This window comes from Acidovorax sp. ACV01 (assembly GCF_014851495.1).
In the GTDB taxonomy this organism is placed as follows: Bacteria; Pseudomonadota; Gammaproteobacteria; order Burkholderiales; family Burkholderiaceae_C; genus Acidovorax; species Acidovorax radicis.
Genome location: NZ_JACUZT010000005.1, coordinates 286,577 through 401,919, shown reverse-complemented (window position 1 = coordinate 401,919; position 115,343 = coordinate 286,577). Strand labels below are relative to the sequence as shown.

Sequence of the window (115,343 nt, the reverse complement as noted above, 5' to 3'; positions counted from 1 at the left end):
GCTGTTGAGCACGCCGTTGCGGTCGTCCGGCAGCACGCGCGGCAGGAAGAAGCAGGTCAGCCCGCCGGGCGCCTGCGCCAGCACCAGGAAGGCATCGCACATGGGGGCCGAGAAGAACCACTTGTGGCCCGTCAGCCGGTAGCGCGGGCCCCAGACATCCTCGCCATCGGGCACGGCCTGGGTGGTGTTGGCGCGCACGTCCGACCCGCCCTGCTTCTCGGTCATGCCCATGCCCATGGTGAGCGCGGATTTTTGCGAGAACAAGGCCAGGCGCGGGTCGTACCGGGTGCTGGCCAGGCCCGCGCTCCAGTCGGCCCACACCGCGGCGTTGCCGCGCAATGCCGGCGTGACGGCGTAGCTCATCGACACGGGGCACAGCACCGAGGGCTCGGCCTCGGTGAACAGCATGAAGCCGGCGGCGCGCTCGGTGTGTGCGTACGCCGCAGCACCGCCGGTGCGCGACCAGGGCGTGGCGTGCAGGCCGTGGCGCAGCGCCGCGCCGATCAGCGCGTGGTAGCTGGGGTGAAACTCGACCACATCGGTGCGGTGGCCAAAGCGGTCGTGCGTGTGCAGCTGCGGCTTGTGGGTGTTGGCCAGGCGCGCGTGGGTCAACATCTCCGCCGACCCCATCTCTGCCCCCAGCGCCGTGAGGCCCGCCAACGGCAGGTCGGGAGCGTGCATGCGCAGCGCGTCCTGCAGGGGCTGGTTGGTGGTGAACAGGTTCACATCGGCCCAGGGCGTGCTCTGGTTGAACACGTCGTGGGTGCGTGCCAGGCTGGCAGTTGGGGTGGTCGCAGTGGTCATGGGGGACTCCACAACATCTCGATATGGGGAATGTCGTCTTCCAGGTATTCGTCGGACACGGCCACAAAGCCCAGGCTGCCGTAAAACCGCTGCAGGTGAGCCTGCGCGCTGATGCGGATGCTTCGGCCGGGCCACGCCTGGCTGCAGCGGGTTATGCCCTCCACCATCAGCGCACGGCCCGTGCCGTTGCCACGAGCCTCCTTGGCGGTGACCACGCGCCCGATGGAAGGCTCGGGGTAGTTCACGCCCGGGTCCACCACGCGCAGGCTGGCCTGGAGCGCACCGGCCTCGTCATAGCCCAGCAGGTGGTGCGACTTTTTGTCGGCGCCATCGGGGTCCTGGTAGGGCCCCTGCTCCAGGATGAAGACCTTGCAGCGCAGAGCGAGCGTGTCGTGCAGCGCGTGCACGCCCAAGTCGTCGAAGCGAGCCCAGGTCCAAGTCAGCGTCATCAGATCAGCTTGACGAGTTGCTTGCCGAAGTTCTTGCCCTTGAGCAGGCCCAGAAAAGCCTCGGGCGCAGCGGCGATGCCTTGGGCAATGGTCTCGCGCGGGCGCAGCTTGCCGGTACCCACCAGCGTGCCCAGTTCCTTGAGCGCCTCGGGCCAGACTTCCATGTGCTCGCTGACGATGAAGCCTTCGACCTTCATGCGGTTGATGAGCATGAGCGCGGGGTTGGCCATGGGCAGCGGCGCGCCGTCGTAGCCGGCGATCATGCCGCACAGGGCAATGCGGCTGAAGGCGTTCATGCGCAGCATCACGGCGTCCATGATCCAGCCGCCCACGTTCTCGAAGTAGCCATCGATGCCGTTGGGGCAGGCTTCCTTCAAGGCCTTGGACATGGCCTTCACATCGCCGTGTTCCTTGTAGTCGATGCAGGCGTCAAAGCCCAGTTCTTCCACCGCGTACTTGCACTTGTCGGCACCACCGGCAATGCCCACTGCGCGGCAGCCACGCGCCTTGGCCAGCGCGGCAAAGGCGCTGCCCACGGCGCCGGTGGCGGCGCTCACCACCACGGTGTCACCCTCCTTGGGGGCGATGATCTTGACCAGGCCGTACCAGGCCGTCACGCCGGGCATGCCCACGGCGCCCAGGTAGTGCGACAGCGGCACGTGCGTGGTGTCCACCTTGCGCAGCGCGCCCACGGCATTGCCGTCCACCACGCTGTATTCCTGCCAGCCACCCATGCCCACCACCTTGTCGCCCACGGCGTACTTGGGGTGCTTGCTCTCGGCCACCTCGCCCACGGTGCCACCGATCATGACCTCGCCCAGGCCTTGAGAGGCGGCGTAGCTCTTGCTCTCGTTCATGCGGCCGCGCATGTACGGGTCCAGGCTCAGGAAGTGGTGGCGCACCAGCACCTGGCCGTCCTGCAGCGCAGGCGTGTCTGCGGCCACCAGCTTGAAGTTGCTGGCCACGGCTTCGCCCTGGGGACGGTTGTCGAGAACGATTTGTTGGTTGCGGGGCATGAGAGGCTCCTTCAAAATGTCTGTCACTATGAATTCAATAGCTACTAGCGCTTATGGATAAAGCGCAAGAGGCCAATTTGATCTAAAAATTTTGCTCAATCGGTGGAAATCACCTTGAGCCCGTTGGCGCTGCGGCTGTCCAACGGCAGGCGCCGCACGTACTTGAACGTGCCGGTGGCATGGCAACACACCTTGCCCTGCGCGTCGACCACCGTGCCTTCGGTAAAAGCCATGGTGGCCGTGCGATGGATGAGCCGCCCCTTGGCCACCAGCGGCCCGCGCGCGGGCTGCATGAAGCTGGTCTTCATCTCGATGGTGACCACGCCCATGTCGGGCGTGTCGCTGCGCGCGGCCGTGGCCATGGTCACGTCCAGCAGCGTCATCGACGCGCCGCCGTGGGTCACGTCAAAGGAGTTCAGGTGCTCGGGTTTCGCCTCGTAATGCAGCTCGGACTCGCCGCCCTCCATCCGGTGCAGCGTGAAGCCAAGGTGGCTGACAAAGGGGATTTCGACACCGAAACTTTTCACAGCATTTCCTCAGAACACAGAACTCAAAAACTGGCGCGGCCCCGGCCAGGGCAGCCTAGCAAGGGCCGCCCCGCAGCGAGGGCTGCGTCCCCCTTCCCGGCGAAGCCGAGAGAAGGGGGAAGCCGCGAAGCGGCTCAGGGGGAAGTACCCTGCCTAACCTCCAGTAACGATGCTCACGCCGCCATCCACCGCCAGCCACTGGCCGGTGATGTGCTTGCCCGCATCTGACGCATACAGCGCACACAGGCCCTTCAGGTCCTCGTCGTCACCCAGGCGGCCCAGGGGCGCATGGGCCGCCAGTGCTTCCTCGCCCATGGCCTTCAGGGTGCCCACTGTCATCCGGCTCGGGAAGAAACCGGGGCAGATGGCGTTGACACGAATGTTGTACTGGCCCCATTCTGCCGCCAGCGCGCGGGTGAAATTGATCACCGCGCCCTTGGAAGTGTTATAGGCAATGGTGTTCATGCCCTTGGGGTTGCCACCCAGGCCGGCAATGGACGCCACGTTGATGATGCTGCCGCTGCGGCGCGCGATCATGCTGTGCTTGGCGATGTGCTGAGACAGGATGAAGTAGCCACGCACGTTGAGGTTCATCACCTTGTCCCACGCGTCCACGGGGTGGTCTTCGGCGGGGGCCCCCCAGGCAGCGCCGGCATTGTTCACCAGGATGTCCACGTGGCCCAGTCGCTCCAGCGTTTCATCGGCCAGGCGGCGGATGTCTTCTTCCTTGGCGCAATCGGCGGCGATCCAGCGGGCATCGATACCCGCGGCCTGCAGCTCGGCCGTGGCCTCTTCCAGGTCGGACGCCTTGCGTGAACTGAGCAGGATCTTGGCGCCCGCCTCGCCCAGCGAATGGGCCAGTTGCAGCCCCAGGCCACGCGAGCCGCCGGTGACCAGCGCGGTTTTGCCAGTGAGGTCGAACAGTTGTTGGATGGTACGGGTCATGCTGAAAGTCTCCTTCGGTGTTGGATGGATCTATTGATGGGTGTTGGCCCCATGCGCCGATGATTGTGCGGCGCAATGCGGGCACTTTGTGTCGCGGTGGTGTCGGGCGTCCCGCTACGGGCCGGGGTCGGCGTGCAACCGGGCCCGCACCGCAATCAGCGCCACACCCGCTGCAGCCAACGCCCCACCGACCACGATGAAGCTCCAGCCCAGGGCGTCGTTGGTGCGTGCCGTGGCGATGCCCAGGATCAGCGTGAGCAAGCCGCCGTAGATCAACACCCAGATGAGCTTGTGCAGGCGTTGCAGGGTTTGCTGCGCCGCCATCAAAACGCCTCTTCAGGGAAGGCCGCGCAGGTGGCATCGCGCGTGCTGACCACCTGCAGCCAGGCGCCGATTTTCGGCAGTTCGTAGTGAAAGAAAAACTGCATTCCGCCCATGCGCCCCACGCTCGCCGGCTGGGCCAGATTGGCATCCTGGGCCAGCGTGGCCAGGGCCACGTCCAGCCACACCCAGGCCAGCACCATGTGGCCAAAGGCCTGCATGTAGGGCACCGCATTGGCCAGCGCGTCAGCCGGTTGGCCTGTGGCCCAGGCCGCCTTGGTGGCGGCCCCCACCTGCTGCAGCGCGGCACCCAGTGCATTGGCATGCGCGGCCAGCGTGGGCACCTGGATCGCGCGCTCGATGGTGGCGTTGATGCGGCCGGCCAGCAGCTGCAGGCCGCGCCCGCCTTCCATGAGCACCTTGCGGCCCAGCAAGTCCATGGCCTGGATGCCATGCGTGCCTTCGTGGATCATGTTCAGGCGGTTGTCACGCCAGTACTGCTCCACCGGAAAATCGCGCGTGTACCCGTATCCGCCATGGATCTGGATGGCCAGGCTGTTGGCCTCCAGGCACCACTCGCTGGGCCAGCTCTTGGCGATGGGGGTGAGCACTTCCAGCAGCAGGCGGGCTTCGTCGGCCGCCACGGTATCACCGGTATGTTGCTCATCCACGAGCTTGGCGCAGAAGAGATTGAGCGCCAGCGCCCCTTCACCATAGGACTTCTGGGCCAGCAGCATGCGCTTGACGTCGGCGTGTTCAATGATGCGCACCTGGGGCTGGGCGGCGTCCTTGACCACGGCAGCCGCACCCGCGCCTGCAGCGTCCTTGGGGCCCTGCACCGGACGCCCTTGCGGCCGGTTCTTGGCGTAGTCCAGGCTGGCATAGTAACCCGCCAGCCCCAGCATGGTGGCCGCCATGCCGATGCCGATGCGCGCCTCGTTCATCATGTGGAACATGCAGTGCAGGCCCTTGCCGGGCTGCCCCACCAGGTAACCCACGGCCCCTGCACGCCCATCCACCGGGAACTTGCCTTCACCAAAGTTGAGCAGCGTGTTGGTGGTGCCACGCCAGCCCAGCTTGTGGTTCAGGCCCGCCAGCGCCACGTCATTGCGCACGCCGGTGAGTCGGCCTTCTGTGTCCACGAGCTTCTTGGGCACGATGAACAGCGAGATGCCCTTGGTGCCAGGCACCAGCTTGCCATCCGGCCCCGGGATCTTGGCCAGCACCAGGTGCACGATGTTTTCGGTGAGCTCGTGGTCGCCCGAGCTGATCCACATCTTGTTGCCCGTCAGGCGATACCGCGCGCCCAGCGGGTCGGCCTCAAAGCCGTCGCCATCGGGCACGGCGCGCGTGGCCACATCCGACAGCGAGGAACCCGCCTGAGGCTCGGACAGGCACATGGTGCCCGACCATCGGCCGTTGAATTCATTGAGTGCGAACACCTGCTTTTGCGACTCGGTGCCATGCACCATGAGCAGGTTGGCATTGCCCGAGGTGAGCAGATTCGAGCCGATGCTGATGGACGCCACTGCAAAGAAGCTGTTGGCGGCCGCCTCCACGGTGTAGGGCAGCTGCATGCCACCGACCTCATAGTCCTGCGCTGCGGACAAAAGGCCGGATTCGGCGTAGGCCTTGCGCGCCTCGTAGGTCGCCTGGGGCAGGATGACCTTTTCACCGTCGAAATGCGGCTCCTCGATGTCCACCGTTCGGTTGAAGGGAGCGTACTTCTCACGGGCGATGCGCTCACAGGTGTCGAGCACCGCATCGAAAGTTTCGCGCGAGTGGTCTGTAAAACGCGCACGGGCCGTGAGGGACTGGGCCTCGAGCCATTCATACAGCAGAAAGTCGAGCGTGGAACGCAGGGTCATCAGAAGGTCTCCTTGTGGCTGCGTGCATGCCCGATGTGCCCTCACCCGATGGGGTTCAGCGTGCAGGCAGCACGATGTTCTTGAAACACCAGAACTCCATGTCCGAATCGGGCTTGGGCTGGCAATTGGCTTCTCCGAGCTGCAGGCGCGTGGCGCGTGCAGGCAGTGGCGGGAATGTGATCTTGACGAGCTTGGTGCGGCCGGGCTTGACCACGTCCATCTTCACGTTGCAGAACGTCAGGCCTCCAATCGACTGTTGCTGCAGCACGGCGCCGCTGCCCAGGTCCTTGAGCGTGAACGCATCGGCCGATCCGGTGGGCTGTGCACAGGCCTCAATCGCCTCGTCGGAGGTGTTCTTGACCAGCAACGTTACCCGCGTCTGTTTGGCGTCCACCACGATGTCCTGCAGGACCACATCCGGGTCAGATTCCAGCGGCAGCTGAAGCTTGTAGGTCTGGCTCTGGGCGTGGGCACCACATGCGACGGCAAAGGCCGAGAGGGCGAAAAACTGGCGAAAGGAGGGAAGCAGACAACGCATGGAAGGTACCGGGTTCGGGATGGAGAAAAAGAGACAGCGTCAAGACCACCGGCATACCGGTGGTCGCGGCGGATTCTGCCCGTGCCAACCGCACCAGCGGGTGCTTCACGCCCCGACAAAGCAACAATTTGTAGCGTGCCCCCGCATCCCCTCCTCGCATCCGTTGGCGTATCCATCCATCACATCAGGCTGCAGCATCGGCAGCATCGCTCTCCGTCTGAGCAGCACCCAGCGCGGCAATCGTGCCCTGCGCCACGGCGCAAAGCTTCTCCTGTCCGTCCTGGATCACCAGCACCTCACACCGGCATACCGCCTGGCGCTTGCCATGGTGCACCGCCTCAGCGCGGGCCAGCAGGCGCTCGCCCACGGCGGGCCGCAGGTAGTTGATCTTGAACTCGGAGGTGACCACCGGCACCTGCATCGCCGTGCCCCCGGCGTAGGTCAGCGCGTTGTCTGCCAGGTAGCTCACCACTCCGCCATGGGCAAAACCGTGCTGCTGGCGCAGCTGCGGGGTGATGGCTAGCGACAGCTCGCACCTCCCCGGCGCCAGCGCCACCAGTTCCGCGCCCAACAGCACACTGAAGGGCTGGTTGGCAAGCACCTGCCGCCCCAGCGCCAGAAAATCCTCGGGCGAGGCCGTCCTGGAATGCATGTCAGTGGGACGGTCTGCGGCCACGGGTTACAGCACTTCGAAGATGCCTGCAGCGCCCATGCCACCGCCAATACACATGGTCACGCACACGCGCTTGGCGCCACGGCGCTTGCCTTCGATAAGAGCGTGGCCCGTGAGGCGCTGGCCCGACACACCATAGGGGTGACCCACGGCGATGGCGCCACCATTGACGTTCAGGCGATCAGCGGGAATGCCCAGCTTGTCGCGGCAATACAGCACCTGCACGGCGAACGCTTCGTTCAACTCCCACAGGTCGATGTCGTTGACCGTGAGGCCCAGCTTCTTGAGCACCTTGGGAACGGCAAACACGGGGCCGATGCCCATTTCATCCGGCTCGCACCCTGCCACAGCGAAACCCAGGAAGCGGCCCAGCGGCTTGAGGCCCTTCTTGCTGGCGTACTCTTCGCTGGTCACCACGCAGGCGCCCGCGCCGTCGGAGAACTGGCTGGCGTTGCCCGCCGAGATCAAACCGCCAGGCAATGCCGAGCGCAAACCGCTGATGGCTTCCACCGTCGTACCTTCACGCGTGCCTTCGTCACGGCTTACGGTCACTTGCTTGGTGATCAGGCCCAGCGTCTTGTCGGCCACACCGGCTGTGACGGTGATGGGGGCGATTTCGGCGTCGAACAGACCGGCCGCTTGCGCAGCGCAGGCCTTCTGCTGGCTGGCTGCACCGTATTCGTCCATGGCTTCGCGACCGATGTTGTAGCGCTTGGCCACTTGCTCGGCGGTCTGCAGCATGCTCCAGTAGATCTCGGGCTTTTGCTTGGCCAGCGCCAGGTCCTGGATCATGTGCAGGTTCATCTCCTGCTGGACGCAGGAGATGCTTTCCACACCACCGGCCACATACACGTCGGCTTCGCCGGCGATGATGCGCTGCGCGGCCAATGCAATGGTCTGCAGGCCCGATGAGCAGAAACGGTTGACGGTGACACCGGAGGCTGTGATGGGCAGGCCAGCTTTCAGCGCGATCTGGCGGGCGATGTTGCTGCCGGTGGCGCCTTCGGGCGTGGCGCAGCCCATGATGACGTCGTCCACGTCAGCGCCATCAATGCCTGCGCGCAGCACAGCCTGCTGCACGGCATGGCCGCCCAGCGTGGCGCCATGCGTCATGTTGAAAGAACCCTTCCAGCTCTTGGCGAGCGGGGTGCGGGCGGTGGAAACAATCACTGCGGAGGTCATGGGGGAATCCTTTCAGGGGGTGGAACGCACCCGTGGCGGCCTGGGGCCTGCGCACGCGGTGCAGCTTCGCATCAATGTCAGTTGAACGCCTTGCCTTCGGCTGCGAGTTTGGCCAGCAGAGGAGCGGGCTTCCAGAACGTCGCATCGTCGTTGGGGTTCTTGGCAAAACGGTCCATGGCCTGCACCACGTTGAACAGACCCACTTCGCTGGCGTAGTGCATGGGGCCGCCACGGTGGATGGGGAAGCCGTAGCCGGTCAGGTACACCATGTCGATGTCGCCGGACTTGCTGGCAATGCCGTCTTCCAGGATGTGCGCGCCTTCGTTGACCAGGGCGAACACCAGGCGCTGCACGATTTCTTCGTCCGAAATCTTGCGCGGCGTGATGCCCAGCTCCTTGCGGTGGTCTTCGATCATCTTGTTGACCAGGTCGCTCGGGATCGCGTCGCGCTTGCCGGCCTGGTAGTCGTACCAGCCTGCGCCGGTCTTCTGGCCAAAGCGGCCCAACTCACACAGCTTGTCGGCCGTGCGGCTGTACTTCATGTCGGCGCGTTCGACGGAGCGGCGCTTGCGAATGGCCCAGCCAATGTCGTTGCCCGCCAGATCGCCCATGCGGAACGGGCCCATGGCAAAACCGAATTTTTCTACGGCCTTGTCCACCTGCTGGGGCGTGCAACCCTCGTCCAGCAGAAATCCTGCCTGGCGGCTGTACTGCTCGATCATGCGGTTGCCGATGAAGCCGTCGCACACGCCGGAGACCACCGAGGTCTTCTTGATCTTCTTGCCAATCGCCATCACCGTGGCGAGCACGTCCTTGGCGGTTTCTTTGCCGCGCACCACTTCGAGCAACTTCATCACGTTGGCAGGGCTGAAGAAGTGCATACCCACCACGTCCTGCGGACGCTTGGTGAAGGCAGCGATCTTGTCCACGTCGAGCGTGGAAGTGTTGGACGCCAGGATGGCGCCGAGCTTGGCCACGGCATCCAGCTGCTTGAACACGGCTTCCTTGACGCCCATTTCCTCGAACACGGCCTCGATGATGAGATCGCAGTCCTTGAAGTCGTCGTAGCTCAGCGTGGTGGACAGCAGGGCCATGCGCTGGTCGTACTTGTCCTGCTTGAGCTTGCCCTTCTTGACCTGGGCTTCGTAGTTCTTCTTGATCGTGGCGATGCCGCGGTCCAGGGCTTCCTGCTTCATTTCCAGAATCTTGACGGGGATGCCCGCGTTCAGGAAGTTCATGGAAATGCCGCCGCCCATGGTGCCGGCACCAATCACGCCCACCAGCTTGATGTCGCGCTTGGGGGTGTCGGAGGCCACATCAGGGATCTTGCTGGCGGCACGCTCGGCCATGAACAGATGGCGCAAGGCACGCGATTCTGGCGTCCACATCAGGTTGATGAAAATCTCGCGCTCGACCAGCATGCCTTCGGCAAACTTCTTCTTGGTGGCAGCTTCGACCGCGTCCACGCACTTGGCGGGCGCCGGGAAGTTCTTGGCCATGCCCTTGACCATGTTGCGCGCGAACTGGAAGTAGGCATCGCCTTCGGGGTGCTTGCAAGGGAAGTTGCGGACCAGCGGCAACGGACGGGCATCGGCCACGCTTTGGGCAAAGGCCAGGGCTTCAGCCCCCAGCGACTCAGCCGATGCGGCCAGCTTGTCGAACAACTTCTGGCCGGGGACACCGGCAATCATTTCGCTCTTGACGGGCTCGCCGCTCACGATGAGGTTGAGCGCAGCTTCCACACCAATCACGCGTGGCAGGCGCTGTGTACCACCCGCGCCAGGAATCAGGCCCAGCTTGACTTCAGGCAGTGCAATCGAGCAGCCAGGCGCCGCAACGCGGTAGTGGCAACCCAGCGCCAGCTCCAGCCCGCCGCCCATGGCGACGCTGTGCATGGCAGCCACGACGGGCTTGGCCGAGTTTTCGATGGCGGCAATCACCGACAGCAGGTTGGGTTCTTGCAGGGACTTGTCCGTGCCGAACTCCTTGATGTCCGCACCGCCAGAGAAGGCGCCGCCAGCCCCGGTGATGATGATGGAGGTGACCGCTGGATCGGCATTGGCACGGCTGAGGCCGTCCACGATGCCTTGCCGGGTCGCCAACCCGAGTCCGTTGACAGGAGGGTTGGCCATGGTGATCACGGCAACGGAGCCGTGGACTTTGTATTCAGCGGTCATGCTGGTGTTCCTTGCGTGCTGGGAAAGTGAAAAAGAACGGTCGTGCGTTTTTATTGTAGAGATTTCAAACCCGTTTGGCGTGTCAATTTGTCCCGGGCGGGACAAGGGGGTTTCGGACATCCCCTGAGGAGCACATTCCGGCTGGCAAAAAAAGAGGCGCCACCGAAGACCGGGCACCTCTGTGGATCAAGGCGAGCGGCATGCCTTCCAACGCATCCGCCCTGCCCCGAATCTTTGAAACTGGCGCGCCCCAAGGCCAGGGCAGCTGCGCAAGGGCCGCCCCGCCGCGCTGGCTGCGTCCCCCTTCCCGAATCGCGCAGCGATTTGAGAGAAGGGGCTGAGTGCCGCGGCACCAAGTCTGCCTGCGCAGGCTTGGACGGCACAAAGGGCTGCCGCCTCTGGCGGCTGCACCGAGGCGCGCAGCGCCTCAGGGGAATCGCCCTTCTAGACTTCAAGCCACTCTTTACGGATGTAGTTGTCCGCCCGCAGGCTGTCGGGCGTGCCCTGAAAGACGATGGAGCCATGGCCCATCACCAGCGCGCGGTCCGAGATTTTCATGGCGATGGTCAGCTTCTGCTCGATCAGCAGTACCGAGATACCGCGCGCCTTGATGGTCTGCAGGTACTGGCCCACCAGCTCGACGATCTTGGGCGCCAGGCCCTCGGTGGGTTCGTCGATGATGATGAGGTCCGGATCGCCCATCAACGTGCGGCACAGCGTCAGCATCTGCTGCTCACCGCCCGACATCACGCCCGCCTCGGTGTGCTGGCGTTCCTTGAGGCGCGGGAACATCTCGTACATGTCATCGAACGACCAGCGGCTGCCCTTGCCATTGCCCTTCTGGCCCAGCAGCAGGTTCTGGTGCACGGTGAGATTGGGAAACACATCGCGGCTTTCAGGCACATAGCCCAGACCGAGGTGGGCAATCTCATAGGCCTTCTTGCCGTTAAGGTCCTGCCCCTTGAAGTTGAGTGTGCCCTCCCAGTCCACCAGGCCCATGATGGCCTTGGCGGTAGTGGAGCGGCCCGAGCCGTTGCGCCCCAGCAGTGCCACGATCTCGCCGGGTTGCACGTCAAAGGTCACGCCATGCAGCACATGGCTCTTGCCGTAGTAAGCGTGGAGGTTTTCGATTTTCAGCATATCAGTGTCCCGCCCCCTGCTCGTCCGCAACCACCGAGCCCAGATAGGCCTCCTGCACACGCTGGTTGGCGCGCACCTTGTCGGGTGTGTCAAAGGCGATCACCTCGCCATAGACCACCACGGCGATCTTGTCGGCCAGACCAAACACCACGCCCATGTCATGCTCCACCGTCAGCAGGGTGCGACCCTCGGTCACCTCCTTGATGAGGTGGATGAAGCGCGTGGTCTCGGTCTTGCTCATGCCGGCCGTGGGCTCGTCGAGCAGGATCACGTTGGCGCCACCGGCGATGGTGATGCCAATCTCCAGCGCACGCTGCTCGGCATACGTGAGGTTCATGGCCAGCGTGTCGCGTTTCTTGTCGAGCTTGATCATCTCCATGAGTTGCTTGGCGCGCTCATTGGCATCGTGCAGGTTCGACAGGAAACGCAGGAACGTGTACTTGTAGCCCATGCTCCAGAGCACGCCGCAGCGCAGGTTCTCGAACACCGAGAGCTTGGGAAAGATGTTCGTGATCTGGAAGCTGCGCGACAGCCCCTTGCGGTTGATCTCGTACGGCGCCAGCCCATTGATGCGCTGGCCGTTGAGGATCACATCCCCACTGGTGGGCGCAAACCGCCCGCTGATCAGGTTGAAGAGCGTGGACTTGCCCGCGCCATTGGGGCCGATGATGGCCACACGTTCGCCAGGGGCTACTGCCAGGTTCGCGCCACGAATGATTTCTGTCTTGCCAAAGCTCTTGCGCAGGTCGCGCAGTTCCAGGGCATAGGCATTGGTTGGGTTGTCAGCTGCCATGTTTACAGCGCCTCCCCACGCTTGATTTCATGTTCGATCTCTTCCTGGATCGTGCTCCACTGCCGCACAAACTGGCGGCGGCAGAGTTCAAAGAGCCCGAAGCCTGTGACCATCACGAAAATGGCACCAAACCAGCTCGTGAAGCCTGCGGCGTTGAGCGTGGCCCCCAGGAACGTCAGCTCTGGCCCCAGGGCTGCGTTGAGCTGGAGGTGGTAGGTCATCTCGATCATGCAGGCCGCACCCATCACGCCCACCAGCGCGGTACCGGCCAGTGCCAGGTACGAACTCCAGAGCTGGCGCAGCTTGCCGTACTTGGCCAGCCGGAGGTTCATCATGATCAGGCTGGCAATGCCGCCAGGGGCATACATCACCATGAACAGGAACACGAGGCCCAGGTACAGCAGCCAGGCCTTGGACAGCTCGGACAGCAGCACCGACGCCAGCACCAGCAACACCGCACCAATGATGGGGCCGAAGAAGAACGTGGCTCCACCCAGGAAGGTGAACAGCAGATAGCCACCTGAGCGGATCACACTCAGGCTGTCGGCACCCGTGATGATCTCGAAGTTGATGGTGGCCAGACCCCCGCCGATGCCCGCGAAGAAGCCCGCGATGATGAAGGCGAAGTAGCGCACCCGCTGCGTGTTGTAGCCGATGAACTCCACGCGCTCAGGGTTGTCGCGCACCGCGTTCAGAATGCGGCCCAGTGGCGTGCCGGTGAAGGCAAACATGGCGGCAGTGCAGACGAAGCAATAGGCCGCGATCAGGTAGTACACCTGCATGCCCGAGCCGAAGTTCAGGCCGAAGAAGGCCTTGCCATACACACGGTCGGTGGTGATACCGCCCTCCCCGCCAAAGAACTCAGGGAACATCAAGGCCATGGAGGCGACCAGTTCGCCGATGCCCAGCGTGATCATGGCGAAGGTGGTGCCCGACTTCTTGGTGGTGACAAAACCAAGCAGGATGGCAAAAAATGCGCCGGCCAAGCCACCCACCAGCGGGATGAGCACCAGAGGAATGTTGACGGTGCCCTTGGTCGCCATGTTCATCGCATGGATGGCAATGAACGAGCCCAGCCCGGTGTACACCGCATGGCCAAAGCTCAGCATGCCCCCTTGGCCCAGCAGCATGTTGTAGGACAGGCAGATGATGATGAGGTAGCCGATCTGCGAGAGCATGGTCAGCGCCAGGCTGCTGCGAAACAGCATGGGAGCGACGACAAGCATGACCGCGAACAGGGTCCAGATGATGAACCGCCCCACGTTCCAGGGCTTGAACCGGTAGTGCGACGTGGCGCTGGAAATGGCAGTGGTTGTTGTTGTGGAATTCATGGCATCAGTCCTCCCGCGTGCCCAGCAAGCCCTTGGGGCGGAAGATCAGGATCAGCACGAGGAACAGGTACGGCAGGATGGGAGCCACCTGGGAAATCGTGAGTTTGAGCAAGGGGTAGCCGAAGGTCCGGTCGGTCACCGCCACGCCCACGGCCTTGAAGACATGGATCAGCGAATAGTCCAGTGCCACGGCAAAGGTCTGGACCAGGCCGATCAGCAGCGATGCCAGGAAGGCCCCTGCCAGCGAGCCCATGCCACCCACCACCACCACCACGAAGATGATGGAGCCCACAGAGGCGGCCATCGCAGGCTCTGTGATGTAGGTGTTACCGCCGATCACACCCGCCAGCCCCGCGAGGGCTGCGCCACCGCCAAACACCAGCATGAACACACGCGGCACGTTATGGCCCAGCGCCTCCACCATCTCTGGGTATTTCAGCGCTGCCTGGATCACGAGACCAATGCGCGTGCGCGTCAGCAGCAACCACACCGACACCAGCATGACCAGCGCCACCAGCATCACAAAGGAGCGCGACTTGGGAAACTGTGTTCCATACAGAGAGAACAGCGGGCCTTGCAGTTGCTCCGGCAGGCCATAAGGCACCGTGGAGCGGCCCCACACCAGTTGCACCAGTTCAAGGATCAGGTAAGACAGGCCGAAGGTCACCAACAGTTCCGGCACATGCCCGAATTTGTGCACCCGGCGCAAACAGTAGCGCTCAAACGCAGCCCCCAGCACAAATACGACGAGGGGCGCCAGCACCAGCGCTGGCCAGAAGCCCACCACCCCGGAGATGGTGAACGCAAAATAGGCACCCAGCATGTAGAAGCTGGTGTGTGCGAAGTTGAGCACGCCCATCATGCTGAAAATCAGCGTGAGGCCAGAGCTCAGCATGAACAGCAGGAGCCCGTAGCTCACTCCATTCAGCAGCGAGATCACGAAAAACTCAGGATTCATTGGAATTTTTCACTGCAGGGGTAAAAAAAAGGCCCGAGTGGTCGGGCCTCGAAGCGATTGCGCAGGGCTTACGCTTACGGGCGCTTCATCTGGCACGAGGTGGGCGTGCTCGCCACATAGGGCTCGTAGTACTTCACTGGCACAAAGGTGTAGCCGGTGTTCTCAGAGTCGATAGGGAACTTGCCGCCCGCCTTTTCCCACTTGGAGATGAACAGGCCTTGCTGCAGCTGGTGGTCGGTCTTGCGCATCTCGACTTCACCGTTGAAGCTCTTGAACTTCATGCCTTCAAACACTGCAGCCACCTTGACGGGGTCGGTGGACTTGGCCTTGACGAAACCCTCGGACAACATGGTGAAGGCGTGGTACACAGCACCGGTGTACATGTCGTCGTTGAACTTCTTCTTGTAGTCCACCACGATCTTGTTGATTTCGCCCGGCAAGTTGATGTGCGCATAGGCCACCATGTACACACGGCCTGCAGCCGCAGAGCCCATGGCGGTGGGGCTGCCAGTGACCGAGCCGTAGTAGGTGTAGAAGTTGACGTTGTTCAAGCCCGCATCGTTGGCCGCCTTGATGAGCAGCGCCAGGTCGGAACCCCAGTTGCCGGTGATCACACTGTCGGCACCCGACTGCTTGATCTTGGCGATGTAGGGCGAGAAATCACGCACCTGGGCCAGAGGGTGCAGGTCGTCGCCGACGAACTGCACGTCAGGGCGCTTGCGCTGCATCATTTCCTTGGCGAACTTCGAGACCTGGTGGCCGTGCGAATAGTTCTGGTTGATCAGGTAGACCTTCTTGACCTCGGGCAGGTCCTTCATGTACGTGGTCAGCGCTTCCATCTTCATGGAGGTGTCGGCGTCCAGACGGAAGTGCCAGTAGCTGCACTTGCTGTTGGTCAGGTCCGGGTCCACGGCAGCGTAGTTCAGGAACAGGACTTCCTTGCCGGGGTTGCGCGCGTTGTGCTTTTCCAGCGCATCCATGATGGCCAAGGCAGGGCCAGAGCCGTTGCCCTGCACCACATAGCGTGCTCCCTGGTCCATGGCCGAGCGCAACGCGCTGGTGGTCTCTTGCGGGCTCAGCTTGTTGTCGATGCCGATGATCTCGAATTTGACGCCGGCCGCATTCTTCTTGTTGAACTCTTCGGAGATGAACTGGAAGCTCTTTAGCTGGTTCGTTCCCACTGCCGCCATCAGGCCGGAGAGCGGGTCGAGCCAGGCGATCTTCACAGTCTCACCCTTTTGAGCGAATGCCCCGCCAGCGCTTGCCAGTATTACCGATGCCGCTACAGCCTTAATAGCAAATTTCATGGTCTTGTCTCCTTGTAAATCAACACAACGCAGCGTACCGCGTTGCAACAAAGTGATGCTCAGGGATTGCCCCTACCAGCGTCGCACACGTGACTGGACTCGGTGTCACCCCCTGTGGCGCTGCGCGCCTTCCCCTCTCTCGCTGCGCGGGAGGGGACCGCACCCGGTGGCCAGGCAAAGCCGGCTCCACGGGTGCACTGGCCTGGTCTGCGCCAGATTCGGCGGCCACGACGATGGCTATGCATTGAGGCCACCGCCGTCATGCTTTCAGAGGCCCGGAAGCTTGTAATCCTTCAATTGCTCGCGCAGTTTGGTCTTGAGCATCTTGCCGGTCGCCCCCAGCGGAATCGCATCGACGAACACCACGTCATCGGGGATCTGCCACTTGGCGGTTTTCCCCTCGTAGAAGGCCAGCAGCGCTTCGCGCGTGACCTCGGTGCCGGGCCGCTTGACCACGGCCACGATGGGGCGTTCGTCCCACTTGGGGTGCGGCATGCCCACGCAGGCGGCCATGGCGATCGCCGGGTGCGCCATCGCGATGTTCTCGATGTCGATGGAGCTGATCCACTCGCCGCCGGACTTGATCACGTCCTTGCTGCGGTCGGTGATCTGCATGAAACCATCGGCGTCGATGGTGGCCACGTCACCCGTGGGGAACCAGCCCCGGCCCTGCGCGTCCTTGACGAGCGGGTGACCACCCTCGCCCTTGAAGTAGCTGTCCACGATCCACGGGCCTTTGACCAGCAGGTCGCCGTAGGTCTTGCCATCCCACGGCAGCTCGCCGCCGTCGCCGCCCACGATCTTCATGTCCACGCCGTAGATCGCGCGGCCCTGCTTTTGCAGGACCTTCATTTGCTCGTCCTTGCTCAGCGCCAGGTGCTTGTTCTTCAGGGTGCACAGCGTGCCCAGCGGACTCATCTCGGTCATGCCCCAGGCGTGCAGCACCTCGACGCCGTAGTCTTCCTGGAAGGCATGGATCATGGCGGGTGGGCAGGCCGAACCGCCGATGACGGTGCGCCTGAGTGTCGAGAACTTCAGGCCCGCAGGTTTCATATGGCCCAGCATCATCTGCCACACGGTGGGCACGCCCGCGGCGTAGGTCACATTCTCGGACTCGATCAGTTCGTAGATCGACTTGCCGTCCATGGCCGGGCCGGGGAACACCAGCTTGCAGCCGGTGAGTGCCGCCGAGTACGGAATGCCCCAGGCGTTGACGTGGAACATGGGCACCACGGGCAGCACCGAGTCGCGCGCCGACAGGCACATCACATCGGGCAGCGCCGCGGCATAGGCATGCAGCGTGGTGGAGCGGTGGCTGTACAGCGCAGCCTTGGGGTTGCCCGTGGTGCCACTGGTGTAGCACATGCTCGACGCCGAGTTCTCGTCGAATTCGGGCCAGGCGTAGTCGGGCGACTGCGCACCAATCCAGGCTTCGTAGCTGGTGAGGCCAGGGATACCGGAATCCGCAGGCAGCTTGTCGGCGTCGCACAGCGCCACCCACTTCTTCACCGTGGGGCACTTGGCATGCACTGCCTGCACCAACGGCAGAAAGGTCAGGTCAAAACACAGCACCTGGTCTTCGGCGTGGTTCATGATCCAGGCGATCTGGTCGGGGTGCAGACGCGGATTGACGGTGTGCAGCACTCGGCCCGAGCCGGAGACGCCGAAGTACATCTCCATGTGGCGGTAGCCGTTCCAGGCCAGCGTGGCCACGCGGTCGCTGAACTGGAGCTTGAGCTCATCCAGTGCATTGGCCAGCCGGCGCGCCCGCGTACCCAGGTCGCGGTAGGTGTAGCGGTGGATGTCGCCCTCGACCCGGCGCGACACGATTTCAGCGTCGCCATGGTGGCGCTCGGCGAACTCGATCAGCGACGAAATCAAGAGCGGTTGGCTCTGCATCAGACCCAGCATGGGTGCTCCTTGGATGTTGTGGTGAATGGAAAGATCATCGTAGCGCGGCACAGGCTTTCGGGGGTGTCACACCGGTGGTGAAAACCCGCATCCTGTGGCGTGCGCTCCATCAGTGCGAGGGCAGTGTGCGCCGCAGGCGCGGGCTTGCCAACACCTGTCGTCCCGTTGACAAACGCACAGGGATTACCCTGCATGGCGTGCGGAGCAAGGACAATGCGGCGCATGCTCTGCTTTGCGCCCACCGCCCAGCGATTCATTGAAGCCCAGCCCTGGTTCGCCAGCGTGCCCGCGGCCCTGCAGGAGCGGCTGCGGGGGGAGGTGCTCTCCACCCAGGGCGACAAGGGCGCCGTGATGATGCCCGCCGGCAGCCCCGTGCAGGGCTGGCATGCCGTGCTGTCAGGCCTGGTGATGCTGCAAAGCCCGGCCAGCAAGGGCCGGTCGTCGGCCTTCATCGGCGTGCCCGACGGCGAGTGGTTTGGCGAGGGCTCGGCCATGAAGCCCGAGCCGCGCAAGTACAACGTGGTCGCGCTGCGGCCCACCACCTTGCTGTGCCTGCCGCTGCCGCTGTTTGATGTGCTGCGCGAGACGCACTTGGCGTTCAACCAGTTTCTGGTGCTACATCTCAACATGCGCCTGGGCCAGGCCATGACGATCATCGAGGCCGGGCGCACACAATCCCCCGAGCACCGTGTGGCGCTGTACCTGAGCCGCCTGTTCTGGCGCAGCACACGGCGGTTGAATCTCACGCAGGACGAGCTGGGCCAATTGGTGGGCCTGTCGCGCCAGACGGTGAACAAGGTGTTGCGCGTGCTGGAAGACAGGGGCATCGTTTCGCTGGACTTCGGGCGTGTGGCCATCGTGGACGACGAGGCGTTGAACGCGTACCTCGCCGCCACGGCGGCACGCTGACACTCTGCAGATTGCACAGGCACGTTCACCAACACCCGCCTCACTGCACGCTCAGGCGCACGGCCTTCTGGTCTGCGTCGAATACAAGCCGGCTGGGCCACGGTGTCCAGCTTTGGTTGACCGTTGCGTTGTTCGGGTTGCCCGTGTGCACAAAGGCCCGCACGCTGTCCATCATGGCGCGCGACAGCGCCAGGCGGCCGGGCTGATTGGCCGTGCTGTTGGTGGCCTTGGCAAAGACCGAAGGCCCGAAATTGCCAAACACGAACGGCAGGTCAAACGCATGCGCTGCACCGTACACATCGTTCCAGGGTGCGGGTTGCTGGGCCCAGTTGAATTGGTAGCTCCATACCGTGGATTGCTGGCTGCGCAGGGTATTGAGCAGGCTGTCGCGGCTCGGGTCGATGAACACGCTGCCCAGCAACCGGGTGCGCGCGTTGTAGCCCGTGCTGGGCGCCGTGACCGGCAGGTAGGAGGCATCCAGAATGTCGCCGGCCGTCAGGGTGGTGGGCGCATCGGGGTTGAAGTTTTGCATCATCACAAAGCGCTCGGCATCGGAGATTTTCATGCCCGGCTTTCCGCCCAGCAGTGCCAGGAACGGCGCAAACAGCTTGCCCTCCTCGGCCGTATATCCGGACAGCACGGGTACCTTGTGATAGCGGCCCGCACCGATTTCTGCAATCGGGTCTGCGGGCACCACCACACCGTCGGGGATGGGGCCGGAGGTCGTGAGCCCGTTTTTGAGCACCGCCTGCAAAACCACCCGTGCATCCTTGCCGCGCAGGTAGCTGGCCGCCTGCGCAGCAGGCCAGCCCGCCACCAATGCCTGGGCAGCGGGCAAGGCAGGCGCCAGGCCGTCGGCCAGCGCCAGGTGCGCCAGCAGCATGCCGGACTGGGTGGCATACCGCGATGCCGGGTTGAGCGTGGGAATCGAACCCGGCGGCAAGTTGGTCGCCAGCGAAATGCCGCCGCTCACCGGCAAGAGCTTGTGAAACAGCCCCGCGGCCTGAGGCGCCACCAGCAGCGCCAGCGCATTGATGGCGCCAGCGGACTGCCCCATCAGCGTGACATTGCCCACATTGCCGCCAAAGCTGGCGATGTTGTTCTGGATGAAGCGAAGGGCCTGCACGTTGTCGAGCAGCGCGTAGTTGCCGGTGTAGGGCTGCGTTCCGGTGTGCAGTGGTGGCATCTGGAAGTAGCCCAGGACATCGAGCCGGTAGTTGGCCGTCACCACCACCGCGTTGGCAGAGCGCGCCAACGCTGCACCGTCGTAGACCGGGTCGGCCGTGTAGCCCGAGATGGCACTGCCGCCATGCAGAAACAGGAGCACCGGAAGGTTGTCCTGTGCTGTGGCAGGGCGCCAGATGTTGAGGGTCAGGCAGTCCTCGCTGCCCACCGGCGTGCCCAGGGTCTCGCCGATGGTGTTGTCAAAACGGTTGTTGGCACCGGGGCCGTAGATGCGCCCCATTTGCAGGCAGGCACTGCCAAAACGCGTGGCGTCGCGCTGGCCAGACCAGGCGGCAGGGGCCACGGGCGGCTGCCAGCGCAGCTCCCCCACAGGCGGTTTGGCGAACGGAATCCCCTTCCACGCGTAGGTGCCGGTCACCGCGCTGTCGTCCACGCCGCGCAAGGTGCCGTACGCGGTCTCGCGCACTTCGGGCGACGAACCCGCGCCACCGCCGCAGCCCGCCATCGCCGCCACGGAAAACACTGCTCCCAACCATTGCAAACGCCAGCGCGAATCGACCATGTCTTGTCTCCTTGGGGGTTTTCAGGAATGGGTCGAACCTCTGTCTGGAGTCACACTACCGCCAGGGCTCAACCTCGAAAGCGATTGTGTGAACTGGGTGGCCTTTGGCTACTATCGCAACCTTGCCAAAACACTGACTTCAGACCACCACCCCGCGTAAACCCTGAATCGAATGGCCACCCCATGACACCCCGCACAAGCTCTGCCGCCTGGGTACGCGGAATCACCGACATGATGGCTGCGGAAGGCTTGCCCGCTGCCGAGTTGTGTGCTGAAGCGGGCATCGATCTGGCAGCGCTCCAGCTGCCGCAAACCCGCGTGGACGTAGACAAGATAAGCCGGCTGTGGGAGCTGGCGGTAGCGCGCTCGGGCAAGGTGGCGCTGGGGCTGTGCCCGAAACTCACCGCCCGCTATGGCAATGTGGACGTGGTGGGCTATGCGCTGGCATCGGGCACCAATCTGCTGACCGGTTTTCAGCACCTCACGCGCCACATGGCGGTGATCTCGGACTGCACCACCTTCACGCTGGAGCGCAATGCACGCGGGTACTGGATCTCCATCGCCCATATCGGCGCCACCCGCCCCATTCCGCGCCAGCGTGTCGAATACGCCCTGCTCACGCTGTTCACGCTGTGCTGCTGGCTCACGCGCCGCGAGCTCCGGCCTCTGGCGGTGGAGCTGGTCACGCAGCAGCCCGCCACCACCAACGAGGCGCGCTACCACGTGGCGTTTGGCATGTTGCCCCGCTTCGGGCAGGCAGCCAACCGGTTTCTGCTGGCCGAGGCCGACCTGCTCGCCGATATCCCCACCCACAACCCCAGCCTGTGGGCGCTGCACGAGCGGCTGGTAGAGACCGAGCTGGACCAACTGGGCCAGTCTCTGATCAGCACCCGTGTGCGCACCGAGGTAGCCCGCATCCTGCATCGGGGCGAACCCCGCCGCGAGGACGTGGCCGCGCGCCTGCACCTGACCGACCGCACGCTGCAGCGGCGTCTGCAGGCCGAATCCGTGAGCTACCAGCAGTTGCTCGACGACACCCGCTGCGAACTGGCACGCCAGTACCTCAGCGATGAGCGCCGCAGCCTGGCCGAGGTGGCGGACCTGCTGGGCTTTGCCGACCAGAGCAATCTGTTTCGGGCTTGCAAGCGCTGGTTTGGCCTGCCACCGGGCCAGTACCGCGCGCAGGTATTGCACCCGGAGGCCGAAGGCCAAGGCTCTACCCAGGCCGCATAGGCCGCGCCACGCTTCAAGGCCCTGCAAGCGCCGGGGCATCCCTGGTGCGAGACAATCGGCCCATGAACCTGCCCGCCGAAAGCGAGACCCCCACCGCCGACCTCGGCCTGGCCTGGAACCACGGATTCGCAGCCTTGGGGCCAGACTTTTTCACCGAACTGCGCCCCACCCCGCTGCCCGACCCCCACTGGGTGGGCACCAGCACCGCCGTCGCGCAGCTGATCGGCCTGGACACAGACTGGCTGCAGCGCGACGAAGCCCTGCAAGCCTTCACGGGCAACACGCTGCTCGCTGGCTCGCGGCCCCTGGCCAGCGTTTACAGCGGCCACCAATTCGGCGTGTGGGCCGGCCAACTGGGCGACGGCCGCGCCATCTTGCTGGGAGAGACGGCAGAGGGCCTGGAAATCCAGCTCAAAGGTGCCGGTCGCACCCCCTACTCCCGCATGGGTGACGGGCGGGCCGTGCTGCGCTCCAGCATCCGCGAATTCCTGTGCAGCGAGGCGATGCATGGCCTGGGCATTCCCACCTCGCGCGCGCTGTGCATCACCGGCTCGCCCGCACCCGTACGCCGCGAAGAGGTCGAGACAGCATCCGTGGTGACGCGGGTGGCCCCCAGCTTTGTGCGTTTTGGCCATTTCGAGCACTTTGCAGCCAACGATCTGCAACCGCAGCTCAAGACCTTGGCCGACTACATCATCGACCGCTACTACCCTGAATGCCGGGACAACCACAACTTCGGAGGCAATGCGTATGCGGCGCTGCTGCAGGCTGTGAGCGAGCGCACGGCACGCCTCATGGCCCAGTGGCAGGCTGTGGGCTTTTGCCACGGGGTGATGAACACCGACAACATGAGCATCCTGGGCCTGACCATCGACTACGGCCCTTTCCAGTTTCTGGATGCCTTTGTGCCCGGCCACGTGTGCAACCACAGCGACAACCAGGGCCGCTATGCCTACAACCGCCAGCCCAACGTGGCGTACTGGAACCTGTTCTGCCTGGCGCAGGCCTTGCTGCCACTGATCGGCGACCAGGAACTGGCGAAGGGGGCCCTGGAGTCCTACAAGACCGTGTTCCCAGAAGCGTTCATGGCCCGCATGCGCGCCAAACTCGGTCTTGCGAGCGCCCGCGAAGGCGATGGCGAGCTGATTGACGGCATCTTGATGCTGCTGGCCCAGAACGGGGTGGACTACACGATCTTCTGGCGCCGCTTGTCGCATGCGGTGCAACAGGACGATTTTGAGCCGGCGCGCGACCTGTTCGCCGACCGTACCGCCTTTGACAACTGGTTGCTATCATATTCAGAGCTATTGGCGCTTGATAATAAAGCGCCAGCGACTAATTTGATGCTAAAAACCAATCCCAAGTTCGTTTTGCGCAACCACCTGGGCGAGCAGGCCATACGTGCCGCGAAACTTGGCGACTTCAGCGAACTCCAAACCCTGCAGCGGCTGCTGGAGCACCCCTTCGACGAGCACCCCGGGCACGACGCCTACGCAGCCTTCCCGCCCGACTGGGCCTCTTCCATCGAGATCAGCTGTTCATCATGACCTACCCCGTTCAGAAATCCGATGCCGAATGGCAAGCCATCCTCAAGGACAAGGGCGCCGAGCCCGTCGCGTTGCAGGTGACGCGCCACGCCGCCACCGAGCGGCCATTCACCGGAAAATACGAAGCCCATTGGGCCGATGGCAGCTACCACTGCATCTGTTGCGGTGCGAAACTGTTCGATTCCGTCACCAAGTTCGACGCTGGCTGCGGCTGGCCCAGCTTCTCGCAAGCCATCCCCGGCGCCATCACCGAGATCGTGGACCGCAGCCATGGCATGGTCCGCACGGAGACCGTATGTGCACAATGCGGGGCCCACCTGGGCCATGTCTTTGAAGATGGCCCCACCCCCACCGGCCTGCGCTACTGCATGAACTCGGCCTCGCTGGATTTCGAATCCGGCAAGGACTGAGCCCCGAGACCTGCCCTTGACTCCATGAAAATTCTGATCGACTTCTTCCCCATCCTGCTGTTCTTCGGGGCCTACAAGTTCTACGGCATCTATGTCGGCACGGCCGTGCTCATGGGCGCCACCGTCGCGCAGATGGCGCTGATCTACGCCATCGACCGGCGCCTGCAGACCATGCACAAGATCACCCTGGTGCTGATCCTGCTGTTCGGCACGCTCACGCTGGTGCTGCAGGACGATCGCTTCATCAAGTGGAAGCCCACGGTGCTGTACGGTGCCATGTCCATCGCCCTCGCAGTGGCGGTGTGGGGCATGAAGAAGAACTTCCTCAAGATGCTGCTCGGAAGCCAGCTGACCCTGCCGGAGGGCGTGTGGCACCGCCTGAACGTCGCCTGGATCGTGTACTGCGCTTTCATGTCGGCCATCAACGCCTACGTGGTCGTCAATTTCAGCACCGAAGCCTGGGTGGATTTCAAGCTCTGGGGCTACGCCTTCCCGCTGGTCTTCCTGGTCGGCCAGGGCATCTATGTGGCGCCCCACGTCAAGGGCGACGAAGGCGACGAGCCTGCCGCCTGAAGGACCACCTGCCATGACCACCCTCGCTCAGCAAATGCACCAGACCTTGGCGGACCGGCTTACGCCCACAGCGTTGGAAGTGCTTGACGAAAGCGCCGCCCATGCAGGGCACGCCGGGGCCAACGGCACCGGTTTTGGCACCCATTTCCGGGTCCGCATTTCGTCACCTTTGTTTACAGGCAAGCCCCGCGTCGCACAGCACCGCCTTGTGTATGATGCGCTGCAAGAATTTATTGACCAAGGCGTTCACGCCCTCGCCATTGAAGTTCTCTGAACCGGCCCCCATGTCCTTTGTTGCCGGAACTCAGCTGGCAAACAACCTCTCATTTTTTGGATTCCGCATGAAGAAACAGCTCCTGTCCGGCCTCGTAGCCGCTGCCGTGCTGGGCACGTTGGCCCTGCCCGTTTCCGCCCAAAACGTTGCCATCGTCAACGGCAAGGCCGTGCCAAAAGAGCGCGTTGAAGCGCTCAAGCAGCAAGTGGAACGCTCGGGCCGCCCCGTGACGCCTGACATCGAAGGCCAGATCAAGGACGAAGTCATCACCCGCGAAATCTTCATGCAGGAAGCGCAAAAGCGCGGCCTGGAAGGCTCGGCAGACTACAAGGCGCAAATGGATCTGGCCCGCCAGACCATCCTGATCCGCGAACTGTTCGCCGACTACCAGAAGAACAACCCCGTGACTGACGCCGAGATCAAGGCCGAGTACGACAAGTTCGTGGCAGCCAACGGCGGCAAGGAATACAAGGCCAGCCACATCCTGGTGGAAAAGGAAGCGGATGCCAAGGCCATCATCGCCTCCATCAAGAAGGGCGCCAAGTTTGAAGACATCGCCAAGAAGCAATCCAAGGACCCAGGTTCTGGTGCCAAGGGTGGCGATCTCGATTGGGCCAACCCCTCCAGCTATGTGAGCGAGTTCACGACAGCCCTGGTGAAGCTCGAGAAGGGCAAGATGACCGACGCTCCGGTGAAGAGCCAGTTCGGCTGGCACGTCATCCGCCTGGACGATGTGCGCCAGGCAGAACTGCCCAAGCTGGAAGAAGTGAAGCCCCAGGTGGCCCAACAGCTACAACAGCAAAAACTGGCCAAGTTCCAGGAAGACCTGCGTGCAAAGGCCAAGGTCGAATAACTAGCGAACCCGCATCCGCCCCGGCGATGCACCCAAAAAAACGCGGCCCAGGCCGCGTTTTTTTATGGACGGATGAAAAGCGCCCCACGCCACAACAGCTGACCCTGGCAGCGAAATCAGCGGGCGCAGGCCCAACAACGATCTGACTAACCCTTCGACACCCAAGCCACCGCCGTGAGCACCCCGATCATCACCGGCTGATGGAGCATGTAGTAGCTCAGACTCCATCGCCCCAGCAGAGCCAGGGGCCGCAGGCCGCGCGGAAGCGGCCATTGCACCCACCACTCCCGCCCCGCGGCCATGGCCCATTGGCCGGCAGCCAGCCCCCACCACAACACGCCCAGCCAGGGCAGCACGGGCACGTAGTCTTCGGTAAAAGGCTTGCGCGATACCAGGCCCAGCCAGTTGAGCGCGCGCCCATTGAACCAGAGCGCAGCCTCCGCCCAGGCGCCCGCCAGAAGCTGGTGCGCCACCAGTGGAAGCGCCACCGCCACCAGCCCTGCCAGCCATAACCACCGCCCCCAGCCAGCCGTACACCGGGCGATGAGCAGCATCACGGCCATGCCATGCAGCACGCCAAAATGGATAAAGCTGTGGGGAAACATCACGAACGACCCCGCGGACACCAGCAACGCGCAGCCAGCGATCTGCAACCACCGCCGACCAAACCGTGGCCACCCCTGCCCTTGGTGCAGTGCAATGGCCTGCCCCAGTCCCGCGCAAAACAGAAACAGGCTCACGATGACCGTGCGCTGCGAGGTCCAGAACGGATCCACACGGAAATTCTGTGGCCAGAAACCCAGATGGCTGAGGTCGAAACAGAAGTGAAAGACTGTCATCCACACCATCGCCAGGCCGCGCAGGGCATCCACGCTGTCATAGCGCGGCAGTGGCGCGGGCGAGGCGAACGGTACAGGCGGCAAGGGAAGCGCACGGTTCATGGCAATACCAGCGGAAGGTGTCAGCGCGGGCATTGGCCCGCCATCCAGACCCGATGGTACGGAAATCCAGTTCCGTCTCGCCACGCAGGTCGAACCTCAAATCCCCACAGAGAGAAAGAAGAAGAGGCAAGAAAAAAGGCCTTGCAGCATATGCTGCAAGGCCTTCAAACATTGGTCGGAGCGGCGGGATTCGAACTCGCGACCCTCTGCTCCCAAAGCAGATGCGCTACCAGGCTGCGCTACGCTCCGACAGCTCGTATTCTAACCCGACAATTTCCCTGTTTTTGGCTCCACACACGCTTTTTATGATTTTTTCACAAATCGATTTGCGAAGCCCAGAACCAGGAAAGCACCACCTCAGGGGGAAACAGTGCGCGAATGAAAGAACACAAGAAACAGTTGGACCCAAGAGCCGGAACAAGCACGCGCCAGCCCGGAAATCCCTCAGGCCCGAAGATCAGCGGTTGCCCGAGGGGCCTGGGCCGCGACCGGCCAGATGGCGGAAGGTGATGCGTCCTTTGGACAAGTCATAGGGCGACATTTCCAGCGACACCTTGTCACCCGCCAGAATGCGGATGTGATGCTTGCGCATCTTGCCGCCGGTGTAGGCGATCAGTTGGTGACCGTTGTCCAGCGTCACGCGAAAGCGTGAGTCAGGCAAGACTTCCGTCACGGAGCCTTGCATTTCAATGAGTTCTTCTTTGGCCATGTTCTATCTTTTCAAAACAAATATTCTGTGATCGGCGCCTGACGCTTGTGCATCCACCACGGCAGCTACGGCGCGGTCGGTGCTCGACACACGGTGCATTGCGGGCGGTGGGAGTCGCTGCACCCGGGGCGCAGATCAGGCAGAGGGCCGGGGGAGACGGCTTCACAATGGACAGGCATAAGCACTGTGCAAAGCCTGTCGATTGTACCGCGATGTACCCGGTCTTGCCTATGGGATGGCGGCGGCGTCCGACGGCGGGCGCCCTTGCACCGAAGCAGCACCCGCAGAATCGCGCTCGTCACGCCCTTGAACGGCTGCGGCCAAGGTCCGCACGAGGTCTGTCTGAGTGATCACCCCCACCAGACGGTCCTCGCCGTCCACGATGGGGATATGGTGGTGTCCACCTTGAGAAAACAGGGGCACGAGATCCATGGCGTGCTGCGCCATGCGGGCCACCTGGACTGGATGCGACATGATTTCACCCACCGCCTGGGGCTGGCCAGCGCGCCCCATGACCAGTGTGCGCAGGCGCTGCCCCAGACCTTCGTGCATATCCAGGTTGGCCAGCCGCATGAAATCCGCCACCGTCACAATGCCAACCACCAAGCGTTGAGCATCCACCACAGGCAGTGCCTTGATCTGCTGGGCCCGCATGAGTGCCCAAGCATCTTTGAGAGAAACCCCGGCCTCCACCGCAAACGGCGGCTTGGACATGATGTCCGAGCAGCGCACGTCCCCCAGCGTCCTCTGAAAGGCGGCACGACCTGCGAGATGCAACAGCCCCTCCAGATCGGCACGGCTCACGTCCAGCACCTGGTTGTAGTGTGCGAGCGCTGCATCCACGTCCGAGGCGGTAAAAGCTCCCTGGACGACGTCGGTTCTGGCGGCCACACGTTGTGGATGGGGGTACCGGCGCCCCGTCAGGCCGTTGTAAACCATGGCGGCGACCAAAAGAACGACTACATTGAACAGGATGGGAAACGCTGCGAGGTGCCAGCCATCGCCCGCCGTCAGCACCACATACAGCGCCATTGCCCCTCCCGGTGGATGCAAGCAGCGCAAGGGCACCATCAGCGCAATGGCCAGCCCCACAGCCACCGCCCCTGCAAGCGCCGGATCAGGAATGATGGCGGAGCAGACGGCGCCCACCAGCGCCGACAAGGTACTCCCCCCTAGCACCGGCCAAGGCTGGGCCAGTGGACTGGACGGCATGCCAAATACCAGCACCGCACTGGCACCCAGCGATGCCACCATCCAGGGACCCGAGTCACTCCCCCCAGCCCACCAACGGCTAAGCAATGCGGTCAGCAACACACCGGTCACCGCACCTACGATGAAACGCAGCCTTTCGCGACCATCAATACCCAGTGGTGCCGGCCAAAAATGACGCAACCATCGGGCTACGCGCATGCGCACGGACGGGGAAGACGACGGAGTCGATGAGGAAGAGGACGATGAAAGGGGCATGAGGCAACGGGCCATGGCGGCCCGCCAGCTCTGGAACAGGGCGATACGCAGACTCCCCGGGGGCACCACAGGCCTCCAGTGTCACCCAAGCCACCATTTTTCCTGGAGCAACATCTCCTATTCCCCCAATAAAACCCTCAGCTCGGATGGCATTCGCTGTCCCGTCAAGGTGCGGTCTATGCTCGAAACTACTTATATCGAAGGCTTAAATAGCTTCCCACAGCCAAAAATGCATGATCTATACTGCACAAAAATACAAAAAATGCACTTTAATTCATAAAACACTCATCCATGCACACGCTTTTGCAAAACCCGCTGCCGAAGCTTCGCACCCGCCCGGTTGCGTCTGAGCCGGTCTTCGCAGACCCGCCTGCACACGAGGTCGCGGTTGCAGCCTTGAACCAGCGCTCAACGCAGGGGCTCCGTTCCTTGCGGTACGGGTAACCCATAGGTATTCACCACCGAATGCTTGCAGTAAATTACTTTAAGCCTAAACAAAGGAGACAAGCCCAATGACCACCCGCCGCCTCGTCATCAGCCGCAGCGCCGCCCTTGTGGGCGCCGCATCCACAGGGCTGTTGCTGCCCTCCATCGTGCGTGCGCAAAGCGGCAAGGTGCGCGTGGGCTTCATGCTGCCCTACACCGGCACCTTTGCCCAACTGGGCGTAGCCATCGAGAACGGCGTACGCCTGGCCATCGACCAGCAGGGTGGAAAACTCGGGGGACGCGAGATCGAGTGGTTCAAGGTGGATGACGAATCCGAGCCCAGCAAGGGGGTCGAGAATGCCAGCAAGCTGGTGCAGCGCGACAAGGTGGATGTGCTGATTGGCACCGTACATTCGGGCGTGCAGATGGGCATCCAGAAGGTGGCGCGCGACACCGGCGTGCTCAATCTGATTCCCAACGCCGGCGTGCATGCCGCCACGCGCGCACTGTGTGCCCCCAACGTGTTCCGCACCTCGTTCAGCAATTCCCAGCCCACGCTGGCCCTGGGCAAGGCCATGGTCGAAAAGGGCCACAAGAAGGCGGTGTGGATCACCTGGAAATACGCAGCAGGGGACGAGGCCTTCGAAGGCTTCAAGCAAAGCTACACCGCAGCGGGCGGTACCATCGTGAAGGAACTGGGCCTGCCCTTCCCCAACGTGGAGTTCCAGGCGCTGCTGACCGAAATCGCCGCCCTCAAGCCTGACGCCGTCGCCTGCTTCTTTGCGGGCGGGGGGGCTGCCAAATTCATCCGCGACTATGCAGCCGCAGGCCTCAAGGACAAGATTCCGCTGTATGGTTCGGGCTTCCTCACCGAAGGCGTGCTGGACGCTGCAGGCCCCGCCGCCGACGGGATCATCACGACGATGCACTACAGCGACTCGCTCGACACGCCACGCAACAAGCAGTTCCGCCTCGAGTACGCCAAGGCTTTCCGCAGCCAGCCTGATGTCTATGCGGTGCAGGGCTACGACACGGGCCTGCTGCTGGTGCAAGGGGCCAACGCCGTCAAGGGCGACCTGTCGGCCAAGCCCGCCATCATCAAGGCCATGGAGAGCGCCACCATCGACAGCCCACGCGGCAAGTGGACCATGAGCAAGGCCCACAACCCCGTGCAGGACATCTACCTGCGCCGTGTAGAAAACAAGGAAAACAAGGTGATCGGCATTGCCGCCAAGGCCCTGGCCGACAGCGGTGCCGGGTGCCGCATGGGCTGACGCGCCCACCCCACTGACCGGGCCACGGCGCGCACTGGACCTTGGGTCCGGTTCGCCCCGCGGTTTTGACACAATGCACTGATGGACTGCCGCCACGGCAGGCCTGTCTGCTGTGCGCCCGGACTTTGCGGCCACCCTGCTTTCCCCATCCCCTCCTATGTCGCTCAGTACCTACCTGCTCTACCTCGCCGCAGTGGCCCTGCTGGTTCTTTCGCCCGGCCCGACGATGCTCATGTGCATGACCAATTCCCTACAGCACGGCCCGCGCAAGGCCCTGGCCGCTGCTGCGGGCAGCGTGACAGCAGTCCTCGGTACCATGCTGCTCTCGGCCCTGGGCCTGGGGGCGCTGCTGGCGGCATCGGAAACTGCCTTCTGGGTACTCAAGGCGGCGGGCGCAGCGTATCTGATCTGGCTTGGCATCAAGACGTTTCGCAGCAAGACCACAGTGTTTGACGAGATGCCCGCCAGCGGCACGCCAGCCAAGGCCGTGGTGCCCGCACGCAAGCTCTACATCCAGGGTCTGATCGTGGGCGGCAGCAACCCCAAGGCTCTGCTGTTCTTCACGGCATTTTTTCCCCAGTTTCTGGACCCGACCGCCGCATGGGCGCCGCAGTTTGCCGTGCTGGCAAGCACCTTCGTGGCCTTTGAATTCACGGTGCTCACGCTGTGTGCGCTGGGCGTGGCGCGCTTGGCACCCGTGCTGCGCTCCGGCGCACGCATGCGCTGGTTCAACCGCATCTCGGGCGGCCTGTTCACGCTGATGGGCACCCTGCTGCTGGCCACGCGCCGCGCCACCTGATCCACTGTCTGTTTGCCCACCATGGACTTCGCCACATTCCTGATCCAGCTGCTCAACAGCGTGCAATACGGGCTGCTGCTGTTCATGCTGGCTGCCGGCCTTACGCTGATCTTCGGGATCATGGGCGTGGTGAACCTGGCACACGGCAGCTTCTATATGCTGGGGGCCTACCTGGGCTATTCGCTGTCGGGCCACTTTGGCAGCCTCACGCTCGCCATCCTGGGCGGGGCTGTGCTGGCAGTGGTGTTTGGCCTCGCGCTGGAATGGCTGCTGTTTCGCCACTTCTACCATCGTGACCACCTGGATCAGGTGCTGCTGACCTTCGGTCTCATCTACATCTTCGAGGAACTGCGCTCCATCCTCTGGGGCGACGACGTGCACGGCGTCCCGATCCCCGCGATGCTGGACTGGTCCATTCCGCTTACCGACACCCTCTCCTACCCGGTCTACCGGCTGTTCATCTCAGGCGTGTGCATGGCACTGGCGCTGGGCCTGTATCTGCTGATCTCCAAAACACGGCTGGGCATGAAGATCCGTGCCGGAGCCTTCAACCGTGATATGGCCGAGTCGCTGGGGGTGAACATCAAGCTGATCCACGCCATTGTCTTTGCCCTGGGCGTGGGCTTGGCGGCCGTCGCAGGCATGGTGGCCGCGCCGGTGTCCAGCGTCTATCCCAACATGGGGTCGTCCGTGCTCATCATGTGTTTTGTGGTGGTGGTGATCGGGGGCATCGGTTCCGTGCGTGGTGCGCTGATCTCCGCCCTGCTCGTGGGGCTGGTGGATACCTTTGGCAAGGTGTTGCTGCCATCGATGGCCGGGATGCTGGTCTATATGCTGATGGCGGCCGTGCTGCTGTGGAAACCCGAAGGCCTCTTTAAACAATGATGACCCCGATGCTTGTCACTTCGCGCGCACCACACGCTTCGCAGCCCGGCGGCCACCTATGAGCACCCCGCGCGCCAATATCGAGGTGCTGCCGCGCAGCGTGCAGTTTTCCCTGGCACTGGGGCTGGCGGCGCTGCTGCTGTTCCCGGTGGTCGGCAGCGACTTCTACGTGCAGATGGTCACGCGCATGATGATCATGGCCATCTTCGCGATGAGCCTCGATCTGCTGCAGGGCGTGACCGGCCTGGTTTCGCTGGGCCATGCCGCTTACTTTGGCGTGGCGGGCTATGCGCTGGCCTTTCTCACGCCCGCCGATACGCCGGTCAGCCTGTGGTGGTCGCTGCCCCTGGCGGTGGCAGGCGCCGGGCTGGTGGCGCTGATCATCGGTTTCTTCGTGGTGCGCACGCACGGCATCTACTTCATCATGGTCACCATGGCGTTCGCGCAGATGGTGTTCTATCTGTTCTTCGACAACAAGGTGCTGGGCGGCTCGGACGGTCTGTACATCAACTTCCGGCCCGATGCGTCCATCTTCGGCTGGCTACCGTTCGACCTGGAAGGCCGCAAGACCTTCTACTACTTCACGCTTGCGCTGGTGGTGATCGTCTATGTGCTGCTGCGCCGCCTGCTCTGGAGCCCGCTGGGCCGCGCACTGTCAGGCATCCGCATCAACGAGCACCGCATGCGGGCCATGGGCTTCGGCACACGCGGCTACAAGCTCACCGCCTTCACCGTGGCGGGTGCGCTCGCGGGGCTGGCGGGCTACCTGTGGGGCGCGCAGACGGGCTATGTGAACCCGGAGCTGATGGGCTTTCACATGAGCGCCCACGCCATCATGATGATCATCCTGGGCGGCATGGGCAATTTTGCCGGGGCGATCGTGGGCGCCTTTGCCTTCGAGTATCTGTTGCATGTATTCAAGGACATCACCAAACACTGGCAACTGCTGATGGGCAGCTTCATCGTGCTGGTGGTGGTGGCAGCGCCGCGCGGGCTGCTGGGCATGCTGGGGCAGCGCCGGGCCACCAAGGCGCAGGAGGACCCACACCATGGCTGACGCCCTGCTCTCGGCCCGCCAGCTCACCAAACGCTTCGGAGGCCTGGCCGCCGTCAACGGCGTATCGCTGGACCTGTGGCGTGGTCAGATCCATGCCGTGATCGGCCCCAACGGCGCGGGCAAGTCCACGCTTACCAACCTGCTATCGGGCGACCTTCCACCCAGTTCGGGGCAGGTGCAGCTTGGGAGCTCCGACGTGACCGGCTGGGCACCCGAACGCATCTCGCGCCAGGGACTGGGCCGCAGCTACCAGAAGACCAACATCTTCTTGCCGCTTACCGTGCATGAAAACGTGCGCCTGGCCGCGCAGTCCCGAGACCCACAGCAGCCCTGGAACCCGCTGCGCTGGTGGCAGGACACGCGTGCAAACACTATCAAAAACAGAGCTACCAACGCAAGACTGGAAAGCGCTATCGAGCTTTCCGGCTTGAAAGACCGGCGCACAGCCATTGCCGGCGCCATGAGCCACGGCGAGCAGCGCCAGCTCGAAATTGCGATGACCCTGGCCACCGAGCCGCAGGTGTTGCTGCTCGACGAGCCACTGGCCGGCATGGGCGTGGCTGAGGCGGAACGCATGGTGGAGCTGCTGCAGCGCCTCAAGCCCGCCCACGCCATCATGCTGGTGGAGCACGACATGGACGCCGTGTTTGCACTGGCCGACCTCCTCACCGTGATGGTCAATGGTGAAGTGATCGCCCATGGCACACCGCCCGAGGTGCGCGCCGACGCCACGGTGCAAGCCGCCTACCTGGGGGAGGATCACTGAGATGAGCACTCCATGGATTGATGCCCGTGGCATCCACACTTTCTACGGCAGCAGCCACATCCTGCATGGCGTGGACTTTACGGTGGGCCAGGGGGAAACCATCGGCCTCATGGGCCGCAACGGCATGGGCAAGAGCACCTTGCTCAAGTCGCTCATGGGGCTCGTCAAGCCGCGCTCGGGCAGCGTGACGGTGTCAGGCCGCAACATGACCGGCAAGCCTCCGTTCGAGGTCGCCCGGTTGGGCATCGCCTACGTGCCCGAAGGCCGCGGCATCTTCGGCAACCTCAGCGTGGTCGAGAACCTGCAGATGGCGGCGCGCGCAGGTACACGTGGCCAGCGCGACTGGACCTATGACCGGGTGCTGGAGACATTTCCGCGCCTGAAGGAACGCCTGGGCCACGGCGGCCAGCAACTCAGCGGCGGCGAGCAGCAGATGCTGACCATTGGCCGCGCGCTGATGACCAACCCGGATGTGCTCATCCTCGACGAAGCGACCGAGGGCCTGGCCCCGCTGATCGCCCGCGAGATATGGCGCATCTGCAGCCTCATAAAGGACAGTGGCATCAGCAGTGTGATCGTGGACAAGAACTGGAAACACGTCACGCAGATCACCGACCGCAACATCATCCTGGTCAAGGGCCAAGTGGTGTTCGAGGGCAGTTCGGACGCGCTGCACGCGCAGCCCCAGCTGCTGGACCAGTACCTCGGGGTATGAAGCATGCGGGTGACGGTGCCCCGCCGATAGAATCGTTCGCTTTCGTCTTCGAGGGGTTCGCCCGTGTCTGATCGCCTGGCAGTTCTGCCGCAATACCTCATGCCCAAGCAGGCACTGACCAACCTGGCTGGCAAATTTGCGTCAGCCCAGCTGGGCAGCCTGACCACCTCGGTGATCCGCCGTTTTGTGGCCCGCTACAACGTCAACATGGCCGAGGCGGCCAATCCCGACATCACCAGCTACGCATCGTTCAACGACTTCTTCACCAGGGCGTTGAGGCCAGGAGCTCGCCCGCTGGCCACGGCAGACCTGATCTGCCCGGTGGATGGCGCCATCAGCCAGTTGGGCCCCATCGCCAAGGACCAGGTCTTCCAGGCCAAGGGCCACACCTATTCCACCACCGCCCTGGTGGGTGGCGATGCGGCAGCGGCAGCCCGTTTTGACAACGGCCACTTCGCCACGCTGTACCTGAGCCCGCGCGACTACCACCGCATTCACATGCCGTGCGCGGGCGAGTTGACGCGCATGGTGCATGTGCCCGGCGATCTGTTTTCGGTGAACCCCACCACGGCGCGTGGCGTGCCGGGCCTGTTTGCGCGCAATGAGCGCGTGGTGTGCTTTTTTGAATCGGCCCAGGGCCCGTTCGTACTGGTGCTGGTGGGCGCCACCATTGTGGGCAGCATGGCCACGGTGTGGCATGGCCAGGTGAATCCGCCCCGCACGGGCACGCAGCGGCAGTGGGACTACGCCAAGGGGCAGGTGAGCCTGCGGCAGGGCGAAGAAATGGGACGCTTCCTGCTGGGCTCGACGGTGGTCATGCTGTTCCCGGCGGGGCCGCTGCAGTTCAACCCGCAGTGGGCACCCACAAGGCCCATCCAGCTGGGCGAGGCCATGGCGCAGCACACGGCGGGGTGAAGATTCAGCACACCGTGGTGCGGCGGATTTCTGCTGTCAGAACCTGTCGGGAACGCGTGTGAGGTGAAAAGCCGTGGGCTCCACCTGGAGGGAGTCCGGGTGCACGGGCGAATCCAGGCCCACCAAGTAGATCATGAGCGCATTGCGGCGCACCACCACATGGCTGACCGTCTCGCGCCGTTGCCCCCATTGCACGGAGGCACCGGGCTTGAAAAGGGGCATGTAGTAATAAGCCGCTGGGTCCATGGGGCTGCGGCTCCTTCCGCATTGGCTGGCAGGGTGGGGCTGAAAACAAGAAGCGCCCGCCCGACGATCCCGTGGAGGGACCGCTCAATCCATACTAGCATCAAAGCTTGGCCGCACTGGACCGGCCGCTACAAAAAATTGAGCAATATCAACATCCCCATGGCACGCGCGATGAATCACCGCCCACCATGTGAAGCCGCAAAAGCGAGCACGGCCCGCAGCATGCGCTCCAGGTGCGGCTGCACGCGCGCCGCCACCTCGGGCAGGTAGTCAAACGGCAAGACCTCCTGCATGTAACTGCACTGCGTCATCTCCAGCTGGATCGCGTGTACGCCCTGCCCCGGCTGGCCATAGTGGCGCGTGATGTGCCCACCCTTGAAGCGGCCATTGAGCACGGCGGTATAGCCGCTGGCTTCCTTTGCAATGGACAGCAACTGCTGTGCCAGTGCGGGGTCGCAGCTTTCACCATTGGCCGTGCCCAGGTTCAGGTCCGGCAGCTTGCCTTCAAAAAAGCGGGGCAACACCGAGCGGATCGAATGGGCGTCCCACAACACCGCCACACCGTGTTGGGCGCGGATGCGATCCAACTCGGTACGCAGTTGCGCGTGGTACGGCGCCCAGACTGCATCACGCCGCGCAGCAACTTCTGCGTCATCGGGCACATCACCGTTGGCATAGATGGGCGTGTCGTCAAAGGTGTCGACCGGGCACAGGCCGGTGACGCTCTGGCCGGGGTACAGGCTGGCGCCGTCGGGCGGGCGGTTCAGATCGACCACATAACGCGAGTGCGTGGCCACCAGGATGGACGCGCCCAGGTCCTTGGCAAACCCATACAGCCGGTCCATGTGCCAGTCGGTGTCGGGCACATGGCGGGCATCCTCGGTAAATCGCGCCGTCAGCGCCGGGGGCACATAGGTGCCGGCATGGGGCATGGAGATCAGCAGCGGCTGCGTGCCTTGGTGAAAGACAAACGGGGGCGGTATATTTTTTTCGGTCATGGCGGGTTCAGAAATAAGACAAAGACAGCTCAGTCCGGCGCGATGGTGGCCGTCCGGGCAGCCACAAAGGCATTGGCTGCGGATTCGTGAAGCGTGTGCTGGCCGTCGGACACGCGGCGCACGCCGGCCACCCACAGGCTGTCGATGGCCGAGGTGCGGTGGCTGCCGAACACATGGGCCGACAACATGCTGTGCGCGGGCAGGTCGCGCAGCGCCACATGCTGCGCGTCCAACACCACCAGATCGGCCTGCTGGCCCACGGCAAGTCCCTTGACGGCGCGGCCCGAAGCCTGCGCACCACCGGCCACAGCCTGCAGCGTCATAGCGGTCGCCACCTCGGCCTGGGTGCTGCTGGCCAGCACGTTGCGCTGGCGGCGCGACAGGCGCTGGCCGTACTCGAGCATCAGCAGCTCTTCGGCCGCATTCACGCAGGCGTGGCTGTCCGAGCCCACGCCCCAGCGGCCGCCATGTTTTAGCCACAGTGGCATGTCGAAGATGCCATCGCCCAAATTGGCTTCGGTCGTGGGGCAGATGCCCGCCACGGCGCCCGAGCGCGCGGCGGCTGCGTATTCATCCACAGTCATGTGCGTGGCATGCACCAGGCACCAGCGTGCGTCCACCGGGGCGTGGTCGAGCAGCCACTGCACGGGGCGCTGGCCGCTCCAGGAGATGCAGTCGTCGACCTCCTGCGTCTGCTCGGCGATATGGATGTGGATGGGCGCCTGCGGGTTCAGGGCGGTGAGGCCCTGCACGGCGGCACGCAGGCTGTCCGGCGGCACGGCGCGCAGCGAGTGCGGCGCCAGGCCCAGACCGGCCCCTTGCGCTTGTGCAGCGGGCGCGAGGCGCTCCAACAAGGAGAGCATGTTGTCCGTGCTGCGGATGAAGCGGGCCTGGTCCGCCCGCGGCGGCTTGGCGCCAAAGCCGCTGGTCTGGTACAGCACCGGCAGCAGCGTGATGCCGATGCCCGCGTTGCGCGCCGCGCGCAGCAGGGCCAGCGACAGAGTGGCGTCGTCGGCATACGGCGTGCCGTCCTGATCGTGGTGCACGTAGTGGAACTCGCACACCGAGGTGTAGCCCGCCTCCAGCATCTCCACATAGAGCCAGGTGGCGATGGCCTCCAGCGACTCGGGCGTGATGCGTGCGGCAAAGCGGTACATCAGGTTGCGCCAGCTCCAGAAGCTGTCCTGGCTTTCGCCGCGGTACTCCGTCAGGCCGGCGAACGCGCGCTGGAATGCGTGCGAATGCAGGTTGGGCATGCCGGGGAGCACCGGGCCCGCAGCCACCGGCGTGCCCGCGGGCGCTGGAGCATCGGTGGCGATGTGGGTGAAGCGCCCTGCCCCATCCCACTGCAACAGCACGTTGCGCGCCCAGCCGGTGGGCAGCAGCGCATCGGCGGCGAAAAGGCTGTGCGGTGCGTCAAGCGCCATGGAGTGTCTCCTGATGCGTGCGGATGCCCAGGCCGTCGGCCGCCACGCGCCCCTGCCGCACGATGGTGCAGGCGGGCTTGTGGCCGTACCAGTAGGCCAGTTCGGCCGCGTCGGCCAGCGGCCACAGCACGAAGTGGGCAGGCCGGCCGGCGGCGATGACGCCGTGCGTCTCCTGCAGCCCCAGCGCGCGCGCGGCGTGCGTGGTGATGCCGGCCAGGGCCTCGGGCACCGTCAGGCGAAACAACGTGCACGCCATGTTGGCCATGAGCAGCAGGCTGAGCGCGGGCGACGTGCCGGGGTTGTGGTCGGTGGACACGGCCATGGGCACGCCGGCCTCGCGCAGCTGCGCGATGGGCGGCAGGTGCGTGTCGCGCAGCGTGTAGTAGGCGCCGGGCAGCAGCACGGCCACGGTGCCGGCGGCTTTCATGGCGGCGATGCCGTCTTGCGACAGGTGCTCGATGTGGTCGCACGACAGCGCACCGTAGCGCGCGGCCAGGGCCGCGCCGCCCATGTCGGAGAGTTGCTCGGCATGCAGTTTGACGGGGATGCCGAGCTTTTGCGCAGCCTGAAACACCTGCTCCGTCTCGGCCAGCGTGAAGGCGATGCGTTCGCAGAACACGTCCACCGCATCGACCAGGCCTTCGGCCGCGAGCGCGGGCAGCATCTCATTGCAGACCAGGTCGGTGTAGTCGCCACTGCGGCCTGCGTATTCGGGCGGCAAGGCATGTGCGCCGAGGAAGGTGGTGCGCACCGTCACCCCGAAGGCCTCGCCCAGGCGGCGGGCCACGCGCAGTTGCTTGCGCTCGTGCTCCAGCGCCAGGCCGTAGCCGGACTTGATCTCGATGGCGCAGACGCCTTCGTCGAGCAGGGCTTGCAGGCGGGGTGCTGCGAGGGCGAAGAGTTCGTCTTCGGACGCCTCGCGCGTGGCCTTGACGGACGACACGATGCCACCGCCGGCCTTGGCCACTTCTTCGTACGTGGCGCCCGCCAGTCGCATGGCGAATTCGTTGGCCCGCTGGCCGCCATAGACCAGGTGGGTGTGGCAGTCCACGAGGCCGGGCGTGGCCAGGGCGCCCTGTGCGTTCCAACGGCGCAGGGCCTGGTAGTCGGCAGGCAGCTGTGCTTCGGGCCCCACCCAGGCCATGCTGCCACCCTGCACCACCACGCAGATAGGCTCTCCCTCGGACACGGGCACGTCGGCCACGGCAAGGCCTGGCACGGGCTTCAGGTTCACCCATATGCCATCAGCGCTGCGAGGGCTGTCGACGCTGTTGGCGCTGTTGGTGCTGCCGGGGAGCGACGCACGGGTGTGTGGAGGTTGCATGTCTTTGTCTACCGAAGAAATCATGGGTGTCAATTGCTACAAAACAAATAGCTGCTAGCGCTTATCCATCAAGCGCCATGGGCCATTTTTATTCATATTTTTCGCCGGAGCTGTGCTCCAGCGCTATCCACACCAAGGCGGGGGCGCCGGCCGCGCTGTCGGCGTGCACCGGCGCAAGGAGCCCTTGCACCGACCCCGCTTCGCCAGCCCACCAGAAGCCCTGCCCGGCCCGCAGCACGCGGTGATTGCCGCCCTGCGCGTCCAACCATTGCCAGTCGCCGTGCAGCGCCATGCAAAAGCCAGCGGCAGCGCCCCCAAGCGCCTGGTCATCACCGACCACCCGCAGCGCGCCCTGCCATACGCCGCGGCGCAGCATGAGGTTGAAATCCTTGGACGTGCCCCCCAGCATGGCGCCGTCCACCGCGTCGTCGCCCGAGAAAGCAAACGGCTGCCAGCGCTGGTCCAGCCGGTGCTCCCAGCCAGGGCTGCGCAAGTGCAGGCCGTCGCCGCCCAGCAGCATGATCTGGCGGTCAATGCCCGGGAACACGGAGAACGGACCGGGCCGGTCCACCGTGGCCAGGCTCACGCGCCACTCAAAGCCGTTCATGTCCGCACCGGGGGGCCAGCAGGCCAGCTCCTGCGTGCTGCCACCGCCGTTCTTCCAGGGCGTACTCGGAGTAATGGCCAGGTCAAAGAAGTTCATCACCATCGTTGTTGTCGTGTTCATCATGATGTTGCTATCTGCCCTGCACCTGTGACCAGCAGCGGAAACAGCGGGTGGTCCATCTCCGCGCCAGCGGGCAACTCGCCAGCCAGGCCCGGAAACTCAGGCGAAGTCTTCCACGGCCGGGGCGCATGGCGCGTGTCGTCACCCAGAAAGCGCACCGAAAACACGCGGCGGCGGTTAGTGCCCTCTACCCCACCCGCCGCATGCAGCGTGAGCATGTGAAAACACACCACATCGCCGGGCTCGATCTCCCAGCCCACGATGGGGAAGGCGTCGCGGTCGGCCTCGACATCGGGCAAATCTTGCAGGCTGCCTTCGGGGAACCACTTCGCCTGGTTGTCCATGAAGGTGCGAGGCATGAGCCAGGGGCCCTTGTGCGAACCGGCCACAAATTCGAGCGTGGCCGCGCGCGACACTGGATCGACCGGAATCCACATGCTGATGTTCTGCTGGCCGTCGATGTTGTAGTAAGGCTGGTCCTGGTGCCAGGGCGTGCGCTGGCGCGTGCCCGGCTCTTTCACCAGCACATGGTCGTGGTACAGCCGCACGGTGCGCGACTGCATGAGGCGCTGCGCGGCCAGGGCCAGCGGCGTCTCGTGCACAAAGCGGCCGAACTGCGGAATGTCCTGCCAGTTGCAAAAGTCCTCGAAGAACCGGCCCGGGTCATCGGGCCGGCTGGCCACCTTGGCGCGCGGGCTGGGCGCGGCCAGGTTGGCGTCGATGCCCTCACGCAGCAGCGCTACCTCTTCGGGCGTGAGCAGCTGCTTGATGAACAACGCGCCGTCGCGGTCGAAGCGGGCAACGTCGTCTGCGGTCAAGCGTGCCTGCAAACGCCGGTGAAAGCGCTCTTGCAGGCGCGGGTCCATGGCGGGTGATAGCGGGGGCATGCGGGTTTGTCTCCTGTTGTGTTGTTGACCGTTGTCGTGCGCCACGCCACACCCGGCCTCAGGCGCGCGTGAGCACGGCCTGCAGGAAGGAGCGCGTGCGCTCCTGCGTGGGGTTGGTGAAGATGGTGGCGGGCACGCCGGCCTCAATGATGCCGCCGCCGTCCATCACCACGACCACATCGCCCACCTCGCGTGCAAAGTCCATCTCATGCGTGACCACCATCATGGTCATGCCTTCGCTGGCCAGCAGTTTCATGACCTGCAGCACCTCACCCACCAGTTCCGGGTCCAGCGCCGACGTGGGCTCGTCGAACAGCATCACACGCGGCTCCATGGCCAGCGCGCGGGCAATGGCCACACGCTGCTTTTGCCCGCCCGACAGGCTGGCAGGCATGGCCGAAGCCTTGTGCGCCAGGCCCACCTTGGTCAGCAGGGCCTGTGCGCGCTCGTCGGCTTCCTTGCGCGAAAGGCCGCGCAGCTTGCGCGGGCCCAGCGTGACGTTGTCGAGCACCGACAGGTGCGGAAACAGGTTGAACGACTGGAACACCATGCCCACCTCTTCGCGCAGGGCGTTCAGGTCATGGTCGGGCAGCATGCGGCCGTCCTGCACCAGCGTGCGGCCACAGATCTCGACCGTGCCGCCTTCGGGCTGCTCCAGTCCGTTGCAGCAGCGCAGGAAAGTGCTCTTGCCCGAGCCGCTGGGCCCGATCACCACCACCACCTGCGACGGCAGCACGTCAAAGTCGATGCCGTTCAGCACCACATGCTTGCCAAACGACTTGCGCAGTCCGCGAATGCGCACGATGGACTCGGCAGCCGGACTCACTCCGTTCACTACAGACGTTTTCTTCATTGCACCATCCCCCCGGCACGCAGGCGCAACTCCATGCGGCGCAGCACCAACGAGGTGACACCCGTGAGGATGAAATACACCACCGCAATCGCCAGGTACACCTCCAGCGAACGGTACGACACGCTGATGATCTTCTGCCCTTCGTGCATCAGGTCGTGGATGGTAAGCAGCGACACCAGCGCCGAGTTCTTGATCAGCGCGATGAATTCATTGCCCAGCGGCGGAATCATGCGCACCACGGCCTGTGGCAGCACCACAGTGCGCATGGCAAGGCCCGAGGACATGCCGATGGAGCGCGCCGCCTCCATCTGCCCCTTGTCGATGGACTGGATGGCGCCGCGCACCACCTCGGACACATAGGCGCCCGAGTAGATGCCCAGGCCGATCACACCGCACACAAAAGCGGGCAGCAGGATGCCGAACTGCGGCAGGCCAAAGAACAGGATGAACAGCTGCACCAGCAGCGGCGTGCCACGGATGGCGGCCACGTAGGCGGTGCACAGGGCGTAGACCACGCGGCGCTTGGGGTTCAGGCGGCCAATGCCCACCAGCAGGCCCATGACGCAGCCCAGCAGCAGCGAGGCAGCCGTGATTTCCACAGTGACCAGCGCACCCGCCAGCAACTGGGGCAACCCGGCCCAGACAGGAGAAAAATCGAGTTCCATGGCTCAGTTCGGCAACGTGTGGCTGCGGTTTACTTGGCAGCGCTGTTGCTGAACCACTTCTTGACGATGGCAGCATAGGTGCCGTCCGCCTTGAGCTTGGTGATGGCACCGTTGACGGCCTTCGTCAGCTCAGGCGTGTCCTTGCGCAGGGCCATGCCGTACTCTTCGGTGGTGAGCTGCTCGTCGAGCACGCGCAGGCCAGGACGGGTGCGCACATACTGGAACGCGGCGGGCTTGCCGGTCACGGCAGCGTCGGCGCGGCCGATGTCCACCAGGTTGAACATCTCCTGGTTCTTTTCGACCTCGACACGCTGCACCTTGGGGAATTTCTCGGTCAGGTACGCCACCGACTTGGTGCCCACCTGCACGCTGACCTTCTTGCCGTCCAGGTCGGCCAGCTTGTTGATGGCCTTGTTGTCGGCCTTCACCATCACCACCAGGCCGCCGGCATAGTAGGAGTCGGTGAAGTCCACCACCTTCTTACGCTCGTCGGTGATGTAGATGGCCGAGACCGCCATGTCAAAACGCTTAGAAATCAGGCCGGGAATCAGGCCCTTGAAGTCGATGTCCACCCACTCGACCTGCTTGCCCATGGTCTTGGCAATGGCCTCCACCAGCTCGATGTCGAAGCCCGTGCGTTTGCCGTTCTCGACAAACTCCATGGGCGGAAACGTGGCATCGGTGCCCACACGCAGGACGTTGTCCTGGGCCTGTGCACCCGTGGTGCAAAAGGCTGCGGCGGCCAGGCTGGCCAAAAGAAGGTTGCGACGAAGGTTCATGGGGAAAGCTCCTGGGGAGGGGTGAGGAAAATCAGGGAGAAGTGAGCTGGCGGGAGATGCGGGCTGCGGCGACGACGGCCATGCCGGTGAGTGCGGTCTCCTGCCCCTGGGCTCGCAAGATCGGGGCCATCAGGGTGATGGCCCCGGCCGCCTGCCGGGGTGAACCGAACACGGGCACGCTGACACCCCAGACACCGGCATCCACCTCGCCAGAGCTGACCGCGTAGCCGGCCTTAGCAATGCCTTCCAGCTCGGTCAGCGCCGCCTGGCGCTCAGCAGTGCCTGCGCCGTAGTGCATGTCCAGAATGGCATTGCGCGTGGCCGGGGCCACATGGGCCAGCAAGCACTTGGCGGAGGCACCCGCGCGCAGCGGCACGCTGCGCCCTTTTTCAAACGAGCAGCGCAGGGCCTGCGTGCTGTCCACCATGTCCAGGCACACCACGCTGTCGTTCACAGCCACCACCAGCCCCACGCTTTCGTGGGACTGCCGGGCCAGGGCCTGCATGTCCGGCCGCGCGTGGTGCACCAGGTGCGATGCCATGTCAAAGCCCAAGGCCAGTTGCAGGCTGAGCGGCCCTGGCGCGTAGTGCCCGCTGCTCTCCAGCACAAAGCCCCACAGCTTGAGCCGCGCCAGTTGGCGATACAACGTGCTGCGTGCCAAGCCCGTGGCCTCCACCAGCTCGGCCGCCGACATGGGCTGACCATGCTGCGCCAGCACGGCCAGCACGTGCAGAACACGGTCGGCGGCGGCAACGGAGGTCAGTCCACGGGCGGTCATGGACTCAGTATCAAAGGATTGCTGTGGCATTCAAACCCAACATTCCCAGTGAATGGGAATGCAGTTCCCTTTTTTCACATTCCTGTCATTCCCTCCCTCGCCCCTTCACTTCACCATCGGCAGCTTCAGGCCCTGCTTCCTGGCCGTTTCCACAGCCAGTTCATAACCCGCATCAGCATGGCGCATCACGCCGCTGCCGCAGTCGTTGACCAGCACGCGCGCCAGGCGCTCGGCCGCGGCATCGGTGCCGTCGGCCACGATGACCATGCCCGAATGCTGCGAGTAGCCCATGCCCACGCCGCCGCCGTGGTGCAGGCTGACCCAGGTGGCGCCGCCCGAGGTATTGAGCAGCGCGTTGAGCAGCGGCCAGTCGCTCACCGCATCGGTGCCGTCCTTCATGGCTTCGGTCTCGCGGTTGGGGCTGGCCACGCTGCCCGTGTCCAGGTGGTCGCGGCCGATGACGATGGGGGCCTTCAGCTCGCCGCTCTTGACCATCTCGTTGAAGGCCAGGCCCGCGATGTGGCGCTCGCCCAGGCCCAGCCAGCAGATGCGCGCGGGCAGGCCCTGGAAGGCGATGCGCTCGCCCGCCATGTCGAGCCAGCGGTGCACGTGCTTGTTCTCGGGGAACAGCTCCTTGATCTTGGCGTCGGTCTTGCGGATGTCCTCGGGGTCGCCCGACAGGGCCACCCAGCGGAACGGTCCCTTGCCTTCGCAGAACAGCAGGCGGATGTACGCGGGTACGAAGCCGGGGAAGTCGAACGCATTCTTCACGCCTTCGTCGAATGCCACCTGGCGGATGTTGTTGCCGTAGTCCACCGTGGGGATGCCCATGGACTGGAAGTCGAGCATGGCCTGCACATGCACGGCGCACGACCGGGCTGCGGCTTTTTTCAGCGCCTCGTGCTGGGTCACGTCCTGCTGCGCGGCGCGCCATTGCTCCACCGTCCAGCCCGCGGGCAGATAGCCGTTGACGAGGTCGTGGGCGGAGGTCTGGTCGGTGACCAAGTCGGGCTTCAGGCCGCCAGCCCGGGCGCGTTTGACCAGTTCGGGCAGCACGTCGGCCGCGTTGCCCAGCAGCGCGATGGAGATGGCCTCCTTGGCGGCCGTGTGCTGCTGGATGAGTTCGATGGCGTGGTCGATGTCGCGTGCCTGCTTGTCCACGTAGCGCGTGCGCAGGCGAAAGTCGATGCTGCTTTGCTGGCACTCGATGTTGAGCGACACCGCGCCTGCGAACGTGGCTGCCAGCGGCTGCGCGCCGCCCATGCCGCCCAGGCCGGCGGTCAGGATCCACTTGCCCTCCAGCGAGCCGCCGTAGTGCTTGCGGCCGGCCTCGGCAAAGGTCTCGTAGGTGCCCTGCACAATGCCTTGGGTGCCGATGTAGATCCAGCTGCCGGCGGTCATCTGGCCGTACATGAACAGGCCCTTCTGGTCCAGCTCGCTGAAGTGTTCCCAGTTGGCCCACTTGGGCACCAGGTTGGAGTTGGCCAGCAGCACGCGGGGCGCGTTGGCGTGGGTCTTGAACACGCCCACGGGCTTGCCGGACTGGATGAGCAGGGTTTCGTCGTCGTTCAGGTCCTTGAGCGAGGCGAGGATCTGGTCATAGCACTCCCAGTTGCGCGCGGCGCGGCCGATGCCGCCGTACACCACCAGGTCCTGCGGGCGCTCGGCCACTTCGGAGTCCAGGTTGTTCTGGATCATGCGGTAGGCCGCCTCGGTGAGCCAGCTCTTGCAGGTGAGCTGGTTGCCGCGCGGTGCGCGGATCACGCGGGTGGCGTCGTGGCGGGGGTCGGTGCTGGTGGTGGAGGAAGCTGCGGCAGCGATGATGGCGTCGTTGGCGTTCATGGTGGGCTCCTAGGAATCGATGGGTGTGAATGGAAGGAAATCAGGCGTGGCTGGGCAGGCACTGCAGCAGCGGCGCAGGCCACGGCGTGTGCATCGCCCACTCGCGCATGGCTTCGATGTCGGTGGCGAGGTAGCGGTCTTGCTCCAGATAGGCCACGCGCTGGCGGATGGCGGCGAACTGGTCTTCGATCAAGGCAGAGCTCTTGATCGCGCGGTCAAATTCCATGCCCTGGGCAGCGGCCATGGCCTCGATGCCGACCATCACGGCCGCATTGCGCACCATGTCACCCAGGCGGCGTGCGCCGTAGGTGGCCATGGAGACGTGGTCTTCCTGGTTGGCCGAGGTGGGCAGGCTGGTCACGCTGCTGGGGTTGGCCAGGCACTGGTTCTCGGCCGCCAGCGCGGCGGCGGTGACCTGGGCGATCATGAAGCCCGAGTTCACGCCGCTGTCGCGGATGAGAAAGGCCGGCAGACCCGATAGGCCTGGGTCGAGCAGCAGCGACAGGCGGCGCTCGGAGATGGCACCGATCTCGGCCACGGCCAGCGCGATGATGTCGGCCACAAAGGCCACAGGCTCGGCGTGGAAGTTGCCGCCGGAGATGACGTCCCCATTGTCGAACACAAGGGGGTTGTCCGACGCAGCGTTCGCCTCGATGGTCAGCACGCGCGCGGCGTGGTGCAGGTTGTCGAGGCACGCGCCCATCACCTGCGGCACGCAGCGGATGGAGTACGGGTCCTGCACGCGGCCGCAGTTCGGGTGCGAGGTGTCGATAGCGCTGCCGTCAAGCAACGCGCGCACGGCGGCCGCCACGGCGATCTGCCCGGCCTGGCCACGCGCTTCGTGGATGCGTGCGTCGAACGGCTTGACAGAGCCCTTGATGGCCTCTAGCGACAGGCAGCCTGCGACCAGCGCGGCCGCGAACACGCTTTCTGCGCCGAACAGACCGGCCAGCGCGAGCGAGGTGGACACCTGCGTGCCGTTGAGCAGCGCCAGCCCTTCCTTGGGGCCCAGCACGAACGGTGCAAGGCCGATGGAGCGCATGGCCTCGGCCCCCGACACCACCGTGCCGTTGACCTTGGCCTGCCCTTCGCCGATCAGCACGCAGGCCAGGTGCGCCAGTGGCGCCAGGTCGCCCGACGCGCCCACCGAGCCCTTGGCCGGGATCACGGGCAGCACGTTGGCATTGGCCATGGCCAGGAGCGCATCCACGATCTCAGGCCGGATGCCGGAGTGCCCGCGCGCCAGGCTGATGGCCTTGGTCGCGAGGATGAGGCGCACCACATCGTCCGCCAGCGCATCGCCCGTGCCCACGCTGTGCGACAGCACCAGGTTGCGCTGCAGCTCGGCCAGGCGCTCGTGAGCGATCTTGGTGCTGGCGAGCTTGCCGAAGCCGGTGTTGATGCCGTAGACCACCTGGTCTTCATCCACGATGCGCTGCACCGTGGCCAGCGATGCTTGCATGAGGGCGCGTGCGGACGGGTCAAGCGACAGCTGCACGGGCGCGGCGTAGATGCTGCGCAGCGCAGCCAGCGACACGTGGCCGGGGTGCAGGGTCAGGGACGAATCAGTGGTTTTTGTCATGGTGTTGATCCTGTATATACAAGTAGTCACAAGCGGAAAAATCGAGGCTCTTCAGGCAGAACGTTCAGCCTGAGACGGGGTTTCCGTCGGCTCGGAAACGGCTGCCTAAACGGTAGCGGGTGGCGGGGTGCAGGCAGCGCACCACGGTGATCGGCACGCCGCGCGACCAGGTGCGGCGGGTGAGCAGCAGGCAGGGCTCCTGCGGCGACATCTCCAGCAGCGTGGCCTGCTCTGCGGTGGGCATGACGGCGTCGACCACATGCTCGATCTGGTCGAACGGCACGTTGCGCACCAGGTATTCGGAGGGCTGCAGCAGCGTGAAGTCCTGCGCGGCGAACTGGGGCACCTGGCGGGGGTTCACGTGGCGGTCTTCCAGTTGCACGGGCACGCCGTCTTCGCGGTGGATGCACAGCGAGTGGAACACCGACTCGCCGGTGCGCAGGTCCAGCGCGGCGGCCACTTCGAGCGTGGCCGAGATGCGCTCTACAGCCAGCACGTCGCAGCGGTAGTCATGCCCACGCTGGCGGATCTCTCCGGCCAGGTTGGCGATCTGCAGCAGCGTGGACTGGGGTTTGTCTTCGGCCACGAAGCTGCCCACACCGGCCACGCGCACGATGCGGCCCTGCTCCACCAGTTCGCGCAGCGCGCGGTTCACCGTCATGCGCGAGATGCCGAACTGGGTGACCAGCTCGTTCTCGGACGGCAGGCGGTCGCCCGCGCGCCAGATGCCTTCCTGGATCTTGCGCGAGATGTGGTCCTTGACCTGCTCGTACAGCGCCATGGCCTGCGCGGGCGCGGCCACGGCTGCTGCGCCCTGGGACGGGGCGGCCACGCGGCTGGCGCTGCGTGATGGAGCGGGAGCAGCGGGAGCAACAGCAACAGCGGGACGGCGGGAAGGATGGGCGCTCATGAGTCGGTGTGCTCGGTTCGGCTCAATGCAGGTCTGCCGCCATGGACTCGGCGCGGATTTCTTCCGTCAGGCGCGCCTTGAGGTCCATGAACTCGGGGCTGGTCTTGATGGTGTAGTGGCGTGGGTGGGGCAAGTCCACCGCCAGCTCGGTCTTGATGCGGCCGGGCCGGGCGCTGAACACGGCCACGCGGTTGGCCATGAAGATGGCTTCGTCGATATCGTGGGTGACGAAGAGCACCGTCTTGCGCTCGGCCTCCCAGATGCCCAGCAGCAGCTCCTGCATGAGCACGCGGGTCTGGTTGTCGAGCGCGCCGAAGGGCTCGTCCATCAGCAGGATCTTGGGGTCGTTGGCCAGCGCGCGCGCAATGGCGGTGCGCTGCTGCATGCCGCCCGACAGCTGCTTAGGAAAGTGCTGCTCGAAGCCGCGCAGCCCCACCTTGGCGATGAAGTACGCGGCGCGCTCTTTCTGCTGCGATTCAGGCATGCCGCGCTCGCGCAGGCCGAAGCGGATGTTCTGTTCGATGGTGAGCCAGGGGAACAGCGTGTAGCTCTGGAACACCATGCCGCGCTCGGGCCCGGGGCCTTCGACCGGTGCGCCATCGAGCAGCACGCGGCCGCTGGTGGCGTGGTCCAGCCCTGCGACGATGCGCAGCAGCGTGGACTTGCCGCAGCCCGACGGGCCGAGGATGGTGACGAAGTCGTTGTCCTTGACCTCGAAGTCGACCGGCTGCAGCGCCTGTGTGCGCTGGCCCTTGGCGGTCTCGAAGACGCGCGAAACGGCTTGAATGGAAACGCGGCTCATCGCACAAAACTCCAGGCAAACAGACGGTGGTTGAGCGCCTTGAAGGCGGAGTCGGACACCAGCCCGATGAGGCCGATGATGATGATGCCGAAGATGATCTGGCCGGTGTTGAGCAGTGACTGGCTGTCGGTGATCATGTGGCCGATGCCGCTCGATGACCCGATCAGCTCGGCCACGATGACGTAGGTCCAGGCCCAGCCCAGCACCAGGCGCAGGGTCTCGGCGATCTCGGGCGCGGCACCGGGGATGAGCACGCGCGTGACGATGCCCTTGTGGCCCGCACCCAGCGTGTACGCAGCCTCCACCAGGTCGCGCCGCGCGCCACCCACGGTGACGGCCACCATCAGCGTGATCTGAAACACCGAGCCGATGAAGATGACCAGGATCTTCTGCGTCTCGCCAATGCCGGCCCACAGGATCAGCAGTGGAATGAAGGCCGACGCAGGCAGGTAGCGGCAGAACGAGACGAAGGGCTCGAAGAACGCCTCAATGCCTTTGTACGCACCCATCGCGATGCCCAGCGGCACGGCCACCACTGCCGCCAGGATGAAGCCGCCGAAAACGCGCCACACCGTCATGCCGATGTCTTTGTGAAAGCCGTATTCGCTGAACAGCAGCCAGCCCTCTTTGGCCATGGTCACGGGGCTGGCCAGGAAGGTGGGCGACACGAAGCCGCCCAGCGTGAAGAACGCCCACACCAGCACGAACAACACAAAAAAGCCGAAGCCCAGCATCCAGCGGGCGCGGGCAGTCACAGGCTCCAGGGGAGCGAGCGAACGCCGGCGCACGGGGGCGTGGGGCTCGGTGGCGGACAGGGGTTGCACAGCAGACATGGCGCGTACTTCTTCCAGGTGACTTACTACTTGATGAAGCTCGCGTCGAACGTGACGGCCAGATCCTCATTCGCCTTGCGGATGATGCCGGCCTCCAGCAGGATGGCCGTGGCATCCTTCATGAACGTGGTCAGCTCGCCGGCAAAGAACTTCTGGTTGGCCGCCTTGTCCTGCCATCGCAGGAAGGACGACGACTTGGCGAACTGCTCGCCCGTCTGCTTGACGGCGGCGCCCATGATCTCGTTGGACTTGGTCGGGTCGGCCTTGATCATGTCGAGCGCCTGGAAGTATGAGTTGGCCAGGGCCTGTGCGGCCTTCGCGTTGGCCTTGAGCCAGGTGGGGTCGCAGCCTACGGTATCCATCACCATGGGGTAGTCGAGCGTGGTGGCCAAAATCTTGCCCGCGGCAGGGTTGTCGCGCACGGTGGAGAGGTAGGGCTCGTACGTCATGGCGGCGTCGTTCTGGCCTGCCACGAAGGCCTGCGCGGCCGCCTGGGGCGACAGCGTGGTGGTCTTGACGTCCTTGAGGCTCATGCCGTTCTTGCTGAGCATCCAGGCGAGGCCAAAGTACGGAGCGGTGCCGGGCGCATCCACGCCGATGGTCTTGCCCTTGAGGTCGGCAAAGCCCTTGATGTCGCCGCGCACCGCGATGCCGTCGGCGCCGTAGGACTTGTCCATCTGAAAGATCTGCACGATGGGCACGCCGTTGGCGTTCCAGGCCACATGCGTCTCGACCGTGGTGGCGGCGCATTGGATGGACTTCGAGGCCAGGGCCAGGTGGCGGTCCTTCTGCGGGATCATCTTGATCTCCACATCGAGGCCGTTCTTCTTGAAGATGCCCGCCTTGTCGGCCAGGGTGAGCGGCGCAAAGCCCGTCCAGCCGGACATGCCCAGCACAATCTTGGTCTCTTGCGCCTGGGCCGGTGCAGCCACTGCCATCACGCAAGCCGCGGCTGCTGCCAGCGACGTCCATTTCACAACCGATCGAGTCATCATCTGCTCCTGTTTGAAGAAAGTACCTTTGCCCACTCCGGCCGGGTCGCACCCGCTTCCAGCCGCCATGATGACAGCCCAAGCATACCTGTATATACAGGGTAAACGCTAGACTCTCACCGTGTTGGAGGTGGTACCAAGGTTTAGCAAGATCGGGGCCAGCCGAATGACCGAGCGGTTCGACTTCCGACCTGCCTGATCAAAAAACTATCAAAACAATAGCTGCCAGCGCACACCTATAAAGCGCCAGCGGTCAATTTGATCCATTTTTTTAGTTTGACAGAGCGCCAAAACCTCCGCAGGGGCATGGAGGTAAAACCCAGCACTGCACTCCGATGGCGGCTGCGCTCGCACCACCCCAGTGCGCCATGCCTCAGCGGGCAGGCGACCGCACCGTACTCAACCGGTACTCAGCCGGCATTCAGCCGGCAGCGCCCTGCGGTGTACCGTCCGGGCACGGCAGGCGCGCCGTCACCCGCAGGCCCGGTTCGGCGTTGCGCACCAGCAGCGTGCCGCCGTGGGCTTGCGTGACCAGGCGACACAGGTACAGCCCCAGCCCCACCCCACCCGTGGTGCGCTGGCGCGCAGTGTCAGGGCGGTAGAACGCCTGGGCCAGATGTGGCAGATGCTCGGGCGGTACGCCAGGGCCGTGGTCCCGCACCTCGATCTCCACCACGCCTTCGTGCAGCCGCAGTTCGATCTGCGGCGGCTGGGCCGCCGGGTCGTTGTGGCGCAGGCTGTTGTCCAGCAGATTGCGCATCAGCAGGCGCACGCGGGATCGGTCGAGCATGCAGGTGGGCAAGGTGCCGGTCACCAGCAGCGTGATCGCCGTAGCCCCGGGGTGCCGCACTTCCAGCTCCGCCACCACCTCCCGCGCGAGTTCGGCCAGGTTGGTGGGTTCGCGGTGCAGGGCCGCATGGCGTCCGGCCAGGCGCTCGCTTTCAAGCAGGTCGGTGATGAGCCGGGCCATCTCACCCAGATCGCGCATCAGGGCTGCACGCTGAGCCAGTACATCGGGCGACTCGGGCAGCAGCTCGGTGTTCAGGCGCGCCCGCGTGAGGGGGCTGCGCAGTTCGTGGCTCATAGCCAGCAGCAGGGCCCGCTTGGCCTCCAGCATCTGGTGGATGTCTTCGCCCATGGTATTGATCGTGCCCGCCAGCTGGCCCAGCTCGTCGGGCCGGTGCGCGTGGCGCACCGGAATCGGCTCGCCAAAGTCGCCATTGCCAAAGCGCCGTGCGCCATGCCGGATGTCGTCCAGGGGCCGCAACAGGTGGCGCACATACACATAAGCCAGCGCGGTGAGCAACAACAATACCGTGAGCGTGCCCCACGCAATGCGTGGGCGCTTGTCCCACGAGAGCGCGTTGAGCCCGAATTCGATGTGGTGGCCATCGGCCGTGGTGCGCTGCAGCAGCCGGTAGCCGGTGTCTTCCCGGCTCCAGTGGTCCTGGCGCTCCACCTTGTCGCTCATCCAGTCAGGGCGCGCCCGGTCGGGATGCGAATCCCAGTGGACCTGCGGCCCGTCGATGCGCAACGTCACTGGCAGCCGGTTCGCAATGGCCTGGGCCCGCTCGATGCTGGGAGGACTGCCGATCTCGGCGGTGAGACGATCCACATAGTCCATCAGCAGCGGGCGCGCGGCTTCCTTCCAGCCCAGGGCCACCACCTTCTGCATGCCCCCCATGAAAACCACCGCGACGGTCACGGCCAGGGCCATGAACACCAACACCAGGCGGATGCGCAGCGAATACCCGACAGCGTCGCGCGCGCGCTGGTGCCAGGGACAACCGGGATCGTGCCCAGGCAGCGAATCAGAGGACTTCATGACGAGATCGATATCGAGGATGGGGCGCCAGACACGCTTGCCGCCCTGCGCAGCGCCAGCGAATATCCCGCGTTGCGCAGCGTCTTGATGCAGTCCAACGGCTCCAGCTTCTTGCGCAGGCGGCTGACCACAATGTCCACTGCGCGCGTGTACAGCTCGGCCTCGTGCCCGCGCAACTGGTTGAGGATGTCATCCCGGCTGAACACCTTGCCCGGCTCCCTCGCCAACAGGTGCAGCAGGTCGAACTCGGTGCCCGTCAACTCCAACGCCGCCCCCTGGCGCACCACGCTGCGGCGGGCTGCGTCAATGCTCAGGCCTTCAAACTCCAACGTGGCATCGGCAACGCTGCCAGGTGTGCTGGTACGGCGGCGGCGCAGCACTGTCTGCAGCCGGGCCACCAGCTCGCGCGGTTCAAAGGGCTTTGGCAAGTAATCATCCGCACCCAGCTCCAGCCCTACCACGCGGTCCATCACCTCACCCCGGGCCGTCAGCATCACGATGGGCAGATCGCCCTGCTTGCGGATGGTGCGGCACAGTTCAAACCCATCCATTTCAGGCAGCATGACATCCAGGATGGCGGCATCAAACCCGCCCGCTGCCAGCTGGGCCAGTCCGTCGCTGGGTTTGAGTGCGTGGATCAACTCCAGCTCGAACCGCTGAAAATAGATAGCCAGCGGGGGGCCAAGCTGCGCGTCGTCGTCAATAAGCAGGATGCGGTGCATGAGCAATTCTCACACCGTCAGGCGCTAGCTCCATGGGCCACCCCTCCCGCACAGTCCACCACACGCAATGCGCGGTGTCGCACGATCAACTTGCGAAGGCGGCCCTGTGCGCCGGAATGGAGTGTGTCAAAGTGGTCGGCGGCGGCCAACAGAGCGGGCAAGGTCTGGGCCGCCGTTGCGGGCCGGCGGGCAACCAGGCCCAGTGCATGTTCACGGTCAAAACGCGGCCCCCAGACCAGCGACATCAACTCATCGTGGGGATCGGGCATGCCCGCCAGCAGCGCAGGCCCATGTTTGCGCACGCCCTGTGCCAGGCGGTGGATGGGTTCCAGCGTGGGTGACATGTGAAAGCCCCCCGCCATCAGCCGCGCGCCATCCAGCCCTTGCGCCGCTGCATCAGCTCGCGCACTTTCTGCTGCTGGTCGGGGTTCAGGCTGTCGTAAAAATCGGCCAATGCGCCGATCACTTCAGGGCTATTGGCCTGGACTGCGCGGGTTTTTTCCTCCAGCAGCGTCTGCGCCCGCACACGGTCGAATGTGGCACCTGCCACGATGGCCTGCATCTCTGCGCGGGGGTCTGCAGCCTTGCCGATGAAGGCTGTACGCTGCGCCTCCATTTTGTCGGCCAGTACATTGAGCTTGAGCTTTTGCGCATCGTTCAGGTCTAGCTTGCTGCTGACCCGCTCGACAACCTTGCCACGCACTTCGGCCATCTTTTCGGCACTCATCGGGCCACGGTGATGGTGGCCGCTGGAGCAGGCCGTCAAACCGCCTACCGCGATAGAGACGCCGAAGATGCCCGCCAGGGTTTTCTTGATCCAGGGTTTCATGGTGCAGTCCTTTCATGGACGGTGTTGAACATGACCCTGATGGTGCCGACAGAGCGTGCCGATGTGGTCTCGACGCAGTTTCGGTTTATTTCATTTTGTTTCGCCGCCACGGCATGGTGTGACAACTGCCCAGCGCCTGCCCACGGGGCAAGCCGGGCATTTCAACGCAACACGGCCGATAGAACAACCAAGCGGTCTGCCAGCTCTGAGGCCCTGGTACGCATCTGGCTCAGCGGTATGGTGCCCACACTCCAACCGCCGTACCAGATGTCAAACGCCGTGACGCCAGGAAAGCCTGCGCCCTGGCCATACGCCTGGATCGCCTGGTCTATTTCGGGGTGCAAACTGGGCACGCCCAGCAGCAGTTTTCCATCGAATACCCTTGCCAGATACTGCTCAGTCCCCTCTGGCCGGATATGCAGCGTCAGCACTGACATCGCTTTTTTCCATACGAATCCGTTTTCAGACACAACACCATTCAACTCATTGCTTGCAGCTCTCGATATTCAAGGTCTGCAAATTGCAACTCCCGCTCCAGACCGTGGCCGTCATTGCGGTCAGGAGACAGGTTGTCGGTTTGCTGGCGCTGCAGGAGTGTGTCAGTGGGCTGACCCATCTGCATCAACGGGGCCTCGGGACAAGCTTCGAGATGGTGGGACGTTGGATGGAAGGAAAACATGGTGTACTCCAAAGGCTGGGCTTTTAAAAAGCCCCGTCAGGACATTAAGGTCCGGGCCCGCCAAGGCCCATGTCAGAGCCCCATGGGGGTAGACGTAAGACTGCGCCTACAGCCCCAGTTAAGTGACATGTGCGGGCCAAAGCTGCGAGGTCGCCCCTGCGAGGTGGGGCGCTACGCTGCTGTGGTCAGCACTGGGAATTCGTCTGTCCCCCAAGGCATCACCTTCCCCAGCCAGCAGTCCGATGGAGTCCAGCGCAGTCGGCGGGTCACAAGGCTCTGCATACACACGCAATGCAATGTCTTCGGCCGCTGGCGAAAAATACAACCAGAGGTTGTCGTGCTCTTTGTCATAGCAAGAAAAAAGCGCCCTCCCGGACCCTGGAGGGCACATCAGAAACTTTGACATGAACATCTGCTGGATCCGCAAAGCTGGATCGAAAGCCTGTTCGTCATTGCCCAGAGCCAATTTGTACCAACTGCTCATATGCGCCTTTCGTGTGGTCGCGCCAGTAATACGGAACGTTCATCGTATTTTTGGCCTGCGACTACGGCACTTCTTGTGCAGCGCATCAATCTGTAGGACAGATTCTTCCAATGCCTCAGGTGCTGCCGGGCATCGCCATGGCTTGGCAATCAATCGTAGGAGGACTCCAGATCACAATGTGGCTCCCGACGGGGCGCTCTCACACGAGATCCGTAGACTCTCAGCGTTGCACAGCCGAGGCCGGTGATGTAAAGCACCTGGGCTTTCTGGTGGGGGGAATCAACCGGCGGAAGCTGCACCTCCACCATTCCAGCAGCGCGCAAGACACGCAGTTTGTCGATGTTGACGACATCCGATTCAATCAGGGGAAGCGCGTCGCGCTCCAACTCCCTTAAGTACTCCATTGGCATGGTGGCCTCCGGCTTGAACGAGGAAAGATTGTGAAGCGCGAGCCTCTGCGGCTCAAGAATTGATACAAGAAGCTACAACCTTGCGGCTCCTGCACGCCGCATTACCAATGAAGTGCCCGTGTAGCTTGGTGGCGGGCCCGTGACGCCCTAAAACCCACACCCCAACTGTTGCCATTCAGACATGCGCTTGGTCCGCCAAAGAATGGGCCACAAGCCCATGCCGATTTTTGTGATCTTCTTCAGGAGCAATCCATGGCGGCCGCGGTGCTTTACCGCCATTGCGCAGAGACGAAGTCGTTGAACCACCTGCCTTCATGGCGGCAAACTGCTCAACAAGCCCCGGACATGGACGAATACCACCACGCCATCTGCATCCGTCTGCCGAAACGCGAGGAACCTGCAGCGCCATCGCAGTTGGCACTTCAGCAATCTGGGCAATACGGACTTATTTCACGATTGCAAGCTGCGCCCCTGGTGCGCGGTTCGAAACCCGGCTTAGGATGCACCTACCGTCAAATCCGGCGGTCCGCCCCCCCCTGTGCGAGTGATGCAATGATTTAGCCCGCCTCGTGCGGGCTATTTTTTTCACTTCTGGACGTTGACGCCATGGAAGCTGAAGCCAGCTCATTTGGAGCATAGCCATTCATTGATAACCGATCAGCTACCGAAGATCAAAAACAAGAAAGGGACAGCTGCTCCCCACGCCGTAGATGAGACGACCTGGTGCTTTGAGAGTCGGACGACCTATCACCACCCCTCGCAATCAACTCCGAAAATTTCTCGCGACCACCCGAAAAACCGAAGCGCTGAAGGCAAGGGCTGAGCTCAGGAGGTTGTTTGGTTGCAGGTACAGAGTCTCCTATGACAACCCCCTTTCGAAAGAGGGAAGTGGGGGTACACAACACCGATTTCACCAGATTTCTCGATTTGTACCCCCAATTGCACCCCCAGTTTGCGTTGGCTGGGGATGGGCAAGCCTGGACGGCCATGGACGCTAAGCCCTTGATTTACCAAAGGAAAAGGGCGTCCACTGGATTAGTGTGGACGCCCTTGGGCTGGCGTCAATTGAATGAAAGCTTTAAACCCGCATGAGATCTGGATTTCGCTTTTTTATTTTTTGAATTGTTCCCCCGTTTGTTCCCCCACCGTGTTCACCATAAGCTGCCGCGTGAAAAACTGTGGATGGAGACAAGCCCATAACCGATCAATTTGGGCAACCCAAGATGCCATCACCACATCGTCAGCGAGCTCCACAGTGCTCCATCGGCTACAAACCATCCGCACGCTGCGCTATCCAGTTTCGTACTGCCTTGGCTGACCATGAGGTCGCACGCTGCCCGATCTTGATAGAACCCGGAAACTGCCCTCGCGCCATTTGGTCGTAAAGGGCCGAGCGGCACATCCCCGTCAAGCGCAGCACCTCTGGCAAACGCAACAGGCGGTCTTCGTCGCTTCCATTTTCCAAAGACAGCCTTCGTATCGGCTCACTACTCTCCAGCAACGACAACGCCTGCCTCATCAACTGGGCAGCACGGTCGGTGATTTCTCTATCGACAGCCTCCTGTTGGTTCCCGCGCTCCTTGCGAGTCTGTGCGGCTGGTCTCATATGACTCCTTTTCCGATCCTGCGACACCTGTCGCCGATTCCGCAGAGTGCCAGGGACATCCGACCCATTCCATCCATGCAAGCGCAGCCCAGCACACCAGGGCAAAGACTCCTACGGCTGTTCATCCGGTGGGATTTCTCCGTGATCCCGAAGCGGGGTAACTCCAACACCAACACCCATTCGGACGCACAAACTATGGAGACACTACATCCAAGCGCGCTCGCCCCCCCCCTCTTCTATCGCTTACGGCGGCATCCCACCGAGTGTTCGGGCCGCCTGCTCTAGCCCGCCCAGGATGGCGTCAAGAACACGTAGCGAGAAGTCCTGTGGCAATTCGGCTTGTACTTCGGCAACGGCCGCTGGAGTCAGGGCAACGATTTCTTCGATGATCGACTCAGCTGACGAGGCATGGTGGGTCACTTCTGCGCAGAAATCAATTACCAGACCCGGGGCAGTTCAGTTGGCGTCAACGAAGCCGGCAACAGCCCCGCTGGGTCAATTGGCATGAGCAGGGGATTGCGCCGCCTGCCTGTCAGAGCTGTTTACTCAAGGTTTCCATGGGGCGCTTGAAACCCGCTTCATCGCAAGATTTCGCCAACTCTGACAGACGCGTCCAGTCTCTTTCAAGTCCTATCTTCATGAAGCCCGAAATCGTGCTCGCCCGAACAACGAGCATTTGCTGCGCCTCGGTTGCAATTTCATGCAAGCCGGACCACTTGGACAATTCAGCCCAGTATCCCGACTCGCAGAGTGCGAGCATTCGACGCTGAAGGGCGATCACATCGTCTTGCTTCCCCTGCTTACGAGCTTCGGTTTGCTTATAGCGAGCTTCGGCGCGAGATACAAGCCACGTGGAATCAGGCGTCGGCTCTTGACTCGCATCGCGTGCGCGATCCCAACATGCATCTTTCTTGGCCCACTCACCCGCGTTCGTGGCTCCCACCGGCAGCGTGAGAATCACGGTCTGAGCAAGGATAGCCGACGCCCTCATTGCATCCTCAAGTTCAGAGGAAACCGCTTGGGCATTCCAAATTGCATCCCAATCCGGCTCTCGCCCCGAACGGCGAGCTCCGTGGACCAGCATTGCAAGCCCATATGCGACGATCTGTGCTCGGTAGTCCCCTCGATACCAGTCGCTTCGAGCAGCTGAGATCATGGCCTCGAGCTTCTTCCACAACAGAGCGACGGCCACAATGCGCTGGAAATAGCCGTCACCATACTGAGGACTGACTTCAGTCCAATACTCAGATGAGGTTGTCTCGGAGGTCTTGGGTTCAAAGTGGGACGCAAACTTGACGAAGTTCTTCTGGACACCCAGGCTGGCCCATTGCGGCTTCTCACTGAGGACGCTGTCGAACTTCGCCAAGTCGGTCTTGTTGATGACCTGTCCGGCCGGATACTCGAGATCGAAATTCTGCTTCTTCTTCTCCGAGAGATAGAGCCGCTCGTTCTGATATTGCCCTCGCGCACGCTCATAGAACCATTTGCTTCGTATACGTGTAGCCTCGCTCGAGGGAACGACCAGTCGGCGCGAGATCTCTTCCATCTTCCGGTGGAACGGATGGTTGGCGAAGAAGTCTGCGACAGCAACTTTGTTCTGCGTGTTCGCATACTCCGCAATCTTTGGAATGAGGTCGTCGGCGCCTGCCGCCTCCACAACGGTAAGCTTCATGGCGACGTTCACACCATCCAGTGGCAGGCGGTCCTTCTTTCGTGCATTGAGAATGCTAGCTGTCGTCTGCCCTCCATTTACGATCTGCAAATCGACAAGGCTCGAGATGAACGATCTCCCATTGACGACGCTTACTTCGACGGAGGCCGCTGTTGCGGCGATCCCGTTGTTGAAAGCGAGAAAAAGGTGCGGAGAGTCCTGAATCGTTCGCCGAATGCCCTTGTTGACCCCCCCCTTCATTCCGAGAAAGGAGCGCACATTTCCTTCCAAAACACGACTACCGTATCGCTCAAAGATGTTCGCGAGAAGTGACGCTGGAACTATGCACAGATAGGACTGAATACTTTCAGAACCGGTGGCCCGCATGCACTCGATTCCGCTCGCATCAAAGTCGGCAATACTCACCGTCACGACTTCGCGCTCGCGGTCGGACTCGTAGATTGAGCGAAGTCGAGATAGATCCCAAACATGCTGCTCTATCGAAATGCCGTCGATGGGTTGAAGAATTTTCTCCTTGAACTTCGAGCTCAACGGCTGATTCGATATGACGTGAAGGCGAACTCTCGAGATGCGAGTCTTCGACTTTTGCATCAGATGAGCAATCTCGTATGCGCCGTTCGACTCAACTATTCGTTCGCAGAGCGACTCGTTCAGGGCCTCTTCGGCGAACGTCTCGAGATAGGCAGAAAGCTGGTTCACTGCGGCGGTCATGAGTGTTTCGGGCTCGTCCTCGTCAAGCCATCGCCCCACTACCAGTCCAACGCTCCCATCCGACTCATCGAAAGCCGTGAAGCCGTGAATTCGGAACTGTTGTCTCCCCCGAGTCGCTGAGCCAGAGAACTCCGCTGGAACGAACTCCCCGAACGCAGGATCGTCCCCCAGCCGATCGGCAATCTCATGCACGAACGCGAGTACATCCACCAGATGGTCAGAGGCTGCTCGCCTGGCCACCATCTGATTCAATTCCAAATAAAACTCCAAGTCAGTCATGCCGCAGGGAACTCCACTCGAAAACCGCTGAGCGCGGCGATGTCAAGTTCATAGGTGGCACCCGTAATGGCTGGAACGACGTCCGAAGGTACAAGCTTGGGAAATCCGGCCGTAACTGCAAAGGTATCTTCCCGCACCGCAACGAACCAATCCTCGCCATAGCGTTCTTGATCGACGTAGCCTGCGGCAAGAAGTCGTTCTCTGAATGTCAACAGCGAAGCAGGTTCTGAGGCAATACGGGATTCGAGCCGATCTACTAGGGAGTTGAGACAGACCGCCTTTTCGGAATTGGCGACGGATGCACCAAGAGTTACCAAGGTAAGCGACAGCGGGACTTGCGCAGCTAATTGACGAAGCGACGAAATGCCAACAGACCTAGCTCCCGGATTGATCGTCTTGACTTCGATCGACTGTTCGGCAAGTCGGAAGTCCTGATCCTGACCTTGCGGCCCTACCCATGACTCAATAATTTCCCCAATGGAGGCAGAGTGCGCGACGAGCAAGCGCTCGAGGACAAGCAATTCTCCAATCAAGCCTCGAATCTTGTGCTTCGGGAGTAGTCCGTCGTCCGATCCAGAGAAAAGACGTTCCCACAGACGAAGCCGCTCCACGAAGAGTGCGACTAAGGCGTCCTCGGTCTTCACCAGCAATGCAGAGTCAGCGAGGTCCTGACAGAGCCGTCCGAAGACGGTCTCCAGTCCTCTACGCTTCAAGCGAAGAACGAGCAACCATGATCCATCCGCTCGCTGGCGACGAAAGTAGTCGAGAGCTCCCGATTCGAGAACGATTGCTGGTGGCCGAATCGAAACTCCAAGTCCGAGAATCGCATGCAACCCATCGTCAAGCCCCGCATAGATATCGTGACCCAGCCTGTCGCCGAGTCTAGTCAATCGAAAGGCTCCAGCCTCAATGGGAAGTGTTTCAGCCTGGCGCGTCTCGGACTCCCAGATAGCCTCAATCTTCGTCGTCATCGTTGTCGTCTGCTTCGAGCAGTCCGGCCTCACGCAGCGCAACCTTATTCAACGTGTAATAAACAGGCTTCTCAAAGCCGTCAAAGTTCGGGAAGGAAATCGAGATTGCCACAAGCGAGCGCGGCTCGATCTCGGAGGCGGCCAACATGGCCTTGAGTCTGTCCTTCTTTGGCTTTTCGGAATCCTCGGCCTTTTGGGGCTTGGGGTCGCTTGGCTCGATGACATGAATAGTCAGGAGCGGTCTTGTACGGTACCGGCGGTAGAAATAGCCAGGCACTGATGCTCCCAACTTCTTATCCCGTGCGCGTTCCTGCTCCCAATCCTGCTCGGCCTGCAGCTTCATTTCTGGTGTGAATCCAACGAGTTCATCAGACACATCGCCGACTCTCTGCTTGTTCAGCCGAAGGAAGCCGACGTTCCTTCTCGTTCGCTCGAACTGGCGCGTTCGCGGTCGAACCTTGATGGCGGATGTCCCACCTGCCATGACAACAAGACTCTCCAACGCTGTGCCGGTGCCTTGAGGAATGCACACATCCCACTCTTCAAGCTCCTTCACGGCACTGCTAGAAACGAAATCGATCAGCGGGCGAGACTTTGTTGCAGAGTCCCTCATGAACGGAGTATTGATCTCCAAGATATCCAGGCTATCCAGGAAGCGCGAGATCTGACTCTTCTCAATGCCGCTCCAGCACATGCGACTTCCTTTAAGAGTCGCAGCTGACAAGCCTTCAGTGAAATCCTTGACCCGACTCAGATTCCTGTCATTGCGGTCCGCGCTTTCCGGAAGTAGCGGAGTTTCAGCGCCGAAGCTGCTGTACGACACGGCAACGCGCACCTCGTTGGCATTCCGCATCTTGTTGAGTGCCGTCACGATCAGGGCATCCGGATGTGAACGGATGCGCATGCCAAATCGACTCGGAGGCTGTCGTTGGGCGTGCATTCGACTGATGTCTCGCCGGAGTTCCGTGACAACCTCGGCAAGATGCGCGTACCAGCCCTTTGCCAATGGATCAACCCAGATGCGACAGAGGTCGTCATAGCCGGGTCGGTAGCCAAACCACCGCCCCATCTGCAGCAGCGTGTCGTAGGCCTTGGAGTTGCGGTAGAAGTAGCTGATGCACAACCCTTCTAGGGTAAGCCCACGCGACAGCGTCAGCCCCCCCACCGCAATGACGCGGCGACCATAGCGCGACTTTTCGTAGAGCGAGTAGTTGAGCCTTTCCGACTCATCGGATTTCTGGTTGACCGTGATGACCTTCACCGAGGAAATCGATTCGTAGAGCGTTTGCCGCACCTCATCCCACTCCATACCTACATCGGGATAGTGTGTTATCCACAGCTCATGCAGTTTGGCAAGACGTGCATGATTCGCCCAAAGGGTATCGCTCGACAGATACTGCTTGATGTCCTCAGCAAGCGCGTAAAGCTCGTTCTTGAGAAGCGTAGCGATACGAGCCTGAACATCGGTGAATCTTGATGCGTTGACCAGCATCGAGCGATGGCGCAACGGCTCCTTACGGCCGTCGCGAACAGCGCAAGTCAGCAGGAAGACTGCCAGGGCGTCCCTCAGGGACTCAGGCAGTCCTGTTACTGAACGATCCTTCTTGTGCGTGTAGGGCAGCAGCTTCTCGGCGTCATGAATCTCCTGGACAGCGTCGGCATGCGGCGCGTCGTCGCCAAAGTAGCTGGTGACCCCAAGATAACTGCTCGGTGTCTCGAGCGAATAGACGAAGTTCGCCGGAAACAGATCCTTTTCGATATCCGGATTGATCAGCACGTTGGCGAAAGGCGTCGCTGTGTATGCGACATAGGATGCCCTGGAAAAGCGGTCGAGCAGCTTGCGGATAAGGCTGTTGATCGCCGCAGGCTCCTCATCCTTGCGACCATTCACCGATGCGTTGTCCGCTTCGTCATCGACAATCAGAAGCGGGAGGTCCAGCTGCTTGACGCCCTTTTTCATCTGCGAGTCGAGAAACTCGATCAGATTCGAGAGCGGAGAAACGTTCTTCTTCATAACAAGAAGTACGGGCTCGCTAATATTCCCTAGCGGGATGCCACCAAGTGCGGCCTGATTGGCCTTCAGAAAATCTGAGTCGATCGAGGTGAGGACATTGGGCCTCTTTGTCGAGAACCGGCCTGCCCCGATCGGTGTGTCAGAGCGATCCTTGGTCAGAAGTTTGCGGCTGTCGCGACCAACAAATCCTTCGTCCAGCCGCTCCTGAGACTGCGCACGGAGATCCTCAATCATGCCAGTCAAGAGCACAATGATCTTGTACCCAGCATCGCCAGCCTTACTGATGAGACCGCAATAACTCGCGGTCTTTCCGGATTGGACATCCCCCATAACCAATCCCTTGGAAACCCAAGGACCCGATTCCTGAGGATTGCCACATTCGGTAAGAATATTCTCTGTGTCCTGATCCAGAACCCGAATGACCTCGTTTCCGAAATTCTTGGTTCGCAATTGCTTCACATATGCGTCCCAGTAGTGCCAAGTGATGGAGGCCTTCACATCCAGCACCCATGGAGCGATATCTCCTCCGTGAAGGCCCTGCCCCACGGAGTGACTAACGCCCTTGGACGACTCCAGTTGCCTCTTGACGCCCTGAATCGTCGCATCGTCGATGTCAGGCGACCAAACGCGCAGCATGGCAAGCACCTTGGTAAGCAACTCGTCCGTCAGATCGTTTTCGCCAATAAGGCCGACTGCGGTGACGTAGGGGTCAATGTTCATGATTGAATCTTTTGGATGATCTTGTCGCGGAGACCAGGATGGCGGATGAATGGATCGGTATCTAGGATTGCCGAGAGCTCGATCCGGGTCGTCTCTTGAAGACGCGACGCAAGTTTCACCAGTGACTCCAGCGCATGGTCGTCAACACGACTGCGTCTGTCAGAGCACATGTCGGCGTAGATGCCATCAAGCGGAAGCGCTGAAGAGATCAGCTCGAGAAGGACATCCAACTGACGTCGCTGACCAGCATCCATTTCGCCGGCCAGCGCTATGAGCGCAGGATGATCCCGATTCAAGTCATACCGAAACCTTCCATGACCGGGCTCTGAGCGGCTCCAAACAGGCACGTAGGCGGCAGTGCCAGTACGGCGCCCAGGATACGTGACAGTCCTCTTGCTTGCCTCGGCAAAGTGCGGAATCAGCTCAGTCAGCCGGTTCCGGATGAACTCGGGCGGCTGCGCAGCAGATTTCTTGATGTCAAGCGACCAAAGATCGTCGAATGTGTTCGGAATGTCCACCTGAACACGCGTCAGCTTGAAAAACTCCTGCTTCGGAACAAGGCGGAACCATGTGCCCCATATCACCAAGCGACGATTGCGATACACATAGAAGCCTTGCGTTCCTCGAAGCCCCTCCAGCCCTCCGGCAGTCTCGATGTCGTCTTGAGACAGATGCGAGACTGGTGGCAGGACATGTGGCTTAACACGGACCGGCCCACGCTCGTGACGAATGACCTGACCCTCCAGCGGCTGTCGGTAGCTGTTGCCGTGAATGAATGGGTCTCGGGAAGGCAACGCTAGGCCATTCAGCTTGATCGAGACCTGCGACACTCCATCTTCCTTGGATGTGAAGCGGTGGAACACCAGAGCAAGGTGCTCCCGCAGCCCCGAGAATTTCGTCGTGAACTCCCGCGCCAGATTGGTCGAGCCCGCCGACAGTCGATCAAAGTCCTGCCAGACGACCAAAGTCCCACTGTCCAAAGCGTCGAGCCGGCCGTACATGGGCAATTTTCGAAGGGCCTCGGGAGACGGAACCACGACCAGCCATCGCCCCGATTCTTGAACGACGTCAAGATTCCAGCACCGAGCGGAAAGCCCTCCCCCTTGCTTGCTGACCACGGCGAGCACCCGACACTGCGATAGGGACGCTGTCTTGAGGCCGAGACCGAAACGCCCCAGATCGTTCGGATGGCGGAGATCCACCGGGTTTCTGCTGCCGTGGCGCATCGCCTGAGTCAGCTCAGGCGCGCTCATTCCACGACCATCATCCAGAATCGCGACGTAAGGCTCACCTGTCGCGTCGTACTCGATCTCGACATGCTCCGCCTCCGCGGAGATGCTGTTGTCAACCAGGTCGGCGATCGCGGACTCGGTCGTATAGCCAACCGCGCGCATGGACTCGATGAGAGACACAGGATCGGGGACGATCTCGAGGGTCTCAAGATCAGAAGGCTCAATCATGGCCCCCCCGCAGCAGCGACCGTGCACCGACGACACCTCAACATCCAAATCCTCCCTGGTAGATCCGCGTACTCAAGACCGGCCACAAGAAGAGGGCCAACTGCAGCGGACTGTGCCACGCACATGGCACTGCCTCAGAAATATGCTTTTCCTTTGAGAAGGGCGTCTCCCCCCTCTAGTCTTGCCTACGAGAGTATCTCAAAACGTAACCACCGAAAATGGAGTGAATTCTGCTGTCGGGAGAGCACCCCGTGGAGTGATCCGAATCGTTCATTGGCCAGCAGGGGGCCGAGTGGTTACATGCATCTGCAGCACAACCTCTAAGCCCGGAAATTCGAAAGTGACATCTTGTGTCGCCTGAGCCTCGAAGCCCCGCTGGTGGCGCATGACCTGAGCAGGTATCCTCATCAATGGGTCGGCGGCCACCTCATCTTCCTCCATCGCATGCTGCATCTCTGGCCAACCGAGCCAGCATGCCCGCTCGTCCTGACCATCGTCACCCGCGAATCGAGCCGCGTATCGAGCTAGGACGAAGAGGATCGGAGGTCGGTCGGAAGCTGCTTCGTCGATTCCCAGCCGCGCCAGAACATCGCGCGACGATCTCTCTCCGATCCAATCGGCCACCCTGGCCGTCCACTCGTTGGCCTTGGCCAAATTTCTCCGACGGCTCTCCCTCTCCGCCAGGGAAAAGCCGAAAATGTCATGCCATTTCAACTGCACCAGCGCTGCCGCACCATATTGCCGATCCACAACGATGGCATCGATGTCGGTGAGCAGAGACCCGTTGTCTCGCAACAGCCGGAAGCCTCGCGAGGGCACGAGATAGCGAGGCCCCGAGAACAGCCGAGCCAGATCCTCTCTGAACACATCCTCGCGCCGGTCCACCGCACGATCCCAATCCGCCCGGTAGAACTGCCGCAGATGACGAAAAAGTGCAAAGTAGGGATTCATCAATGCTCCGAACAGCGGCAGCAGCACGAAATCCCTGCCCAAGTCCACATGAAAGGGCGTTGGCGTCTCGAACGCACTGTCCCAGTCGTCCAAGTTATCGGCCGAGAGCATGAGCGCTCGCATGGTTGCCGAAATCCGGGCAGCCGGCACCCCAGCCTGTTCCCATACTTGCCGGACATCCTCCTTCCTCGCAAAGATGGTCAGAACATCGCCCAAATCGATGGATGGATTCTTCCTCTTGAGCAGCCTGGCGAAGTCCATGTGTGAAAGAACCCGACCCAGTGCCTGGTCGCATGCCTGCTTCCACTCCCCGAAAGTCCGATCTCCGATGATCGCGTCTTCGGGCAATGCCTCTGACTCGAGAAAGCGGCGCCCAAAGCGCCGGGCCTCCTCACGATAGATCGCCACGAGATTCCAGTCGTTGTCGTAACGGATGAACCACCCATCCGGAGTGTCTACATATCTGGCCATCCTCGCATGGATGCCCGCCCACTCCGCCTTGGTGCGTACGCACCCTGCGGGCTCGTTGTCTCGGCCCCTCCGAGCCCGCATCGCGGCCTGAAGCGCCTGCTCTGGAGCACTTGACGCAGTTTCCAGTCTGAATCGCCCAGACCCCAGCGACTGCGAGGTCGCCAGGCCGTAGCGCTCCAGCCCAGCCATCCGCCGCAGGAAGGTCAGCTCGCCGCACTCCCGAAGATAGGAATAGGCATATTGCTGCGCATTGGTTCGACTGGGGCCCCATGGCAGACCACCGGGTATATCTCCGACGGTAGAAAGAAACGGCCGCAGGCCCGCAGCAGCGCCCATAAGCACCATGGCGGAGCCCATCCTCGACTCCCAGGCGGTCCTATCCATGCCGGCATCGAGATCCAAGAATGGCGCAACGGCAACGAAGTCCAGCACCCTGACAAGGGAAGTCAGTCCTTCCTGCTCACGGCCCCTCCAGTCCGCACTCGCCCTTCCTTGCAGCGCTCCAAGGCAGTTGCTCAGGGCCTGTTGAAGCTCTCTCGACGAGTGCTCCGTCATGTTGGTGCCCCTTCGATCTGCAGCCATGGCTCGGAATGATGCCGAACCACCGGGGATCGCATCCCGCTGAAGCTGCGATGTTTATTCGATTGTGAAATAATGACTAAATAATGCAACATCAGCGATCGTAATTGAAATGTCCAGCCCGACGCAGGAGGAACAGGTGCTCGCCTTGGCCAGAAGCACGTCTCTACTGCGCGCCAGGGATGTCGCTGCCCTCTCCCTGCCCACCGTCATTCTGAGCCGCTTGGTGAAAGATGGTCGGCTAAGGCGTGTGGGCCGAGGCGTATACACCCTTCCCGACTGGCCATTGAGCGAGCACACCTCGCTTGCGGAGGCCGCCCTCAGGGTTCCGAGAGGTGTGATCTGCCTGCTTTCGGCGCTGCGTATCCACGGCCTGGGAACGCAGGTACCGCATCAGGTCTGGCTGGCGATTCCCCAGAACTCGCCAACGCCTCGCGTCGAACGTCCTTCGCTGCGCCCGGTCCGTATGTCGGGTCCGGCCCTGAGTGAGGGTGTCCAGTCCATGCGAATCGATGGCCTGGACGTGCCGGTCTTCAATGCGGCCAAGACCATTGCGGACTGCTTCAAGTACCGTAACAAGATCGGCATCGAGGTCGCACTTGAAGCGCTGCGCGATGGTTGGGAACAGCGCAAGGTCTCCATGGACGAACTGTCGCACTACGCGGACATCGACCGGGTATCCAACGTGATGCGCCCCTACATGGAGAGCGTGGCCGCATGACACGCTTGCTTATTCACAGCTCGACTGACGATCGAGCACCCAGAAAAATATTCTCAGGTCTTCAATGCCAATTCCAATAATTGACCTCTTTGCAGGCCCCGGGGGGCTCGGAGAGGGATTCTCCGCACTCCGTGACCACAAGCGTGAACCCGTCTTCGAGATCGGTCTGTCGATCGAGAAGGATCCCATCGCCCACAGAACGCTGACTCTGCGCTCCGTGTTCCGGCAACTGCGTGGAACGAAGCACATCCAGCACTACTACTCGTACATTCGCAACGAGATCGACGAGCCGACGTTCAGGAAGATTCCAGTCGTCGCCGAGGCCTTCGCTCACGCGGAAAAGGAGGCTCGTTGCCTGGAACTTGGCAAGGCCGACGAAGCCGGCATCGACGCCGAAATCAGCGCTGCTCTGGGTGGCAGGAGTACCTGGGTGCTCATCGGCGGACCGCCATGCCAAGCATATTCGCTCGCGGGCAGATCAAGAAGAGCCAAGGACGAGACTTTCAAGGATGACGTCAAGCATTTCCTGTACAGGGAATACCTGCGCATCATCAAGGTGCACCGGCCGGCAGTATTCGTAATGGAGAACGTCAAGGGGTTGCTCTCCTCGCAGCATTCTGGAAGCCCGATGTTCGAGCGAATCCTCGCTGACCTTTGCGATCCCTCGCCCGGGTTGGAGTACGAAATCCGTTCCTTCGTCAAGAAGGGCAACAGCGATACTCTCGAACCCGTCGATTTCGTGATACAGGCAGAGAGGTATGGCATACCGCAGAGCCGACATCGTGTGATCCTGCTCGGCATCCGAAAGGACGCTGGTGCGTCCCGCCATGACCTCCTTCAGGTCGCTGAGCCCGTATCGGTGCGACAGGCCATTGAAGATCTCCCCAAGCTGCGCAGCAGGCTCTCCAAGGGAGATTCCATCGAGGCTTGGCGCGAGGCAGTCCTTGCAGGCCCCTCCTATGTCGCAGGCTGGGGAAGGCCAAGCGAACGGATCATGATCGAACTCATGCGGACTTCAGCCCAGGCCGCCACATGGAACAGTGTTGGAAAGCCGTTCGCACAGAAACCCGGCCGAAAGCCCAAGCTCAAACTCAAGGAACAGACGGAATTGCAGCGCTGGGTGCAGGACAGAAGTCTGAACGGCTTCTGCCAGCACGAGGCTCGCTCGCACATGGATTCCGACCTCGCGCGATATCTGTTCGCCGCCTGCTTCGCTCAGTCCGAGAGATACTCGCCTCGCCTGGATATATTTCCTCCGAAGCTGCTCCCAAAGCACAGCAACCTGACAAAGGAAAGAGAGGCCACCGAGGCCATCCCGTTCAAGGACCGGTTCCGCGTGCAATGCGCCAGAGACCCAGCCACGACCATCGTGTCGCATATCGCGAAGGATGGTCACTACTACATCCACTACGACCCGACCCAGTGCCGAAGCCTCACGGTCAGGGAGGCGGCCAGATTGCAGACATTCCCGGACAACTACTTCTTTGCTGGCAATCGCACGCAACAGTACACCCAGGTCGGCAATGCGGTCCCTCCCCTTCTGGCCAACAAGCTGGCCAAGATCGTGCGCGGTGTGCTCGCGGGGATGAACCGGGACGGCAGGCGGAAGGAAAAGGCGGCATCCCGAGCAATCGACGGAAGCTCGATTAACCGTATATCGAATCGGCGCCAGACTCACCTGGATCTGACGCCGGTTGATTGAGCACTGTCAAGCCATGTAATCGTAGGGACGAAGGGAGATTCGCAGCAGCGGAAGGCACGGGAAATGTCACAGCCTACCGATGTCAAGACCTCCCTGAGAATTGGGCACCGTGCCGCAACAGACGCAGATTCCCTGAAGTCACTCATCGACAGAGAGCCTTCAGGGATCGTCCTGTTGCACCTCCTGAATCAATTGCCCTCACACCGCAGATGGATGCCGAGCTGGTTCAGCCAATTGTCAAAATTTGCTCGCTGCCAAGCAACCAATCTGATACCTTCTCGCAGACTTCATCCAGTGAACGTTTCAACGCGCATTCCCACACAACGGCGACCCGCCAACCGGCGTCACGCAGCGCCGCAATGCTCCGCATATCGCGGTCCACATTTCCTTCGAACTTGCGAGTCCAGAAATCGACATTTGTCTTGGGCATTGTGGTGTATCGACAGCCGCCATGACGATGCCAGAAGCATCCATGGACGAACAGCGCCGCCTTGTATTTCGGAAATACCAAGTCGGGAGAGCCCGGCAACTTTCGTTGATGCAATCGATAACGAAAGCCAGCGGAAAAGAGTCCTTTCCTTAGGGCAAGTTCCGGTTGCGTATTCTTGCCGCTGATGCTCGACATCATCCGACTGCGCTGCAATGAGGTGGGTACACGCATACCCCCATTGTGTCGGTAGGCAGACACACTTTTGCGCCCGGGGGGATGTTTTCCCTTTGTTGACAGCCACTTAGCGCATCTACGCCAACCTGCGCTGGAGCACACTATGGGCGTGGATTGGCATGGTTAGGCGATGGAATTACCCCAAAATTACCCCAAGTAAATAGCCCGGGAAGTGAGGCATAGCCTAGCGTATGGAAGCGTACTTTGACGGCGCCTGCCACGATTTTCCGGGCATAAAGGGCCTGCTTCAGCGCATCAAGCACGAAGTCCTTTCACATCGAACTGCTCACTCGCCAGCCCACGATGCGACGGGCGAACACGTCATGACGAAGGCCACGTACAACCAGCCCTGCCAGGTCGAGACGTACGTGAAGTCCGAGACCCACAGCTGGTTCGGCCGCTCGACCCGGAACTGCCGGTTGACCTGATCCAGTCGACACCGCGCCTTGGCATCTGCGATGGTGGTGCGCACGACCTTGCCTCGTATCACACCGTGCAGCCCCAAGCGCCGCATCAATCGCTCGACCGTGCAACTGGCCACCACCACGCCTTCGCGTGCCCTCCAGCGTCCCCGTAGACCACAGAAGTCTGCAACCGGCGCTGGCTATCGGAAGATCCTATTGAAGTCTTGGACGGCATTAGGCTGGAGGCAGTCAGTCAGATTTCAGTGGGAATGTCGGCTGCCACCCAAACCAGACGCTCGATGGACGGGGGTTAGTGGGTCAGTCATCCGCGGAAATCAACAAGTACTCGAAAGTGGGTTCAGTCACCGTCATAGACGCCACTGAAGTCCAGTCGAACCTACCCATCGGCCACCTTGAGGTCCCGCCCAGTGAGTTGCTTGACCGGTTCGGTCTTGATCTCTCTAGGGTCTCTCCCAAGCCGATAGGGCCTGTACCCGAAAAAGCTGAGTCCGAGCGAGCTGCCATAGAAAATGGGCTGGACTGTGGCTGTCGACAGTGCGGAGTAACTGACCCCATTGCCCGCCTCCCATTCAAAGTTATTTTCACACTTTCTCCTGACGGCGCAAATCATTAAATATTGGCAGCGACTTTTCAATCTCATCGCTAAGAACCATGAAACCATTTTCAAGGTTCTTTAGATTCGGGCACCCCTGGGGACGTGCGACACCTTTGGCATATTTGCAGCTCAGTTCCACAATGCCAGTCTCTGCGTACTCGACGTACTGAGTAACCATTCCTTCACTAAAAACTATCTGCATAATGATGCGACCTTTGGAATCCCACATGGTCTGACAGCCGGTAAGTTTGATAAAACTCTTTGGTGACACATAGACCGGTAGACCCGCGACAAAGTTAACACCCGCTGATTCATCCAATATTGAGTGTTCACATATTGGCTTTTCGTCAAGAGAAGCCGCAATGCATCCGCCTGAAGCGATTGCCAAAGCCAAGGCAGTGGCTACCGTGTTGCGAATTGAGGATAGTAACCAACTCATTCTTTGCATTCGCAAATCTATGTGTATTTTGCTATCAGCGACTTGGATGCACTCACTGCTTTTCTCAGAGTAATTTGCGATGGCAGTACATCACCGCGCAAATGCGCTGGCCCGGGAACACCGCCAGCCCACGGCGGAAAGTCTCGATGACCTGCGGCGAAACTGTCTTGCATGGCATGCAGTGCACGCGCCAACCCTTGTACCGTACAACTGTTTAGTTGCTGTTCTATTTACTCATAGAACAATGCTTGGGCTTGTTGTGCAGTCTGCGATCCTGTTCCGTCCCGCATACCATGCCAATACGAATTGTTTGGATCTTGGCTGCCAGGCAAGAAATCCGACATCGCCGTTACTTTCGCCAGCTCAGAGTCACCACCCGTAGCTTCATTGGTGATCCAAACATGCTCCGCAAATCCAAACAGGCCAAGTGGATCAATGTACTTCAGGGGATCGCCGCTCACATACCCAAAGCTTATTTTGAGCGTTTCCGCAAGAATACGGCTCCGGTCAGCTCTTGGTGCTTGATCAGACTTGTGTCTAGCGGAAGATATGTCCAGTACACAAAAACAGACTCCTGTCGAAGTAGTTCATTTATTTCAGGGAAGCGCTCTTCGATGTCAATATCGCCTACTAGTGAAGCACCTGGGTCGATCACAATCTCTTTGAAGCTGTTAAATACCGCCCCGACGCTTCTGATTGGCGTCAACGTGCTGTCTCCCTCTTCGAGACTTCCGCGAAAGCCAAATAATCGAGCTCCCGATACTCCGTCTACCCAAGGCAATGCGCCTTGAAAAACCACCTTGGAGTTTTGGCTGATATTCTTCAACTCCATTCTAAGCTTAAGGCCAGCCAAGCTCTTGATTGGTCTCACCGTTAGAGCGAAAGCAGGTGTTTCTGCAGCTGCAGCAAAATTAGAAAGCACAATTGCGAGAATCAATGTAAGTAGATTTTTCATGGATAGTTGCCTTGATTGATTTGATTTTCAAGAATCCACTTCAACACATTAATCCGCGAATTGATCCTACTTTTGCAATTTGATTCGCAATCATCTTCAAATGCCTTTTGCAAACAACGTATTTCATTTCGAACGCCCTGAGCCTCGGACTCAAGTCGCGGTTCTTTTTCATCATTGACTATGATGATTCGCTTGGAATTGCCTTTGCAGATTTCTGGGTTCTCTGCGAGTGCATGGCTGATATGGGTCCGTTCATGTTGAATAGCGCATTGCCTAATTGCCGAACAACTCTCATCTTGGGGAGGCGTATATGGCTCCGGATTCTCCCCATTACAGAACAGGGTGTTGTACGGGAGGTCTTCAGGCGCTCTATTGGCTGGATCAATAATCCAGCGGAGTCCGAATGGGTCGAAAAACAAAAACGGATTTGAGCGCACATAGGCAAACCGATTCCACCCCCCATCCAGCCCAATCGGATCCCCCTGCGTATACCGCCCCGTACCCGGCGCGTACGTGCGGAAGTAGTTGTAGTGCAGCTTCGTCTCTTTGTCGAAGTACTGCCCCGGATACCGCAGGTTGAACGTGACTTCCGGGATGCTGGTGGCGCCCGTGGTCGGGTTGGTGCTCTCGCTGGTGAATCGCTTGGCCCCGATGGTGGGCTGTTCGTCTCCAAACGCACTGTACGCCCATTGCCAGGCCACCTGGCCGTCGGGCTGGGTGAGCTTGCGGGGGGTGTTCAGGTGGTCGCTGTGGACGGCATAGGCGGTTCCCTTGATCACTGCCGCAATCGGCATGGGGCCGCTGGCGGTGGGCAGGTAGATGTATTGCGCCGTGCCCGTGCTGTTGCTGCCGCCTGAGCCGTATTCGCCCAGCAGGCTGCCGTCTTCTGCATACACATAGCTAAAACCCAGTTTTTCTGCGTCGCTGGTGCTGGGGCTCCAGAGTTTGCTGAAGAAGCTGAGGATTTGCTGGATGAGGCCGGGTGGCTCGCCCTGCGGTTCATCGTCGTCGGCCAGCAGGTTGTTGAGGTTTTTGTTGCTGCTGCCGCTGGCCGGGGTACTGCTGTACAGCGGCTCGGTCTTGAACACGCGCTGGCCCAGGCCGTTGTGGGCGTATTTGGTGGTGGGGGCGTCTTCGCCCTGGCCGGTGCTGGCGCTTTCCATGCGGCCTTCGCTGTCGTAGCGGTAGGTGGTCAGGCCATCGCCCAGCAGGTCGCCTGCGGTGTTGTATTGGTAGGTGACGCTGGTGGTGGCGCTGTTGCCGTCCGTACTGGCGGTGGTTTGCTCAAAGCCCAGCAGGCGGTTGTGGCTGGCGTCGCCGCCGTAGGTGCGGCTGGTGGTGGTGCCTGCTAGGCCGCGGGTGCTGGCGGTGCGGTTGCCGTTGGCGTCGTACTGGAAGGTGGCGGTGTCCACGGGGGCGTTGGCCGCCATGTTTTTGGTGAAGCCGATGATGCGGCCTGCGGGGCTGTATTGCACCGTCCAGGTGCTGGTGGCCTGGGTGAGGGTGCTGTCTTGCGGGTTGGTGCTGGCGGGGTGCCACAGGTTCTGGGTCAGGCTGGTAATACGGCCTGCCGCGTCGTACTGGTAGCTGCTGAAGTCGGTGGCGGTGACCTGGCCTGCGGCGTTGTAGCTGCGGGTGGCCGGGATGGGGGCAGCGCCACCGGGCAGGCTCCAGCTCCAGCCTGTGGGCTGACCCAGAGGGTTCCAGGTGATGCCGGTGACCAGCGGCTGCCCCGCCCATGTCAGGCCGGTGATCTGGCCAGTGGTGTCGTAGAGGTATTGCAACACCTGTCCGCCGGGGTAGGTGGTGCTGGTCAGCAGGCCCCGAGAGTCGTATTCGTAGCTGACACTACGGAGATCACTGTTAATAAGCCGTTGGATTTTGGTGGTGACGCGGCCAAACTGGTCGCGCCGGTAGGCAGTAGTACCACTGGCATCCTCAATTTCGCCCAAAGTACCAACACTGTTGGCCGTGAGGTCGTAGCGCAGAGAGGTGGTATGCCCATCGGCATAGGTGACGAGCGTGGGGCGGCCCAGCAGGTCGCGTTCGATGGTGGTGGCCTGGCCCAGGGCATTTGTGACGGTCTTGGGCAGGCCCAGCGCATCGTACTGGGCGGTTTCGGTGCCGGTGTCGGGGCTGGTTTCGGTGGTGGCGTTGCCGAGGGCGTCGCGGGTGTAGTTGGTCGAGACACCCTTGAAATCAATGGCCTTGGTGACGGCATCCAGGGCGTTGTAGGTCAGGGATGCGGTGGCGTTTTCTGCATTGGTGATGGCCTTGGTTCGGCGCAGGGCGTCCAAGCCAATCTGGTTGGTTTCATTTTTACCGTTAGTGGTACGGACCCAGTCGCCGTTGCTGTCATAGCCATAGGTGGTGGTTTGCCCGCCCAGGGATATCGACTCCACGCGGTTGAGTTCACTGATGCTGCGCGCCAGCAACCAGCTCTGTTGGCCTTGGGCATTGCGCACTTCTTCGCGCGTGCGGTTACCCATGGCATCAAGCTGGTAAGTTCCGCTTGCACCCCGGTTGTCACTCCAGCCAGATAGCCGCTCAGCAGCGTCGTAGGTATAAGTGATGCTGTAGCCATGCGGCCATGTGACTGTCTCAACTTGGCCACTAGGGCGATATGCCAGTGTTGTGACTTGACCTCCCCGATTAGAGGTGAGCATGCGACCTCGGGTGTCATAGGTGTAGGTGGTCACCAGCCCCGAGGGGGCCGTGTGGGTAAGTACGCGGCCTGCAGCGTCGTGGGTATAAGCATCCACATGCCCAACTACGTAGTCGGATCTGGTGTAGTTGCCCACAGGCAAGGGATAGCTGCCACCTTGGCCTGCGCCCCGACTGGACTCCGTGAGGTTGCCAGCGCTGTCGTAGGCAAAGCTGGTAACTGCCCCGTTGGGAGCGGTTTCGCTGGCGACCAAGCCTGCGAGGTTGTATGTCCAGGTGGTGGTGCGGGCCGTGTTGGTGGCTGTGTCTGCGATAGTCTGGCTGAGCCGATTTCCCCTGCTGTCGTAGGTGTAACTGGTGACGCGCCCCTGTTCAGTGACTGTGACGGGCAAGCGCCATTGCGGATGCCACTCCGTGGTGGTGGTGCGCGATTCGGGCTTGCCAGCGGCTTCGGTCGTGGTGAGAGGCAGACGGCGCGTGGTGTCCCACTGGTAAGTGGTGGTGGTGCCGAGGAAGTCTGTCTCCGACTGAGTCAGTCCATCGGAACCAATAGACCGACCTGAGATCGGCTGAGACATTGCGGAGTTGGGCTTATCCAGGCTAGTGAGTTTTGCATCACCGTATTTGCTTAGAAACGCGTATGACTGCTTATTCCCGAGAGGATTTGTAACCCTGACCGAACCATCACTGTTGTACTCAATAGTGTATTTTTCAGTACTCAGTGGCTTGCTCGTTGATGTGGCCCTCGCTTGGGAGTCATAAGTGAAACTGTCGAGAACTGCTCCTTGGGCATCTGTAATTGACGTAATCAATCCCGGAGAGCCATATAGATAGACCTCGCCTGTTCCGTCTGGATAGAGCACACTGTCCAAATTGGCTCCATCGCCTTGATAATTGACAAGCACATTGCCATTCAGTCGCACAGAGAACGAAGTTGGATCATTTCCATAGTCAAAAGAAATTACTCGACCAAAGGCATTGGTAACAGTCTGAACTTTCCCATCACTCTGATGTGTGTAGGTATATTTCCATCCATTTCTTGATGTTCTTTCTTGAATTATTCCAAAATTGTTATATATGGAGGTTTGGTTTGACTCGTTGTCAAAATAATGCCAGCCACCCTTAACCTCAGCCAGAGTGTCCTGGCCATTGGTATTAGTCCAGACACCGTTTAATTTCTTGAAAAAGACTTGCTTTAAATCACCATTGAGCACCCGAATATAATTCGGATTCCCCCCCTCTCTGCCTAACACAAGAAGGCGGTGTTCAAAGTTGTGAGTCCACGACTTCCATCCGGCCCGTTCCGGAAATCCGCTGCTGATATAAGCGCGCTTGAGAGTCAACGGATGTGGACTATTGTCTTGCCAATCCGGCTTTTCGAGATATTTATCGCCAGTGGGTAAAAATATTGGATGCGGAGTGGAGCTCTCGTTTCTTCTGCAGCTCTTTGGTGGTGTTGGTTTTTCGTTTTTTGGTAATGGTGGGGGAGATCCGGTTGGGTTGTATGTTGCACAATATATGAAATACCCACTAACTGATCGTTCAGCCACATTGATCGTCGGAGGCGTCCTGGTATCGGGCCCCGTCTGTGTGCAAGGGCTTTCGGGCGAAAATTTCTTGTATACTTTTATGTCCAAGCCGTAAATTTCAGCAGTTTCAACGTCTGAGGGGGGTTCAACGCGAAATTTCCCCATATAAGATGCAATGCTCAAGTAATTCGGGCAGCCCACTATCGCGGAGTTATCCCAAGCAACGTCTTCTGCAGAGCTGGGCGCACTAGAATCATCCAAAATCCTCATTAGTTGTCTAAACCCAACCGGGTTGGCGCTCTCAACAATACCCACGCCACAGCGGGTCTGTGGTTGGCCTGTCGCCGGCAGCGAAAGTACTGCAGCCGCTAGAATTAGATGTTGAAATTTCATAGAGTTAATATTTTTTGAAATAAATCAAACCTAGTAGAGGTGAGCGATTAGTCCACGCGTATTGCAAGGGGGCTGGCACCCAGCCTTTGGGATGCAATCCGCGCATGGCTTTAGTAAGAGGTAGGGCAATTGGTGGTTGTGCTGCGGGGCCGAAGCAGAGGGCTCCGGCTGATCTGGCGTTGTTGTCGCCACCAAGGATGGGCTGGGATCTGAGAAAGGGTGTGCGCTAGCGGGACGGCACCTTGCAGCGCCAATGCCAAAGGTGCTGCGCCAGATGCTGAGAAATCGCACGGTGCATGTATGTCTTCACGACGCTCGATATTCGAGGCCGTGAATGCAGCAACTGCGCGCCGCCTAGCGACACCCTGGACTTGAAACCTGAACCGAGTGCGTCCGTAGGCAGCATCTGCACTGCTTGCGCAGGAAGTGACCTTCAAGGGGGAGGCCAGCGACTGCCTGAAAGCAGTCGCTGCGCGGTGAACGACCGTCGCACGCATGTAGGAGTTCCCTCGTTTCTCTCATCATGCGCATAGGTTGTCAGATGGCCTTCGGCCAAGCTAGGTTGGCCTCACCTTTTCCTCCCTCGCTACATAGATGCAGAGCTCTATTGCAAACTGTTCTTATTGGTGGGGATGGTACGGGCAATGGCGGATGCGAATTGTGACAAATCGTCTTCATCTAGTCCTGGCAACTGCTGCGGCTGCTTCATCTGTCTGCGATACCTGGACAGCGTTTCCAGTGTTGATGCGCTTATGACTGCTCTGGAGGTGTGACCGGGCAGTGGAATATTGCCTTGACTGACTGTGATCGCTGCAGAACGGCCGTTCACTCCGCCAAGCTCATACGCTTTGCCGACAGGGCCTCAACATCAGTTGGAGAGAAACTGCCATCGATTCATGGCAAACCACCGCAGTGACCAAGCCCAGCGAAACGGCAGATCAGGTATTTGCGTTGCCAAGAGTGTTGGAAGTCGCCTTGCCTGCTGCTTTGCCTTCCCTCAGCCTATCCAGATAGTCTGCCCACCGCTGCATCATTTTCGTCCGATGGGCTAGGTACTGGGTCCTGTTGTAAGCGCGCCCATTAGCATCCTTCACAGCGTGAGCAAGTTGCGCTTCGATGACCAGCGGGTCAACATCCAATCGTTCCGCCAACATGGTTCGCGCCGTGGCACGAAAGCCATGCCACGTCTGGATCTCCGGCGTATAGCCCATGGTGATGAGTGCAGTGCGCACCGAGTTCTCTGAAATAGGCCTGCTGTGGCTGCGCTCGCCAGGAAACACCAATGCGCCGTGACCTGTCAACGGGCGCAGTTCTCGCAGCACTTTCACAGCCTGGGTGGAAAGAGGCACCAGATGTGGATCCCCGTTTTCCTTCCCGTCCTTGCCCCGCTTCATCCGCGCAGCCGGAATCGTCCAGAGGGCGGCGTCTAAGTCCACTTCCGCCCAAGCTGCACCACGCAATTCGCCAGGACGCTGAAACAACAAAGGCGCCAACTGTAGTGCCGCCCGCACGATAGGCCCGCCCTTGTATGCCTGGATAGCGCGCAGTAGCTCACTCAGTTTGGCCGGTTCGGTAATGGCAGCGAAGTGCTTGCCGCGGTACGGAGACAGCGCGCCTTTGAGATCTCCCGTGATGTCCCGTCCTACCCTGCCTGTCGCGACCCCGTAGCGCCAAACTTGGCGAGCCAACATCAATCCACGATCGGCCGTCTCTACAGCCCCGCGCTCTTCCACCTTGCGCAGGGTTGCCAGCAGTTCCACCGGCTCAATCTCAGCTAGGCGACGCCCCCCAAGCCACGGAAAGAGATCACGTTCGAACTGGCGCAGCGAGCGCTCGGCATGAGAATCACTCCATAGAGGCTTCTGTTTGTCGTACCACTCCAGAGCGACAGCTTTGAAGGTATCCCCGGCACTAGCAGAAGCCTTCAGCCTTTCCACTTTTCTGGCATGCACAGGATTTATTCCTGTCGATTTCTGCAGCCTAGCGGTATCACGAGCCTTGCGAGCTGCCGTCAGGCTGACCGAGGGATAGCTGCCCAAAGCCATACGCCCTTCCTTGCCCTCATGCCGATACTTCCAGAACCAGCGCCTCGATCCTCCGGGAGCAACCTCCAGATACAGGCCTCCCGAGTCCGACAAACGCTCCCGCTTCGATGAGGGGGAACAGACGGCGTTGCGGCACTGTGCGTCGGTCAACATGGGGGAACACCTCCAGAGGTTTAGCTAGGATTTCCCCTCTGAAACGGGGGAACAAACGCCACCAGTCTACCCTTTTCGGATTTTGTTCCCCCGTCTGTTCCCCCGCCTCAGCCTGGCTGCCAGGAAACCGCTCCGGACGTCTACACACCGTAACCCATTGATTTACCAAAGAAAAAGGGCGTTCACCGGATGTTGGTGAACGCCCTTGGACGTCGTAATGGTGGAGCTGGCGGGAATTGAACCCGCGTCCGTAAGCCTTCATCGGGCAGATCTACATGTTTAGCGGTCTGATTTGAATCTCGCTACCTGTGTCGCGCAGTCGCACGCTACACAGGCCGCCAGTACCCTATTTTCTTGCCCCAACCCAAGGTACCCGGATCAGAGCCAGCCCATGTAATTATCCTTGCAGCCGGGAGGCGCTGATTACTCAGAACCCCCTTGCCCAGCCCATCGGCCAACTGTTGCAAGGCTCACTGGCAATTAAGCAGCGAGTGCGAAACGTTCGTCGTTTGCAGTTAGTTTTTTAAATCGAGATTTACGAGCGTGACTCAAGCTCGACATGCACCACACCGATTCCGAACCCACGTCGAAACCAGGACAGCCCCAGAACTTCTATTTTAGGCGGTCCCCAGCAATTGCAAGAGCTCGGACGGAGATTTAATTGCCGCGTGGGCACCCCACTCCATCGGGTTCGTCTTGGCCCCCAGATATCCGTAGGTTGCCGCAACAGTCCCCATGCCCGCAGCGAGGCCCGCCACAATGTCGCGCTCATCGTCGCCTACGTAGATGCACTGGCCGGGTTCAATTTTCAAACGGGATGCCGCTTCTAGCAAAGGGGCAGGATGGGGTTTTGCATGGGGAGTGGTGTCTCCACTTACCACGGCCCCTGCGGTCGCAAACAATGGGATCGCACGGGTCAGAGGATCGGTAAAACGGGCCGCCTTGTTGGTGACCACACCCCAAGCAAGCTTGCGCTGCAGGATCTGGGACACCAGTTCTGGCACTCCTTCAAAAATGCTGGTGCGCTCTGTCATGCGCAACTCGTAGTTCACGAAGAACTCCTCGCGCATGGCTAGAAATTCTGGATGGTCGGGCGCCATGCCAAATGCCTCACCCAACATGCCGCGTGCACCAGCCCCCGCCATAGGGCGATACCGCGCCAGTGGCAGGGATGGCAAGCCCCGGTCCGTGCGCATCTTGTCAGCAGCAGCACCTAAATCTGGGGCACTGTCAATCAGCGTTCCATCCAGATCAAACAGCACCGCGCGAATATTTTGAAACATAGCTTTCGGTGTCAGGCAGTGCGGCGGGTGGCAAATAGGTAGTTCACGCTGGTGTCGTCACTCAGCCAGTAACGCCGCGTGAGAGGGTTGTACTCCAGGCCCCTGGTGTTCTGAACATTAAGGCCCGCACCGCGACAACTGGCCGCCAGTTCGCTGGGCCGAATCATTTTGGCGTATTCGTGTGTTCCACGGGGTAGCATGTTCAAGACATATTCGGCGCCCACGATGGCCAACATAAAAGCCTTGGCGTTGCGATGAATGGTGGAAAAAAACACCCACCCGCCCGGCTTCACCAGTTCAGCGCAGGCACGCACCACAGACGCCGGGTCAGGCACGTGTTCCAGCATTTCCATGCAGGTCACCACGTCAAAACTGGCTGGCTGTTCTTTGGCAAGCGCCTCCACACTGACTTCCCGGTACTGGATGTGGGTGGTTTGGGCCTCCAGCGCATGCAACTGCGCCACTCGCAGGGCCTTGGAGGCCAGGTCAATACCGGTCACATCCGCGCCTTTTCGGGCCATGGAATCAGCCAGGATGCCACCACCGCAGCCGACGTCCAGTACGCGTTTGCCCGACAAGTTGCACTGCGCATTGATCCAATCAAGTCGCAACGGGTTGATCTGGTGCAAAGGGCGAAATTCACTTTCAGGGTCCCACCAGCGATGGGCCAACTCCGAGAACTTGGCCAGTTCGGCCGGGTCTGCATTAACAGTTTCACTCATGTCGCTGATTCTCCACGACGCAAGACAATGGATAAAACCCCAAACGCAAAAAAGCCCCGTTACCGGGGCTTTTTTGTGAAGCAATCCGAGGATTACTTGGAAGCGCGGGTACCGACCACTTCGATTTCCACGCGACGGTTCTTCGCACGGCCTTCGGCAGTCTTGTTGTCGGCGACGGGTTGCTTTTCACCCTTGCCTTCGGTGTAAACGCGATTCTTTTCGATGCCCTTGGACACCAAGTAAGCCTTCACGGCTTCGGAACGACGCACCGACAGCTTCTGGTTGTAAGCATCGGAGCCCACGGAGTCAGTGTGACCCACGGCAATGATCACTTCCAGGTTGATGTCCTTGACCTTGGAGACCAGGTCATCCAGCTTGGCCTTGCCTTCTGGCTTCAGCACCGACTTGTCGAAGTCGAAGAATGCGTCAGCGGCGTAGGTCACCTTGGTGGCCACAGCGGGTGCTGGAGCAGCTGGGGCTGGAGCAGCGGCAGCAGGAGCTGGGGTGGCAGCTGGAGCGGCGGCAGCAGGAGCTGGAGCAGCGATAGCGCCATCGCAACCTGGGGCAGCCGTTGCAGGCGTCCAGTTGGCATTGCGCCAGCAGTATTCGTTGGTGCCGTTCTTCCAGACCAGTTGGCCAGAAGCATCTCTCCAGTTGTCAACGGTTTGTGCGCCAGCGGCGGTTGCGAGCGCTGCAGAGGCAAACAACATCGCCACTTTGTTCAGTTTCTTCATGGTTCTCCTCTTGGGGAAAAAGCCGCAGCCGCGCTGCGAATCAGGACGCTTGGAGTGACCATCACCCAAAGCGTTCAAACGATTGTGCCATACGTAACAGGGCAAAAGCGGGGGCACCCACCTGGGGCCCGTAGGACAAAACCGGAATTGCTTCGATATGTTGCGTGGTCGCTACACGCTCTTACCTCTAAAATGGTTCTCCTTCGCCGCCACCGCCGTCCCCAATGACCCAGTTTGCCAAAGAAACCCTGCCGATCAGCCTCGAAGAAGAGATGCGGCGCAGTTACCTTGATTACGCGATGAGCGTGATCGTGGGCCGGGCCCTGCCCGACGCGCGCGATGGCTTGAAGCCTGTGCACCGCCGCGTACTTTTTGCGATGCACGAGCTCAACAACGACTGGAACCGACCTTATAAAAAGTCGGCCCGTATCGTGGGCGACGTGATTGGTAAATACCACCCCCACGGTGATTCTGCTGTCTACGACACCATCGTGCGAATGGCGCAGGATTTTTCGCTGCGCCACATGCTGGTAGACGGCCAGGGAAATTTCGGGTCAGTGGATGGAGATAACGCTGCTGCAATGCGGTATACCGAAATCCGCCTGGCCAAAATCGCGCATGAAATGCTGGGCGATATCGACAAGGAAACGGTCGATTTCGGCCCCAACTATGACGGTAGCGAAAAGGAGCCGCTGGTATTGCCCAGCAAACTCCCCAATCTGCTGGTGAATGGATCGGCCGGTATTGCCGTGGGCATGGCCACCAACATCCCGCCACACAACCTCAATGAAGTGGTGGATGCCTGCCTGCACATGCTGCGCAACCCGGATGTGTCTATCGACGAATTGATGGAGATCATCCCGGCACCTGACTTCCCCACCGCCGGCATCATCTACGGCATCAATGGCGTGAAGGACGGCTACCGCACAGGGCGCGGGCGCGTGATCATGCGTGCCAAGTGCCACTTCGAGGACATTGATCGCGGACAGCGCCAAGCGATCATCGTGGATGAGCTGCCCTACCAGGTCAACAAGAAGACGCTGCAGGAGCGCATGGCGGAGCTCGTGCACGAGAAGAAGATCGAAGGCATCAGCCACATCCAGGATGAGTCCGACAAGTCGGGCATGCGCCTGGTGATCGAACTCAAGCGCGGCGAAGTGCCCGAAGTGGTGCTCAACAACCTGTACAAGCAGACGCAGCTGCAGGACACCTTCGGCATGAACATGGTGGCGCTGATCGACGGCCAGCCCCGCCTGTGCAACCTGCGCGATTTGATCAGCGTCTTCCTGCAACACCGCCGCGAGGTTGTCACCCGCCGCACGGTGTTCGAGCTGCGCAAGGCGCGCGACCGCGGCCATGTGCTCGAAGGCCTGGCCGTGGCGCTGGCCAACATCGACGACTTCATCGCCATCATCCGCAACGCCCCCACTCCGCCGGTGGCCAAGGCCGAGCTGATGGCCCGCCCGTGGGACAGCAAGCTGGTGCGCGAGATGCTCACCCGCACGCGTGCTGATGGCGGCGTGGTCAACGCCGACGACTACCGGCCCGACGGCCTGGAAAAGGAACTTGGCATGGGCCAGGACGGCCTGTACCGCCTGTCGGAAACGCAGGCCCAGGAAATCCTGCAGATGCGCCTGCAGCGCCTGACTGGCCTGGAGCAGGACAAGATCGTGGCCGAGTACAAGGAAGTCATGGCGGTCATCGAAGACCTGCTGGACATCCTGGCGAAGCCCGAGCGCGTATCGGTCATCATCGGCGACGAACTTACCTCGATCAAGACGGAATTCGGCCAGCACAAGCTGGGTGCCCGCCGCAGCATCGTCGAATACAGCGCACAGGACCTCTCCACCGAAGACCTGATCACCCCCACCGACATGGTGGTCACGCTCAGCCACACGGGCTATATCAAGAGCCAGCCTTTGTCCGAATACCGCGCCCAAAAGCGCGGCGGGCGCGGCAAACAGGCCACGGCGACCAAGGAAGACGACTGGATCGACCAGCTCTTCATCGCCAATACGCACGACTACATCCTGTGCTTCTCCAACCGGGGCCGCCTGTACTGGCTCAAGGTCTGGGAAGTGCCTGCTGGATCGCGCGGCTCGCGGGGCCGCCCCATCGTCAACATGTTCCCATTGCAAGACGGCGAAAAGATCAATGTCGTGCTGCCGCTCACGGGCGACATGCGCACCTTCCCGGCAGATCGCTATGTCTTTATGGGCACCAGCATGGGCACCGTGAAGAAAACGGCGCTCGATGAATTCAGCAACCCGCGCAAGGGCGGCATCATCGCCGTCAACCTGGACGATGGCGACTACCTGATCGGCGCGGCGCTGACCGATGGCCAGCACGACGTGATGCTGTTCAGCGACGGCGGCAAGGCTGTGCGCTTCGACGAAAACGACGTGCGCCCCCTGGGTCGCCAGGCCCGCGGCGTGCGCGGCATGATGCTGGAAGATGGCCAGAGCGTGATCGCCATGCTGGTGGCTGAGGATGAAACGCAAAGCGTGCTCACCGCCACCGAGAACGGCTACGGCAAGCGCACCAGCATCGTCGAATACACCCGCCACGGCCGTGGCACCAAGGGCATGATCGCCATCCAGCAAAGCGAGCGCAATGGCAAGGTGGTAGCCGCCACGCTGGTGCATGCGGACGACGAGATCATGCTGATCACCGACAAGGGCGTGCTGGTGCGCACCCGGGTCTCCGAGATCCGGGAACTGGGCCGCGCCACGCAGGGCGTGACGCTGATCGCGCTGGACGAAGGCTCCAAGCTCAGCGGCCTGCAGCGCATTGTTGAAAACGATGCCAACGTGGCCGACCCCGAAGCTGATGGTGAAGGCACCTCCGACGGCGAAGCCCCGCCAGCCGCAGACACCCCGGAAACACCAGACGCCTGAGCCAGCCCGGCGGGTGCGGCGCCCATGGTGCCGCACCCAGTATGCTATTAAAACTGAAGCTGCTGGCGCTTACCTAATAAGCGCCAGCAGCCTTTTTGATTCAAAAAACATGACACGCCCGTACAACTTCTCGGCCGGCCCGGCCGCCATACCCACCGAAGTCCTGGAGCAGGCAGCCGCCGAGATGCTGGATTGGCATGGCAGCGGCATGGGCGTGATGGAAATGAGCCACCGGGGCAAGGAGTTCCTGTCCATCTACGAACAGGCTGAAGCTGATCTGCGTGCACTTCTGGCCGTGCCCTCGCATTTCAAGATCCTGTTCATGCAAGGCGGTGGCCTGGCCGAGAACGCCATCGTCCCGCTCAATCTCTCGCGCGCTGGCGTGGTCGATTTTGTGGTGACCGGCAGCTGGAGCCAGAAGTCGCAGAAGGAAGCTCGCAAATACGCGTCCGAAGTGAACATCGTGGCCTCCGCAGAAGACACCGGCTTCACCACCCTGCCCGACCCGGCCTCCTGGACGGTCAGCCGGGGCGCTAGCTACCTGCATCTCTGCAGCAACGAGACCATCAATGGCACCGAGTTCCACCAGCTGCCCGACCTGAAGGCGCTGGGCACCGATGCCCCCCTGGTCATTGATTTTTCGTCCCATGTCGCATCGCGGCCCGTGGACTGGTCGCGTGTCGGGCTGGCCTTTGGTGGCGCGCAGAAGAACCTGGGGCCTGCCGGCCTTACGCTGGTGATCGTGCGTGAAGACCTGCTGGGCCATGCCCTGCCCGCCTGCCCCAGTGCGTTTGACTACCGCGTGGTGGCAGAGAACCAGTCGATGTACAACACCCCCCCCACTTGGGGCATCTACGTTGCGGGCCTGACCTTCCAGTGGCTCAAGCGCCAGACCGAAGGGGCGTTGAGCGGCGTCGAAGCCATGGAGCAGCGCAACGTGGCCAAGGCCGAGCTTCTCTACGGCGCCATCGATAGCTCGCAGCTGTATGTGAACAAGGTGGCGGCCAACTGCCGCTCGCGCATGAACGTCCCCTTCTTCCTGCGCGACGAAAGCCGCAATGACGCCTTCCTGGCCGGCGCCAAGGAACGCGGCCTGTTGCAACTCAAGGGCCACAAGTCCGTGGGTGGCATGCGTGCCAGCATCTACAACGCCATGCCGCTGGCGGGTGTGCAGACGCTGGTGGACTACATGCGAGAATTTGAGCAAAAACACGCCTGAGAAGGCGTGAACGCTGGCGACACACCGGTCAAAAAACAGCCCCGCAGCAAGAAGACATTTCCCCATTCATGAACACTCCGCAAGCCTCACCCGACCTCGCCAGCCTGCGCGTGCAGATCGACTCCATCGACCAGCAACTATTGACGCTGCTGAACCAGCGGGCGCTGGTGGCCGAGCAGGTAGGCGAAGTGAAAAAGCGCGAAGGCACGCCATTCTTTCGCCCTGACCGCGTGGCGCAGGTGATCGAGAAGATCCAGACGGCCAACCCCGGCCCGCTCAAGGGGCCCCACGTGGCCGCCATCTGGCGCGAAATCATGTCCGCCTGCCTGGCGCTCGAATCGCCCCAGCGCGTGGCCGTGCTCGGCCCCGAAGGCACTTTCTGCGAGCAGGCCGCCATCGAATTCTTTGGCGGCGCGGCCGACCTGATGTACTGCGCCAACTTCGACGAGGTGTTCCACGCCACCGCGGCTGGCAGCGCCCAGTACGGCGTGGTGGGGGTAGAGAATTCCACCGAAGGCGTGGTGACCCGCTCGCTCGACCTGTTCCTGCACACCCCCACCCATGTGGTGGGTGAAGTCAGCCTGCTGGTGCGCCACAACCTGCTGCGCACCAGCAACTCACTCGATGGCATCGAGGTGGTGCTGGCCCACCCGCAAGCGCTGGCCCAATGCCAGGCGTGGTTGACCAAGCACCTGCCGCATGCCGAGCGCCGCCCCGTATCGAGCAACGCCGAGGGTGCCCGGCTGGCCACCACCAACCCGGCCTGGGCCGGGCTGTCGAGCGAACGTGCTGCCACACAATTTGGCCTGCATATCGTCGCCCACGCCATCCAGGACGACGCGTACAACCGCACGCGTTTTGCCATCATCTGCCTGCCCCACACGCTGCAGACGCCGCCGCCCTCGGGCAAGGACTGCACCAGCCTGGTCGTCTCGGTGCCCAACCAGCCCGGCGCCGTGCATGACCTGCTCGTGCCCCTCAAAACACATGGCGTGTCGATGACGCGTTTTGAATCGCGCCCCGCACGCACGGGCCAGTGGGAGTACTACTTCTACATCGACCTCGACGGCCACCCCGCCCAGCCCCACGTGGCACGGGCCCTGGAAGAATTGCGCAGCCTGTGCGCGTTCTACAAGGTCCTGGGAACCTACCCCGTGTCCTCGTAAGGAGCCGCCGCCATGTTTGAACAATTGGGATTGATCGGCTGCGGGCTCATGGGCGGCTCGTTTGCGCTGGCCATGAAGAAGGCCGGCCTCGTCAAGCGCGTGGTGGGCTACAGCAAGTCGCCTTCCACCACCGACCGCGCCCGCCAGATGGGTGTGATCGATGTCGAGGCCCCCTCCGCCTTGCTGGCCGTGGCCGGTGCAGACATCGTGCTGGTGGCCGTGCCCGTGGCCGCCACCGAAGCCACGCTCAAGGCCATCAAGCACCTGGTCACCCCCCAGATGCTGATCATGGACGTGGGCTCCACGAAGGCCGACGTGGTGCAGGCCGCGCGCCGCGCCCTGCGCGACCAGGTGGGCTCCTTTGTGCCCGCACACCCCATCACAGGACGCGAAGTTTCGGGCGTGGAACATGCCGAGGCCGATCTCTACAGCGGGCGCCAGGTCATCCTGACCCCCACCGAGCGCACCTTCACCGCACAGCTGCAAAAAGCCCAGGAGATCTGGACAGCGCTGGGCAGCCGCGTCTCCAGCATGTCGCCCGAGTCGCACGATGCAGCTTTCGCGGCCGTCAGCCACCTGCCCCATGTGCTGGCCTTTGCCATGATGAACAGCATCACGGGCCAGGCACACGGTGACGACTTCCTGTCGCTGGCGGGCCCGGGGTTTCGCGACTTCACGCGCATCGCCGCCAGTGACCCCAAGGTGTGGCGCGACATCCTGCTGTCCAACCGCGAAGAGCTGATCGCCCAGTCCAAGCTGTTCCAGCAGGCGCTGCACACCCTGGAGCAGGCCATGCAAAAGGGCGATGCCCAGGCACTGGAAGACATGCTGACCCTGGCCAGCGAGACCCGTGCCCACTGGCGCATGGGGGCCCAAAGAACCTCCAAACAGCGCTGACCCGCCCACCCACTGCTGCGCCAGCGCGCACCACCTGCTCCCTAGCCCCCATGTTCAGCACCGCCTTCCTCGACCTTCCTGCGCTTGACGCTGCCGGAGGCGAAGTCCACCTGCCCGGCTCCAAGAGCATCTCCAACCGTGTGCTGCTGCTGGCCGCGCTGAGCAACGGCACCACCACAGTGCACGACCTGCTGGCGTCCGACGACACCCGCGTGATGCTTGATGCGCTGCGCCAGATCGGCTGCACGGTGGATGAAGCGGGCAGCACCGTGCACATCACAGGCCTGGGCGGCCGCGCACCCCAATCGCCGGCCCAGCTCTTCATGGGCAACGCCGGCACTGCCATGCGCCCCCTCACGGCCGCGCTGGCCTTGCTGGGGGGCGAATTCGAGCTGTCTGGCGTCCCGCGCATGCACGAACGCCCTATCGGCGACCTGGTGGACGCGCTGCGCCAGCTCGGCTGCCAGATCTACTACCTGGGCAACGACGGCTACCCGCCGCTGCGCATCGCCCACGCCAACGGTGTGCCCGCCTTGGCGCTCGCCACCCCCATCCGCGTGCGCGGCGATGTGTCAAGCCAGTTCCTCACCGCCCTGCTCATGGCACTGCCCCTGGCAGCTGGCTCCCAGAACATCGTGATCGATGTGGTGGGAGAGCTGATTTCCAAGCCCTACATCGCGATCACACTCCAGTTGCTCGCACGCTTTGGCATCGTGGTCGAGCACCAGAACTGGCAGCGGTTCACGATTGCAGCGGGCAGCCGCTACCAGTCGCCGGGCGCCATCCATGTCGAGGCTGACGCCTCGTCCGCTAGCTATTTCATAGCGCTTGGCGCAATCACATCAAGCGCCAGCGGCCAAAAAGGCATCAAAATTCAGGGCGTGGGCCTGGAGTCGATCCAGGGTGACATCCGCTTTGTCGAAGCGGCCCGTGCCATGGGCGCCGTGATTACCGGCGGCCCCAACTGGCTGCACATCCAGCGTGGCGAGCCTGGCCAGGGCTGGCCGCTCAAGGCCATCGACCTGGACTGCAACCACATCCCCGATGCCGCCATGACCCTGGCCGTGATGGCGCTGTATGCCGAGGGCACCACCACCTTGCGCAACATCGCCAGCTGGCGTGTGAAGGAGACCGACCGCATCGCCGCCATGGCCAACGAGCTGCGCAAGCTCGGCGCCAAGGTCGAAGAGGGCGCGGATTTCATCCGCGTGACCCCGCCCGCGCAAAGGGCCGACTGGAAACCCGCCAGCATTCACACCTACGACGACCACCGCGTGGCCATGTGTTTCTCGCTAGCAGCCTTCAACCCGGCAGGCCTGCCCGTGCGCATCGAAGATCCCAAATGCGTGGCCAAGACCTTCCCTGACTACTTTGAAGCCCTGTTCTCGGTCGCGCAGACCGCCACGGACCATATCCCAGTGATCTGCATCGATGGCCCTACCGCCTCCGGCAAGGGAACGGTGGCTGCGGCTGTCGCACAGCGCCTGGGCTACCGGTTTCTGGATTCGGGCGCGATGTACCGTATCACCGCGTTGGCCGCCCTGCGCGCCGGCCTGGCCATCGATGCGGCCCACGAAGCCCGCATTGCGGCCATGGCCCAGACGCTGCCCGTGCGCTTCGAAAACGGCCGGGTGTGGCTGGGCAGCGACGATGTGACGGAAGCCATTCGTACTGAGGAGGCCGGCATGAACGCGTCCCGCGTCTCCGCCCTGCCCGCTGTGCGCGAGGCCCTGGTAGACCTGCAACACAGCTTCCGGCGCTTGCCCGGGCTGGTGGCCGACGGCCGCGACATGGGCACGGTGATCTTTCCAGAGGCCCCTCTCAAGGTGTATTTGACGGCCAGCGCGGCGTGCCGCGCCGAGCGGCGTTATAAACAGTTGATTTCAAAGGGTTTTTCGGCTAGTATCGAAGACCTTCGCGCAGATCTGGAAGCGCGCGACGCCCGGGACAGTACCCGCAGCGTCGCTCCTCTCAAGCCCGCGCAGGACGCTCTGGTCCTGGACAACTCCACCTTGACGATTGATGAAGCCGTCGAGCAGGTGCTGGCTTGGTGGCAGGAGCGCCAACCTTTCGCAGGGTCTGCGCAAGGTTGAAACGTGTGGGGCCTTCCGTCAAAAACGGGGCTCCGCAAGCAAGGCTGAAAGGCCCTGCAACAGGCCCACGCAACCCCTCTCGCGCGCCAGCGCACAGGTTGTGTGGATCGATAACCTAACCCGCGGTTCTACCGCAAAAAACCACCGCAAGCAGCTATAAAAACGGTAGCAATAGTGCTACTGGAATCCTGTTTGTGGCAAGGAAACACATGTCCGAATCTTTTGCCGCCCTTTTTGAAGAATCTTTGACGCGCACGGAAATGCGCCCAGGCGAAGTCATCACCGCTGAAGTCGTGCGCGTCGAGCACAACTTCGTGGTCGTGAACGCTGGCCTCAAGTCCGAAGCCTACGTGCCGCTGGAAGAGTTCAAGAACGACAAGGGCGAAGTCGAAGTCCAAGTGGGTGACTTCGTGTCGGTGGCCATTGGCTCCATCGAAAACGGCTACGGCGACACCATCCTGTCGCGCGACACGGCCAAGCGCCTGGCTTCCTGGATGAGCCTGGAAAAGGCCCTCGAATCCGGCGAATTCGTCACTGGCACGACCAGCGGCAAGGTCAAGGGCGGCCTGACCGTCCTGGTCAACGGCATCCGCGCATTCCTGCCCGGCTCGCTGATCGATACCCGTCCGATCAAGGATCTGACGCCGTACGAAAACAAGACCATGGAATTCAAGGTCATCAAGCTGGACCGCAAGCGCAACAACGTGGTGCTGAGCCGCCGCGCTGTGGTGGAAGCCTCCATGGGCGAAGAGCGCGCCAAGCTGATGGAAACCCTCAAGGAAGGCTCCATCGTTCAAGGCGTGGTCAAGAACATCACCGAATACGGTGCGTTCGTGGACCTGGGCGGTATCGACGGCCTGCTGCACATCACCGACATGGCATGGCGTCGCGTGCGTCACCCTTCCGAAGTGGTGACGGCTGGTCAGGAAATCACGGCCAAGATCCTGAAGTTCGACACCGAAAAGAACCGTGTCTCGCTGGGTCTGAAGCAAATGGGCGACGACCCATGGATGGGCGTGAACCGCCGCTACCCACAATCGACCCGCCTGTTCGGCAAGATCACGAACATCGCCGACTACGGCGCATTTGTGGAACTCGAACCCGGCATCGAAGGCCTGGTGCACGTCTCCGAAATGGACTGGACCAACAAGAACATCGCTCCCGCCAAGCTGGTTTCGCTGGGTGACGAAGTCGAAGTCATGGTTCTGGAAATCGACGAAGACAAGCGCCGCATCAGCCTGGGCATGAAGCAGTGCAAGGCCAACCCATGGCAAGAATTCGCACAGGACACCAAGCGCGGCGACCGCGTCAAGGGTCCTATCAAGTCGATCACCGACTTCGGCGTGTTCGTGGGCCTGGCTGCCGGCATCGACGGCCTGGTGCACTTGTCCGACCTGTCGTGGAACGAAGCCGGCGAAGCCGCGGTTCGTAACTACAAGAAGGGCCAGGAAGTGGAAGCCATCGTGCTGGCCGTGGACGTGGACCGAGAACGCATCTCGCTGGGTATCAAGCAGCTCGACGGCGACCCATTCACCACGTTCGTGACCGTGAACGACAAGGGCCAGACGGTGACCGGCAAGGTCAAGACCGTGGACGCCCGTGGCGCTGAAATCGACCTCGGCGAAGACATCGTGGGCTACCTGCGCGCTTCGGAAATCTCCCGCGACCGCGTGGAAGATGCCCGCAACGTGCTCAAGGAAGGCGACGAAGTCACCGCTGTGGTGGTCAATGTGGATCGCAAGACCCGCAACATCCAGCTGTCGATCAAGCAAAAGGACATGGCTGACGAACAAGGCGCCATGGCCAACCTGAGCCAACAGTCCAGCCGCGAAAGCGCCGGCACGACCAGCCTGGGCGCCCTGCTGCGCGCCAAGCTGGACAACTCGGAAAAGTAAAGCGCTGACCCGTTAAACGGTCAGACAGCGGGCGCCTCGGCGCCCGCTCTTTTTTCAGCAAAGACCTGCCCACCCGCAGTCCGCCTATGCCCCAAGACTCCATGACCCGCTCAGACCTCGTTGAAGAACTGGCCGCACGTTTTGGCCAGCTGACACACCGCGATGCCGAATACGCCGTCAAGACCATCCTGGACGCCGTGGGCGAAGCCCTCGTGCGCGGGCACCGCATCGAGATCCGGGGTTTTGGCAGCTTCTCGGTGAACCACCGCCCCCCCCGCATGGGCCGCAATCCGCGCAGCGGCGAGGCCGTGGCCATTCCCGAAAAACGTGTGCCCCATTTCAAGCCAGGCAAGGCCCTGCGCGAGGCCGTGGACAAGCGCACTGCCGAAATGGAAGAAAACTCCGGGGCAGCCGGCAGCACGTCCATTCAAAAATGATAGCTTCCAGCGCTTTATGGATAAGCGCCAGAGGCACATTTGATCTGCATTCTTATCCTGCAAGGGCCGTGTAGCCCCCCAGGCCCAAGCTCTTAGAATCGCCCCACCACTGGGGAGACCGATGAAATACCTCCTGTGGCTGCTCAAGGCAGCCATTTTTTTTACACTGTTTGCCTTCGCGCTGAACAACCAGCAGGACGCCACCGTGCACTTCTTCTTTGGCACGCAATGGCGCGCGCCGTTGGTGCTGGTGGTGCTGACGGCCTTCTCGGCCGGGCTCGCCGTGGGTGTGCTGGGCATGGTGCCGCGCTGGTGGAGGCACCGCGCCGCAGCGCGCCGCGCCCATGCAGCAGTGGCCGTGCCCACGCCCGTTGCCTCCCCCGCCGCAGCCACGACAACCCCCCCTGCACCGCCACCACCGCCAGACCTGCCTTCCGCCCATGGAATTTGACCTGACCTGGATCCTGCTGGGTCTGCCCGTGGCCTTTGTGCTGGGCTGGCTGGCTTCGCGTTTTGACCTGCGCCAGCTGCGCGCCGAAAACCGCCGCGCACCCAAGGCGTACTTCAAAGGCCTGAACTTCCTGCTCAACGAGCAACAAGACCAGGCAATTGACGCCTTCATCGAGGCCGTGCAGAACGACCCCGACACCTCCGAACTGCACTTTGCACTGGGCAATCTGTTCCGCCGCCGGGGTGAATACGACCGTGCCGTGCGCGTGCACGAGCACCTGCTATCGCGCGGCGACCTGAGCCGGATCGACCGCGAACGTGCCCAGCACGCGCTGGCGCTCGATTTCCTCAAGGCCGGCCTGCTCGACCGGGCGGAAGAAGCCTTGCACCGCCTGGAAGGCACCCCCTTCGAGGCCCAGGCCCGCCTGGCGCTGCTGGCCATTTATGAGCGTTCACGCGATTGGCCCCATGCCGCCGCCATCGCCCGCAAGATGCACGACGCCGATCAGGGCGACTTCAGCACCCGCCAGGCCCACTACCTGTGCGAGCAGGCCCTGGCTCTGAGTGCACAGGGCGACCTTCCCGGCGCCCAGGCCCTGCTGGAGCAGGCCGTGGCAGCCGCCCCTGAAGCCGCCCGTGCACGCATCGAGCTGGCGCGGCTGCAGCGCCTCATGGGCCAGCCCGCCGCCGTGTTGGCCACCCTGAAAACGCTGGGCGAGCGCAATCCGGCCGCCCTGCCTCTGGCCGCTCCGTTGATGGTCGAGGCGGCCACCGCCACGGGGCGCACGCCTGAAGTGCAGGCATTGCTGCAGGCCCACTATGCGCAAGCCCCTTCGCTGGATGTGCTGGAGAGCATCGTGGCCATGGAGACCGCCAACGAGGCCACCCGTGGGTCCGCCCGGCAGCGCTACGTGCAGCACCTGGACAAGGAACGCTCGCTGGTCGCCGCCGCCAAATGGTTGGCCACCGAGAAGCTGGAGCACGAAGAATTTCATCCCCAGGTCCAGCGTGCGCTGGAACATGCTGTCAAGCCGCTCACACGCTACCGCTGTGCGGCCTGCGGCTTCGAGGCACGCCAGCATTTCTGGCAGTGCCCCGGCTGCCAGACCTGGGACAGCTACCCCGCCCGTCGTGTCGAAGAACTCTGATAAGACTTGCGCAAACCGGGATGCAACAGAGCCGCCTTGCCCTGGGGCAATCCGCGTGCCTGAGGCCTGTTTTGCGTAAGTCATGTCTGAAATCCTTCGGTCGCACCCCGCCACGAACACCAGTAAACCAATCACCATGCTGAAAAAACTGCTCGCCCTCGTCGCCATGCTGTTTGCCGTGACATCTTTCGCCGCCGTGGACGTGAACACGGCCACCGAGGCGGAGCTCGACGGCATTAAGGGCATCGGGCCAGGCCTGTCGGGCCGCATCCTGGAAGAACGCAGAAGTGCACCTTTCAAGGACTGGAACGACTTCGTCGGCCGCGTGGGTGGTGTGGGCCACAAAAGCGCGGTGAACTTCTCCAAGGAAGGCCTCACCGTGGGTGGCAAAAAGTACAGCGCAGCGGCGGCCGCCAAGGCCGAAGCGAAGAGCCAGCGCGGCCACAAGAAACAGGCCCCGGCACAGGGCGCTGACCGCAAGGCCCAAGAGGGCCCAGGAAAAGATGCGGCGGCCCCGGTGACCCCGCCGCCAGAGTCCACTTCCGCCGCCAGCGCTAGCAAAAACTAAGCACGCACCGCAAGCTACAAGCCCGCCTCGGCGGGCTTGTTTTTTTGGGCCATGGGTTGCGCAACGGCAAGGCCTGGGCAGGGACTTTGGGGGGTGCCCCTAAAATTGTTCGCGCATGCCCCTGATCACCCTCATCCTCCTCCCCTTCATCGGCAGCCTGCTGGCAGCGGTACTGCCCGCCAATGCCCGCAACACCGAGTCCACGCTGGCAGGCCTGATCGCCTTGTTCTGCACCGTGCAGGTGGCGCTCTACTTTCCCGAGATTGCCGATGGCGGCGTGCTGCGACAGGAGTTGGCGTGGCTCCCCGCCCTGGGCCTGAACCTCGTCATCCGCATGGATGGCTTTGCATGGATGTTCAGCATGCTGGTGCTGGGCGTGGGCAGCCTGGTGGTGCTGTATGCGCGCTATTACATGTCGGCGGCCGACCCGGTGCCGCGCTTTTTTGCGTTCTTTCTGGCGTTCATGGGGGCCATGGTGGGCGTGGTGCTGTCGGGCAACATCCTCCAGATTGCGTTCTTCTGGGAACTGACCAGCCTGTTTTCCTTCTTGCTGATCGGCTACTGGCACCACCGCAAGGATGCCCGGCGCGGCGCGCGCATGGCGCTGACGGTGACAGGCACGGGCGGCCTGTGCATGCTGGCTGGCATGCTGGTGCTGGGCCACATCGTCGGCAGCTACGACCTCGATCACGTGCTGGCCGCAGGCGCGCTGATCAAGGCGCACCCGCTGTACCTGACCGCGCTGGTGCTGATCCTGCTGGGCGCGCTGACCAAAAGCGCGCAGTTCCCTTTTCACTTCTGGCTGCCCCATGCCATGGCCGCGCCCACGCCCGTGTCGGCGTACCTGCACTCGGCCACCATGGTCAAGGCGGGCGTGTTTCTGATGGCGCGCCTGTGGCCTGCGCTGGCGGGCACCGAGGAGTGGTTCTGGCTGGTGGGTGGCGCGGGCCTGTGCACCTTGCTGGTGGGTGGCTATGCGGCGATGTTCCAGAACGACCTCAAAGGCCTGCTGGCGTATTCCACCATTTCTCACCTGGGCCTCATCACCTTGCTGCTGGGCCTGAACAGCCCGCTGGCCGCCGTGGCCGCCGTGTTCCACATCATGAACCACGCCACCTTCAAGGCCTCGCTGTTCATGGCCGTGGGCATCGTGGACCATGAAAGTGGCACGCGGGACATACGGCGGCTCTCCGGGCTGCGCAAGATGATGCCCATCACAGCCACCCTGGCCATGGTGGCCAGTGCTGCGATGGCAGGCGTGCCGCTGCTCAACGGCTTCCTGTCCAAGGAAATGTTCTTTGCCGAAACGGTGTACGTGAACACCACGCCGATGCTGGAATGGCTGCTGCCCGTGGCCGCCACCGTGGCGGGCATGTTCAGCGTGGCGTATTCGCTGCGCTTCACGGTCGATGTGTTCTGGGGCCCGCCCGCCACCGACCTGCCGCGCCCGCCCCACGAGCCGCCGCACTGGATGCGGGTGCCGGTCGAGCTGCTGGTGCTGGCCTGCCTCGTGGTGGGCACGCTGCCTGCCTGGTCCGTCGGCGCCTACCTGGCCGCAGCCGCGCGGCCGGTGGTGGGGGGCGAGCTGCCCACCTACAGCCTGGCGGTCTGGCACGGGTTCAACACACCATTCGTGATGAGCCTGGTGGCCCTGGGCGGGGGCATCGCGCTGTATGCCCTGCTGCGCTGGCAGCGCGAAAAAGGCGTGCTGGATGCGCCACCGGTCATGCACCACATCAGCGGCCAGCGGCTGTTCGAAGGCACCCTGGCGGCCGTCACCCAGTGGGGCCGCCATGGCCGCCGCATGCTGGGCACCGGGCGCCTGCAGTGGCAGATGCTGTGGCTGGTCAGTGCCGCGCTTGTGGCCTGCGTGCTGCCCCTGTGGGCACGGGGCCTGCCCATTGGCGACCGGACGCAGCTGCCGCTGTCTCCGGCCTTCGCGCTGCTGTGGCTGCTGGGCGGGCTGTGCGCCATGGCGGCGGCCTGGCAGGCCAAGTACCACCGTCTGGCGGCGCTTACCCTGTTGGGCGGTGCGGGGCTGTGCGTATGCCTGACCTTCCTCTGGTTTTCAGCCCCCGACCTGGCGCTCACGCAGATCGTGGTGGAGGTGGTCACCACCATCCTCATCCTGCTGGGCCTGCGCTGGCTGCCGCGCCGCGACGAAGCCCTGCGCAAGCCCACGCTGGCCGAAGAGCGCCGCACCCAATTGCGCCGCTACCGCGACATGGCGCTGGCACTGACCACGGGCGCCGGCATGGCCCTGCTGTCGTTTGCCATGATGAGCCGCCCTTTCCCGGACAGCACCTCCACCTTCTTCCTGGAGCGCGCCCTCAGCGAAGGCGGCGGCACCAACGTGGTCAACGTGATGCTGGTGGACTTCCGGGGCTTCGACACCTTTGGCGAGATCGTGGTGCTGGGCATCGTGGCCCTGACGGTGTATGCGCTGCTGCGGCGCTTTCGGCCCGCGCGCGAGGTGATGGACCTGCCGCCCCAGCAACGCGCCCTGCCCGCCGACGTGGACACCGATCTGTCCAACCCGCGCCAGACCGCCGACACCGCCGTGGGCTACCTCATGGTGCCTGCTGTGCTGGTGCGGCTGATGCTGCCGTTCGCGACCCTCGTGTCCATGTACCTGTTCATGCGCGGGCACAACGAGCCCGGCGGCGGTTTCGTGGCGGGGCTGGTGTTCTCGGTGGCGCTGCTGCTGCAGTACATCGTCTCGGGCACCTCGTGGGTCGAGGCCCACCTGCCCCTGTACCCGCGCCGTTGGATCGGCGTGGGCCTGCTGGCCGCGCTGGCCACCGGGCTGGGCGCACTGGCCTGGGGCTACCCGTTCCTGACCAGCCACACGGCCCATTGGCACCTGCCGGTGGTGGGCGAGGTCCATGTGGCCAGCGCACTGTTCTTCGACATCGGCGTGTTCACGCTGGTGGTGGGCTCGACCATGCTCATCCTCACTGGCATCGCCCACCAGTCGGTGCGCAGCCACCGCTACAACCATGCGCGCGCCTCGGATGAAGCGCAAGCCACCGCAGACACTGCCACCACACAGGGAGAAAGCCCATGGAACTGATTCTGGCCCTGGCCATCGGCGTGCTCACCGGCTCGGGCGTGTGGCTGCTGCTGCGGCCACGCACCTTCCAGGTCATCATGGGCCTGTCGCTGCTGTCGTATGCCGTCAACCTGTTCATCTTCAGCATGGGCCGCCTGGGCCTGGCCATCGACAAGGAACCTGTGCTGCAGCCTGGCCTGCCGCAGGACCTGGCCCACTACGCCGACCCTATGCCCCAGGCCCTCACGCTCACGGCCATCGTGATCGGTTTCGCCATGACCGCCCTCTTCCTCGTGGTGCTGCTGGCATCGCGCGGCATGGCGGGCACCGACCATGTGGACGGCACCAAGGGCAAAGACGTGCAGGAAATGCCATGAAAAAGAACACCCCCCTGAGCGGCTCCGCCGCTTCCCCCCGCTCTTGCAGTGCTGCGCACTGCGGGCAGGGAGAAGCAGCCCTCGCTGCGGGGCGGCCCTTGCTAGGCTGCCCTGGCATGGTGCGTGCCAGTTTCGTGCGCAGCGCCTTGGACCAATGACATGACATTCACAGGATTTTTGCTTGACCGGCTGATGCCGCACCTGATCCTGGCGCCCATCGCGCTGCCCATGCTCACGGCCGGACTGATGCTGCTGCTGCGCGAAGAGCGCCAGCGCACCAAGGTCACGCTCAACATCGTCTCCACCTTTCTGGGCTTGGTGATCGCAGTACTGCTGCTGGTGCAGGCCAAGGACCCGGGCCTTCCAGGCAGCCTGGGCGTGTACCTGCCCGGCAACTGGCCCGCGCCGTTTGGCATTGTGCTGGCCATCGACCGGCTCTCCGCGATGATGCTGGTGCTGGCCAGCACCGTGGCACTGGCCACCGTGCTGTTCTCGGCCGCACGCTGGCACCGGGCGGGAGTGCACTTTCACCCGCTGTTTCAGTTCCAGCTCATGGGGCTGGCGGGCGCGTTCCTCACGGCTGACCTGTTCAACCTGTTCGTGTTCTTCGAGATCATGCTGGCCGCGTCCTACGGCCTGCTGCTGCACGGCTCGGGCCGCCCGCGTGTATCGGCGGGGCTGCACTACATCGCCATCAACCTCGCGGCCTCGTCGCTGTTCCTGATCGGTGTGTCGATGCTCTATGGCATCACCGGCACCCTCAACATGGCCGACCTGGCCCAGAGCGTCGCCGGTGTTGCGCCCGCAGACCGAGGCCTGCTGCACGCGGCAGCGGCCGTGCTGGCCGTGGCCTTCCTCATCAAGGCCGCCGTGTGGCCTCTCAACTTCTGGCTGGTGCCTGCCTACAGCGCGGCCACCGCGCCGGTGGGCGCACTGTTTGCTCTGATGACGAAGGTGGGGGTGTACAGCGTGCTGCGGCTGTGGACGCTGTTGTTTGGCCCCGAGGCCGGAGACTCGGCCCAGTTTGGCAGCCAGTGGCTGATTGGCGGCGGCATGCTCACGATGGCCTTCGGTGCCATCGGCATGCTGGGCTCGCAGCGCCTGGGGCATCTGGCGGGCTTCGCGGCCATCCTGTCGTCGGGCACGCTGCTGGCGGCCACCGGCTTTGGGCAGACCCTGCTCACGGCCGGGCTGCTGTACTACCTGCTCAGTTCCACGTTGGCCGTGAGCGCGCTCTTCCTGCTGGCCGACCTGATCGACCGCTGGCGCAACGATGGCTCGAACCTCGCCCCCTACGAGCAGACGGACGATGCGCCGTTCCTGTCGGCCGATCTGGTGCCCACCGAAGGCATGAACCTCGATGACCAGGAGGAGGCGCTCATCGGCGAGGTGATCCCGGCGGCTGCCGCGTTCCTGGGGCTGGCCTTCATGGCCTGCACGCTGGTCATCGCGGGCCTGCCACCCCTGCCCGGCTTTGTGGGCAAGGTCGCCATGGTCCACGCATTGCTCAATCCCCTGGGGCTCGGGGCCTCTGCCGGGTTCCACCTGGGCGCTGCGGGCTGGATGCTGGTGGCCCTGCTCGTGGGGTCGGGCCTGCTCGCGCTGCTGGCGCTCACGCGTGCGGGCATCCGCCACTTCTGGGCGGCGCACGACCGCACATCCCCCAAGCTGCTCGTGCTGGAAGGCCTGCCCATCGCACTGCTGCTGGTGGCCAGCGCGGCCCTGGTGTGGCAGGCGGGCGCCGTGATGCGCTACACCCAGGCCACGGCCGACGCGCTGCATGCGCCGTCCACCTACGTGCGCGCCGTGATGACCACCACCCCGGTGCCCAACCCGCCCCACGCGGACGCGCCTGCCCCCCAAGGAACCACGCCCCCATGAAGCCCCGCAACACCCCCGTGCAGCGGCCGTTCAAACGCCTGGTGCCCGCCCCCGTACTCTCGCTGGCGCTGCTGGTACTGTGGCTGCTGCTCAACCGCAGCCTGAGCGCGGGCCACATCGTGCTGGGCACAGCACTGGCGCTGGCCATCCCGCTGCTCACGGCCGGGCTGCGCCCGCTGCCCGTGCGCATCCGCAAACCCGGCGCCGTGCTGCGCCTGGCGCTCACGGTGATGGCCGACACCACACGTTCCAACCTGGCCGTGGCACGACTGCTGCTGGCGCCGGGCCGCCGGCGGCACCCCTCGGGCTTTGTGCACATTCCGCTGGAAGTGCGCGACCCCAACGCGCTGGCCGTGCTGGCGATGATCGTCTGCATCACCCCCGGCACGGCCTGGGCCGAGCTGTCGCTGGACCGCAGCCTGCTGCTGCTGCATGTGCTGGAGCTGGACGACCCCGCCACGGTCATTGCTGATGTGAAGCAGCGCTACGAAGCCCCTTTGATGGAGATCTTTGAATGACCCCTGTCCTCGACTGGGCCTTGCCCATCGCCCTGTTCATGCTGGCCCTGGCCATGGGCTGCGCGCTGATCCGCCTGCTCAAGGGCCCATCCGCACAAGACCGGGTGCTGGCGCTCGACTGCATGTACCTGAGCGGCATGCTGGTGATGCTGGTGCTGGGCCTGCTGTATGGCAGCAAGAACTACTTCGAAGCTGCGCTGCTGCTGGCGCTGTTCAGCTTTGTGGGCAGCATGGCCATGGCCAAGTTTCTGCTGCGTGGCGAGGTGATCGAATGACCGAAGCCGCTACCACTGCCGCCGCCGTGCTGCCGCTTTGGCTTGAAATCATCGTGGCCTTGCTGGTGCTGGCGGGCGCCGGGCTGGCCCTGCTGGGCTCCACCGGCTTGCTGCGCCTGCCCACGTTTTTCGAGCGTGTACATGCGCCCGCCATCATCGCCACGCTGGGCTGCTGGCTGATCATGCACGGCACGGTGCTGTACTTCTCGGTGGCCGACCGCAGCCTGGCGCTGCATGCGCTGTTGATCGCCGTGTTTGTGGCGATCACGGTGCCGATCATGTCGATCTTCTTGATGCGCGCGGCGCTGTTCCGCGCGCGGCAGATGGGGCTGAATGTGCCGCCGAGCCTGAGCCAGCCCAAGGCGCCATCCGAAACCGAAGACTCCTGATTTAATAGCTGCCAGCACTTTATGGATAAGCGCTAGCGGCTATTTTCACCCCTATTTTTGACCTGAAGACCCGAATCCGCCGCCGCCCGGCGTGTGGATTTCAAACACGTCGCCCGGCAGCATTTCGGCTTGGCCGATATGGTCCAGCAGCTCCACCCGGCCATCGCTGCGCACCACCTTGTTGATGCCCACGGCACCCGGCTGGCCGCCCGCCATGCCAAACGCGCCATGGTGGCGGCCGTTCGACAGGATGCTGGCCGTCATCGGCTCCAGAAAGCGCACACGGCGGATGCCGCCATCACCGCCCTTCCACTGCCCGGCGCCGCCCGAGCCCTTGCGGATCTCGTAGCCCTCCAGCCGCACGGGGAAGCGGAACTCCAGCACCTCGGGGTCCGTCAGGCGCGAGTTGGTCATGTGGCATTGCACGACGCTGGTGCCTGCAAAGCCGCCAGTGAGCTGCCCGTTGGTATCCCACACGCCGCCCGCGCCGCTGCCCCCGGAGATCGTCTCGTAGTACTGGTAGCGCGTGCTGCCAAAGGTGAAGTTGTTCATGGTGCACTGCCCCGCCGCCATCAGGCCCAGTGCGCCGTACAGCGCATTGGTGATGCAGGTCGAAGTCTCCACATTGCCCGCCACCACCGAGGCTGGGGGGTTGGGGTTGAGCATGCTGCCCGGCGGGATGATGACGTTGAGCGGCTTGAGGCACCCGGCGTTGAGCGGAATGTCGTCGTCCACCAGCGTGCGGAACACATACAGCACCGCCGCCATGCACACCGCCGTGGGCGCGTTGAAGTTGTTCGTCTGCTGCGCGCTGGTGCCGGTGAAGTCGATGGTGGCGCTGCGGCTCTTGGCATCCACCTTCACGGCCACGCTGATCTGCGCGCCGTTGTCCAGCGGCAGCGTGAACGCACCGTCCTTCAGGCGCGTGATGACACGGCGCACGGACTCTTCGGCGTTGTCCTGCACATGGCGCATATAGGCCAACACCACGTCCAGGCCAAACTCGCCCACCATGCGGCGCAGCTCCTGCTGGCCCTTCTCATTCGCTGCAATCTGCGCGCGCAGGTCGGCCATGTTCTGTTGCGGGTTGCGGGATGGATATTCGCCGCTTTCCAGCAGCGCAATCATCTCCGCCTCGCGCAGCACACCGCGCTCGACCAGTTTCACGTTGTTGATCTGCACGCCTTCTTCTTCAATGCGCGTGGAGAACGGTGGCATGGAGCCCGGCGTGGTGCCGCCCACATCGGCGTGGTGGCCCCGGCTGCCGACGTAGAACGTGGGCTCGGCGTTGTCCCCCAGGTAGACCGGCGTGATCACTGTGATGTCGGGCAGGTGCGTGCCGCCGTGGTAGGGGTCGTTGAGCACGAACACATCGCCCGGCTGCATGCGCCCGGCGTTGTCACGTATCACCGTCTTGATGCTCTCGCCCATCGAGCCCAGGTGCACCGGCATGTGCGGTGCGTTGGCGATGAGGTTGCCTGCGGTGTCGAACAACGCACAGCTGAAATCGAGCCGCTCCTTGATGTTCACCGAGTAGGCCGTGTTCTGCAGCTGCAGCCCCATCTGCTCGGCAATGTTCATGAACAGGTTGTTGAACACTTCCAGCAGCACCGGGTCCACCGTGGTGCCCACGGCATGCTGCACGGCGCGCGCCACGCGGCGGTTGAGCAGCAGGTGGTCCAGGTCGGTCAGCGCGGCCTCCCAGCCGGGCTCCACGATGGTGGTGGCATTCTTCTCGGCAATGATGGCCGGGCCGGGGATCACGTCGCCGGGGCGCAAATCCTCGCGCACCACCAGGACCGCGTCGTGCCAGGCGGCCACTCCATCCACACCACCGGTGTACACGCGCACGGTGCTGCGGGGCGGCACCTCACGCTCGGGCTGCAGTGCGTGGCGCGGCTCCACCGGTGCGTCGCCGGGCACCACGGCCTCGACCGACACAGCCTCCACCACCAAGCCCTTGCCCTGCATCAGGAAGGCAAAACGCTGGCGGTAGGCATTCTCGAACGCGGCGGTGATCTCGGCCATCGAACCCAACGGCACGATGAGCGCCGAGTCGCTGCCCTCGTAACGGACGTGCACACGGCGGTGCACCACGGCTGTGCCACTGCCCGACTGCTGGCGCTCCAGCTCGGTGCGCGCGGTGGTGGCGAGTTGGTCCAGCGTGGTTTCAATGCCAGCGAGCGCGTTTGGCACGAGCCTGGTTTCCACCGCCTGTTCGCGGATCACGTTCTGGTCGGCCAGGCCCATACCGTAGGCGCTGAGCACCCCCGCCAGCGGGTGCACAAACACGCGTGTCATGCCCAGGGCATCGGCCACCAAACAAGCATGCTGACCGCCCGCGCCGCCAAAGCACTGCAGCGTGTAGCGCGTCACGTCGTAGCCACGTGCCACGCTGATCTTCTTGATGGCATTAGCCATTTGCTGCACAGCGATCTGAATGAAGCCGTGGGCTACATCTTCGGCCTTGCGCCCAGTCTGCGTGGCGAGGGCATCAAATTTCTGCACCACAGCATCGCCGTCCAGCGCCTCGTTGGCGCCGTGGCCAAACACCTGTGGAAAATGCGCGGGCTGGATCTTGCCCACCATCACGTTCGCATCCGTCACGGCCAGCGGGCCGCCCCGGCGGTAGCTGGCGGGGCCGGGGTTGGCGCCCGCGCTTTCGGGGCCCACACGAAAGCGCGCACCGTCAAAGCCCAGGATGGAGCCGCCGCCGGCCGCCACAGTGTGGATGCTCATCATCGGGGCGCGCATGCGGACACCGGCCACCTGGGTCTCGAACTCGCGCTCGAACTCGCCCGCGTAGTGGCTCACGTCGGTGCTGGTGCCGCCCATGTCGAAGCCGATGACCTTGTCGTGGCCTGCCAAACCGGCGGTGCGGGCCATGCCCACAATGCCGCCTGCGGGGCCGCTCAAGATCGCGTCCTTGCCCTGGAACACCTGGGCATCAGTCAGCCCGCCCGACGACTGCATGAAGAACAGTTGCACGCCTGGCATTTCGCTCGCCACCTGGTCCACATAGCGGCGCAGGATGGGCGACAGGTACGCATCCACCACCGTGGTGTCGCCCCGGCTCACCAGCTTCATCATGGGGCTGGTGGCGTGGGATGCGCTCACCTGCGTAAAGCCCGCTTCGCGCGCAATGCGGGCGGCGGCTTCTTCGTGTGCGGTGTAGCGATAACCGTGCATGAACACGATGGCCGCGCTGCGCAGGCCCGCGTCGTAGGCCGCCCACAGGCGTTCTTTCAGGTGCGCTTCGTCCAGCGGCTCAATCACCTCGCCCCGTGCGCCCACACGCTCCTGCGCCTCAATCACACGCTCGTACAGCAGCTCGGGCAGCACGATGTGCCGGTCAAACAAACGCGGGCGGTTCTGGTAGGCGATGCGCAGCGCATCCTTGAAACCCTTGGTGGTGATGAGTAGCGTGGGCTCGCCCTTGCGTTCCAGCAGCGCGTTGGTGGCCACGGTGGTGCCCATCTTCACGCACTCGACCAGCTCGGGCGTCACCGCCTCGCCGGGCTTCAAACCCAGCAGGTGGCGGATGCCCGCCACAGCGGCGTCCTTGTACTGCTCGGGGTTCTCGGACAGCAGCTTGTGCGTGACCAGGCTGAACGAACCATCCGGGTTGGGCCGCCGGCCCACCACATCGGTGAAGGTGCCGCCCCGGTCGATCCAGAACTGCCAACGGGACATGGGCGAAACTTGGTGGGACATGAATCACTATCTTTTTGATAGCTATTAGCGCTTATTGAATAAGCGCTAGAGCATGGTTTTCTTCAAACATCTGGGCACAGATCACAGGGATGCGGCCGAGCGCGCCGCCTGGTCGTACATGCCCGAGAGCACACGCAGCAAACGGGCCAGCTCGCCGATGTCGCGGTTCAGCGCGTCGTCGGCCTGCAGCGCATCGATGAGGCAGCTTTCGCGAATCTCACGGTAGCGCTGCACGTAGGCGCGGCCCACATCGGTGGCAGCGTAAGTCACTTCCTTGCCGTTTTTCTGCGACGCGACGACGCCCAGGTTCTGCAGCTTCTTGAGCGCGTAGTTCACCAGGTGCGTGTCCTCCACGTTCATGATGAAGCAGATGTCGGCCAGGCGCTTGTCGCGCGCGCGGTGCGTCACATGGTGCAGAACCAGCACATCGAGCGGCGTGAGGTCCTTGAGGCCTGCGGCCGACATGCAGTGCGCCACCCAGCGGTGGAAGGCGTTGCCCGCCACGATGAGCCCGAACTCGAATTCGCTCATCTCGGCACTCTGCGCCGACACGAGGTGCGCTGACGACACGATGGGGCCGGAATCGCCCTTGGCCTTGGACCCAGATTTCATGATGGACAGCAGCGCCTCGGAGAAAAAAGGAAAACTGGCACGGGATATGCAATGGCCATTGTAGGCAGCATGACAATGATTTGTTGGCAATTTGTCAGCGTTTAGGCAAAACACCTATGCCGTGGCCCCTTGCTTTATATACAGTGGCTTACCCCCACGATCCACCTTGCGGAGCACTCCATGAAGCGTCGAATTTTCCCCGCCACAGCCCTCTGCCTGGCAATGGCCTTTGGTTTCACTGCCACCTCGGTCATGGCCCAGACCAAATGGGATCTGGCCGCCGCCTATCCGGTCAGCAATTTCCACACCGAGAACCTGATGCAGTTCGCCAAGGACGTGGACGCTGCCAGCGCGGGCAAGCTCAAGATCACCGTGCATGCCAACGCCTCGCTGTTCAAGGCCAACGAGATCAAGCGCGCAGTGCAAGGTGGGCAGGCCCCCATGGGCGAAGTGCTGCTGGGCAATTTTGAAAACGAAAACCCGCTGTACGGCGTGGACGGCATCCCCTTCCTGGCCACCTCGTATGCAGATTCCAAGCGCCTGTACGACGCCCAGAAAGCCTCGCTGGACCGGTTGCTGGGCACGCAGGGCATGAAGCTGCTGTATGCCGTGGCGTGGCCACCGCAGGGCATCTACTCGAAGAAGGAACTGGCCTCGGTGGCCGACCTGCGTGGCATCAAGTGGCGCGCCTACAGCCCCGCCACTGCCAAGATCGCCGAGCTGATCGGTGCGCAGCCGGTGACCATCCAGGCGGCCGAACTATCACAGGCGCTGGCCACGGGCGTGGTCGAGGCCACCATGACGTCCGGCTCCACCGGCTATGACAGCAAGATCTACGAAAGCATCAAGCTCTTTCATGACACCCAGGCCTGGCTGCCAAAGAACGCGGTCATCGTGAACAAGAAGGCTTTTGATGCACTGGACAAGCCCAGCCAGGACGCCCTGCTCAAGGCATCGGCCGAGGCCGAGTCGCGCGGCTGGAAGCTCAGCGAAGAAAAGACCGAGTGGTACAAGAAAGCCCTGGTCGAAAAGGGCATGAAGATTGTCACCCCTGCTCCCAAGCTGATGGCCGACATGCGCCAGGTGGGCGAGATCATGCTGGGCGACTGGGTCAAGAAGGCCGGACCCGAGGGTGAAGCCATCATCGCTGCCTACCGCAAGAGTGCCCCCGCCGCCGCGGCACCGGCCAAGAAGTGACCATGCTGCGCCGCTGGCTCGACCGCATCTACCTCGCCGCCGGCGCCGTGAGCGCCGCGTTCATCGCGCTGATCTGCGTGCTCATGGTCGCGCAGAGCATCATGCGCGAACTGGGGCTGCGCACGGGCGCCATCAACGACATCGTGGCGTGGTTCTGCGCAGCGGCCGCCTTCCTGGCCATGGCCCATGCCTTCAAGCACGGTGACTTCGTGCGCGTGACGCTGCTGCTGGAAAAGTTGTCCCCGCGCCGCTGCCGCCAGCTCGAGGTGGTGTCGCTGGCCATCGGGTCGGTGGCCGTGGGCTACCTCATGTGGGCGGCCTGCAGCTACACCTATGAGAGCTGGGAGTTCAACGACATCTCGCAGGGCCTGCTGCCCATGCCGCTGTGGATTCCGCAGCTGAGCTTTGCGCTCGGTTCCATTTTGCTGTGGGTGGCCGTGGTGGATGAATTCATCATCGTGCTGCGCGGCGGCGTGCCCACCTTCGTGCGCGCCGTCGAAGAGCGCCATGCCAAGGGCGATTTTTCCTCTGACATATGAAGCCCCCCTGAGGCGCTGCGCGCCTTCCCCCTGAGGGGGACGCCACCGGTGGCCCGGCGAAGCCGGTTCCACGGTGGCACTGGCGTTTGGCAGCGCCAGTTTTTGCGGGGGCGTTGGAAGCGCAGCGCAGTGAGTGAATACCGATAACAACAGGCCGTGTGGGACGCTTGTCCTTGCGGCCCAGAAAGTTCGACATGGATATCTTGATGGTGGGCGGCGTCCTGCTGGTACTGATGCTGGTGCTGCTGTCCGGCGGTGTCTGGATTGCGATGACCCTGGCGATCTGCGGCTGGGTGGGGCAGGCGTTCTTCACCTCCACGCAGCCGGCCAAGAATTTGTTCTCGGCGTTCTGGGAGAGCAATGCGAGTTGGGAGCTGGCGGCGCTGCCGCTGTTCATCTGGATGGGCGAAATCCTGTTTCGCACCAAGCTGTCAGAAGAGATGTTTGAAGGCCTGCGGCCGTGGCTGAACCGCGTGCCGGGGCGGCTGATGCACACCACCATCCTGGGCTGCGGCATCTTCGGCTCGGTGTCGGGTTCGTCGGCCGCCACCTGCGCCACCATCAGCAAGGTGGCACTGCCCGAGCTGATGAAGCGGGGCTATGACGAGAAGCTGGCACTGGGCTCGCTGGCCACGGCCGGCACGCTGGGCATCCTCATCCCGCCCTCCATCACCATGGTGGTGTATGCCGTGGCGGCCGACGCGTCCATCATCCGCATCTTTCTGGCAGGCTTTCTGCCGGGCATTTTGCTGATGCTGCTGTTCTCGGGCTACATCGGCTGGTGGAGCCTGCGCAACCCCGACAAGGTGCCTGCGGCCGACCTGCCTTCGACGCTGCGCGAGAAGATCCGCAAGTCCGGCAACCTGATCCCCGTGGGCGTGCTCATCGTCTTCATCGTCACCGTGCTCATCACCGGCTACGCCACCGCGACTGAATGCGCGGCGTATGGCGTGGTGGGGTCGCTGGGCCTGGCGCTGTGGAGCCGGTCGCTCACTTGGCAGAACTTCAAGGACGGGCTGATGGGCACCACGCGCACCAGCTGCATGATCATGTTCATCCTGGCGGGCGCGGCGTTTCTGACCAAGACCATGGCCTTCACCGGCATCCCGCGCGAGCTGGCCGAGTGGGTCAACGCCATGCAGCTGTCGCCGTTCGCGCTCATCAGCGTGCTGGTGGTGGTCTACTTGGTGCTGGGTACGGCGCTCGACGGCATCAGCATGATCGTGCTGACCAGCGCCGTGGTGCTGCCCATGATCCAGCAGGCCGGGTTCGATTTGATCTGGTTCGGCATCTTCATCGTGCTGCTGGTCGAAATTGCCGAGGTCACGCCGCCGGTGGGCTTCAACCTCTTCGTACTGCAGAACATGACCGGCAAGGACAGCAACACCATCGCGCGTGCGGCCATTCCGTTCTTCCTGTGCCTGGTGGTCTGCATTGCACTCATCACGATCTTTCCGCAGATCGTGACCATCCTTCCCGATCTGGTCATGGGCGCGGAGAAGTAGCTCGGTCCAGCCCAGGGTACGATCAGCACCCTCATGTTCGCTGCCATCGCCATCGCCCTCGGAGCCAGCATTGGTGCGTTGGCACGGTGGCGCCTGGGCCTGTGGCTGAACACCGAGGGGGCCGTGCTTCCCTGGGGCACCCTCGCGGCCAACCTGATCGGTGGCTACCTGGTGGGGATCTGCGTCGCCATCTTCCAGGCACTTCCAGAGCTTGACCCGGCATGGCGCCTGGCCCTGGTGACAGGTTTTCTCGGTGGCCTCACCACCTTCTCCAGCTTCTCGGCCGAAGTGGTGGGCATGCTGCTGCAGCAGCGCTACCTGCTGGCACTGGGCACCACCGGCATGCACCTGGCGGGCTCGCTGGCGCTGACGGTGCTCGGCATCCACAGCGCCACTTTTTTGCTCGCGGGGCGTGCCTGATAATCGGACGATACCGGCAGCCACTGCCACACGTTCAACCCACGCCCGACCATTGCACCCGCACGGTTGCGCCGCGTTTTCTCGACCTGCCATGGACGCCAATACCCAACTCAACGAACGCCGCCTTGCCGATGCCTGGGCGGAGCTGCAGAGCCACGCCGCCAACGGCAACCCCTTGCACGCCGACGCCTACCGCCTTGCGTTTGCCGACCCCGAATTCCTGTTCCGCCGCGAGACACGCGGCATCCGCTTTCAGCTGGAAATGCTCAAGCCCGACCTGGGCCAGGCCGAGCAAGGCATCGAGAACACCGTGGTGGTCTATGGCAGCGCCCGGTTTGTAGCCCCCGACGAGGCCGCAGCCCAGCTGACCGAAGCCGAAGCCAGTGGCGACGAGGTGCGCCTGCAGCGCGCCCGCCAGGCCGTGCGCAACGCGCGCTATTACGACCTGGCCCGCCAGTTCGCCCGCGTGGTGGCCGAGCACAGCGAGCGCCAGCAGCCCGCAGACCGCATCTACATCTGCACCGGCGGTGGCCCCGGCATCATGGAGGCCGCCAACCGCGGCGCGCATGACGTGGGCGCGCTCAACGTGGGCCTGAACATCGCCCTGCCCCACGAGCAAAGCGGCAACCGTTTCATCTCGCCCACCCTGAGCTTCAAGTTCCACTACTTTGCGCTGCGCAAGATGCACTTCATGATGCGCGCCAAGGCCCTGGTGGCGTTCCCCGGGGGCTTTGGCACGCTGGACGAACTGTTCGAGGTGCTCACGCTGGTGCAGACCAAGAAGGCCAAGCCCGTGCCCATCGTGCTGTTCGGCACGGACTACTGGAAGCGGCTGATCAACTTCGAGGTGCTGGTCGAAGAAGGCACGATCTCGGCGCAGGACCTCAAGCTCTTTCACTACACCGACGACCCGCAAGAGGCGTGGGAGCTGATCAAGTCGTTCTATCAGCTATAAGCGCGGCAGCGCAGCGCGCTGCCCGCGAGGCTCACGGGCGTCTTGTCGGGCCGTGAGCCCACTGGCGAGCCCTACGCGGGCTCCTGCCCGTGCTGCTTTTTCTCGCCGCCGATGCACCACGCCAGCCGGGCGCCGCCCAGCCCAGCTGCGCCCACCACCCAGAACAGGCCGCTCACGCCAATCACCGCCCCGGCCGATCCGAACATCAGGGGCATCAGCACGCTGGATGCGTTGATGGCCATGAGGCGCAGGCCCAGGGCCTCGCCCTGCCGGTGCGAGGGTGTGATCTGGTGCAGCAGGCTCATCACCATGGGCTGCCCCGTGCCCAGCACCAGGCCCAGCAGCACGGAGCACAGCCCCATGGCAAAGGCGCTTTGCAACAGCGGGTACACCGCAAACAACACGGCCGTCACCAGCATCGCGCCAGCCATCACGCCCCGCTCACGCAAGCGCTTGGCCACAAAGGGCATCAGCACGCGGATCACGGTGGCCGCAATCGCAAACGCCCCGAAGATGGTGCCAATGACCGCCGCCGACAAGCCACGCTCGTGCCCCAGCAGCGGCACGGCAAAAGCGTGCACATCCCAGCACGACGAGATCAGCCAGTTCACGATGAGCAGGCGGCGAAACGGCGCGTCGTTCAGCAGATCCCAGGCGCGCTGCGGCGGGCCCCCATTGGACGAAGCGGCGACCACCGCAGGCAGCTCCTGCGTACCCCGCACGCAGAACCAGCTGAGCAAGGGCAGCAGCGCCAGCAGCGCAAAGGCCGCGCGGTAGCCTTCAAGGCTGCCCGGGGCGCTACCGGCGTGATCGATGGCCAGCCCCGCAGCAAAAGGACCGATGAAGTTGGACACCGCCGGGCCGATGGACAGCCAGCTGAACACCTGCTTGAGTTCGGTGGCGTCATGCACGGCACGGCCCGCGTGGCGTTGCACCGCGATGGTGGCAGCCCCCGCAGCGCCACCGGTCAGCAGGGCCGAAATACACAGCACGGGAAAGGTCGGGAACACCACCGCCAGCCCCGCGCCCACACATGCCACAGCCACCGAATAGCCCACCGGGCGCTTGAGGCCATGGCGGTCGGCATACCGGCCCGCAGGCAGGGCCAGGAACACCTGGGTGAGCGCGAACAGCGCCACCAGCAAGCCCACGGCGGCGGCGCTGTAGCCCTCGCGCAGGGCCAGCAGGGGCGCGGCCAGCCGCATGCCTGCCATGCTGCCGTGCACGCAGATCTGCCCTGCAATCAGGCGGGCCAGGGCCCCGTTCACAGCGGATCGTCCTCAGAGTCCAGCCCGGGCAGCACTGCCGCGCTACCGCCGGGAAGCGGCAGGCCGGCACTGGGCAGGCCGGCGGCACCGGGTGGCGCAGGCAGGTCCTGCACATCGCGCAGGCGCTTTTGGATGGCGCGGGTGCGCACGCCCACCTCGTCAAAACGCTTGGCGGCAGCGTCGATGGATTTTTTGGTGGCCTCGACCACATCGCCAAACTTGGCGAACTCGGTCTTGACCATGCCCAAGAGGCTCCACACTTCGGACGAGCGCTTTTCAATCGCCAGCGTCTTGAAGCCCATCTGCAGGCTATTGAGCATGGCCGCCAGGTTGGCGGGGCCGGTGATCATCACGCGGCACTCGTTCTGCACCGCCTCGACCAGGCCGGGGCGGCGCATGACCTCAGCAAACAGGCCTTCGGTGGGCAGGTACAGCACGGCAAAGTCGGTGGTGTGCGGGGGCGAGACGTACTTGGCGAAGATCTTCTTGGCTTCGAGCCGAATCGACGTCTCAAACGCATTGCCTGCGGACAGGATGGCGGCCTTGTCGGCGGCATCCTGCGCATCCATCAGGCGCTGGTATTGCTCCACCGGGTACTTGGAGTCGATGGGCAGCCACACCGGGTGCTCGTCGCTCTTGCCCGGCAGGCGGATGGCAAATTCCACCAGCTCATCGCTGCCCGGCACGGTCTTGACGTTGCGCGCGAACTGGTCGGGCGTGAGCACGTTGTCGATGATGGCGCCCAGCTGCATTTCGCCCCAGGTGCCGCGCGACTTCACGTTGGTCATCACGCGCTTCAAGTCGCCCACGCTGCCGGCCAGCGTCTGCATTTCGCCCAGGCCCTTGTGCACCTGCTCGAGCCGGTCGCTCACCAGCTTGAAGGATTCGCCCAGGCGCTGCTCCAGCGTGGCGTGGAGTTTCTCGTCCACCGTGCGGCGCATTTCTTCGAGCTTGGTGGAGTTGTCGGCCTGGATGGCGGCCAGGCGTTCATTGAGCGCGTTGCGCAGTTGCTCGGCATTGGTCTGGCTGCCTTGCAGCATGCCCGTGAGCTGCTGCGAGACGGCATCCTGCAACACCGAGAACTGGTGGCGGATCTGGTTGCCGTTGGCTTCGAGCTGGTCCTTGAGCGCGCCGGACATGGTGCCCAGCTGGCTCTGGAGGTCGCCCTTGAGCGAGTCGAGCGTGGTGCGCGTGGCCTGCGTGAGCGCCTCGAACCGCTCCTGGATGCGCTTTTCGAACAGCGCCGCGCTCTCGGCCATGGCCTCGCGCGACTTGACGCTTTCGGCCGCGAGCGCGGCCGTGGTGGTGGTGAGTTCGGTGCGAAAACCCGCGAGGGTGTCCGACAGTTCCTTGCGCGCCATGGCCGCATCGTTTTGCCCCTGGGCCAGGTGGGCCAGCAAAGCCTTGCTGCTTTCTTCGAGCCGCCCGGCCACCGCCTGCTGCAGGGCATCGAAGCGCTGGGCCAGCGAGGCATCGAGCGCGGTCTGGCGCTGCTCCAGCCTGCCTTCAAACACCCCGAACGCGGCCAGAAGCTCGGCGCGGCCATTGCGGGACTCGGTCACGGCCTGGGCGAGGCGCTCATCCACGGCGTGGCGCAGGGTCTCCAGCGTGTGCTGCGTAGTCTGGGTGAAGCCGCTGAACTGCTGGGCCAGCGCATCCAGGGCACCGTCGTTCTTGGCCACGGCCAGCTGGGTGGCCTGCGCCGTTCGCTCCAGCACCTGCAGGCGCGCCAGCCATTCGGGGGGCAGGTCCACCCGGGGGCGGCGCACCAGCAGCAGTACCAGAAGAACCAGAACCAGGGCCAACACGGCCAGCAAGACGAGGGTGTCGGTAGTCAAGGGCTATTACTATTATTTTTATAGCTAACAGCGCAATACAGATAAGCGCCAGCGGCCATTTTTATGCAAATATCAAGTTCCGCGCGGCGCTGTGGCCGTCGAAACGGGTTGGTTCACCGGTGTGAGCGGCCCGCGCCCGTCGAAGAAGGCAATCAGGTTGTCGGCCGCCAGGTTGGCCATGGCACGGCGCGTGGGCACCGTCGCGCTGGCGATGTGGGGCGTAAGCACCACGTTGGGCACGGTGAGCAGGTCGGGGTGCACGCTGGGCTCGCCCTCAAACACGTCCAGGCCCGCCGCCGCGATGCGCCCTTCGCGCAGCGCCACCGCCAATGCAGCGTCATCCACAATCCCGCCCCGCGCAATGTTGATGAGCGTGGCCGTGGGCTTCATCTGCGCCAGTTCGGCCGCGCCGATGGTGTGGTGCGAGGCTGCGGTGTAGGGCACCACCAGCACCACATGGTCGGCCGTGCGCAGCAGCTCTTCCTTGCCCACGTACGTGGCCTTGCATTCGGCTTCCAGCGCGGGCGACAGGCGCGAGCGGTTGTGGTAGACCACCTTCATGCCAAAGCCGTGCGCGCCGCGCCGGGCGATACCCTGCCCGATGCGCCCCATGCCGATGATGCCCAGTGTGCTGCCGTGGATGTCCGAGCCCGCGAACATGTCGTAGCTCCACTTGTTCCACTTCCCTGCGCGCAGGTAATGCTCGCTCTCCGTCATGCGGCGCGCCGTGGCCATGAGCAGCGCAAAACCGAAGTCGGCCGTGGTCTCGGTCAGCACGTCGGGTGTGTTGGTGCCCTGCACGCCGGCAGCCGTCATGGCATCCACGTCGAAGTTGTTGTAGCCCACGGCCATGTTGGCCACGATGCGCAGGCGCGGCGCGGCAGCCAGCAGCGGTGCATCGATGCGCTGGCTGCCGGTGGTGAAGGCGCCGTCCTTGTCGGCCAGGCGCTCGGCCAGCTCGGCAGGGCTCCAGATGACGTCCTCAGGGTTGTCTTGCACGTCAAAGTGCTGGCGCAGGCGGTCCACGATGTCGGGGAAGATCGCACGCGCGACCAGGATGCGGGGTTTGCTCATATTTCAATCTCCAATGCATTCGCGAGGTATGTCGCCCTTTGAAACTGGCGTGGCCAAAGCCAGTGGCCGCCGAGCAAAGCCCGCCCTGTAGCGAGGGCGGCGTCGCCCTTCCCGCAACCCGCAGCGGTGCGAGAGAAGGGGGAAGCGGCGCAGCCGCTCAGGGGGATGTGCATTACCGAAACCAAAGGAAGGTCATCACCACGAACAGCGGCACCAGGATGCCGCCCGACCACAGCATGTAGCCGAAGAAGCTGGGCATCTTCACCCCCCGGTCTTCGGCGATGGCCTTGACCATCATGTTGGGGGCATTGCCGATATAGGTGTTGGCGCCCATGAACACCGCCCCCGCCGAAATGGCGGCGAGCGTAGGGGCCAGCGTAGTCATGAGCGTGGCCGCATCGCCTCCGGCCGTGTTGAAGAACACGAGGTAGGTCGGAGCGTTGTCGAGGAACGAGCTGAGGATGCCC

At 62.7% G+C, this 115,343-nt stretch carries 101 protein-coding genes, 1 tRNA gene, 1 other RNA gene and 1 pseudogene (2 of these 104 running past the window's edge); 37 read left to right on the top strand and 67 right to left on the bottom strand.

Features of this window, described 5'->3' with window-relative positions; genetic code table 11:
* The 17 genes from IB243_RS16945 to IB243_RS16865 form a co-directional block, all read right to left on the bottom strand.
* A protein-coding gene (locus IB243_RS16945; RefSeq protein WP_192428413.1) for an isovaleryl-CoA dehydrogenase crosses the window boundary here: on the bottom strand, positions 1–804 show its 5' portion. Its footprint begins 888 nt before the window's first position; only the first 804 of its 1,692 coding nucleotides appear in the window; the start codon lies at positions 802–804; its stop codon lies off the left edge, out of view.
* On the bottom strand, positions 801–1,253 hold the full coding sequence (locus IB243_RS16940; RefSeq protein WP_192428412.1) for a GNAT family N-acetyltransferase: 453 nt from the start codon (positions 1,251–1,253) through the stop codon (positions 801–803). The genes IB243_RS16945 and IB243_RS16940 overlap by 4 nt, the downstream gene beginning before the upstream one ends.
* Positions 1,253–2,269: an NADP-dependent oxidoreductase gene (locus tag IB243_RS16935; RefSeq protein WP_192428411.1), complete on the bottom strand. Its 1,017-nt coding sequence runs from the start codon at positions 2,267–2,269 to the stop codon at positions 1,253–1,255. The genes IB243_RS16940 and IB243_RS16935 overlap by 1 nt, the downstream gene beginning before the upstream one ends.
* Positions 2,270–2,364: 95 nt before the next feature.
* Positions 2,365–2,796: a PaaI family thioesterase gene (locus IB243_RS16930; protein ID WP_010465599.1), complete on the bottom strand. Its 432-nt coding sequence runs from the start codon at positions 2,794–2,796 to the stop codon at positions 2,365–2,367.
* Between the two features lie 153 nt (positions 2,797–2,949).
* The gene (locus IB243_RS16925; RefSeq protein WP_057270662.1) at positions 2,950–3,741 is read right to left on the bottom strand and encodes an SDR family oxidoreductase; all 792 of its coding nucleotides are present in this window, start codon (positions 3,739–3,741) and stop codon (positions 2,950–2,952) included.
* Positions 3,742–3,855: 114 nt separating this feature from the next.
* Positions 3,856–4,065 carry a hypothetical protein gene (locus tag IB243_RS16920; RefSeq protein ID WP_010465603.1) on the bottom strand — a complete coding sequence of 70 codons (210 nt, stop codon included), beginning with the start codon at positions 4,063–4,065 and terminating at the stop codon, positions 3,856–3,858.
* Positions 4,065–5,930 carry an acyl-CoA dehydrogenase gene (locus IB243_RS16915; RefSeq protein WP_192428410.1) on the bottom strand — a complete coding sequence of 622 codons (1,866 nt, stop codon included), beginning with the start codon at positions 5,928–5,930 and terminating at the stop codon, positions 4,065–4,067. The genes IB243_RS16920 and IB243_RS16915 overlap by 1 nt, the downstream gene beginning before the upstream one ends.
* 55 nt (positions 5,931–5,985) lie before the next feature.
* Positions 5,986–6,468: a hypothetical protein gene (locus tag IB243_RS16910; RefSeq protein WP_010465606.1), complete on the bottom strand. Its 483-nt coding sequence runs from the start codon at positions 6,466–6,468 to the stop codon at positions 5,986–5,988.
* A 184-nt stretch (positions 6,469–6,652) separates the two neighbouring features.
* Entirely contained in the window at positions 6,653–7,120 is a 468-nt protein-coding gene (locus IB243_RS16905) for a PaaI family thioesterase (RefSeq protein ID WP_192428409.1), read from the bottom strand.
* A 27-nt stretch (positions 7,121–7,147) separates the two neighbouring features.
* A complete protein-coding gene (locus tag IB243_RS16900) occupies positions 7,148–8,323 on the bottom strand; it encodes an acetyl-CoA C-acyltransferase (protein WP_010465610.1) in 1,176 nt (391 codons plus the stop codon).
* Positions 8,324–8,400: 77 nt separating this feature from the next.
* Complete coding sequence (locus tag IB243_RS16895; RefSeq protein WP_192428408.1) at positions 8,401–10,500, bottom strand: 3-hydroxyacyl-CoA dehydrogenase NAD-binding domain-containing protein; 2,100 nt, start codon at positions 10,498–10,500, stop codon at positions 8,401–8,403.
* A 444-nt stretch (positions 10,501–10,944) separates the two neighbouring features.
* Positions 10,945–11,640 (bottom strand): ABC transporter ATP-binding protein, encoded by a 696-nt coding sequence (locus tag IB243_RS16890; protein ID WP_010465614.1) that lies wholly within the window; start codon positions 11,638–11,640, stop codon positions 10,945–10,947.
* Between the two features lies 1 nt (position 11,641).
* On the bottom strand, positions 11,642–12,433 hold the full coding sequence (locus IB243_RS16885; protein WP_057224782.1) for an ABC transporter ATP-binding protein: 792 nt from the start codon (positions 12,431–12,433) through the stop codon (positions 11,642–11,644).
* A gap of 2 nt (positions 12,434–12,435) precedes the next feature.
* Complete coding sequence (locus tag IB243_RS16880) at positions 12,436–13,764, bottom strand: branched-chain amino acid ABC transporter permease (protein ID WP_057224784.1); 1,329 nt, start codon at positions 13,762–13,764, stop codon at positions 12,436–12,438.
* A 4-nt stretch (positions 13,765–13,768) separates the two neighbouring features.
* Positions 13,769–14,722, bottom strand: coding sequence for a branched-chain amino acid ABC transporter permease (locus IB243_RS16875; protein ID WP_192428407.1), 954 nt, complete (start codon positions 14,720–14,722; stop codon positions 13,769–13,771).
* Positions 14,723–14,796: 74 nt separating this feature from the next.
* Positions 14,797–16,029 (bottom strand): branched-chain amino acid ABC transporter substrate-binding protein, encoded by a 1,233-nt coding sequence (locus tag IB243_RS16870; protein WP_010465621.1) that lies wholly within the window; start codon positions 16,027–16,029, stop codon positions 14,797–14,799.
* A gap of 267 nt (positions 16,030–16,296) precedes the next feature.
* The gene (locus IB243_RS16865; RefSeq protein ID WP_192428406.1) at positions 16,297–17,940 is read right to left on the bottom strand and encodes a 3-(methylthio)propionyl-CoA ligase; all 1,644 of its coding nucleotides are present in this window, start codon (positions 17,938–17,940) and stop codon (positions 16,297–16,299) included.
* A gap of 222 nt (positions 17,941–18,162) precedes the next feature.
* On the opposite strand from IB243_RS16865, the gene IB243_RS16860 reads away from it, so the two are divergent.
* Entirely contained in the window at positions 18,163–18,849 is a 687-nt protein-coding gene (locus IB243_RS16860; protein ID WP_010465625.1) for a Crp/Fnr family transcriptional regulator, read from the top strand.
* Between the two features lie 40 nt (positions 18,850–18,889).
* Here IB243_RS16860 and IB243_RS16855 read toward each other — a convergent pair whose 3' ends face one another.
* Positions 18,890–20,596 carry a carboxylesterase/lipase family protein gene (locus tag IB243_RS16855; RefSeq protein WP_192428405.1) on the bottom strand — a complete coding sequence of 569 codons (1,707 nt, stop codon included), beginning with the start codon at positions 20,594–20,596 and terminating at the stop codon, positions 18,890–18,892.
* 183 nt (positions 20,597–20,779) lie between these two features.
* On the opposite strand from IB243_RS16855, the gene IB243_RS16850 reads away from it, so the two are divergent.
* From IB243_RS16850 to IB243_RS16825, 6 genes are all read left to right on the top strand, one after another.
* Positions 20,780–21,829, top strand: a complete 1,050-nt coding sequence (locus tag IB243_RS16850) for an AraC family transcriptional regulator (protein ID WP_192428404.1) — start codon at positions 20,780–20,782, stop codon at positions 21,827–21,829.
* Between the two features lie 62 nt (positions 21,830–21,891).
* Positions 21,892–23,376, top strand: a complete 1,485-nt coding sequence (locus tag IB243_RS16845) for a YdiU family protein (RefSeq protein ID WP_192428403.1) — start codon at positions 21,892–21,894, stop codon at positions 23,374–23,376.
* The gene (msrB, locus tag IB243_RS16840; protein ID WP_055394045.1) at positions 23,373–23,786 is read left to right on the top strand and encodes a peptide-methionine (R)-S-oxide reductase MsrB; all 414 of its coding nucleotides are present in this window, start codon (positions 23,373–23,375) and stop codon (positions 23,784–23,786) included. The genes IB243_RS16845 and msrB overlap by 4 nt, the downstream gene beginning before the upstream one ends.
* A gap of 24 nt (positions 23,787–23,810) precedes the next feature.
* Positions 23,811–24,359 (top strand): septation protein A, encoded by a 549-nt coding sequence (locus IB243_RS16835; protein ID WP_192428402.1) that lies wholly within the window; start codon positions 23,811–23,813, stop codon positions 24,357–24,359.
* A gap of 13 nt (positions 24,360–24,372) precedes the next feature.
* A complete protein-coding gene (locus IB243_RS16830; RefSeq protein WP_057224794.1) occupies positions 24,373–24,633 on the top strand; it encodes a BolA family transcriptional regulator in 261 nt (86 codons plus the stop codon).
* Between the two features lie 67 nt (positions 24,634–24,700).
* Positions 24,701–25,486 carry a peptidylprolyl isomerase gene (locus tag IB243_RS16825; RefSeq protein ID WP_029414250.1) on the top strand — a complete coding sequence of 262 codons (786 nt, stop codon included), beginning with the start codon at positions 24,701–24,703 and terminating at the stop codon, positions 25,484–25,486.
* A gap of 146 nt (positions 25,487–25,632) precedes the next feature.
* Here the strand turns inward: IB243_RS16825 and IB243_RS16820 are convergent, their stop codons facing one another.
* The 4 genes from IB243_RS16820 to IB243_RS16805 form a co-directional block, all read right to left on the bottom strand.
* Positions 25,633–26,427: a DUF1624 domain-containing protein gene (locus IB243_RS16820; protein WP_192428401.1), complete on the bottom strand. Its 795-nt coding sequence runs from the start codon at positions 26,425–26,427 to the stop codon at positions 25,633–25,635.
* A gap of 172 nt (positions 26,428–26,599) precedes the next feature.
* Positions 26,600–26,676 (bottom strand) — tRNA-Pro (locus IB243_RS16815).
* A 208-nt stretch (positions 26,677–26,884) separates the two neighbouring features.
* Positions 26,885–27,136, bottom strand: coding sequence for a translation initiation factor IF-1 (gene infA / locus IB243_RS16810; protein ID WP_010465645.1), 252 nt, complete (start codon positions 27,134–27,136; stop codon positions 26,885–26,887).
* A 228-nt stretch (positions 27,137–27,364) separates the two neighbouring features.
* Positions 27,365–28,390: an HPP family protein gene (locus IB243_RS16805; protein WP_192428400.1), complete on the bottom strand. Its 1,026-nt coding sequence runs from the start codon at positions 28,388–28,390 to the stop codon at positions 27,365–27,367.
* Between the two features lie 725 nt (positions 28,391–29,115).
* Here IB243_RS16805 and IB243_RS16800 point away from each other — a divergent pair.
* The 7 genes from IB243_RS16800 (at position 29,116) to asd (ending at position 35,440) form a co-directional block, all read left to right on the top strand.
* Complete coding sequence (locus IB243_RS16800; protein WP_057224798.1) at positions 29,116–30,303, top strand: ABC transporter substrate-binding protein; 1,188 nt, start codon at positions 29,116–29,118, stop codon at positions 30,301–30,303.
* Between the two features lie 157 nt (positions 30,304–30,460).
* A complete protein-coding gene (locus IB243_RS16795; protein WP_010465650.1) occupies positions 30,461–31,102 on the top strand; it encodes a LysE family translocator in 642 nt (213 codons plus the stop codon).
* Between the two features lie 21 nt (positions 31,103–31,123).
* Positions 31,124–31,987, top strand: coding sequence for a branched-chain amino acid ABC transporter permease (locus IB243_RS16790; protein ID WP_010465652.1), 864 nt, complete (start codon positions 31,124–31,126; stop codon positions 31,985–31,987).
* Between the two features lie 58 nt (positions 31,988–32,045).
* On the top strand, positions 32,046–33,044 hold the full coding sequence (locus tag IB243_RS16785; protein ID WP_192428399.1) for a branched-chain amino acid ABC transporter permease: 999 nt from the start codon (positions 32,046–32,048) through the stop codon (positions 33,042–33,044).
* Entirely contained in the window at positions 33,037–33,810 is a 774-nt protein-coding gene (locus IB243_RS16780) for an ABC transporter ATP-binding protein (protein ID WP_192428398.1), read from the top strand. The genes IB243_RS16785 and IB243_RS16780 overlap by 8 nt, the downstream gene beginning before the upstream one ends.
* A 1-nt stretch (position 33,811) precedes the next feature.
* Positions 33,812–34,525, top strand: coding sequence for an ABC transporter ATP-binding protein (locus IB243_RS16775; RefSeq protein ID WP_010465657.1), 714 nt, complete (start codon positions 33,812–33,814; stop codon positions 34,523–34,525).
* A gap of 63 nt (positions 34,526–34,588) precedes the next feature.
* Positions 34,589–35,440, top strand: coding sequence for an archaetidylserine decarboxylase (gene asd / locus IB243_RS16770; RefSeq protein WP_192428397.1), 852 nt, complete (start codon positions 34,589–34,591; stop codon positions 35,438–35,440).
* Between the two features lie 36 nt (positions 35,441–35,476).
* On the opposite strand, the gene IB243_RS16765 is transcribed toward asd, so the two are convergent.
* From IB243_RS16765 to IB243_RS16620, 28 genes are all read right to left on the bottom strand, one after another.
* The gene (locus IB243_RS16765) at positions 35,477–35,686 is read right to left on the bottom strand and encodes a hypothetical protein (protein ID WP_010465662.1); all 210 of its coding nucleotides are present in this window, start codon (positions 35,684–35,686) and stop codon (positions 35,477–35,479) included.
* Positions 35,687–35,862: 176 nt separating this feature from the next.
* Positions 35,863–36,684 (bottom strand): N-formylglutamate deformylase, encoded by an 822-nt coding sequence (gene hutG / locus IB243_RS16760; RefSeq protein WP_192428396.1) that lies wholly within the window; start codon positions 36,682–36,684, stop codon positions 35,863–35,865.
* 29 nt (positions 36,685–36,713) lie between these two features.
* Positions 36,714–38,111 (bottom strand): formimidoylglutamate deiminase, encoded by a 1,398-nt coding sequence (locus tag IB243_RS16755; RefSeq protein ID WP_192428395.1) that lies wholly within the window; start codon positions 38,109–38,111, stop codon positions 36,714–36,716.
* Positions 38,101–39,435 carry an imidazolonepropionase gene (gene hutI / locus IB243_RS16750; protein ID WP_225584994.1) on the bottom strand — a complete coding sequence of 445 codons (1,335 nt, stop codon included), beginning with the start codon at positions 39,433–39,435 and terminating at the stop codon, positions 38,101–38,103. The genes IB243_RS16755 and hutI overlap by 11 nt, the downstream gene beginning before the upstream one ends.
* 88 nt (positions 39,436–39,523) lie before the next feature.
* Entirely contained in the window at positions 39,524–40,144 is a 621-nt protein-coding gene (locus tag IB243_RS16745) for a HutD family protein (protein ID WP_192428474.1), read from the bottom strand.
* A gap of 17 nt (positions 40,145–40,161) precedes the next feature.
* Positions 40,162–41,049: a phytanoyl-CoA dioxygenase family protein gene (locus tag IB243_RS16740; RefSeq protein ID WP_192428394.1), complete on the bottom strand. Its 888-nt coding sequence runs from the start codon at positions 41,047–41,049 to the stop codon at positions 40,162–40,164.
* Between the two features lie 58 nt (positions 41,050–41,107).
* Positions 41,108–41,902, bottom strand: coding sequence for an amino acid ABC transporter ATP-binding protein (locus IB243_RS16735; RefSeq protein WP_225584993.1), 795 nt, complete (start codon positions 41,900–41,902; stop codon positions 41,108–41,110).
* Positions 41,899–42,567 (bottom strand): amino acid ABC transporter permease, encoded by a 669-nt coding sequence (locus tag IB243_RS16730; RefSeq protein WP_010465675.1) that lies wholly within the window; start codon positions 42,565–42,567, stop codon positions 41,899–41,901. The genes IB243_RS16735 and IB243_RS16730 overlap by 4 nt, the downstream gene beginning before the upstream one ends.
* Before the next feature lie 29 nt (positions 42,568–42,596).
* Entirely contained in the window at positions 42,597–43,346 is a 750-nt protein-coding gene (locus IB243_RS16725; protein WP_010465677.1) for a glutamine ABC transporter substrate-binding protein, read from the bottom strand.
* A gap of 31 nt (positions 43,347–43,377) precedes the next feature.
* A complete protein-coding gene (locus tag IB243_RS16720) occupies positions 43,378–44,124 on the bottom strand; it encodes an IclR family transcriptional regulator (protein WP_225584992.1) in 747 nt (248 codons plus the stop codon).
* A gap of 105 nt (positions 44,125–44,229) precedes the next feature.
* A complete protein-coding gene (gene hutU, locus IB243_RS16715; RefSeq protein WP_192428392.1) occupies positions 44,230–45,966 on the bottom strand; it encodes a urocanate hydratase in 1,737 nt (578 codons plus the stop codon).
* A gap of 40 nt (positions 45,967–46,006) precedes the next feature.
* Positions 46,007–47,548: a histidine ammonia-lyase gene (gene hutH, locus IB243_RS16710; protein WP_192428391.1), complete on the bottom strand. Its 1,542-nt coding sequence runs from the start codon at positions 47,546–47,548 to the stop codon at positions 46,007–46,009.
* Positions 47,549–47,612: 64 nt separating this feature from the next.
* Entirely contained in the window at positions 47,613–48,458 is an 846-nt protein-coding gene (hutC, locus tag IB243_RS16705) for a histidine utilization repressor (protein WP_057224816.1), read from the bottom strand.
* Positions 48,459–48,480: 22 nt separating this feature from the next.
* On the bottom strand, positions 48,481–49,260 hold the full coding sequence (locus IB243_RS16700) for an ABC transporter ATP-binding protein (RefSeq protein WP_056419373.1): 780 nt from the start codon (positions 49,258–49,260) through the stop codon (positions 48,481–48,483).
* Positions 49,257–50,093: an ABC transporter permease gene (locus IB243_RS16695; RefSeq protein ID WP_192428390.1), complete on the bottom strand. Its 837-nt coding sequence runs from the start codon at positions 50,091–50,093 to the stop codon at positions 49,257–49,259. The genes IB243_RS16700 and IB243_RS16695 overlap by 4 nt, the downstream gene beginning before the upstream one ends.
* 26 nt (positions 50,094–50,119) lie before the next feature.
* Positions 50,120–51,085, bottom strand: a complete 966-nt coding sequence (locus tag IB243_RS16690) for an ABC transporter substrate-binding protein (protein ID WP_192428389.1) — start codon at positions 51,083–51,085, stop codon at positions 50,120–50,122.
* 421 nt (positions 51,086–51,506) lie between these two features.
* The gene (locus tag IB243_RS16685) at positions 51,507–52,910 is read right to left on the bottom strand and encodes a HAMP domain-containing sensor histidine kinase (protein WP_057224822.1); all 1,404 of its coding nucleotides are present in this window, start codon (positions 52,908–52,910) and stop codon (positions 51,507–51,509) included.
* On the bottom strand, positions 52,907–53,632 hold the full coding sequence (locus IB243_RS16680; protein ID WP_192428388.1) for a response regulator transcription factor: 726 nt from the start codon (positions 53,630–53,632) through the stop codon (positions 52,907–52,909). Before IB243_RS16680 ends, IB243_RS16685 begins: the two co-directional genes overlap by 4 nt.
* Before the next feature lie 17 nt (positions 53,633–53,649).
* Positions 53,650–53,976: a hypothetical protein gene (locus IB243_RS16675; protein WP_035198355.1), complete on the bottom strand. Its 327-nt coding sequence runs from the start codon at positions 53,974–53,976 to the stop codon at positions 53,650–53,652.
* A 17-nt stretch (positions 53,977–53,993) separates the two neighbouring features.
* Positions 53,994–54,461, bottom strand: coding sequence for a Spy/CpxP family protein refolding chaperone (locus IB243_RS16670; RefSeq protein ID WP_192428387.1), 468 nt, complete (start codon positions 54,459–54,461; stop codon positions 53,994–53,996).
* A gap of 161 nt (positions 54,462–54,622) precedes the next feature.
* A complete protein-coding gene (locus tag IB243_RS16665) occupies positions 54,623–54,898 on the bottom strand; it encodes a hypothetical protein (protein ID WP_192428472.1) in 276 nt (91 codons plus the stop codon).
* Positions 54,899–54,939: 41 nt separating this feature from the next.
* Positions 54,940–55,140 carry a hypothetical protein gene (locus IB243_RS16660; protein WP_192428386.1) on the bottom strand — a complete coding sequence of 67 codons (201 nt, stop codon included), beginning with the start codon at positions 55,138–55,140 and terminating at the stop codon, positions 54,940–54,942.
* A gap of 2,161 nt (positions 55,141–57,301) precedes the next feature.
* Positions 57,302–57,553: an AlpA family phage regulatory protein gene (locus IB243_RS27460; protein WP_192428471.1), complete on the bottom strand. Its 252-nt coding sequence runs from the start codon at positions 57,551–57,553 to the stop codon at positions 57,302–57,304.
* Positions 57,554–58,172: 619 nt separating this feature from the next.
* Positions 58,173–60,302, bottom strand: coding sequence for an AIPR family protein (locus tag IB243_RS16640; RefSeq protein WP_192428384.1), 2,130 nt, complete (start codon positions 60,300–60,302; stop codon positions 58,173–58,175).
* Entirely contained in the window at positions 60,299–61,273 is a 975-nt protein-coding gene (locus tag IB243_RS16635; protein ID WP_192428383.1) for a PD-(D/E)XK motif protein, read from the bottom strand. Before IB243_RS16635 ends, IB243_RS16640 begins: the two co-directional genes overlap by 4 nt.
* On the bottom strand, positions 61,257–64,007 hold the full coding sequence (locus tag IB243_RS16630; RefSeq protein ID WP_192428382.1) for a Z1 domain-containing protein: 2,751 nt from the start codon (positions 64,005–64,007) through the stop codon (positions 61,257–61,259). The genes IB243_RS16635 and IB243_RS16630 overlap by 17 nt, the downstream gene beginning before the upstream one ends.
* Positions 64,004–65,467, bottom strand: a complete 1,464-nt coding sequence (locus IB243_RS16625) for an ATP-binding protein (RefSeq protein WP_225584991.1) — start codon at positions 65,465–65,467, stop codon at positions 64,004–64,006. Before IB243_RS16625 ends, IB243_RS16630 begins: the two co-directional genes overlap by 4 nt.
* 270 nt (positions 65,468–65,737) lie before the next feature.
* Positions 65,738–67,444, bottom strand: a complete 1,707-nt coding sequence (locus IB243_RS16620; RefSeq protein WP_192428381.1) for a hypothetical protein — start codon at positions 67,442–67,444, stop codon at positions 65,738–65,740.
* Positions 67,445–67,580: 136 nt separating this feature from the next.
* Between IB243_RS16620 and IB243_RS16615 the strand changes: the two genes are divergently transcribed.
* On the top strand, positions 67,581–68,189 hold the full coding sequence (locus IB243_RS16615) for a type IV toxin-antitoxin system AbiEi family antitoxin domain-containing protein (protein WP_192428380.1): 609 nt from the start codon (positions 67,581–67,583) through the stop codon (positions 68,187–68,189).
* A 64-nt stretch (positions 68,190–68,253) separates the two neighbouring features.
* The gene (locus IB243_RS16610; RefSeq protein ID WP_192428379.1) at positions 68,254–69,891 is read left to right on the top strand and encodes a DNA cytosine methyltransferase; all 1,638 of its coding nucleotides are present in this window, start codon (positions 68,254–68,256) and stop codon (positions 69,889–69,891) included.
* A gap of 226 nt (positions 69,892–70,117) precedes the next feature.
* Here IB243_RS16610 and IB243_RS16605 read toward each other — a convergent pair whose 3' ends face one another.
* The 11 genes and pseudogenes from IB243_RS16605 to ompA form a co-directional block, all read right to left on the bottom strand.
* Complete coding sequence (locus IB243_RS16605) at positions 70,118–70,552, bottom strand: very short patch repair endonuclease (RefSeq protein WP_192428378.1); 435 nt, start codon at positions 70,550–70,552, stop codon at positions 70,118–70,120.
* Between the two features lie 278 nt (positions 70,553–70,830).
* Positions 70,831–71,120 (bottom strand): annotated as a pseudogene (locus IB243_RS16600) (DDE-type integrase/transposase/recombinase); the annotation flags it as partial.
* A 441-nt stretch (positions 71,121–71,561) separates the two neighbouring features.
* The gene (locus tag IB243_RS16595) at positions 71,562–72,023 is read right to left on the bottom strand and encodes a hypothetical protein (protein WP_192428377.1); all 462 of its coding nucleotides are present in this window, start codon (positions 72,021–72,023) and stop codon (positions 71,562–71,564) included.
* Positions 72,024–72,244: 221 nt separating this feature from the next.
* Positions 72,245–72,475 carry a hypothetical protein gene (locus IB243_RS16590; protein WP_192428376.1) on the bottom strand — a complete coding sequence of 77 codons (231 nt, stop codon included), beginning with the start codon at positions 72,473–72,475 and terminating at the stop codon, positions 72,245–72,247.
* An 11-nt stretch (positions 72,476–72,486) separates the two neighbouring features.
* The gene (locus IB243_RS16585; protein WP_192428375.1) at positions 72,487–72,969 is read right to left on the bottom strand and encodes a hypothetical protein; all 483 of its coding nucleotides are present in this window, start codon (positions 72,967–72,969) and stop codon (positions 72,487–72,489) included.
* Positions 72,966–77,327, bottom strand: coding sequence for an RHS repeat-associated core domain-containing protein (locus IB243_RS16580; RefSeq protein WP_225585013.1), 4,362 nt, complete (start codon positions 77,325–77,327; stop codon positions 72,966–72,968). Before IB243_RS16580 ends, IB243_RS16585 begins: the two co-directional genes overlap by 4 nt.
* Before the next feature lie 1,166 nt (positions 77,328–78,493).
* Entirely contained in the window at positions 78,494–79,753 is a 1,260-nt protein-coding gene (locus IB243_RS16575) for a site-specific integrase (protein WP_192428373.1), read from the bottom strand.
* Between the two features lie 218 nt (positions 79,754–79,971).
* Positions 79,972–80,358: a transfer-messenger RNA gene (gene ssrA, locus IB243_RS16570) on the bottom strand.
* Positions 80,359–80,370: 12 nt separating this feature from the next.
* Positions 80,371–81,036 carry an HAD family hydrolase gene (locus IB243_RS16565; RefSeq protein ID WP_192428372.1) on the bottom strand — a complete coding sequence of 222 codons (666 nt, stop codon included), beginning with the start codon at positions 81,034–81,036 and terminating at the stop codon, positions 80,371–80,373.
* An 11-nt stretch (positions 81,037–81,047) separates the two neighbouring features.
* Entirely contained in the window at positions 81,048–81,758 is a 711-nt protein-coding gene (ubiG, locus tag IB243_RS16560) for a bifunctional 2-polyprenyl-6-hydroxyphenol methylase/3-demethylubiquinol 3-O-methyltransferase UbiG (RefSeq protein ID WP_057270636.1), read from the bottom strand.
* A 92-nt stretch (positions 81,759–81,850) separates the two neighbouring features.
* Positions 81,851–82,492 carry an outer membrane protein OmpA gene (gene ompA, locus IB243_RS16555; protein ID WP_029414265.1) on the bottom strand — a complete coding sequence of 214 codons (642 nt, stop codon included), beginning with the start codon at positions 82,490–82,492 and terminating at the stop codon, positions 81,851–81,853.
* 224 nt (positions 82,493–82,716) lie between these two features.
* Here ompA and gyrA point away from each other — a divergent pair, with 224 nt between their 5' ends.
* The 16 genes from gyrA (at position 82,717) to mnhG (ending at position 101,754) form a co-directional block, all read left to right on the top strand.
* A complete protein-coding gene (gene gyrA / locus IB243_RS16550) occupies positions 82,717–85,389 on the top strand; it encodes a DNA gyrase subunit A (RefSeq protein ID WP_010465743.1) in 2,673 nt (890 codons plus the stop codon).
* A gap of 109 nt (positions 85,390–85,498) precedes the next feature.
* Positions 85,499–86,608: a 3-phosphoserine/phosphohydroxythreonine transaminase gene (serC, locus tag IB243_RS16545; protein WP_010465744.1), complete on the top strand. Its 1,110-nt coding sequence runs from the start codon at positions 85,499–85,501 to the stop codon at positions 86,606–86,608.
* A 68-nt stretch (positions 86,609–86,676) separates the two neighbouring features.
* Positions 86,677–87,774 (top strand): prephenate dehydratase, encoded by a 1,098-nt coding sequence (pheA, locus tag IB243_RS16540; protein WP_010465745.1) that lies wholly within the window; start codon positions 86,677–86,679, stop codon positions 87,772–87,774.
* Between the two features lie 12 nt (positions 87,775–87,786).
* A complete protein-coding gene (locus IB243_RS16535) occupies positions 87,787–88,671 on the top strand; it encodes a prephenate dehydrogenase/arogenate dehydrogenase family protein (RefSeq protein WP_010465746.1) in 885 nt (294 codons plus the stop codon).
* A 50-nt stretch (positions 88,672–88,721) separates the two neighbouring features.
* Positions 88,722–90,764: a bifunctional 3-phosphoshikimate 1-carboxyvinyltransferase/cytidylate kinase gene (locus tag IB243_RS16530; RefSeq protein WP_192428371.1), complete on the top strand. Its 2,043-nt coding sequence runs from the start codon at positions 88,722–88,724 to the stop codon at positions 90,762–90,764.
* Between the two features lie 209 nt (positions 90,765–90,973).
* Positions 90,974–92,659, top strand: coding sequence for a 30S ribosomal protein S1 (gene rpsA / locus IB243_RS16525; RefSeq protein WP_010465748.1), 1,686 nt, complete (start codon positions 90,974–90,976; stop codon positions 92,657–92,659).
* Between the two features lie 86 nt (positions 92,660–92,745).
* Positions 92,746–93,096 (top strand): integration host factor subunit beta, encoded by a 351-nt coding sequence (locus IB243_RS16520; protein WP_010465749.1) that lies wholly within the window; start codon positions 92,746–92,748, stop codon positions 93,094–93,096.
* Positions 93,097–93,217: 121 nt separating this feature from the next.
* Positions 93,218–93,547, top strand: coding sequence for a lipopolysaccharide assembly LapA domain-containing protein (locus IB243_RS16515; protein ID WP_010465750.1), 330 nt, complete (start codon positions 93,218–93,220; stop codon positions 93,545–93,547).
* A complete protein-coding gene (gene lapB, locus IB243_RS16510) occupies positions 93,537–94,694 on the top strand; it encodes a lipopolysaccharide assembly protein LapB (RefSeq protein ID WP_192428370.1) in 1,158 nt (385 codons plus the stop codon). Before IB243_RS16515 ends, lapB begins: the two co-directional genes overlap by 11 nt.
* Before the next feature lie 136 nt (positions 94,695–94,830).
* The gene (locus IB243_RS16505; RefSeq protein ID WP_192428369.1) at positions 94,831–95,262 is read left to right on the top strand and encodes a helix-hairpin-helix domain-containing protein; all 432 of its coding nucleotides are present in this window, start codon (positions 94,831–94,833) and stop codon (positions 95,260–95,262) included.
* A gap of 115 nt (positions 95,263–95,377) precedes the next feature.
* Complete coding sequence (locus IB243_RS16500; RefSeq protein WP_192428368.1) at positions 95,378–98,335, top strand: monovalent cation/H+ antiporter subunit A; 2,958 nt, start codon at positions 95,378–95,380, stop codon at positions 98,333–98,335.
* Complete coding sequence (locus IB243_RS16495) at positions 98,326–98,691, top strand: Na+/H+ antiporter subunit C (RefSeq protein WP_063460563.1); 366 nt, start codon at positions 98,326–98,328, stop codon at positions 98,689–98,691. The genes IB243_RS16500 and IB243_RS16495 overlap by 10 nt, the downstream gene beginning before the upstream one ends.
* Positions 98,692–98,850: 159 nt before the next feature.
* Positions 98,851–100,572, top strand: coding sequence for a monovalent cation/H+ antiporter subunit D (locus tag IB243_RS16490; protein WP_225584990.1), 1,722 nt, complete (start codon positions 98,851–98,853; stop codon positions 100,570–100,572).
* Positions 100,569–101,090 (top strand): Na+/H+ antiporter subunit E, encoded by a 522-nt coding sequence (locus IB243_RS16485; protein ID WP_192428367.1) that lies wholly within the window; start codon positions 100,569–100,571, stop codon positions 101,088–101,090. Before IB243_RS16490 ends, IB243_RS16485 begins: the two co-directional genes overlap by 4 nt.
* The gene (locus tag IB243_RS16480) at positions 101,087–101,365 is read left to right on the top strand and encodes a K+/H+ antiporter subunit F (RefSeq protein WP_010465757.1); all 279 of its coding nucleotides are present in this window, start codon (positions 101,087–101,089) and stop codon (positions 101,363–101,365) included. Before IB243_RS16485 ends, IB243_RS16480 begins: the two co-directional genes overlap by 4 nt.
* Positions 101,362–101,754, top strand: coding sequence for a monovalent cation/H(+) antiporter subunit G (gene mnhG, locus IB243_RS16475; RefSeq protein WP_121420417.1), 393 nt, complete (start codon positions 101,362–101,364; stop codon positions 101,752–101,754). Before IB243_RS16480 ends, mnhG begins: the two co-directional genes overlap by 4 nt.
* A gap of 51 nt (positions 101,755–101,805) precedes the next feature.
* On the opposite strand, the gene IB243_RS16470 is transcribed toward mnhG, so the two are convergent.
* Positions 101,806–105,468 (bottom strand): hydantoinase B/oxoprolinase family protein, encoded by a 3,663-nt coding sequence (locus IB243_RS16470; protein ID WP_192428366.1) that lies wholly within the window; start codon positions 105,466–105,468, stop codon positions 101,806–101,808.
* 81 nt (positions 105,469–105,549) lie between these two features.
* Positions 105,550–106,080: a winged helix DNA-binding protein gene (locus tag IB243_RS16465; RefSeq protein WP_010465760.1), complete on the bottom strand. Its 531-nt coding sequence runs from the start codon at positions 106,078–106,080 to the stop codon at positions 105,550–105,552.
* Positions 106,081–106,260: 180 nt separating this feature from the next.
* Between IB243_RS16465 and IB243_RS16460 the strand changes: the two genes are divergently transcribed.
* The 5 genes from IB243_RS16460 (at position 106,261) to IB243_RS16440 (ending at position 110,696) form a co-directional block, all read left to right on the top strand.
* Positions 106,261–107,277 carry a TRAP transporter substrate-binding protein gene (locus IB243_RS16460; protein ID WP_029414268.1) on the top strand — a complete coding sequence of 339 codons (1,017 nt, stop codon included), beginning with the start codon at positions 106,261–106,263 and terminating at the stop codon, positions 107,275–107,277.
* A gap of 2 nt (positions 107,278–107,279) precedes the next feature.
* Positions 107,280–107,816, top strand: coding sequence for a TRAP transporter small permease (locus IB243_RS16455; RefSeq protein WP_192428365.1), 537 nt, complete (start codon positions 107,280–107,282; stop codon positions 107,814–107,816).
* A 194-nt stretch (positions 107,817–108,010) separates the two neighbouring features.
* On the top strand, positions 108,011–109,321 hold the full coding sequence (locus tag IB243_RS16450) for a TRAP transporter large permease (protein WP_192428364.1): 1,311 nt from the start codon (positions 108,011–108,013) through the stop codon (positions 109,319–109,321).
* Between the two features lie 33 nt (positions 109,322–109,354).
* A complete protein-coding gene (gene crcB / locus IB243_RS16445) occupies positions 109,355–109,741 on the top strand; it encodes a fluoride efflux transporter CrcB (RefSeq protein WP_057224887.1) in 387 nt (128 codons plus the stop codon).
* A gap of 91 nt (positions 109,742–109,832) precedes the next feature.
* The gene (locus IB243_RS16440) at positions 109,833–110,696 is read left to right on the top strand and encodes a TIGR00730 family Rossman fold protein (RefSeq protein WP_010465765.1); all 864 of its coding nucleotides are present in this window, start codon (positions 109,833–109,835) and stop codon (positions 110,694–110,696) included.
* A 71-nt stretch (positions 110,697–110,767) separates the two neighbouring features.
* On the opposite strand, the gene IB243_RS16435 is transcribed toward IB243_RS16440, so the two are convergent.
* From IB243_RS16435 to IB243_RS16420, 4 genes are all read right to left on the bottom strand, one after another.
* Positions 110,768–111,964: an MFS transporter gene (locus IB243_RS16435; RefSeq protein WP_192428363.1), complete on the bottom strand. Its 1,197-nt coding sequence runs from the start codon at positions 111,962–111,964 to the stop codon at positions 110,768–110,770.
* On the bottom strand, positions 111,961–113,802 hold the full coding sequence (gene rmuC / locus IB243_RS16430; protein ID WP_192428362.1) for a DNA recombination protein RmuC: 1,842 nt from the start codon (positions 113,800–113,802) through the stop codon (positions 111,961–111,963). Before rmuC ends, IB243_RS16435 begins: the two co-directional genes overlap by 4 nt.
* A 72-nt stretch (positions 113,803–113,874) precedes the next feature.
* Complete coding sequence (locus IB243_RS16425; protein ID WP_192428361.1) at positions 113,875–114,876, bottom strand: D-glycerate dehydrogenase; 1,002 nt, start codon at positions 114,874–114,876, stop codon at positions 113,875–113,877.
* Positions 114,877–115,048: 172 nt separating this feature from the next.
* Positions 115,049–115,343 carry the 3' end of a sodium:proton antiporter gene (locus IB243_RS16420; protein ID WP_370540347.1) on the bottom strand. 1,118 nt of this gene lie beyond the right edge of the window, so the window shows 295 of its 1,413 coding nt (coding positions 1,119–1,413); its start codon lies beyond the right edge, outside the window; the stop codon is at positions 115,049–115,051.

Excerpts from the sequence above, each read along its gene's own strand:
- IB243_RS16670 (WP_192428387.1), bottom strand. The coding sequence starts at position 54,461 with ATGAAACCCTGGATCAAGAAAACCCTGGCGGGCATCTTCGGCGTCTCT.
- IB243_RS16695 (WP_192428390.1), bottom strand. The coding sequence starts at position 50,093 with ATGTCTGCTGTGCAACCCCTGTCCGCCACCGAGCCCCACGCCCCCGTG.
- IB243_RS16490 (WP_225584990.1), top strand. The coding sequence starts at position 98,851 with ATGACATTCACAGGATTTTTGCTTGACCGGCTGATGCCGCACCTGATC.
- IB243_RS16740 (WP_192428394.1), bottom strand. The coding sequence starts at position 41,049 with ATGCCCCCGCTATCACCCGCCATGGACCCGCGCCTGCAAGAGCGCTTT.
- IB243_RS16850 (WP_192428404.1), top strand. The coding sequence starts at position 20,780 with ATGACACCCCGCACAAGCTCTGCCGCCTGGGTACGCGGAATCACCGAC.
- serC (WP_010465744.1), top strand. The coding sequence starts at position 85,499 with ATGACACGCCCGTACAACTTCTCGGCCGGCCCGGCCGCCATACCCACC.
- IB243_RS16895 (WP_192428408.1), bottom strand. The coding sequence starts at position 10,500 with ATGACCGCTGAATACAAAGTCCACGGCTCCGTTGCCGTGATCACCATG.
- hutH (WP_192428391.1), bottom strand. The coding sequence starts at position 47,548 with ATGACAAAAACCACTGATTCGTCCCTGACCCTGCACCCCGGCCACGTG.
- IB243_RS16635 (WP_192428383.1), bottom strand. The coding sequence starts at position 61,273 with ATGACGACGAAGATTGAGGCTATCTGGGAGTCCGAGACGCGCCAGGCT.
- IB243_RS16520 (WP_010465749.1), top strand. The coding sequence starts at position 92,746 with ATGCCCCAAGACTCCATGACCCGCTCAGACCTCGTTGAAGAACTGGCC.
- IB243_RS16615 (WP_192428380.1), top strand. The coding sequence starts at position 67,581 with ATGTCCAGCCCGACGCAGGAGGAACAGGTGCTCGCCTTGGCCAGAAGC.
- IB243_RS16820 (WP_192428401.1), bottom strand. The coding sequence starts at position 26,427 with ATGAACCGTGCGCTTCCCTTGCCGCCTGTACCGTTCGCCTCGCCCGCG.
- IB243_RS16630 (WP_192428382.1), bottom strand. The coding sequence starts at position 64,007 with ATGAACATTGACCCCTACGTCACCGCAGTCGGCCTTATTGGCGAAAAC.
- IB243_RS16890 (WP_010465614.1), bottom strand. The coding sequence starts at position 11,640 with ATGCTGAAAATCGAAAACCTCCACGCTTACTACGGCAAGAGCCATGTG.
- IB243_RS16785 (WP_192428399.1), top strand. The coding sequence starts at position 32,046 with ATGAGCACCCCGCGCGCCAATATCGAGGTGCTGCCGCGCAGCGTGCAG.
- mnhG (WP_121420417.1), top strand. The coding sequence starts at position 101,362 with ATGACCGAAGCCGCTACCACTGCCGCCGCCGTGCTGCCGCTTTGGCTT.
- IB243_RS16660 (WP_192428386.1), bottom strand. The coding sequence starts at position 55,140 with ATGTTTTCCTTCCATCCAACGTCCCACCATCTCGAAGCTTGTCCCGAG.
- IB243_RS16595 (WP_192428377.1), bottom strand. The coding sequence starts at position 72,023 with ATGCAAAGAATGAGTTGGTTACTATCCTCAATTCGCAACACGGTAGCC.
- IB243_RS16480 (WP_010465757.1), top strand. The coding sequence starts at position 101,087 with ATGACCCCTGTCCTCGACTGGGCCTTGCCCATCGCCCTGTTCATGCTG.
- IB243_RS16730 (WP_010465675.1), bottom strand. The coding sequence starts at position 42,567 with ATGGAACTCGATTTTTCTCCTGTCTGGGCCGGGTTGCCCCAGTTGCTG.
- gyrA (WP_010465743.1), top strand. The coding sequence starts at position 82,717 with ATGACCCAGTTTGCCAAAGAAACCCTGCCGATCAGCCTCGAAGAAGAG.
- IB243_RS16755 (WP_192428395.1), bottom strand. The coding sequence starts at position 38,111 with ATGGCGCTTGACGCACCGCACAGCCTTTTCGCCGCCGATGCGCTGCTG.
- infA (WP_010465645.1), bottom strand. The coding sequence starts at position 27,136 with ATGGCCAAAGAAGAACTCATTGAAATGCAAGGCTCCGTGACGGAAGTC.
- IB243_RS16625 (WP_225584991.1), bottom strand. The coding sequence starts at position 65,467 with ATGATTGAGCCTTCTGATCTTGAGACCCTCGAGATCGTCCCCGATCCT.
- crcB (WP_057224887.1), top strand. The coding sequence starts at position 109,355 with ATGTTCGCTGCCATCGCCATCGCCCTCGGAGCCAGCATTGGTGCGTTG.
- IB243_RS16425 (WP_192428361.1), bottom strand. The coding sequence starts at position 114,876 with ATGAGCAAACCCCGCATCCTGGTCGCGCGTGCGATCTTCCCCGACATC.
- IB243_RS16460 (WP_029414268.1), top strand. The coding sequence starts at position 106,261 with ATGAAGCGTCGAATTTTCCCCGCCACAGCCCTCTGCCTGGCAATGGCC.
- rpsA (WP_010465748.1), top strand. The coding sequence starts at position 90,974 with ATGTCCGAATCTTTTGCCGCCCTTTTTGAAGAATCTTTGACGCGCACG.
- IB243_RS16580 (WP_225585013.1), bottom strand. The coding sequence starts at position 77,327 with ATGGGGAAATTTCGCGTTGAACCCCCCTCAGACGTTGAAACTGCTGAA.
- IB243_RS16870 (WP_010465621.1), bottom strand. The coding sequence starts at position 16,029 with ATGAAATTTGCTATTAAGGCTGTAGCGGCATCGGTAATACTGGCAAGC.
- IB243_RS16865 (WP_192428406.1), bottom strand. The coding sequence starts at position 17,940 with ATGCTGGGTCTGATGCAGAGCCAACCGCTCTTGATTTCGTCGCTGATC.
- IB243_RS16640 (WP_192428384.1), bottom strand. The coding sequence starts at position 60,302 with ATGACTGACTTGGAGTTTTATTTGGAATTGAATCAGATGGTGGCCAGG.
- IB243_RS16935 (WP_192428411.1), bottom strand. The coding sequence starts at position 2,269 with ATGCCCCGCAACCAACAAATCGTTCTCGACAACCGTCCCCAGGGCGAA.
- IB243_RS16495 (WP_063460563.1), top strand. The coding sequence starts at position 98,326 with ATGGAACTGATTCTGGCCCTGGCCATCGGCGTGCTCACCGGCTCGGGC.
- IB243_RS16585 (WP_192428375.1), bottom strand. The coding sequence starts at position 72,969 with ATGAAAAATCTACTTACATTGATTCTCGCAATTGTGCTTTCTAATTTT.
- IB243_RS16880 (WP_057224784.1), bottom strand. The coding sequence starts at position 13,764 with ATGAATTCCACAACAACAACCACTGCCATTTCCAGCGCCACGTCGCAC.
- IB243_RS16680 (WP_192428388.1), bottom strand. The coding sequence starts at position 53,632 with ATGCACCGCATCCTGCTTATTGACGACGACGCGCAGCTTGGCCCCCCG.
- IB243_RS16440 (WP_010465765.1), top strand. The coding sequence starts at position 109,833 with ATGGACGCCAATACCCAACTCAACGAACGCCGCCTTGCCGATGCCTGG.
- IB243_RS16530 (WP_192428371.1), top strand. The coding sequence starts at position 88,722 with ATGTTCAGCACCGCCTTCCTCGACCTTCCTGCGCTTGACGCTGCCGGA.
- IB243_RS16925 (WP_057270662.1), bottom strand. The coding sequence starts at position 3,741 with ATGACCCGTACCATCCAACAACTGTTCGACCTCACTGGCAAAACCGCG.
- IB243_RS16685 (WP_057224822.1), bottom strand. The coding sequence starts at position 52,910 with ATGAAGTCCTCTGATTCGCTGCCTGGGCACGATCCCGGTTGTCCCTGG.
- IB243_RS16735 (WP_225584993.1), bottom strand. The coding sequence starts at position 41,902 with ATGAAGAAAACGTCTGTAGTGAACGGAGTGAGTCCGGCTGCCGAGTCC.
- IB243_RS16780 (WP_192428398.1), top strand. The coding sequence starts at position 33,037 with ATGGCTGACGCCCTGCTCTCGGCCCGCCAGCTCACCAAACGCTTCGGA.
- IB243_RS16535 (WP_010465746.1), top strand. The coding sequence starts at position 87,787 with ATGTTTGAACAATTGGGATTGATCGGCTGCGGGCTCATGGGCGGCTCG.
- IB243_RS16835 (WP_192428402.1), top strand. The coding sequence starts at position 23,811 with ATGAAAATTCTGATCGACTTCTTCCCCATCCTGCTGTTCTTCGGGGCC.
- IB243_RS16845 (WP_192428403.1), top strand. The coding sequence starts at position 21,892 with ATGAACCTGCCCGCCGAAAGCGAGACCCCCACCGCCGACCTCGGCCTG.
- hutU (WP_192428392.1), bottom strand. The coding sequence starts at position 45,966 with ATGAACGCCAACGACGCCATCATCGCTGCCGCAGCTTCCTCCACCACC.
- IB243_RS16915 (WP_192428410.1), bottom strand. The coding sequence starts at position 5,930 with ATGACCCTGCGTTCCACGCTCGACTTTCTGCTGTATGAATGGCTCGAG.
- IB243_RS16765 (WP_010465662.1), bottom strand. The coding sequence starts at position 35,686 with ATGGACCCAGCGGCTTATTACTACATGCCCCTTTTCAAGCCCGGTGCC.
- IB243_RS16940 (WP_192428412.1), bottom strand. The coding sequence starts at position 1,253 with ATGACGCTGACTTGGACCTGGGCTCGCTTCGACGACTTGGGCGTGCAC.
- msrB (WP_055394045.1), top strand. The coding sequence starts at position 23,373 with ATGACCTACCCCGTTCAGAAATCCGATGCCGAATGGCAAGCCATCCTC.
- IB243_RS16855 (WP_192428405.1), bottom strand. The coding sequence starts at position 20,596 with ATGGTCGATTCGCGCTGGCGTTTGCAATGGTTGGGAGCAGTGTTTTCC.
- IB243_RS16800 (WP_057224798.1), top strand. The coding sequence starts at position 29,116 with ATGACCACCCGCCGCCTCGTCATCAGCCGCAGCGCCGCCCTTGTGGGC.
- IB243_RS16455 (WP_192428365.1), top strand. The coding sequence starts at position 107,280 with ATGCTGCGCCGCTGGCTCGACCGCATCTACCTCGCCGCCGGCGCCGTG.
- IB243_RS16885 (WP_057224782.1), bottom strand. The coding sequence starts at position 12,433 with ATGGCAGCTGACAACCCAACCAATGCCTATGCCCTGGAACTGCGCGAC.
- IB243_RS16565 (WP_192428372.1), bottom strand. The coding sequence starts at position 81,036 with ATGTTTCAAAATATTCGCGCGGTGCTGTTTGATCTGGATGGAACGCTG.
- IB243_RS16470 (WP_192428366.1), bottom strand. The coding sequence starts at position 105,468 with ATGTCCCACCAAGTTTCGCCCATGTCCCGTTGGCAGTTCTGGATCGAC.
- IB243_RS16515 (WP_010465750.1), top strand. The coding sequence starts at position 93,218 with ATGAAATACCTCCTGTGGCTGCTCAAGGCAGCCATTTTTTTTACACTG.
- IB243_RS16610 (WP_192428379.1), top strand. The coding sequence starts at position 68,254 with ATGCCAATTCCAATAATTGACCTCTTTGCAGGCCCCGGGGGGCTCGGA.
- IB243_RS16910 (WP_010465606.1), bottom strand. The coding sequence starts at position 6,468 with ATGCGTTGTCTGCTTCCCTCCTTTCGCCAGTTTTTCGCCCTCTCGGCC.
- IB243_RS16605 (WP_192428378.1), bottom strand. The coding sequence starts at position 70,552 with ATGCGTGTACCCACCTCATTGCAGCGCAGTCGGATGATGTCGAGCATC.
- ubiG (WP_057270636.1), bottom strand. The coding sequence starts at position 81,758 with ATGAGTGAAACTGTTAATGCAGACCCGGCCGAACTGGCCAAGTTCTCG.
- IB243_RS16505 (WP_192428369.1), top strand. The coding sequence starts at position 94,831 with ATGCTGAAAAAACTGCTCGCCCTCGTCGCCATGCTGTTTGCCGTGACA.
- IB243_RS16720 (WP_225584992.1), bottom strand. The coding sequence starts at position 44,124 with ATGACCGCCCGTGGACTGACCTCCGTTGCCGCCGCCGACCGTGTTCTG.
- IB243_RS16830 (WP_057224794.1), top strand. The coding sequence starts at position 24,373 with ATGACCACCCTCGCTCAGCAAATGCACCAGACCTTGGCGGACCGGCTT.
- IB243_RS16500 (WP_192428368.1), top strand. The coding sequence starts at position 95,378 with ATGCCCCTGATCACCCTCATCCTCCTCCCCTTCATCGGCAGCCTGCTG.
- IB243_RS16700 (WP_056419373.1), bottom strand. The coding sequence starts at position 49,260 with ATGAGCCGCGTTTCCATTCAAGCCGTTTCGCGCGTCTTCGAGACCGCC.
- IB243_RS16675 (WP_035198355.1), bottom strand. The coding sequence starts at position 53,976 with ATGTCACCCACGCTGGAACCCATCCACCGCCTGGCACAGGGCGTGCGC.
- hutI (WP_225584994.1), bottom strand. The coding sequence starts at position 39,435 with ATGCAACCTCCACACACCCGTGCGTCGCTCCCCGGCAGCACCAACAGC.
- IB243_RS16860 (WP_010465625.1), top strand. The coding sequence starts at position 18,163 with ATGCTCTGCTTTGCGCCCACCGCCCAGCGATTCATTGAAGCCCAGCCC.
- IB243_RS16690 (WP_192428389.1), bottom strand. The coding sequence starts at position 51,085 with ATGACTCGATCGGTTGTGAAATGGACGTCGCTGGCAGCAGCCGCGGCT.
- hutG (WP_192428396.1), bottom strand. The coding sequence starts at position 36,684 with ATGACCGAAAAAAATATACCGCCCCCGTTTGTCTTTCACCAAGGCACG.
- IB243_RS16465 (WP_010465760.1), bottom strand. The coding sequence starts at position 106,080 with ATGAAATCTGGGTCCAAGGCCAAGGGCGATTCCGGCCCCATCGTGTCG.
- IB243_RS16805 (WP_192428400.1), bottom strand. The coding sequence starts at position 28,390 with ATGGTGGCATCGCTGGGTGCCAGTGCGGTGCTGGTATTTGGCATGCCG.
- ompA (WP_029414265.1), bottom strand. The coding sequence starts at position 82,492 with ATGAAGAAACTGAACAAAGTGGCGATGTTGTTTGCCTCTGCAGCGCTC.
- IB243_RS16900 (WP_010465610.1), bottom strand. The coding sequence starts at position 8,323 with ATGACCTCCGCAGTGATTGTTTCCACCGCCCGCACCCCGCTCGCCAAG.
- lapB (WP_192428370.1), top strand. The coding sequence starts at position 93,537 with ATGGAATTTGACCTGACCTGGATCCTGCTGGGTCTGCCCGTGGCCTTT.
- IB243_RS16485 (WP_192428367.1), top strand. The coding sequence starts at position 100,569 with ATGAAGCCCCGCAACACCCCCGTGCAGCGGCCGTTCAAACGCCTGGTG.
- IB243_RS16825 (WP_029414250.1), top strand. The coding sequence starts at position 24,701 with ATGAAGAAACAGCTCCTGTCCGGCCTCGTAGCCGCTGCCGTGCTGGGC.
- IB243_RS16775 (WP_010465657.1), top strand. The coding sequence starts at position 33,812 with ATGAGCACTCCATGGATTGATGCCCGTGGCATCCACACTTTCTACGGC.
- IB243_RS27460 (WP_192428471.1), bottom strand. The coding sequence starts at position 57,553 with ATGAGGCAGGCGTTGTCGTTGCTGGAGAGTAGTGAGCCGATACGAAGG.
- IB243_RS16920 (WP_010465603.1), bottom strand. The coding sequence starts at position 4,065 with ATGGCGGCGCAGCAAACCCTGCAACGCCTGCACAAGCTCATCTGGGTG.
- IB243_RS16575 (WP_192428373.1), bottom strand. The coding sequence starts at position 79,753 with ATGTTGACCGACGCACAGTGCCGCAACGCCGTCTGTTCCCCCTCATCG.
- IB243_RS16725 (WP_010465677.1), bottom strand. The coding sequence starts at position 43,346 with ATGAACCTTCGTCGCAACCTTCTTTTGGCCAGCCTGGCCGCCGCAGCC.
- IB243_RS16665 (WP_192428472.1), bottom strand. The coding sequence starts at position 54,898 with ATGTCAGTGCTGACGCTGCATATCCGGCCAGAGGGGACTGAGCAGTAT.
- IB243_RS16745 (WP_192428474.1), bottom strand. The coding sequence starts at position 40,144 with ATGGTGATGAACTTCTTTGACCTGGCCATTACTCCGAGTACGCCCTGG.
- IB243_RS16795 (WP_010465650.1), top strand. The coding sequence starts at position 30,461 with ATGTCGCTCAGTACCTACCTGCTCTACCTCGCCGCAGTGGCCCTGCTG.
- IB243_RS16620 (WP_192428381.1), bottom strand. The coding sequence starts at position 67,444 with ATGACGGAGCACTCGTCGAGAGAGCTTCAACAGGCCCTGAGCAACTGC.
- pheA (WP_010465745.1), top strand. The coding sequence starts at position 86,677 with ATGAACACTCCGCAAGCCTCACCCGACCTCGCCAGCCTGCGCGTGCAG.
- IB243_RS16875 (WP_192428407.1), bottom strand. The coding sequence starts at position 14,722 with ATGAATCCTGAGTTTTTCGTGATCTCGCTGCTGAATGGAGTGAGCTAC.
- IB243_RS16450 (WP_192428364.1), top strand. The coding sequence starts at position 108,011 with ATGGATATCTTGATGGTGGGCGGCGTCCTGCTGGTACTGATGCTGGTG.
- IB243_RS16790 (WP_010465652.1), top strand. The coding sequence starts at position 31,124 with ATGGACTTCGCCACATTCCTGATCCAGCTGCTCAACAGCGTGCAATAC.
- IB243_RS16905 (WP_192428409.1), bottom strand. The coding sequence starts at position 7,120 with ATGCATTCCAGGACGGCCTCGCCCGAGGATTTTCTGGCGCTGGGGCGG.
- hutC (WP_057224816.1), bottom strand. The coding sequence starts at position 48,458 with ATGAGCGCCCATCCTTCCCGCCGTCCCGCTGTTGCTGTTGCTCCCGCT.